This is a genomic window from Psychromicrobium lacuslunae (assembly GCF_000950575.1).
GTDB classification, from domain to species: Bacteria; Actinomycetota; Actinomycetes; order Actinomycetales; family Micrococcaceae; genus Renibacterium; species Renibacterium lacuslunae.
The window spans coordinates 860,816-976,158 of sequence record NZ_CP011005.1 but is presented as its reverse complement, the minus strand read 5'-3'; the positions used below and the strand labels follow the sequence as shown (position 1 = coordinate 976,158).

106 protein-coding genes, 1 tRNA gene and 1 pseudogene (2 of these 108 running past the window's edge) are annotated in these 115,343 nt (G+C 58.8%); 39 read left to right on the top strand and 69 right to left on the bottom strand.

Annotated elements, in window-relative coordinates; all coding sequences use genetic code 11:
* Both UM93_RS04505 and UM93_RS04500 read left to right on the top strand, forming a co-directional pair.
* On the top strand, positions 1-734 hold the 3' portion of the coding sequence (locus UM93_RS04505; protein ID WP_045073939.1) for a M3 family metallopeptidase. It extends 1,300 nt beyond the left edge of the window; the window shows 734 of its 2,034 coding nt (coding positions 1,301-2,034); its start codon lies beyond the left edge, outside the window; the stop codon is at positions 732-734.
* 34 nt (positions 735-768) lie between these two features.
* On the top strand, positions 769-1,452 hold the full coding sequence (locus tag UM93_RS04500) for a GNAT family N-acetyltransferase (RefSeq protein ID WP_045073937.1): 684 nt from the start codon (positions 769-771) through the stop codon (positions 1,450-1,452).
* On the opposite strand, the gene UM93_RS04495 is transcribed toward UM93_RS04500, so the two are convergent.
* From UM93_RS04495 to UM93_RS04470, 6 genes are all read right to left on the bottom strand, one after another.
* The gene (locus UM93_RS04495; RefSeq protein WP_267884335.1) at positions 1,407-1,973 is read right to left on the bottom strand and encodes a GNAT family N-acetyltransferase; all 567 of its coding nucleotides are present in this window, start codon (positions 1,971-1,973) and stop codon (positions 1,407-1,409) included. The genes UM93_RS04500 and UM93_RS04495 overlap by 46 nt on opposite strands.
* Positions 1,970-2,878 carry a pyridoxal 5'-phosphate synthase lyase subunit PdxS gene (gene pdxS / locus UM93_RS04490; protein WP_045073934.1) on the bottom strand — a complete coding sequence of 303 codons (909 nt, stop codon included), beginning with the start codon at positions 2,876-2,878 and terminating at the stop codon, positions 1,970-1,972. The genes UM93_RS04495 and pdxS overlap by 4 nt, the downstream gene beginning before the upstream one ends.
* Before the next feature lie 143 nt (positions 2,879-3,021).
* On the bottom strand, positions 3,022-3,660 hold the full coding sequence (gene pgsA, locus UM93_RS04485) for a phosphatidylinositol phosphate synthase (protein WP_045073933.1): 639 nt from the start codon (positions 3,658-3,660) through the stop codon (positions 3,022-3,024).
* 2 nt (positions 3,661-3,662) lie between these two features.
* The gene (locus UM93_RS04480) at positions 3,663-4,214 is read right to left on the bottom strand and encodes an HIT family protein (RefSeq protein ID WP_045073931.1); all 552 of its coding nucleotides are present in this window, start codon (positions 4,212-4,214) and stop codon (positions 3,663-3,665) included.
* Positions 4,211-6,220 carry a threonine--tRNA ligase gene (gene thrS / locus UM93_RS04475; RefSeq protein ID WP_045073929.1) on the bottom strand — a complete coding sequence of 670 codons (2,010 nt, stop codon included), beginning with the start codon at positions 6,218-6,220 and terminating at the stop codon, positions 4,211-4,213. The genes UM93_RS04480 and thrS overlap by 4 nt, the downstream gene beginning before the upstream one ends.
* Before the next feature lie 92 nt (positions 6,221-6,312).
* Positions 6,313-7,029, bottom strand: a complete 717-nt coding sequence (locus UM93_RS04470) for a FadR/GntR family transcriptional regulator (protein WP_045073927.1) — start codon at positions 7,027-7,029, stop codon at positions 6,313-6,315.
* Between the two features lie 97 nt (positions 7,030-7,126).
* On the opposite strand from UM93_RS04470, the gene UM93_RS04465 reads away from it, so the two are divergent.
* Entirely contained in the window at positions 7,127-8,557 is a 1,431-nt protein-coding gene (locus tag UM93_RS04465) for a GntT/GntP/DsdX family permease (RefSeq protein ID WP_157874097.1), read from the top strand.
* A complete protein-coding gene (locus UM93_RS04460; protein ID WP_045073926.1) occupies positions 8,554-9,063 on the top strand; it encodes a gluconokinase in 510 nt (169 codons plus the stop codon). Before UM93_RS04465 ends, UM93_RS04460 begins: the two co-directional genes overlap by 4 nt.
* Positions 9,064-9,068: 5 nt before the next feature.
* Here UM93_RS04460 and UM93_RS04455 read toward each other — a convergent pair whose 3' ends face one another.
* Positions 9,069-9,470: a hypothetical protein gene (locus tag UM93_RS04455; protein ID WP_045073925.1), complete on the bottom strand. Its 402-nt coding sequence runs from the start codon at positions 9,468-9,470 to the stop codon at positions 9,069-9,071.
* A gap of 42 nt (positions 9,471-9,512) precedes the next feature.
* On the opposite strand from UM93_RS04455, the gene UM93_RS04450 reads away from it, so the two are divergent.
* Positions 9,513-10,142 carry a peptide deformylase gene (locus UM93_RS04450; protein ID WP_045073923.1) on the top strand — a complete coding sequence of 210 codons (630 nt, stop codon included), beginning with the start codon at positions 9,513-9,515 and terminating at the stop codon, positions 10,140-10,142.
* On the opposite strand, the gene UM93_RS04445 is transcribed toward UM93_RS04450, so the two are convergent.
* A complete protein-coding gene (locus tag UM93_RS04445) occupies positions 10,139-12,160 on the bottom strand; it encodes a S9 family peptidase (RefSeq protein WP_045073922.1) in 2,022 nt (673 codons plus the stop codon). The genes UM93_RS04450 and UM93_RS04445 overlap by 4 nt on opposite strands.
* A 77-nt stretch (positions 12,161-12,237) precedes the next feature.
* Between UM93_RS04445 and UM93_RS04440 the strand changes: the two genes are divergently transcribed.
* Positions 12,238-13,140, top strand: a complete 903-nt coding sequence (locus UM93_RS04440; protein ID WP_045073921.1) for a putative RNA methyltransferase — start codon at positions 12,238-12,240, stop codon at positions 13,138-13,140.
* Here UM93_RS04440 and yczE read toward each other — a convergent pair.
* Complete coding sequence (gene yczE / locus UM93_RS17670; RefSeq protein ID WP_045073920.1) at positions 13,088-13,759, bottom strand: membrane protein YczE; 672 nt, start codon at positions 13,757-13,759, stop codon at positions 13,088-13,090. The genes UM93_RS04440 and yczE overlap by 53 nt on opposite strands.
* Before the next feature lie 93 nt (positions 13,760-13,852).
* Here yczE and yczR point away from each other — a divergent pair, with 93 nt between their 5' ends.
* From yczR to UM93_RS04415, 4 genes are all read left to right on the top strand, one after another.
* On the top strand, positions 13,853-15,262 hold the full coding sequence (gene yczR, locus UM93_RS04430; RefSeq protein ID WP_045073918.1) for a MocR-like transcription factor YczR: 1,410 nt from the start codon (positions 13,853-13,855) through the stop codon (positions 15,260-15,262).
* A 143-nt stretch (positions 15,263-15,405) separates the two neighbouring features.
* Entirely contained in the window at positions 15,406-15,897 is a 492-nt protein-coding gene (locus UM93_RS04425; protein WP_045073917.1) for an NfeD family protein, read from the top strand.
* A gap of 54 nt (positions 15,898-15,951) precedes the next feature.
* A complete protein-coding gene (locus UM93_RS04420; RefSeq protein ID WP_045073916.1) occupies positions 15,952-16,905 on the top strand; it encodes an SPFH domain-containing protein in 954 nt (317 codons plus the stop codon).
* Between the two features lie 104 nt (positions 16,906-17,009).
* Complete coding sequence (locus UM93_RS04415; RefSeq protein ID WP_045073915.1) at positions 17,010-17,363, top strand: RNA polymerase-binding protein RbpA; 354 nt, start codon at positions 17,010-17,012, stop codon at positions 17,361-17,363.
* 113 nt (positions 17,364-17,476) lie between these two features.
* On the opposite strand, the gene UM93_RS04410 is transcribed toward UM93_RS04415, so the two are convergent.
* From UM93_RS04410 to UM93_RS04380, 7 genes are all read right to left on the bottom strand, one after another.
* Complete coding sequence (locus UM93_RS04410; protein WP_052663625.1) at positions 17,477-18,808, bottom strand: alpha/beta hydrolase; 1,332 nt, start codon at positions 18,806-18,808, stop codon at positions 17,477-17,479.
* 95 nt (positions 18,809-18,903) lie between these two features.
* Positions 18,904-19,644 carry a polyprenol monophosphomannose synthase gene (locus UM93_RS04405; protein ID WP_045076865.1) on the bottom strand — a complete coding sequence of 247 codons (741 nt, stop codon included), beginning with the start codon at positions 19,642-19,644 and terminating at the stop codon, positions 18,904-18,906.
* A gap of 408 nt (positions 19,645-20,052) precedes the next feature.
* Positions 20,053-21,672: an amidohydrolase gene (locus UM93_RS04400; RefSeq protein WP_045073914.1), complete on the bottom strand. Its 1,620-nt coding sequence runs from the start codon at positions 21,670-21,672 to the stop codon at positions 20,053-20,055.
* Between the two features lie 37 nt (positions 21,673-21,709).
* Positions 21,710-24,556: a DEAD/DEAH box helicase gene (locus tag UM93_RS04395; protein ID WP_045073912.1), complete on the bottom strand. Its 2,847-nt coding sequence runs from the start codon at positions 24,554-24,556 to the stop codon at positions 21,710-21,712.
* A 62-nt stretch (positions 24,557-24,618) separates the two neighbouring features.
* Positions 24,619-25,419, bottom strand: coding sequence for a twin-arginine translocase subunit TatC (gene tatC, locus UM93_RS04390; protein WP_045073911.1), 801 nt, complete (start codon positions 25,417-25,419; stop codon positions 24,619-24,621).
* A 47-nt stretch (positions 25,420-25,466) separates the two neighbouring features.
* Positions 25,467-25,766, bottom strand: coding sequence for a Sec-independent protein translocase subunit TatA (gene tatA / locus UM93_RS04385; RefSeq protein ID WP_045073909.1), 300 nt, complete (start codon positions 25,764-25,766; stop codon positions 25,467-25,469).
* Positions 25,767-25,795: 29 nt separating this feature from the next.
* Positions 25,796-26,239, bottom strand: a complete 444-nt coding sequence (locus UM93_RS04380) for a hypothetical protein (protein ID WP_082057018.1) — start codon at positions 26,237-26,239, stop codon at positions 25,796-25,798.
* Between the two features lie 29 nt (positions 26,240-26,268).
* Here UM93_RS04380 and cycA point away from each other — a divergent pair, with 29 nt between their 5' ends.
* Positions 26,269-27,693: a D-serine/D-alanine/glycine transporter gene (gene cycA, locus UM93_RS04375; RefSeq protein ID WP_052663624.1), complete on the top strand. Its 1,425-nt coding sequence runs from the start codon at positions 26,269-26,271 to the stop codon at positions 27,691-27,693.
* A gap of 62 nt (positions 27,694-27,755) precedes the next feature.
* On the opposite strand, the gene UM93_RS04370 is transcribed toward cycA, so the two are convergent.
* The 7 genes from UM93_RS04370 to UM93_RS04340 form a co-directional block, all read right to left on the bottom strand.
* Entirely contained in the window at positions 27,756-29,732 is a 1,977-nt protein-coding gene (locus UM93_RS04370) for a helix-turn-helix transcriptional regulator (RefSeq protein WP_045073906.1), read from the bottom strand.
* 70 nt (positions 29,733-29,802) lie between these two features.
* The gene (locus UM93_RS04365) at positions 29,803-30,198 is read right to left on the bottom strand and encodes an FKBP-type peptidyl-prolyl cis-trans isomerase (RefSeq protein ID WP_045073904.1); all 396 of its coding nucleotides are present in this window, start codon (positions 30,196-30,198) and stop codon (positions 29,803-29,805) included.
* A 47-nt stretch (positions 30,199-30,245) separates the two neighbouring features.
* The gene (locus UM93_RS04360; protein ID WP_157874096.1) at positions 30,246-31,223 is read right to left on the bottom strand and encodes an FKBP-type peptidyl-prolyl cis-trans isomerase; all 978 of its coding nucleotides are present in this window, start codon (positions 31,221-31,223) and stop codon (positions 30,246-30,248) included.
* Positions 31,224-31,315: 92 nt separating this feature from the next.
* The gene (gene pafA, locus UM93_RS04355; RefSeq protein ID WP_045073902.1) at positions 31,316-32,689 is read right to left on the bottom strand and encodes a Pup--protein ligase; all 1,374 of its coding nucleotides are present in this window, start codon (positions 32,687-32,689) and stop codon (positions 31,316-31,318) included.
* Between the two features lie 75 nt (positions 32,690-32,764).
* Positions 32,765-33,499 (bottom strand): proteasome subunit alpha, encoded by a 735-nt coding sequence (gene prcA, locus UM93_RS04350; RefSeq protein ID WP_045073901.1) that lies wholly within the window; start codon positions 33,497-33,499, stop codon positions 32,765-32,767.
* A 1-nt stretch (position 33,500) separates the two neighbouring features.
* Positions 33,501-34,340, bottom strand: a complete 840-nt coding sequence (prcB, locus tag UM93_RS04345) for a proteasome subunit beta (RefSeq protein WP_045073900.1) — start codon at positions 34,338-34,340, stop codon at positions 33,501-33,503.
* A gap of 5 nt (positions 34,341-34,345) precedes the next feature.
* A complete protein-coding gene (locus tag UM93_RS04340; protein ID WP_045073899.1) occupies positions 34,346-34,546 on the bottom strand; it encodes a ubiquitin-like protein Pup in 201 nt (66 codons plus the stop codon).
* A 109-nt stretch (positions 34,547-34,655) separates the two neighbouring features.
* Between UM93_RS04340 and UM93_RS04335 the strand changes: the two genes are divergently transcribed.
* Entirely contained in the window at positions 34,656-35,381 is a 726-nt protein-coding gene (locus tag UM93_RS04335) for a 3-keto-5-aminohexanoate cleavage protein (protein WP_045073897.1), read from the top strand.
* Positions 35,382-35,460: 79 nt separating this feature from the next.
* Here UM93_RS04335 and dop read toward each other — a convergent pair whose 3' ends face one another.
* The 5 genes from dop to UM93_RS04310 form a co-directional block, all read right to left on the bottom strand.
* Complete coding sequence (gene dop / locus UM93_RS04330) at positions 35,461-37,053, bottom strand: depupylase/deamidase Dop (RefSeq protein ID WP_082057017.1); 1,593 nt, start codon at positions 37,051-37,053, stop codon at positions 35,461-35,463.
* 28 nt (positions 37,054-37,081) lie between these two features.
* Positions 37,082-38,818: a proteasome ATPase gene (arc, locus tag UM93_RS04325; RefSeq protein ID WP_045073895.1), complete on the bottom strand. Its 1,737-nt coding sequence runs from the start codon at positions 38,816-38,818 to the stop codon at positions 37,082-37,084.
* A 113-nt stretch (positions 38,819-38,931) separates the two neighbouring features.
* Entirely contained in the window at positions 38,932-40,011 is a 1,080-nt protein-coding gene (locus UM93_RS04320; protein WP_045073894.1) for a tRNA (adenine-N1)-methyltransferase, read from the bottom strand.
* 67 nt (positions 40,012-40,078) lie between these two features.
* Positions 40,079-41,266 carry a site-2 protease family protein gene (locus UM93_RS04315; RefSeq protein ID WP_045073893.1) on the bottom strand — a complete coding sequence of 396 codons (1,188 nt, stop codon included), beginning with the start codon at positions 41,264-41,266 and terminating at the stop codon, positions 40,079-40,081.
* Positions 41,266-42,024, bottom strand: coding sequence for an HAD family hydrolase (locus UM93_RS04310; RefSeq protein WP_052663622.1), 759 nt, complete (start codon positions 42,022-42,024; stop codon positions 41,266-41,268). The genes UM93_RS04315 and UM93_RS04310 overlap by 1 nt, the downstream gene beginning before the upstream one ends.
* 126 nt (positions 42,025-42,150) lie before the next feature.
* On the opposite strand from UM93_RS04310, the gene UM93_RS04305 reads away from it, so the two are divergent.
* Positions 42,151-43,041, top strand: a complete 891-nt coding sequence (locus UM93_RS04305; RefSeq protein ID WP_045073892.1) for a PAC2 family protein — start codon at positions 42,151-42,153, stop codon at positions 43,039-43,041.
* A gap of 76 nt (positions 43,042-43,117) precedes the next feature.
* Here the strand turns inward: UM93_RS04305 and mshC are convergent, their stop codons facing one another.
* Both mshC and UM93_RS04295 read right to left on the bottom strand, forming a co-directional pair.
* Complete coding sequence (mshC, locus tag UM93_RS04300; protein ID WP_045073891.1) at positions 43,118-44,422, bottom strand: cysteine--1-D-myo-inosityl 2-amino-2-deoxy-alpha-D-glucopyranoside ligase; 1,305 nt, start codon at positions 44,420-44,422, stop codon at positions 43,118-43,120.
* On the bottom strand, positions 44,419-45,255 hold the full coding sequence (locus tag UM93_RS04295) for an undecaprenyl-diphosphate phosphatase (protein ID WP_045073889.1): 837 nt from the start codon (positions 45,253-45,255) through the stop codon (positions 44,419-44,421). The genes mshC and UM93_RS04295 overlap by 4 nt, the downstream gene beginning before the upstream one ends.
* A 71-nt stretch (positions 45,256-45,326) precedes the next feature.
* Here UM93_RS04295 and UM93_RS04290 point away from each other — a divergent pair, with 71 nt between their 5' ends.
* A complete protein-coding gene (locus UM93_RS04290; protein WP_045073887.1) occupies positions 45,327-46,286 on the top strand; it encodes an aldo/keto reductase in 960 nt (319 codons plus the stop codon).
* A gap of 29 nt (positions 46,287-46,315) precedes the next feature.
* On the opposite strand, the gene UM93_RS04285 is transcribed toward UM93_RS04290, so the two are convergent.
* Positions 46,316-46,576 carry a hypothetical protein gene (locus UM93_RS04285; RefSeq protein WP_045073886.1) on the bottom strand — a complete coding sequence of 87 codons (261 nt, stop codon included), beginning with the start codon at positions 46,574-46,576 and terminating at the stop codon, positions 46,316-46,318.
* Positions 46,577-46,615: 39 nt separating this feature from the next.
* Here UM93_RS04285 and UM93_RS04280 point away from each other — a divergent pair, with 39 nt between their 5' ends.
* Positions 46,616-46,882, top strand: coding sequence for a DUF5703 family protein (locus UM93_RS04280; RefSeq protein WP_045073884.1), 267 nt, complete (start codon positions 46,616-46,618; stop codon positions 46,880-46,882).
* Between the two features lie 69 nt (positions 46,883-46,951).
* Here UM93_RS04280 and UM93_RS04275 read toward each other — a convergent pair whose 3' ends face one another.
* Positions 46,952-48,088, bottom strand: coding sequence for an acyl-CoA dehydrogenase family protein (locus tag UM93_RS04275; protein ID WP_045073883.1), 1,137 nt, complete (start codon positions 48,086-48,088; stop codon positions 46,952-46,954).
* Positions 48,088-49,392, bottom strand: a complete 1,305-nt coding sequence (locus UM93_RS04270) for a M20/M25/M40 family metallo-hydrolase (RefSeq protein ID WP_045073881.1) — start codon at positions 49,390-49,392, stop codon at positions 48,088-48,090. The genes UM93_RS04275 and UM93_RS04270 overlap by 1 nt, the downstream gene beginning before the upstream one ends.
* A gap of 154 nt (positions 49,393-49,546) precedes the next feature.
* Here UM93_RS04270 and UM93_RS04265 point away from each other — a divergent pair.
* Positions 49,547-49,629: transfer RNA gene (locus tag UM93_RS04265), tRNA-Leu, on the top strand.
* A gap of 118 nt (positions 49,630-49,747) precedes the next feature.
* On the opposite strand, the gene UM93_RS04260 is transcribed toward UM93_RS04265, so the two are convergent.
* Together UM93_RS04260 and UM93_RS04255 are read right to left on the bottom strand one after the other, a co-directional pair.
* Positions 49,748-50,278, bottom strand: coding sequence for an AAA family ATPase (locus UM93_RS04260; protein WP_045073879.1), 531 nt, complete (start codon positions 50,276-50,278; stop codon positions 49,748-49,750).
* Positions 50,279-50,351: 73 nt separating this feature from the next.
* A complete protein-coding gene (locus UM93_RS04255) occupies positions 50,352-51,212 on the bottom strand; it encodes a LysR family transcriptional regulator (protein ID WP_045073878.1) in 861 nt (286 codons plus the stop codon).
* 72 nt (positions 51,213-51,284) lie between these two features.
* Between UM93_RS04255 and UM93_RS04250 the strand changes: the two genes are divergently transcribed.
* Positions 51,285-52,610 (top strand): MFS transporter, encoded by a 1,326-nt coding sequence (locus tag UM93_RS04250; protein ID WP_045076858.1) that lies wholly within the window; start codon positions 51,285-51,287, stop codon positions 52,608-52,610.
* 52 nt (positions 52,611-52,662) lie between these two features.
* Here UM93_RS04250 and UM93_RS04245 read toward each other — a convergent pair whose 3' ends face one another.
* Genes UM93_RS04245 through UM93_RS04235 form a run of 3 tightly spaced genes read right to left on the bottom strand, consistent with a single transcriptional unit; the run spans position 52,663 to position 56,488 of the window.
* Complete coding sequence (locus UM93_RS04245; RefSeq protein WP_045073876.1) at positions 52,663-53,583, bottom strand: MaoC family dehydratase; 921 nt, start codon at positions 53,581-53,583, stop codon at positions 52,663-52,665.
* Positions 53,580-54,935 (bottom strand): 3-oxoacyl-ACP reductase, encoded by a 1,356-nt coding sequence (locus tag UM93_RS04240; RefSeq protein WP_045073875.1) that lies wholly within the window; start codon positions 54,933-54,935, stop codon positions 53,580-53,582. The genes UM93_RS04245 and UM93_RS04240 overlap by 4 nt, the downstream gene beginning before the upstream one ends.
* Positions 54,936-54,937: 2 nt before the next feature.
* The gene (locus UM93_RS04235) at positions 54,938-56,488 is read right to left on the bottom strand and encodes an acetyl-CoA C-acetyltransferase (protein WP_234399381.1); all 1,551 of its coding nucleotides are present in this window, start codon (positions 56,486-56,488) and stop codon (positions 54,938-54,940) included.
* A gap of 91 nt (positions 56,489-56,579) precedes the next feature.
* Here UM93_RS04235 and UM93_RS04230 point away from each other — a divergent pair, with 91 nt between their 5' ends.
* Together UM93_RS04230 and UM93_RS04225 are read left to right on the top strand one after the other, a co-directional pair.
* On the top strand, positions 56,580-57,284 hold the full coding sequence (locus UM93_RS04230; protein WP_045073873.1) for a TetR/AcrR family transcriptional regulator: 705 nt from the start codon (positions 56,580-56,582) through the stop codon (positions 57,282-57,284).
* 54 nt (positions 57,285-57,338) lie between these two features.
* A complete protein-coding gene (locus UM93_RS04225) occupies positions 57,339-59,426 on the top strand; it encodes an acyl-CoA dehydrogenase family protein (protein WP_045073871.1) in 2,088 nt (695 codons plus the stop codon).
* A gap of 229 nt (positions 59,427-59,655) precedes the next feature.
* On the opposite strand, the gene glgA is transcribed toward UM93_RS04225, so the two are convergent.
* Positions 59,656-60,864: a glycogen synthase gene (gene glgA / locus UM93_RS04220; RefSeq protein WP_045076855.1), complete on the bottom strand. Its 1,209-nt coding sequence runs from the start codon at positions 60,862-60,864 to the stop codon at positions 59,656-59,658.
* 100 nt (positions 60,865-60,964) lie between these two features.
* Between glgA and glgC the strand changes: the two are divergent.
* The 3 genes and pseudogenes from glgC to UM93_RS17665 form a co-directional block, all read left to right on the top strand.
* A pseudogene (gene glgC, locus UM93_RS04215) lies at positions 60,965-62,287 on the top strand (glucose-1-phosphate adenylyltransferase); the annotation flags it as partial.
* A gap of 298 nt (positions 62,288-62,585) precedes the next feature.
* Entirely contained in the window at positions 62,586-64,034 is a 1,449-nt protein-coding gene (locus tag UM93_RS04210; RefSeq protein WP_045076852.1) for an SDR family oxidoreductase, read from the top strand.
* Between the two features lie 58 nt (positions 64,035-64,092).
* Positions 64,093-64,872: a hypothetical protein gene (locus UM93_RS17665; RefSeq protein WP_157874095.1), complete on the top strand. Its 780-nt coding sequence runs from the start codon at positions 64,093-64,095 to the stop codon at positions 64,870-64,872.
* A gap of 20 nt (positions 64,873-64,892) precedes the next feature.
* Here UM93_RS17665 and UM93_RS04200 read toward each other — a convergent pair whose 3' ends face one another.
* The 5 genes from UM93_RS04200 to UM93_RS04170 all read right to left on the bottom strand — a co-directional run bounded on the left by UM93_RS04200 (position 64,893) and on the right by UM93_RS04170 (position 68,305).
* On the bottom strand, positions 64,893-65,138 hold the full coding sequence (locus UM93_RS04200; RefSeq protein ID WP_052663618.1) for a DUF6984 family protein: 246 nt from the start codon (positions 65,136-65,138) through the stop codon (positions 64,893-64,895).
* 14 nt (positions 65,139-65,152) lie between these two features.
* On the bottom strand, positions 65,153-65,704 hold the full coding sequence (locus UM93_RS04195) for a hypothetical protein (protein WP_045073868.1): 552 nt from the start codon (positions 65,702-65,704) through the stop codon (positions 65,153-65,155).
* Positions 65,705-65,738: 34 nt separating this feature from the next.
* Positions 65,739-66,095, bottom strand: coding sequence for a hypothetical protein (locus UM93_RS04190; RefSeq protein ID WP_045073866.1), 357 nt, complete (start codon positions 66,093-66,095; stop codon positions 65,739-65,741).
* Between the two features lie 191 nt (positions 66,096-66,286).
* Complete coding sequence (locus tag UM93_RS04185; protein WP_157874094.1) at positions 66,287-66,619, bottom strand: hypothetical protein; 333 nt, start codon at positions 66,617-66,619, stop codon at positions 66,287-66,289.
* Positions 66,620-67,918: 1,299 nt separating this feature from the next.
* Entirely contained in the window at positions 67,919-68,305 is a 387-nt protein-coding gene (locus UM93_RS04170) for a hypothetical protein (protein ID WP_045073860.1), read from the bottom strand.
* 550 nt (positions 68,306-68,855) lie between these two features.
* Between UM93_RS04170 and UM93_RS04165 the strand changes: the two genes are divergently transcribed.
* A complete protein-coding gene (locus UM93_RS04165) occupies positions 68,856-69,293 on the top strand; it encodes a hypothetical protein (protein ID WP_157874093.1) in 438 nt (145 codons plus the stop codon).
* A 23-nt stretch (positions 69,294-69,316) separates the two neighbouring features.
* Here UM93_RS04165 and UM93_RS17660 read toward each other — a convergent pair whose 3' ends face one another.
* The 3 genes from UM93_RS17660 to UM93_RS04150 all read right to left on the bottom strand — a co-directional run bounded on the left by UM93_RS17660 (position 69,317) and on the right by UM93_RS04150 (position 79,203).
* Positions 69,317-69,784: a hypothetical protein gene (locus UM93_RS17660; RefSeq protein WP_157874092.1), complete on the bottom strand. Its 468-nt coding sequence runs from the start codon at positions 69,782-69,784 to the stop codon at positions 69,317-69,319.
* Positions 69,785-70,084: 300 nt separating this feature from the next.
* Positions 70,085-76,384, bottom strand: coding sequence for an RHS repeat domain-containing protein (locus tag UM93_RS04155; RefSeq protein WP_045073851.1), 6,300 nt, complete (start codon positions 76,382-76,384; stop codon positions 70,085-70,087).
* Positions 76,381-79,203, bottom strand: coding sequence for a LamG-like jellyroll fold domain-containing protein (locus UM93_RS04150; protein ID WP_045073849.1), 2,823 nt, complete (start codon positions 79,201-79,203; stop codon positions 76,381-76,383). The genes UM93_RS04155 and UM93_RS04150 overlap by 4 nt, the downstream gene beginning before the upstream one ends.
* 413 nt (positions 79,204-79,616) lie before the next feature.
* On the opposite strand from UM93_RS04150, the gene UM93_RS04145 reads away from it, so the two are divergent.
* Complete coding sequence (locus UM93_RS04145; RefSeq protein WP_157874091.1) at positions 79,617-81,029, top strand: LPXTG cell wall anchor domain-containing protein; 1,413 nt, start codon at positions 79,617-79,619, stop codon at positions 81,027-81,029.
* 87 nt (positions 81,030-81,116) lie between these two features.
* Here UM93_RS04145 and UM93_RS04140 read toward each other — a convergent pair whose 3' ends face one another.
* Genes UM93_RS04140 through UM93_RS04125 form a run of 4 tightly spaced genes read right to left on the bottom strand, consistent with a single transcriptional unit; the run spans position 81,117 to position 85,108 of the window.
* On the bottom strand, positions 81,117-81,740 hold the full coding sequence (locus UM93_RS04140) for a hypothetical protein (protein ID WP_045073846.1): 624 nt from the start codon (positions 81,738-81,740) through the stop codon (positions 81,117-81,119).
* Between the two features lie 6 nt (positions 81,741-81,746).
* On the bottom strand, positions 81,747-82,598 hold the full coding sequence (locus tag UM93_RS04135; protein ID WP_045073844.1) for a transglutaminase family protein: 852 nt from the start codon (positions 82,596-82,598) through the stop codon (positions 81,747-81,749).
* Entirely contained in the window at positions 82,595-83,521 is a 927-nt protein-coding gene (locus UM93_RS04130; protein WP_045073843.1) for an alpha-E domain-containing protein, read from the bottom strand. The genes UM93_RS04135 and UM93_RS04130 overlap by 4 nt, the downstream gene beginning before the upstream one ends.
* A 36-nt stretch (positions 83,522-83,557) precedes the next feature.
* Positions 83,558-85,108 carry a circularly permuted type 2 ATP-grasp protein gene (locus tag UM93_RS04125; RefSeq protein WP_045073842.1) on the bottom strand — a complete coding sequence of 517 codons (1,551 nt, stop codon included), beginning with the start codon at positions 85,106-85,108 and terminating at the stop codon, positions 83,558-83,560.
* A gap of 194 nt (positions 85,109-85,302) precedes the next feature.
* Here UM93_RS04125 and UM93_RS04120 point away from each other — a divergent pair, with 194 nt between their 5' ends.
* Together UM93_RS04120 and pepN are read left to right on the top strand one after the other, a co-directional pair.
* A complete protein-coding gene (locus tag UM93_RS04120) occupies positions 85,303-86,316 on the top strand; it encodes a YeiH family protein (protein WP_234399380.1) in 1,014 nt (337 codons plus the stop codon).
* Between the two features lie 41 nt (positions 86,317-86,357).
* Positions 86,358-88,985: an aminopeptidase N gene (gene pepN / locus UM93_RS04115; RefSeq protein ID WP_082057015.1), complete on the top strand. Its 2,628-nt coding sequence runs from the start codon at positions 86,358-86,360 to the stop codon at positions 88,983-88,985.
* Here pepN and UM93_RS04110 read toward each other — a convergent pair.
* A complete protein-coding gene (locus tag UM93_RS04110; protein ID WP_082057014.1) occupies positions 88,954-89,514 on the bottom strand; it encodes a GNAT family N-acetyltransferase in 561 nt (186 codons plus the stop codon). The two genes, pepN and UM93_RS04110, sit on opposite strands and share 32 nt — an antisense overlap.
* A gap of 42 nt (positions 89,515-89,556) precedes the next feature.
* Here UM93_RS04110 and UM93_RS17030 point away from each other — a divergent pair, with 42 nt between their 5' ends.
* Positions 89,557-89,985 (top strand): hypothetical protein, encoded by a 429-nt coding sequence (locus UM93_RS17030; protein WP_157874090.1) that lies wholly within the window; start codon positions 89,557-89,559, stop codon positions 89,983-89,985.
* A 63-nt stretch (positions 89,986-90,048) separates the two neighbouring features.
* Positions 90,049-90,483 carry a hypothetical protein gene (locus tag UM93_RS17025; RefSeq protein ID WP_052663612.1) on the top strand — a complete coding sequence of 145 codons (435 nt, stop codon included), beginning with the start codon at positions 90,049-90,051 and terminating at the stop codon, positions 90,481-90,483.
* Positions 90,484-90,500: 17 nt separating this feature from the next.
* On the opposite strand, the gene UM93_RS04095 is transcribed toward UM93_RS17025, so the two are convergent.
* From UM93_RS04095 to UM93_RS04070, 6 genes are all read right to left on the bottom strand, one after another.
* Positions 90,501-91,580: a lipoate-protein ligase LplAB gene (locus UM93_RS04095; RefSeq protein WP_045073840.1), complete on the bottom strand. Its 1,080-nt coding sequence runs from the start codon at positions 91,578-91,580 to the stop codon at positions 90,501-90,503.
* A 181-nt stretch (positions 91,581-91,761) separates the two neighbouring features.
* Entirely contained in the window at positions 91,762-92,016 is a 255-nt protein-coding gene (locus UM93_RS04090; protein ID WP_045073839.1) for a type B 50S ribosomal protein L31, read from the bottom strand.
* Between the two features lie 144 nt (positions 92,017-92,160).
* Complete coding sequence (locus tag UM93_RS04085) at positions 92,161-92,622, bottom strand: peroxiredoxin (RefSeq protein ID WP_045076842.1); 462 nt, start codon at positions 92,620-92,622, stop codon at positions 92,161-92,163.
* Positions 92,623-92,871: 249 nt separating this feature from the next.
* Positions 92,872-93,675, bottom strand: coding sequence for a TrmH family RNA methyltransferase (locus UM93_RS04080; RefSeq protein ID WP_045073838.1), 804 nt, complete (start codon positions 93,673-93,675; stop codon positions 92,872-92,874).
* 1 nt (position 93,676) lies between these two features.
* Positions 93,677-94,456 carry a sulfite exporter TauE/SafE family protein gene (locus UM93_RS04075; protein WP_045073837.1) on the bottom strand — a complete coding sequence of 260 codons (780 nt, stop codon included), beginning with the start codon at positions 94,454-94,456 and terminating at the stop codon, positions 93,677-93,679.
* 8 nt (positions 94,457-94,464) lie between these two features.
* Positions 94,465-95,253, bottom strand: a complete 789-nt coding sequence (locus UM93_RS04070; RefSeq protein ID WP_045073836.1) for an ABC transporter ATP-binding protein — start codon at positions 95,251-95,253, stop codon at positions 94,465-94,467.
* A gap of 205 nt (positions 95,254-95,458) precedes the next feature.
* On the opposite strand from UM93_RS04070, the gene serB reads away from it, so the two are divergent.
* Positions 95,459-96,256: a phosphoserine phosphatase SerB gene (serB, locus tag UM93_RS04065; RefSeq protein ID WP_045073835.1), complete on the top strand. Its 798-nt coding sequence runs from the start codon at positions 95,459-95,461 to the stop codon at positions 96,254-96,256.
* 80 nt (positions 96,257-96,336) lie between these two features.
* Here the strand turns inward: serB and UM93_RS04060 are convergent, their stop codons facing one another.
* Positions 96,337-97,080 carry an SDR family oxidoreductase gene (locus tag UM93_RS04060; protein WP_045073834.1) on the bottom strand — a complete coding sequence of 248 codons (744 nt, stop codon included), beginning with the start codon at positions 97,078-97,080 and terminating at the stop codon, positions 96,337-96,339.
* 52 nt (positions 97,081-97,132) lie between these two features.
* On the bottom strand, positions 97,133-97,855 hold the full coding sequence (fabG, locus tag UM93_RS04055) for a 3-oxoacyl-ACP reductase FabG (protein WP_045076840.1): 723 nt from the start codon (positions 97,853-97,855) through the stop codon (positions 97,133-97,135).
* A 178-nt stretch (positions 97,856-98,033) separates the two neighbouring features.
* Here fabG and UM93_RS04050 point away from each other — a divergent pair, with 178 nt between their 5' ends.
* Genes UM93_RS04050 through UM93_RS04035 form a run of 4 tightly spaced genes read left to right on the top strand, consistent with a single transcriptional unit; the run spans position 98,034 to position 100,093 of the window.
* Positions 98,034-98,453 (top strand): DUF3099 domain-containing protein, encoded by a 420-nt coding sequence (locus tag UM93_RS04050; RefSeq protein ID WP_045073833.1) that lies wholly within the window; start codon positions 98,034-98,036, stop codon positions 98,451-98,453.
* Entirely contained in the window at positions 98,450-98,692 is a 243-nt protein-coding gene (locus UM93_RS04045) for a hypothetical protein (protein WP_045073832.1), read from the top strand. Before UM93_RS04050 ends, UM93_RS04045 begins: the two co-directional genes overlap by 4 nt.
* On the top strand, positions 98,692-99,603 hold the full coding sequence (locus UM93_RS04040; RefSeq protein ID WP_045073831.1) for an SURF1 family cytochrome oxidase biogenesis protein: 912 nt from the start codon (positions 98,692-98,694) through the stop codon (positions 99,601-99,603). The genes UM93_RS04045 and UM93_RS04040 overlap by 1 nt, the downstream gene beginning before the upstream one ends.
* On the top strand, positions 99,596-100,093 hold the full coding sequence (locus UM93_RS04035) for a YbaK/EbsC family protein (protein WP_045073829.1): 498 nt from the start codon (positions 99,596-99,598) through the stop codon (positions 100,091-100,093). Before UM93_RS04040 ends, UM93_RS04035 begins: the two co-directional genes overlap by 8 nt.
* Before the next feature lie 33 nt (positions 100,094-100,126).
* Here UM93_RS04035 and UM93_RS04030 read toward each other — a convergent pair whose 3' ends face one another.
* Positions 100,127-101,725 carry an ABC-F family ATP-binding cassette domain-containing protein gene (locus UM93_RS04030; RefSeq protein ID WP_045073828.1) on the bottom strand — a complete coding sequence of 533 codons (1,599 nt, stop codon included), beginning with the start codon at positions 101,723-101,725 and terminating at the stop codon, positions 100,127-100,129.
* Positions 101,726-101,998: 273 nt separating this feature from the next.
* On the opposite strand from UM93_RS04030, the gene UM93_RS04025 reads away from it, so the two are divergent.
* The 3 genes from UM93_RS04025 to UM93_RS04015 are packed head-to-tail and all read left to right on the top strand — an operon-like array spanning position 101,999 to position 104,060.
* Positions 101,999-102,634, top strand: coding sequence for a biotin transporter BioY (locus UM93_RS04025; protein WP_052663610.1), 636 nt, complete (start codon positions 101,999-102,001; stop codon positions 102,632-102,634).
* 7 nt (positions 102,635-102,641) lie between these two features.
* Positions 102,642-103,418, top strand: coding sequence for an energy-coupling factor ABC transporter ATP-binding protein (locus UM93_RS04020; RefSeq protein WP_045073826.1), 777 nt, complete (start codon positions 102,642-102,644; stop codon positions 103,416-103,418).
* The gene (locus tag UM93_RS04015) at positions 103,419-104,060 is read left to right on the top strand and encodes an energy-coupling factor transporter transmembrane component T family protein (RefSeq protein ID WP_045073825.1); all 642 of its coding nucleotides are present in this window, start codon (positions 103,419-103,421) and stop codon (positions 104,058-104,060) included.
* A 21-nt stretch (positions 104,061-104,081) separates the two neighbouring features.
* On the opposite strand, the gene galE is transcribed toward UM93_RS04015, so the two are convergent.
* Positions 104,082-105,095 carry a UDP-glucose 4-epimerase GalE gene (gene galE, locus UM93_RS04010; RefSeq protein WP_045073823.1) on the bottom strand — a complete coding sequence of 338 codons (1,014 nt, stop codon included), beginning with the start codon at positions 105,093-105,095 and terminating at the stop codon, positions 104,082-104,084.
* A gap of 86 nt (positions 105,096-105,181) precedes the next feature.
* Here galE and ypfJ point away from each other — a divergent pair, with 86 nt between their 5' ends.
* Positions 105,182-106,099 (top strand): KPN_02809 family neutral zinc metallopeptidase, encoded by a 918-nt coding sequence (gene ypfJ, locus UM93_RS04005; protein WP_045073821.1) that lies wholly within the window; start codon positions 105,182-105,184, stop codon positions 106,097-106,099.
* 361 nt (positions 106,100-106,460) lie between these two features.
* Here ypfJ and UM93_RS04000 read toward each other — a convergent pair whose 3' ends face one another.
* The 7 genes from UM93_RS04000 to UM93_RS03970 all read right to left on the bottom strand — a co-directional run bounded on the left by UM93_RS04000 (position 106,461) and on the right by UM93_RS03970 (position 113,531).
* A complete protein-coding gene (locus tag UM93_RS04000; RefSeq protein ID WP_045073819.1) occupies positions 106,461-106,778 on the bottom strand; it encodes a metal-sulfur cluster assembly factor in 318 nt (105 codons plus the stop codon).
* Positions 106,779-106,803: 25 nt separating this feature from the next.
* Positions 106,804-107,583, bottom strand: a complete 780-nt coding sequence (gene sufC, locus UM93_RS03995; protein ID WP_045073818.1) for a Fe-S cluster assembly ATPase SufC — start codon at positions 107,581-107,583, stop codon at positions 106,804-106,806.
* A gap of 40 nt (positions 107,584-107,623) precedes the next feature.
* The gene (locus tag UM93_RS03990; protein WP_045073816.1) at positions 107,624-107,962 is read right to left on the bottom strand and encodes a non-heme iron oxygenase ferredoxin subunit; all 339 of its coding nucleotides are present in this window, start codon (positions 107,960-107,962) and stop codon (positions 107,624-107,626) included.
* Entirely contained in the window at positions 107,963-109,150 is a 1,188-nt protein-coding gene (gene sufD / locus UM93_RS03985; RefSeq protein WP_045076837.1) for a Fe-S cluster assembly protein SufD, read from the bottom strand.
* 23 nt (positions 109,151-109,173) lie between these two features.
* Positions 109,174-110,643 (bottom strand): Fe-S cluster assembly protein SufB, encoded by a 1,470-nt coding sequence (sufB, locus tag UM93_RS03980; RefSeq protein WP_045073814.1) that lies wholly within the window; start codon positions 110,641-110,643, stop codon positions 109,174-109,176.
* Positions 110,644-110,645: 2 nt separating this feature from the next.
* Positions 110,646-111,431 carry a helix-turn-helix transcriptional regulator gene (locus tag UM93_RS03975; RefSeq protein WP_052663608.1) on the bottom strand — a complete coding sequence of 262 codons (786 nt, stop codon included), beginning with the start codon at positions 111,429-111,431 and terminating at the stop codon, positions 110,646-110,648.
* 99 nt (positions 111,432-111,530) lie between these two features.
* Complete coding sequence (locus tag UM93_RS03970) at positions 111,531-113,531, bottom strand: penicillin-binding transpeptidase domain-containing protein (RefSeq protein WP_234399379.1); 2,001 nt, start codon at positions 113,529-113,531, stop codon at positions 111,531-111,533.
* Positions 113,532-113,607: 76 nt separating this feature from the next.
* On the opposite strand from UM93_RS03970, the gene UM93_RS03965 reads away from it, so the two are divergent.
* A complete protein-coding gene (locus UM93_RS03965; RefSeq protein WP_045073811.1) occupies positions 113,608-114,573 on the top strand; it encodes an ABC transporter ATP-binding protein in 966 nt (321 codons plus the stop codon).
* On the top strand, positions 114,570-115,343 hold the 5' portion of the coding sequence (locus UM93_RS03960) for an ABC transporter permease (protein ID WP_045073809.1). The gene runs 9 nt beyond the window's last position; 774 of the gene's 783 nt are visible here — the first part of the coding sequence; its start codon is at positions 114,570-114,572; its stop codon lies off the right edge, out of view. Before UM93_RS03965 ends, UM93_RS03960 begins: the two co-directional genes overlap by 4 nt.

Below are 115,343 nucleotides of genomic sequence, written 5' to 3'. Positions count from 1 at the left end.
TCGGCTGGCAATCGGTGGTAGTGAATAATCTCAATATTCCCAAGCCGCCCGCTGGCGAGCCGACTCTGCTCAGCTACGACGAAGTGGTCACTTGCTTCCACGAGTTTGGCCACGCTCTGCACGGCCTGTTCTCCGATGTCCGCTACCCACGTTTCTCTGGCACCGAGGTGCCCCGCGACTTTGTTGAGTATCCCTCTCAAGTCAATGAAATGTGGATTCTGTGGCCGGAAATCGTCAGCAACTATGCCAGGCATTATGAAACCGGCGAGCCGCTCCCCGAGGAGACCATTGAGAAGCTGCGAGCAGCCAAGCTCTGGGGTGAGGGTTTTGCCACCACTGAATACTTGGGTGCGGCCCTGCTGGATCAGGCCTGGCATCAGCTAGCTCCCGGCGCAGAGCCCGGCGATCCGCTGGCCTTCGAAGCCGCGGCGCTTGAAAACGCCGGGGTCAGCTTAGACCTCATTCCGCCCCGCTACCGCACCGGCTACTTCAACCATATTTTTGCGGGAGGCTATTCGGCGGGTTATTACGCCTACATCTGGTCCGAGGTGCTCGACGCGGAGACGGTTGAATGGTTTAAAGAAAATGGTGGCTTGAGCCGCGCCAACGGTGACCACTTCCGAAAGGAATTGCTCTCCGTCGGCAATCGGATCGACCCGCTGCAGGCCTTTCGTAATTTCCGGGGCCGCGATGCTCGGATTGAGCCACTACTGACCCGTAGGGGCTTGAACTGATTCCCGTTGAGCTGGCCCCCGCCCTGTCCGCACGATGAGCGGGATTGCTACCTGCGAAGAAATCCAGGACGAGTTCTTCGTTGCGCTCGCCTCGGTGAGCGGTGGTCGGAACTTCAGTACACATCGAATGAAGTGGAGCTGGCTGCCCACCTCGGGTGATCTGGTGGCACGCTTTCCCACCGAGATCACCGGCGCGGGGCTGCGCCCGGCCCTAGCCGAGGGCGCGCGTTTGGGCGCCCGAATGGCAGGGATCTGGGTCAACTCAGCGGTGCGGCAGGGTGAGTTGGCGAGTTTCGGTTTCACCAAGGCCTGGCAACCGTGGTGGATGAGCTGTTTCGTTGAGCGGGTTGAACCGGTTCGGCAAGTCGCCGGTGTCGAGCTCAAGGTCAGCCAAAGAGAGGGGCTACCAGCTGGGAGTTGGCAGTTCGAGGCTTGTCTGGCCTCGGGGCAAGAGGCCGGACAACAAGTGGGTAAGTGTTTGCTCTTTCCTAGTCTGAGCAGGCCGGGATTCGCCGGGGTGTTCGATATGGCGGTCGAGCCTGAGTATCAACGCCTCGGCATCGGCACCGCGATGCTGCAAAAACTCGCTGAAGTGGCAGGCGACGCCGGACTCTCCCAATTGGTTCTGAATTCGACGCCGAGCGGCTTCAGGCTCTATCAATCGCAGGGCTTTCAGCTGATCGGCAAGGGGCAGACGTACTGGCTGGAATTGGGCTGAGCGATTTCCCAGCGGAATTCGCCGTCCAGCATCGTCTCAGTACGCTCAAATCCGAGTCGTTCAGCGACTTTAATTGATGCCAGATTTTTGGGGTCAATGTGAGCGATGAATGACTCTACCCCTTGCCTTCGCAGCCAACGTAGTACCTCTCGGGCCGCCAGCGATGCGTAACCTAGTCCCTGCCATGGCACGCCAATCAACCATGCCAGTTCAGCACACTGCTTTAGATTGCCAAGCTCGACGGCGCGAACGGTAGCTTGGATAAATCCGACCGCTCGATTGCTCGAGGGTTCTACCAAAATCCAATTGAGCCAGGCCTCCGTGCCGTCCGGAGAACGGCCAACGCTTTGCCGACGATACCGGTCTCGCAAACTTTCTAACTCCGGTGCCGCACCTCCGGTGAAGGCGTAGAGCTGTGGCTCACTAAGCACACCCAGCATTTGCTCTGCATGACCGATGGTAAGAGGCTCGAGGCGCAGGCTCGCTGGCAGGTCAAGAGCCCGCGCCTCGGGAAAGATCACCAGCCGCGCTCGGCCAGCCGGTGCGGTTCCGGGATTTCCTCAACGTTAATGCCCACCATGGCCTCGCCCAGGCCGCGCGAGACATTGGCAATCACGTCCGGATCGTCGTGGAAAGTGGTGGCCTTGACGATAGCGGCAGCGCGCTGCGCCGGGTTGCCTGATTTGAAGATGCCGGAGCCAACGAAGACACCGTCGGCGCCGAGTTGCATCATCATCGCGGCGTCCGCGGGAGTGGCAATACCGCCAGCGGTGAACAGCACCACTGGCAGCGAACCGCGCTCGGCCACCTCTTTGACCAGTTCGAAGGGGGCCTGCAGTTCCTTGGCCGCGACGTAGAGCTCGTCTTCGGCCATTGAGCCGAGACGCTTGATCTCGGCGCGAATCTGGCGCATATGGGTGGTGGCATTGGAGACGTCACCGGTGCCGGCCTCGCCCTTGGAGCGGATCATTGCGGCACCTTCATTAATGCGGCGCAGCGCCTCACCCAGATTGGTCGCACCACAGACGAAGGGCACAGTGAACTTCCACTTATCAATGTGGTTAGTGTAGTCCGCCGGGGTGAGCACTTCTGATTCGTCAATGTAATCAACGCCGAGGGACTGCAGGACCTGCGCCTCCACGAAGTGACCGATTCGTGCCTTCGCCATTACCGGAATGGAGACCGCAGAAATAATGCTGTCGATCATGTCCGGATCACTCATTCGCGAAACCCCACCCTGGGCGCGAATATCCGCGGGTACCCGCTCTAGCGCCATCACGGCGACCGCACCGGCATCCTCAGCGATCCGGGCTTGCTCGGCGGTGACCACGTCCATGATCACACCGCCCTTGAGCATCTCGGCCATTCCGCGCTTCACACGGCTGCTACCGGTAAGATTCCCGGGCTGATCGATCGATTCCGACATATTTTGCTCCTGAAAAATACTGCGCTTTCGCGCGACTCACTATCAGCACCGATCCTAGTCATCCCAAGGCACTGAGCAGTCCAATTTTCAGCTAAAAAGCCGTTTTAAGGGCCACAGGAATTTCCGTGGCCTGCTCTGCCACGTCATGAGTCAGCGTCATTAGACTCCGCCTCCGCGAGTTCCTTGGCTTGCCGATAGACCGCGGCAACTCGCTGGTAGATCGTGATCGCGCTAGCCAGCGCGAGCAGGATCAGCACAATCAGCAAAACCAGTTCCGGCACACCTAAGCCGACTAGGCCGGTAGCGACCAGCACCACCACGAGCCGTTCCGAGCGTTCGGCGATGCCGACGTTCGCGGTCAGACCAAGGCCTTCGGCGCGGGCCTTGCTGTAGGAAACCAGGGAACTCAAAACCAAACAGACCAAAGCCAGAATAGCGATGGCTGGATTGTTACCACCAAGGAAGAACCAGATCACTAGGCCGGCGAACACGCTGCTGTCGCCGACCCGATCCAGGTTGGAGTCAACGAAGGCTCCCCAGGGGCCTTTGCGCTGCACCTCCCTAGCCATCAGGCCATCAATAATGTCAGAGAAGACAAAAATGGTAATCACCACGGTGCCCCAAAAAAGCTGACCCAGCGGGTACCAGATCAGCGCACCGGCCATCACGCCGAGAGTGCCAACCACGGTGACCAGATCAGGTGAGACTCCCCAGCGCACTAGGAGCAAGGCGATCGGCTTGAAAATCGCGGCAAACAACCCTCTAGCGTACTTATTCAGCATCGCTAGGCCAACTGCTCAGCCCAGACCTGCGCCACTTGCTCACGCACTTCTCCCAGCGTTTGAGTGATCGCCTTGGTCTGCGCGATGATCGGCAGGAAATTCCCGTCCCCGCCCCAGCGCGGCACAATGTGCTGGTGCAGGTGCCCGGCGATCCCGGCTCCCCCGGTGACGCCCTGATTCATGCCCAGATTGAACCCTGAGGGGTTAGCGACTTTCCGCAAAACCTTCATTCCGGTCTGCGTAAGAGCCGCGAATTCCGCCGTCTCATCAACTGTGAGATCGGTGTAATCAGGGATATGTCGATAAGGGCATACCAACAGGTGCCCAGGGTTATAGGGAAAGAGATTGAGCACCACAAAGCAAGATTCGCCGCGGTGCACGATGAGTGACTCCTCGTCGCTACGCGCGGGAGCTAAACAGAACGGACAGTCATCCTCGCCTTTGTTGAATTGTGCCTGGCCACCCTTGATATAGGCCAGCCGATGCGGCGTCCAGAGACGCTGAAACGCGTCCGGAACCCCGGCCAGCTCAAAGTCGTCGGTCGGCTCGCTCATTGGTTGCTGTCGCTCCGCTCCTTGACCAACCGCACAATCCGCTCCACGGCCTCATCCAACGGCACACCATTGTCCTGGCTACCATCACGGAACCGGAAGGAGACCGCACCAGCCTCGGCATCCTCGCCACCTGCGATCAGCACGAACGGAATCTTCTCTTTGCTCGCGGTGCGGATCTTTTTGGGGAAACGATCAGTGGAAAGATCGGCCTGCGCTCTGATGCCCGCCTTCTTTAGCCGCTCAATCAGATCCACAATATAGCCGTCGAAAGCCTCGGCCACCGGAATGCCTACCACTTGCACAGGAGCCAGCCAGGCCGGGAAAGCACCGGCATAGTGTTCGGTGAGCACAGCCAAGAAGCGCTCCACAGAGCCGAAGAGCGCACGATGGATCATTACCGGACGCTGTCGGCTGCCATCAGCCGCCTGGTATTCAAGTTCAAACCGTTCCGGCAGGTTGAAGTCCAGCTGGATGGTCGACATCTGCCAGGTACGGCCAATTGCATCGCGGGCCTGTACTGATATTTTCGGGCCGTAGAAGGCCGCTCCGCCCGGATCTGGCACCAGTTCCAGTCCGGACTCTTCGGCTACTTCGGCTAGCGTGCGGGTAGCTTCCTCCCAGACCTCATCCGAGCCGACGTATTTCTCTGGATCTTTGGTGGAAAGTTCCAGATAGAAATCTTCCAGCCCATAATCCTTCAACAGACCTAGCACGAAGTTCAGCGTCGAGGTCAACTCGTCTTTCATCTGCTCGCGGGTGCAGTAAATGTGGGCATCGTCCTGAGTCATCCCGCGGACCCGGGTAAGGCCATGAATCACGCCGGACTTTTCGTAACGGTAGACCGAGCCGAATTCGAAGAGCCGCAGCGGCAGCTCTCGATAAGAGCGACCGCGTGAACGGAAGATCAGATTGTGCATCGGGCAGTTCATCGGCTTGAGGTAGTAGTCCTGGCCGGGTTTGCGGACGCTGCCGTCCTCGGCCAATTCCTCATCGACATGCATCGCCGGGAACATGCCATCGCGATACCAGTCCAGATGCCCAGAGACCTCGTAGAGGTGCCCCTTAGTAATGTGCGGAGTGTAGACAAACTCGTAGCCAGCCGCGATATGCCGAGCCCGCGAGTAGTCCTCCATCTCCTTGCGGATAATGCCGCCTTTGGGGTGGAAAACCGGCAGACCGGAACCAAGCTCATCGGGGAAGGAGAAAAGGTCGAGTTCGGTGCCCAGCTTACGATGGTCCCGACGCTCGGCTTCGGCGATCCGGTCTTGGTAGGCCTTGAGCGCATCCTTAGTCGGCCAGGCAGTGCCATAAATTCGCTGCAGCTGCTTATTCGCCTGATCGCCGCGCCAATAAGCAGCCGCACTACGGGTCAGCGCATATGCATTTGAAATCAGCTTGGTATTCGGCAGGTGCGGGCCGCGGCAAAGATCCTTCCAGATCACTTCGCCATCGCGGCCGAGGTTTTCGTAAATCGTCAGCTCACCGGCACCAACTTCTTGCGATGCGCCTTCAGCGGCTTCAGCCCCGCCACCCTTCAAGCCAATCAATTCGAGCTTATAAGGCTCGTCTTTCATCGCCTCAATGGCTTCGGTTTCGCTGACCACCCGACGCACGAAGCGCTGATTAGCATTGACGATCTTGAGCATCATTTTTTCGAGCTGCTTGAGATCTTCCGGAGTAAAAGGGTCTTCAACATCAAAGTCGAAATAGAAGCCATCGGTGATGTACGGCCCGATGCCGAGCTTGGCATCTTTCCGGAGCTGCTGCACGGCTTGCGCCATCACGTGCGCGGTGGAGTGCCGCAACACTTCCAAGCCTTCGGGCGAGTCAATCGTGACCGCTTCGATGTTTGCCCCGGCTGGCAGCGGCTGGTCCAGGTCCTTGAGTTCACCGTTTACCTTGACGACGACAACTGAACGGTCTTCGCGATAAAGATCGGCGGCGGGAGTCCCCGCACTCAGTTGACGTAGCTCGCCGTCAACAGTGACTTCAATGAGTTCTGACAAGGGTGCCTCCCGGGCGCGTTAGGGCTATTGGGCCATGGCATACGAGGACCACGGCAGCCATCATTGATGGTATCGGCTCCGCTGGCCGAAAGTCATTTTTGGGCTGTTGAAAGGCCGAGTTCCTGACGCAGTTCCTGACCGGCTAACAATACAATGTGACGCATTAGCTCTTCTGCTGTTGCACCGTCGCCTTGTTGAATGGCTTCGGCAACCCCTAAATGCCAATGCCTGGCCTGCGCATGCGGGCGCTCTGGCATCAGACCATGTTCGGTGCGACCACTCAGTACCTCACCCACCGCTTCATGCAGATGAGCAAACATCTCATTCTCAGCGGCGCGCAGAATGAGCGAATGGTAGGCGATATCGGCGGCTAAAAAGGCCTCCAGGTCTCCAGCATTCCCGGTGGCCAGCAGCTCTCCAGCCAGACCGGTGAGTTCCCGTCCTTGAGCAACCCCGATCCGCTCCGCTGCCAGCCGAGCGGCCAGCGGCTCGACGCCGAGCCGCAGCTCGGTGATCGACAATAGTTGCTTGGTTCGCTGTGGACCGTTCAACCGCCAGTGAATTACCTTGCGGTCGAAGACGTTCCACTGCTCCGCCGACTGCACCCGGACCCCAACATTGCGGGTCACCGCTACCAGCCCGAGTGCCTGAATCACCCGGATGCCTTCTCTGGCCACCGAACGAGTAGCCGCAAAACGCTCTTGTAGCTCCTCAGTGAGCAAGATTTGGCCCGGGGCTAGCAGTCCGTCGACAATCTGCTGGCCGAAGCTATCGACAAAGCTGAGATGGTTCCCCCGAACGCCTTCCATACTTCCCCTAAGTCTGACTTTTTGTCATAAAGAATTGAATAAAGCATACTTACTCGATAATCTGACTCACAATACCCACCTGAATCAATGAGGCTTCATGTTCGCTCAGACCATTATCACCTCCACACTGAAGGCTTCCGAGGCGTCTCAGCAGCCCTGGAATTCGCACGATACCTGGCTCGTAGTGCTAGCAGCACTCTGCATCGGCTTGATCGTACTGCTGATCGCCAAGTTCAAAATGCACCCCTTCCTCGCCCTGATTTTGGGAGCCGCCGGGGTGGGACTGGGCTCCGGCATCGAACTCGGCAAGGTGGTGACAAACTTTGAGACCGGAGTCGGCTCCGTGCTCCAAGAGGTCGGCTTATTGATCGCGCTCGGTGCCATGCTCGGCAAGTTAATGGCTGATTCCGGCGGCGCCAATAAGGTAGTCGACACCCTTCTAGCCAAGGTTTCCGGGGCAATGGTGCCCTGGACGATGGCCTTGGTCGCGGTGATCATCGGACTGCCAATGTTCTTCGAAATCGGTTTAGTGCTCTTGTTACCGGTCATTGTGTTGGTCGCCCAACGAGCCCAAACCAAGCTAATGCGAATAGCTATCCCCGCGTTGGCCGGGCTCTCGGTACTGCACGGTCTAGTGCCGCCGCACCCCGGCCCGCTGATCGCCATTCAGGCTGTTAACGCGCCGCTTGGTCTCACCTTGCTTTTCGGTATTCTGGTCGCCATCCCCACCGTGATTATCTGCGGCCCGATCTTTTCTCGTCTAGCGGCTCGCTGGGTTCCAGTAGCTGCGCCGCAAACCGCTGGTGGCGTCGACACTCAGAATAACCAGACCGATCCCGAGGTCAAACGGCCGCCGAGCTTCGGCATCACGGTATTCACCATTGTTTTTCCGGTATTGCTGATGCTGGTCAAAGCCGTGGTGGATATTCTCAGCCCAGATAGCAAAAATCCCAGCACTATTCGCGTCGTGGTGGACTTCATCGGCGAACCACTGGTGGCGATGACTTTAGCCGTGCTGCTCGCGATGCTGACCTTCGGTTACGCGGTTGGGCTTGGCGGTGCAGCGATTGCTAAGAAGATCGGCCAGAGCGTCGGTCCGATCGCCGCGGTGATCCTAATCGTCGGCGCTGGCGGCGGCTTTAAGCAGTCATTGATTGGTGCTGGAGTAGGTGATTCGGTGGCAAAGTGGGCACAAGGAGCAAGTATCTCGGTGCTACTGCTCGGCTTCTTGATCGCGGTGGCGCTGCGGCTAGCAACCGGCTCGGCGACGGTAGCAACGATCACCTCCGCCGGCATTGTCGCACCACTGGCCGGTTCCCTCTCCCCCGCTCAGGCGGCGCTACTGGCACTCGCTATCGGAGCCGGCTCGCTCTTCCTCTCGCACGTCAATGATGCTGGTTTCTGGTTGGTGAAGGAGCTTTTCGGTCTCACTGTCGGACAAACCTTTAAGACCTGGTCAGTGATGGAGACGCTGATCTCGGTGGTCGGCTTCGGCCTGGTGATGCTGCTTTCGGTGGTGATCGCATGAGTGCGCATCCAGTGTTGGTGGTGATGGGCGTTTCCGGCTCCGGCAAATCCACGGTTGCTGCGCTCTTGGCCGGTCAACTCGGTTGGGACTATCTCGAGGGCGATGACCTGCATCCGGCAGAGAACGTGGCCAAAATGTCAGCGGGTATTCCACTCACCGACGAGGATCGTTGGCCTTGGCTCGATCAGATTGCGCAATGGATCAGCGACCATGCGGCCTCCGAGATGCCGGGGGTAGTGACCTGTTCGGCGCTGAAAAAGATTTACCGCGACCGGCTTCGGCTGCCCAACGTGATTTTTGTCTACCTTTCTGGCAGCAAAGCGGAAATCTCACAAAGACTCTCTGCGCGTCACGGACATTTCATGCCCACCGCGCTGCTGGATTCCCAATTTGCAGCGTTACAGCCACCGTCCGAGGATGAGCACGCACTGCTCGTCAATATCAGCCACTCGCCGGCGCAAGAGGCTGCGGAGATCATTCAGCGGCTAGGCCTGGGCGCGCACTGAGAACATCATTCGGCGGCACCCCACGGCCCCAGAATGCCACCGTTCCAGGGCAGGACTAAATAACCATCCGAGCAATCCTGTAAAGCGCCCTGCAATTCCATCATGGTGTTAATTTCGTCGAGCGCAGCCGGCAGATCTGAGACTTCGACGCTAAAGCGTGCCGCGCAATTGGCCAAAGTTTGCCAACGTTGCTGATCGCCAGCGGCTTGTTGTGCTGCGGTCGCGACCTCGGCCGACTCCTCCAAGCTGACCCGGAACCGCAACCCCTCCGCGTTCACCGTGAAGGACTCTGTAGAGACACCGACCGGGCCCAGATCATGCAATGGCAGCGCCTCACGGGCATCCTCAAGAGTGGCCGAACCGGCTAAAAAATAGACAAAGAATCGATCATCACTGGAAGCGCTCATAGCTCAGCTTAACGTGCTGGTAGCACAGCCTAAACTAGAGAAATGTCAGCAACCATTCGCGCCTCGGTACTGCAACTACTTGAGGAAGCTCAGCACGGTGCATTGCCGTCCATTGTGCAGGCTGGCCATCCAGCACTCCGAGCTCAGAGCGAGCCGTGGGATGGGCAATTAGAGAGCACCGAGCTGAACACATTGATTGAGCTAATGCGCCGGGTAATGCATGCCGCCCCCGGCGTCGGGCTTGCCGCGCCGCAACTTGGTATCCCGCTGCAACTTGCGGTGTTGGAGGATCAACACGCGGTCCCTGAGGAGGTGCGAATCGCTCGAGAGCGTGAACCTCTCGAGTTCTTCGCCGTCCTCAACCCGCGCTACCTGCCCTCGGGCGATAGCCGGAGTTCGTTCTTTGAAGGATGCCTGTCGATGACCGGCTGGCAAGCCGTGGTACCCCGCTATCGCTCGGTCGAGTTGAGCTTTTTCGACCCCGATGGCATCGCACAACGACGCGAGTTTACCGGCTGGTCGGCCCGAATTGTGCAACACGAAACCGATCATTTGGCTGGCACGCTCTACATCGACAAGGCCGAGCTGCGTTCTCTCGCGGATAATCATCAATACGCGGCCCGTTGGGCGCAACCCGGCATTGAGTCAGCCCGGGAGGCACTGGGCTTCTAGCTGATGCTCTCCCCAGGATTAGCTGCACTGGGCAACTGGCGCGCCCACCATCGCAAGATATGCTCAAATCGTTGACGCCGGTGATGCGGTCGACCGGAACGAGACAACTCGTGGTTCTCACCTGGGAAGATCAGTAGCTCGGTTTCCACCCCTTGTTTTTTGAGTGCTACGTAGTATCGCTGTGCTTGCTCGAGTGGGCAACGCCAGTCCTGCTCCGAGTGCAGCACCAGAGTCGGTGTGCGTACCGAAGCGATCTGAGCCATCGGCGACTGCTCGGAAATAGCCACTGGATCGAGCCCGTTGTATTCGCTCGGAAAAATCCAGCCGATGTCACTGGAGCCGACGAAGCTCACCGGATCGAGGTATCCCCGTTCCACTATGGCGGCACTGAAACGCTGGTCCTGGCTAATCGCCCAAGCAGTAAGGTAACCGCCATAAGAGCCGCCCATTACCCCTAGCCGCTCAGCGGAGAGTTCGGGATAGGCAGCCAGCGCGCCTTCCAGGAAACCCAGCACGTCGGCAAGGTCGACGCTGCCCATCGCGCCCTTGATTGCCCGTGCATGGCTGCGGCCATAACCCGCTGCACCGCGTGGATTGCACATCAACACGGCATATCCTGCCGCTAGGTAGACTTGGGCTTCGTCGAAGGCCCCCCAGCCGTATTGCGCAAAAGGGCCACCGTGAATATTCAAGAGCACCGGATGCGGGCCGGCCCCTTCCGGCAAAAGCAGCCAGCCATGCACCGGGTAGCCGTCGGCAGATTCGAAGCTGTGCTCGCGAGGGACGGCAATTTTCGCCTCTGCTCGCAAGCTCGCCGAGAAGTCGCTGAGTCGCTGCAATCCGTCTTCGCTCAGTACTGCAACATCGCCAAAGCTCAAGGCGTCGGTGAAAGTTAGCACCATGGCATAAGAGTTCGTGGCCACCCCGGTCACCAACAGTGGCTCATCGACCAGTATCTGAATCTCCCCGGAAGCGGTCACCTTGACCAAACGCTGCGCACCGCGGCGTCGCTCCAAGGCGAGCACTCCCCCGTCGGCGCAGGCAACCAGCTCGGTCGATTCGGCAAAATCCATTGACTCCGCGTCGGTCAGTCTGCGCCACCTCCCCGGTTCTGCTGTTGAGCTGAGGTAGATCCCGACCTGACTGGCGACAAAATCCGTTCCGGAAGGGCCAAGTTCCTCGGCGAGCGCAAAAAGCCACTTGCCATCCGCGGACTCGATGGCCGCAGAAACCGAAAAACCGCTGAACGGCTGATTGCTAAGCTGACGGCGAGCTCCACCCTCAGCTGGCATTGAGAATAATTCGGTGCAGCCGTCGGCGCTATCCAAGCGTTCAGCGGTGAAGTAAATCAGCGAACCATCAGCACTGTAACGTGGGTTCGAATGGGATAACCGGTCTTCAGTGAGTTGCCTGGCTATCGGTACCGCCTGGAACTCGGCGCCAGCAGCGGCTTGCTTAGCGCGTGCGCGTGGTTCGACTGGCGGCTCAGCACCAAGCGCTGGCACGGTCAGTTCGAACAGCTGCACGGCTTTGTCCTCGGTGAAGCCCTCACCATTCAGCCGGTACTTATACCCGGTAATCAGCCGTGGGTCCTCGGCATCTGCATCCACCCCGGTTACGGTGCCATAACGTCCGGCTTCGGCTACCGCCGCCGAAAAGAGCAAGCTGGCGGAATCCGGAGACCAGCGAAAACTGTTCACACCAAGTAACTGATCGGTCAGTTTCTGTGGCTCGCCTCCGGCCGCCTCAACCAGGTAGAGCTGCGCGGCTGAGTCCGGAGTAGCCCGTAAAAAGGCCAGTGCACTACCGTCAGGGGAATACTGCGGTGCGCTATCCCTGAAACCGCGGGTAATCCTCCGCGGTTCGGCGGTTCCATCCAATCGAAGTTCCCATAGCTGCCCGACGTAACTATCCGCCGCAAAATCCGGCCGGCTACTTGCCACCACGGCACGCGTACCATCCGGATGCAGGCTGGGAGCGGAAAGCGTTTGGATCAGGGAGAGCTGTTCAGGTTTCACCTTCTGAGCCTATCCAGTGTCGACCGGCAGGTCAGTGCCTAGCGAAGAAAATCTTTGCGCCGACTAAGATATAGGCCATGCCATCGGCACCAATTTCCGTTACCTCCTTGAACGCCCTGATCTGCCCACTCTGCGCAGAAAATTTCACCCTGAACGAATCGGGAACTCCCGGGGTGCGTTGCCCCAATGGGCATAGTTTCGACTTCTCGCGTCACGGCTACCTGAATTTACTCAGCGGCGCTCCGAGTAAATTCACCGCGGAAAGCAAGCAGATGATTCAGGCCAGGGCGAACTTCCTTGGCGCAGGCCATTTTGCACCGCTCAGCGAGCAGCTGAGCACGACGCTTGAGCGCTGGACGCCGCCGGTGCGTCCAGATTCCCTCCTTATTGATGCCGGGGTTGGGATTGGCCACTACCTCAAATCTCTTCTCGACGGTGCAGGCTCGAGGGCGGCAATTGGTCTTGACCTGTCCCCGGAGGCGCTACGCCGGGCCAGCCGGGACAACCCGGGGACCCTTCAATTGGTCTGGGACGTCTGGCGACCTTGGCCAGTAGCAGCCAATACGGCCGACGCTATCGTGGTGGTTTTCGCTCCCCGCAACGCGGCTGAGTACCACCGGGTCTTGCGCAGCGACGGGCTTCTGCTGGTGGTCACGCCGCTCACTGAGCATCTATCCGGGCTACCCGAATTTGAGGGCAGACTGCACCAGCAACCGGGGAAACACGCCATCTTGCATTTCGGCCTGGCCGAGCATTTTGAATTGCTCGAGGAGAAGGAAGTGCGTTGGCAGCTGGACCTCAGCGCGACCGAAGCTGCGGACCTGGTGATGATGGGTCCTTCTGGTCACCATATCGGCGAAGCAGCGCTCAAGAGCACCCTCGGTGATTCTCGCTATCAGGTGCAGTCCGCGGTGCGGATTTCGGCGTTCAGGCCACTTCGGTTGGCACCGACGGCGTCGATTCTGCCGCTTGCGCGCTGAGTTTCTCGGCTGGTTTTCTGAGGTCTACAAATAGGCACCTGAAAGCGAACTGAGTCACTGGTCCGATGCCCAGAGCGAAGACCACTGTGCCCGGCCCCACTACCCCGCCAAGCAAGAAGCCAATGAGTACCACCACTATCTCAATCCCGGTGCGAATGATCCACACCGGCTTGCCGGTGCGGCGGACCAGACCGGTCATTAAGCCATCCCGCGGTCCGGGGCCGAGCTTCGCTCCTACGTAGAGGGCAGTGGCGAAGGCGAGTAAGACGAGCCCGGTCAGGAATAAGCCAATTTGGGCCCAGAGATTGTCCAGCCTCGGCAATAGCGCCAGTCCGGCATCGGCGAAGACTCCGATCAGTACCGCATTGGCCACGGTGCCAAAACCGGGTTTCTGGCGGAGCGGGATCCACAGCAGCAGTACCCCGGCGGAAATGATGATGGTGCACAGCCCGAAGGAGAGCCCCGTGGTGTGAGCTAGTCCTTGGCCGAAGACATCCCATGGTGAGGCACCGATGCTGCCGCGGATCATCAGCGCAATGGCAAAGCCATAGGCTACCAATCCGACAAACAGTCTGATCAGTCGAATGACCAGTCGGTCTGTGGTGAGGAAAGTCTTCATAGTTCAAGAATCAGAAAAATTGGCCCTCTCGAATAGAGCCAATTTCGGCAATCTGGCCTGTAAACATTGAGTTCACTGCCCTAAAGTGGACTTATGAACCCGCAGATCTCCGCCCGACGTCTTGCCCGCGAACTTGGCGAATGGCGTTCTCATCGCTCCGCCTACCTGGCCTTAGCCGATCGGGTTCGAGTGATGCTGATTGATGGCCGGTTGGCGAGCGGCTCGCGACTGCCCGCGGAGCGTGAACTGAGCGCGGCGCTGCAGGTTTCCCGCACCACCGTGGCGGCAGCTTATGCACAACTGCGCGAGGAGCGGTACTTGAGCAGTGTCCGAGGTTCGGGATCGACATTGGCGCTGCCGGACGGCCAGCGCGGAGTGGTACCACTGCCACAGGAACTCGACCTCGACTTCACCAAGGCCGCCTCAGCTGCCTATTCGGGGCTGCCTGCGGCCTACCAATACGCGGTAGAACAATTGCCCAATTATCTCAGTCACCAGGGCTTCGATATGCAGGGACTACCCGAACTCAGAGCCGCGGTAGCCGATCACTACTCTGACCGCGGACTGGCCACTACCCCTGATCAGGTGCTTATCACTTTGGGCGCTCAGCATGCCCTGAGCCTGCTCACCCAGACTATTTATTCGCCCGGCGAGCGGATCCTGATTGAGCATCCCACCTACCCGCACGCGATTGACACCTTTATGGCAGCTGGCGCCCGGCTATTGGCTATGCCGGTGACCGCTGAGGGCGGCTGGGACATTGCCGAGGGGCAGATGCTGATCAGGCGCTCCGCGCCAAGCATGGGGTATCTAATGCCTGACTTCCAGAACCCCACTGGCGCGAGCATGGGCGTTGAAGATCGTGAACGGCTGGCTAGATTGGCTGCTCGGGAAGGCACCACCCTGGTGGTGGACGAGACCACCGCTCATCTGGACATTGAGCGCGGCGCCTTACCTCCGATGGCGGTGTTCTCCAACAGGATCGTTACCATCGGCTCGCTCGGCAAACTGGCCTGGGGCGGCTTGCGGATTGGCTGGATCCGAGGCTCAAAAGACCTTTTGGCCAGGGCACTTCGGAACAGACCCGCAATGGACCTAGGCACTCCCCTAGTTGAACAGCTCGCCTCGATCTACCTGCTCCGAGAGACTGAGCTAATGGCGGCGAATCGCAGCCGGGAACTGCGCGCTGGCCGTGATTTCTTGGTCACAGAATTGCATAAACATTTTCCGCAATGGGATGTTCAAATACCAAACGGCGGGATGTCGCTGTGGATCAACACCGAGACCCTTTCCTCCTCCGCTCTGGCCTTGTCCGCCCGCGCCGAAGGGTTGGCTTTGGTACCCGGGCCGAGGTTCGGTCTCGAAGGCGCCTTCGAGAGATTCCTCCGGCTACCCTTCACTTATCGCAGGGAGGAACTCTCGGAGGGAGTGCAAGCTCTGCTCCGAGCTTCTCGTTCGGTAGGTGCCACCCCCAGCAGAATGCCACTGCAAGCGGTGATCTAATCATGGCGGCGAGTCCACCGGGGAACTGCTAGCTCTCAGTTCTATTACATTCCTTAGCCAAACTCGATTTCTCCCCTACTTCCGGGGCGTTTCCGTAGTAGGCTGGATTGACAAGAAGAGCTTACTGAGGTCAGGAGACTCCCATGTTCGAGTGGCTATTCGAAAACGGCTGGGCCCTTTGGCTGCTGGTATTCCTTATTCTCGCCGGCATTGAAATGCTGACCCTCGATCTATTCTTCATTCTCATGTCGGTCGGCGCCTTCGCCGCGATGATCTCCTATTTCCTGGGCGCGGAATTCTGGCTGCAAATCGTGATTTTCTGCGTTGTCGCTCTCGCCATGATTCTCTTTGTCCGACCGGTCGCTCTGCGACATTTACGTTTAGGCCCTAAGGATTTGCGAACCAATGTCGATCGGCTGATCGGACACGCTGCGGTCGTGGTCGAACCGGTCAATGCAGAAAGTGGTCTGGTCAAAATCGGCGGTGACACCTGGAGCGCCAGGTTCCGTGGCGGCCAGACTCTGGCTGCCGGAAGCAATGTGGTGGTCACCGAGATCGACGGTGCCACTGCTATCGTCACCGCGGAAACTGCCGCCCCCAACCACGGCTATCCTGCCGCTTCAACGGGGTTATAAATTCCTCTTGTCAGCTAGCTCCAACTAACTCAACAACGAGAAAACGAGGGAAACATGGGTAACAGTGCAGGTGCTGTGGCTTTGACCATAGTGCTGGTGGTGCTGATCATCTTTGTGGTGATCGTACTGATCAGATCGGTTCGAATTATCCCGCAGGCCCGGGCTGGCGTGGTCGAACGATTGGGAAAGTATCAGCGCACACTCAATCCCGGTCTGACCATCCTGATCCCCTTCGTGGACCGGCTGCTACCTCTGCTGGATTTGCGTGAGCAGGTCGTCTCCTTCCCACCGCAGCCAGTGATCACCGAGGATAACCTAGTGGTTTCCATCGACACTGTGGTGTACTTCCAGGTCACCGATCCGCGAGCGGCCACCTATGAAATCGCGAACTACATCCAAGCCGTTGAACAGCTCACCACCACTACGTTGCGTAACGTGGTCGGCGGTTTGAACCTCGAGGAAGCGCTGACCAGCCGTGACCAGATCAACGGTCAGCTACGTGGTGTGCTTGACGAGGCCACCGGCCGCTGGGGCATCCGAGTTTCCCGAGTTGAGCTCAAGGCGATTGATCCGCCACTGTCGATCCAAGACTCGATGGAGAAGCAGATGCGCGCCGAGCGAGACCGGCGTGCGGCCATCTTGACCGCGGAAGGTACTAAGCAGTCCCAGATTCTGACCGCTGAGGGCGAGCGGCAGTCAGCGATCCTGAAGGCCGAAGGCGACGCCAAGGCGGCTATTTTGCGTGCCGACGGTGAGTCCCAAGCTATTCAGAAAGTTTTCGACGCCATCCACAAAGGCAATCCGACGCAGAAACTGCTCGCTTACCAATACCTGCAGACGCTGCCCAAGCTGGCCGATGGCACCTCGAATAAGCTCTGGATTATCCCCAGTGAAGTTGGCGAAGCCCTGAAGGGAATCGGCAGCGTGCTGGGACAGGTCAACCCTGGTTCCGATTCCGCGGACTTTGGCCTACCCAACCAAGGCAGCTCGGGCAACCACAGCGCATAACCCCGGGCATCCGGTATGATTGAAGCTTGCCCTGGCCCGTCAAGGAACACTTAGCAGCCTTGATGCGTTGAAATATAGGCAAGCTTTTGAGCAAGGGAGAAATCATGAGTGATCGCAGTCTGCGTGGCATGCGCCTAGGTGCCCAGAGCATGGAGACCGAGTCGGGTGTCGAGCCGGCCCCAAGGCAGCGAGTTGAGTATCGTTGCGATGATGGCGAGCAGGTTTTTGTTACCTTCGCCGCAGAAGCCGAGATCCCTCCCGTTTGGGTTTCCAAAACAGGTAAGGAAGCGGTACTGGTTGACGGCGAGAAGCCGATCGATTCTTCCGAGAAGCCGATCCGCACGCACTGGGATATGTTGCTGGAACGGCGTACTGTTCCAGAGCTTGAGACAATCCTGGAAGATCGGCTGAACATTCTGCGCGAACGTCGCGGAGAACGAGTCAAGGCCAGTAAGTAGCCCTAAAAAGGAGGGTGGGCAGAACCAGTTGGTTCTGCCCACCCTCCTTTTTCGCTGTTGCTCAGCTCCCCGGGCTATTTACTCATGGCCTGGCAGCCTTTTACCTGCTCGCTTCACGGGCTCAGCCCCCAGCGCTGATTGAGCACCTGCAGACCACGCTTGAGTCCGCCCGCGAGGGCCGCAATCAAGTGCCCGCCATTAGGTACCTCGTGATAGTCGACCACCATTCCAGCGGCTTTCGCTGCCTGTGAGACACGTTTAGCCTGGGCAACATATAGTGAATCATCGGACCCTACCGTGAACACCGCATGGGTGTCCGGATAATGTTGCTTCGCCATGATGTTAATTGGCTTTTCGGCATCGTATGCGGCCTGGTCACCGTTGAAGATATTCGCCAAATTGGCTGCTGGCTGCTCCGCTCCGGGGAATTCCTCACCAGAGATGTCCACCACATTGCCCCAAGTGGCAGGATATTTTGCGGCGAAAGAGATGGCACATTGCCCCCCGTTGGAATAGCCCGCTACCGTCCAGTACTTTCGCTCGGCGAGAATGTTCAGATTCTGCCGAGCCCAGCTCACCACATCCTTGGCGATGTAATCTTCCACTCTGCCAAATTTGGCACTGTTGACGCAAAGCGTATCGGCTTGGGCCGGCCCCACTTGGTCCGCCACCAGCACGATCGGCGCAAGACCGTGATGCTGCTTAGCAAAATCGTTGAAAATACCTTCGACGTAATGCGGATCAGGGCGGCCTGGCTGCCCCATCATGAGCAAATAAAAAGGCAGCTTCGGAGGATTCTCGGTGAGCGCGGCGGGCGGTAGATAAACTCCAGCTGGGCGTGCCTTGAAGCCGGAGACCTTCGGTTCGATATACACCACCCCGGTTTTACCCACGGCTGGCATATTTGCTGGTGCCTTCCAGGTCTTCCAGAGCGGCTGTTTAGGATCAGGCGCATCGTTAGGTTTTGTCAGCGAAATCTGGGGTTCCAGCGAGATATCAAGCATCGCCCCAACTGTCGGATTAAGCCCAAAGCTAGCGTTGATGCCCAGTGCGGTTGCAACCAGGAAGAACGGTACGGTGAGCAGCGCCACCACTTTACGCCAAATCCGGGTCCGAAACAGATTAGCTATCACTAGCCCGGTGGCAGCAAAAAGAGCTATCCCCCAGCCCCAGGTCTCAGGGGTGACCGGACCGCCGAAGGTGTCGTAAACGACCAGCACCAACCAAAGCACAAGCAGACCAATCAAACCACCCAATATTACTGCGGCAACAGCCCAGATCAGCCAGCGCCCTATCCCCGGGGTACGGGATGCATTCTGAGGCTTGGCACGATCAAGGATCGGCAGCCGAAGGATCAGGAGAAGAATCAGTAGGCCGCCCAGTGCGTAGACCGGAATCAGCGTGGACTTTGCAAAGACATTGATGGAAAGAAACCACTGCCACATATTGTCCCTTTACTAGCGACGAATCGTTATTAGTTCCCCAACGTGCAGCGCCGCCTGGAACCCGGTAAACCGGGTTGGCAGGCGACAGCTTGGCCTCAGTCTTTTGCTGCGGATTTTCCGGTCAGCTTGCGCCAGCGCGCACTCAGACCCCATTTGGCGACATTGAGCATCGCTTCCTGGATAATATTTCCACCCATTTTGGAGACACCATGCTCACGTTCCACAAAGGTAATCGGAACTTCCACTACGCGCAGGCCCAGTTGTACGGTCCGCCACAGCATATCGACTTGAAAGCCGTAACCCACTGAATCAACTTTCGAGAGGTCAATGGCCTCTAGGGTGCCGCGTTTAAAGGCTCGGTAACCGCCGGTGATGTCTCGGTATTTGACTCCGAGCAGAACCCTTGAGTAGAGGCTGCCACCTAAAGAAATGAGCTTGCGCTGCCAGGGCCAATTCACCACTTGGCCACCGGGGACCCAGCGTGAGCCAAGCACCAGATCTGCGCCTTGTTCTACCGCGTCGAGCAGTAAGGGCAGCTGCTCAGGCTGATGGGAACCGTCGGCATCCATCTCCACCAGCACATCATAGCCAGCATCAAGGCCCCAGTTGAACCCGGCAATATAGGCGGCACCAAGGCCTTCTTTACCTTGTCGGTGCAGCACGTGAACCTGCGGGTCTTCGGCAGCAAAGCTGTCGGCGAGTTCCCCGGTACCATCCGGACTGTTGTCGTCGGCAATCAGAACATCAGCTGTCGGAACGGCTTTGCGTAGCCGCGCCAGAGTGATGGGCAGCGACTCCAGCTCGTTGTAGGTCGGGATGATGGTCAGAACGCGCACAGTGGCCTTTCTTTGCTTTTTGGCACAGAAAACCATTATACGGGCAGAGAAATGGGTAGGTTCACGCGCCTTCGGGCCAATTTCGATACAGCCGTCGTGGTGCATCCAAACTGTTTTCTACTGACGCGTGAACCTACCCGTTACAAGAGCTACCCGGACGCGCCTCAGCGCAACTCACATGGTAGCCAGGCCCGACCCCTGAATTCCTTGGCGGAGAATTCAGGAGGAACCCGTTGAACTAACAGCCTACGTCCTGTGTGCTTGCTGTCAATATGGCTCTGACCAGCAGCTTTAGATGTTTCCGCAGGTCAGCATGGGGCTACTTAGAACGAAGTTTTTTTGAAAATCTTGAGTATTTTTCTCATTCACGGCGTGTCGCTTAGCCTGGAGTCTTTTCTACTCGCGTCACTATAACGCTGAGTCATCCCAGAACAATTGGGCGCCACGATGTACGGTGGCCAAACAGCGCGGCAGATTCTCCGTATCAAGGGCGGGCAGCAGCGGTGTCCGGGACCTCGGATCGGTGCTCCAAGACTGAACTCGCTCGTCAGCCACCTGAACCATCAGCTCGTCGACCTGCCATATTGCATAGCTGGCCGGCGCGCCGGGCGCCAGCTGGCCGATCAACGGATTTGGTTCACGCGCCGCCCGCCAACCGGCGCGACTATGCGCTATAAAGGCCGCTCGAGCGGAGATCCGCTGCTCCGGTTGATGGTGTTCCAGGCAAGCTTTCACACTTGCCCACGGGTTCAGCGGGGTAACTGGTGAATCGGAGCCCAGCGCAACTGGCACGCCGGCACCGTACATCGCCGCTAACTGATTCATACCGTTCGCGCGCGCACCGAGCCGCTGCTGGTAGAGGCCGTCCGCGCCACCCCACAAGGCGTCGAAACTGGCTTGCATGCTTACCGTGACCGCGTAGTCCGCCAGGCTGTTGATCGCCTCTGCATCGGCCAGCTCGGCGTGCTCGAAGCGATGAGCGGCCGCTCGGATCGCCGCCTTGCCAACCTGTTTCTCGGCTGACCGCAAACCCTGTACAGCTAGGTCCATGCCACGGTCGCCAATGACGTGGAAACCGCCTTGGATGCCGAGCTCGCTACAGGCTGCCAGGTGCTCAGCGATCTGCACCTCACTGAGATACTGACTGCCGCGGTGCCCGCTCAGATCTTGATAATCCTCACGCAATAATGCGGTTCGTGAGCCAATCGAGCCATCGATATTGAGATCACCGGCGAAGCCCAGTGGCACCACCCCTTGTTCGGCAAGGTCGCGCAACAAATCGCGGCCTTGCTCGGCGCTGCTGATCAATTGTGCTAGATACGGCAGCACCTGGGGGTATTCAGCCGAGGCTGAGTGCTCCATCAGCAACGACAAGTCTTCTACTGTGCCGGGTGCCGGAATAGCCATTTCGGCCAGCGCCACATAGCCGGCCCGAGCCGCACTACGCAATGCTAGTTGCTGAAGTTCACGGCGTCTGGGCTGGCTGAATTGCCGCACCGCATCGCGTACCGCAACATGAGCTGCCCGCACTACTTGGCCGTCGCCAAGCCAGTCGTCCAGCTCGGCGAGGCCAAGCCTGCTCGCTAAAGCATCCGAGACTAGCGCCGAATGCACATCAACCCTGGCTAAATAGACTTCGCGGCCGCCACTAGCCCGCCCCAGCTGCGCTGGGCTGGGCAGCACAGGGTCAGTCCACAAGGTCTCGTCCCAACCAAAGCCGATGACCTGGGCAACACTTTCGGGAACACTAGCCACCGCGGCCAATAGTTCCTGGGCAGAGCGGACCTGGCTGAGGTCGAGCGACTCCAACGCTAGGCCGGTCTCGGTCAAATGAACATGCGAGTCCACAAAGCCAGGGGTGATCAGGGCGCCTTGCAGATCCACCACGCGCATCCGCCCGTCCTGTAACGAGCTCGCAGCATGCTCTCCACCGACCCAGGCCACGGTATCGCCGTCCACTAGCATTGCAGTAGCCAGCGGATCAGCGGCACTATAGACCGAGCCGTTGCGATAAAGCGTCAAAGACATCTAACTTCCTTCAATTCAGTGTCAAAGCACTCGGGTGCTACGCCGCGAGAGCCGAGTAGGCCACCACGCCTCGACGCACGTGTTCAATGGCCTCTAAACAGGTCCGTCGGGTTTGCGGTGCCAGCGCGGGCACTCCGGCCAATTGATCGAGCAGATCAATCACTTGCTTGGCCCAGCGGACAAAATCTCCTGCCGCCAGATCAGTTCCCTCAAGCACTGCCTCCAGGTGTCTGCCGCGGGCCCACTTAATCATTGGCCAGACCAGTCCTAGCTCAGGTTCTGAGGTCAGCGGTAGCTTGGCTTGCGACTCCTGATCTTCAAGTCTCGACCAAGCCGTGACCAGAATATCAACCGAACTCTCGAGTTCCGCACTGGGCAATCGTGGTCGCAAACCACGTTCTTCACGTTTGGCCTGATAGACCAGCGCCGAGGCAAAGGCAGCCAGCTCATTGGCATCCAGGCGGTCAAAAGCACCCTCACGCAGGCAGAGCGCGATCAGCAGGTCTTTCTCGCCGTAGATCCGGCGCAGTCTCTGGCCAGCTTGGGTAGGACGTAATTGCTGGTCCGGGCCCGTTTCAAGGAAATCATAACTCCGCAAAACCTCACAGACTCGGTCAAAAGTCTTAGCAATGGTCCCGGTACGGCCTTGAATTTGGCGCATTAGATCATCTGTCTCACGGCGCAATCGCCACCACCGCTCTGACCAACGAGCATGAGATTCTCGCTCTGAACAGCCGTGACAAGGATGTGCCCGCAACTGACGGCGTAATTCGGTGATCTTTTTCTCTTGTTCGGCGCTGCGAGTGCTCACAAAGGAGGCCTCGCGAGACGCAGGAGCCGCCGCTATGCCGCGAATCGCATGCTCTAGCGCTGCGACCAGGTTCTTACGATCCTTGGCCTGCCTGAGGTTGAATTGTTTGGGTATCCGCAGGTGCCCTTGCGCCATTATTGGGCCGTCAAGATCTTGTCGGCTGAGCCGCCTAGTGTCCCTGCCTTGAGTCAACACAATTGGTCGGGACTCAGCCGAATGAGTATCCGTTGCTACCACGACTGCATAACCGGGCGAACGCCCACTAGAGACCTCCACGACGTCCCCAGGGCGCAATGATGCGAGGGATTCATCAACCGCATCGCGTCGTGTTCTGCTGCGCTGCTGGGCAGCAGAGGATTCCAAATCACTCAGTTCGCGTCGCAGCCGAGCATATTCGCTGAAATCGCCCAGATGGCATGTCATCGATTCCTGGTAGCCGTTGAGTGATGCTTCGCGGCTACGGACCTGTTTAGCTAGGCCGACCACCGAGCGGTCGGCCTGGAACTGCGCGAATGACGATTCCAGGATCTCGCGCGCCCGGCCCCGCCCAAACTGAGCGATCAAATTAATACTCATATTGTAGGTTGGTCGGAAACTGGAGTTCAGTGGGTAGGTGCGGCGGGAAGCCAGCCCGGCAACCGCTCCGGGATCGGTCCCCGGCTGCCACAGCACCACCGCATGTCCTTCAACGTCAATGCCGCGACGACCAGCCCGGCCGGTCAGCTGGGTGTACTCCCCCGCGGTGACGTTCACATGGGACTCGCCGTTGAACTTCTCAAGCTTCTCTAACACCACCGAACGAGCCGGCATATTGACGCCCAAAGCCAGGGTTTCGGTGGCAAAAACCGCTCTGACCAAGCCATCGACAAAAAGCGTCTCCACTAGTTCTTTGAAGGTCGGCAGCATCCCGGCATGGTGAGCGGCCACACCCCGGAGCAGCCCCTCACGCCAGGACCAATAGCCCAGTACGTCAAGATCGTCACTCGGAATTTCCTGACTCGCCTGATCAACGCGAGCCGAGATTTCCGCCCTCTCTGCCTCAGTGGTGAGCGAGAGGCCGAAGTCAACACATTGTCGAACCGCAGCGTCACATGCCGCCCGGGAAAAAATAAAGGTAATTGCAGGCAGCAATCCGGCCCGGTCCAATGCCTGAATCACCTGCGGACGGCTGGCGCTGCGCACCGGTGACTGGCCGGCGTCGGAATGACCGAAAGACGGTTTTGCCGGACCGCCACGGCGTTGCTGTCCGCGACCACGCGCACCGCGGCCACCATGCGCGAACCGTCCACGTTGTCGATTCTGCGACTCAACCCGCGCCAACTCGGTTAGTTCGGTATTGACCGCCGGAGTGGCATCCTGGCGGACGTCCAGCTCATCAAATGAAGTGTCTCCGGCAAATAAATCAACAATGTCCTTACCGACCATGACATGCTGCCAAAGTGGTACCGGCCGGTGCTCTGAGACAATCACCGTGGTGGAGCCCCTCACCGTATCCAGCCAGGCACCAAACTCTTCGGCATTGGAAACCGTCGCGCTGAGCGATACCAACTGAACCTCACTCGGCAAGTGAATAATCACTTCCTCCCAGACCGCACCGCGGAACCGATCGGCAAGATAATGCACCTCGTCCATCACCACGAAAGCGAGATCGTCCAGGGCCTCCGAGGAGGCGTAGAGCATATTGCGCAGCACTTCGGTGGTCATCACCACGATCGCGGCCTCAGGGTTGATCGAGGTATCTCCGGTCAGCAGGCCGACGTCCCGAGCACCGTACTTAGCCGCAAGCTCGGCATATTTCTGATTGCTGAGCGCTTTGATCGGGGTGGTGTAAAAAGCTTTCAGACCACGTGCAAGCGCAAGATAAACGGCGAACTCACCGACAATGGTCTTGCCCGCCCCAGTTGGTGCGGCGACTAAAACGCCTTGGCCAGCTTCCAGGGATTTGCAGGCTTCAATCTGGAACTCGTCCAACTCGAAATCAAAGGTGTCTTTGAAGGAGCCGAACTCGGTACGAGATTCCACCAACCGTTCCCGGGCAGCCTGATAGCGTTCGGCCGGAGATTGTGAAGGCATAGCTCCAGCCTACGGCCAAACGCCGACTAAACACGTCAGGCGCGAGCATTCCCGAAGCAGCGCTAAATATTATCTAAATCGCTTAGCGGGGTGGCAGAGTCGGCAGTTTCCTCGGTCTCCTCAGCAAGTTTCGCTCGCCGCTTATCTCGCCGTTTGTCCAGCCAGACACAAAGCAGCATGGCACCGAAATACAGTAGAAGGAGCGGTGCCGCTAGGAGGAACATGGTGAATACGTCGTTGCCAGGCGCGGCCATCGCAGAGACCAAGGTGACGCCGAGCACGGTGAAGCGCCAACTCTTGAACATGATCTTACCGCGCAGCACGCCCGCCATATTGACGCCGATCAGGACCACCGGCACCAAGAAAGCGACGCCCATGAAGAGAATCAGCTGCATGATGAAAGTGATGTAATCGGTAGCCGCGACCAGGTTAGAAGCGCCTCGATCATCCGGAGTGAAGTTCAGCAAAGCGTGAACCACATTGGGCATCACCCACCAGCCACAGTACAAACCGGCTAAGAATAAGGGAATCGCCGCAAACATGAACCCAAAGGTGTAGCGCCGCTCCTTGGCGCTCAGTCCCGGCACAATAAAGGCCCAGATCTGGTAGATCCACACCGGCGAGGAAACAATCGCGCCGATGAAGAACGCCCCCTGCAAGTGCAGGTCAAAGCCAGTGGTTATACCGCCAAAATTGATGGAGGCGTTGAAGCCCTTCTCTTCGGCGATCCTCTTGATCGGTTCGGAGATTGCCGCGAAGAGTGGGGTGTAGAGAATCCAGCCAATCACCGCACCGATCAGCAACGCAATAGCCGACTTGATCAGTCGATTGCGTAACTCAACAAGATGTGATTTGAGGGACATCCGCCCCTCTGGGTTGGATTTGCGTCCCTTGAACAGCGCCACGGTCCTTAGACGGTGGTGTTGCCGGGAGGCGTGTTCGTCCCGCTGGTGTTACTGCCGTTGTTATTTTGCGGGTTCACCGGGGTCACCACAGTGCCCTCAACCGGTGCCTCGTTGGGCTTCTGGGCCTGCTGAGCGGTATTTGCCTCTTGGCCGTCTGCCTTGGACTCGCGCACCTCAGACTTAATGATCCGGAACGACTGTCCCAAGCTACGTGCCATCGCCGGGAGCTTCGGGGCAGCAATCAGCAAGACGATCACTACGACAATGACAATAATTACAACCGGGTTCTCAAAAAGTCGTCCCACGGTGGTCCTTTCGTTTATTAACCAACATCCTACCGCGTCAAATCTGTTCCGGAGTGCCGCAGATCACTGAGCGACTGTGGCTGACCGCGATCGGCGCGTCGGGCGATCCTACGATTTCGCCGAGCTGCCCTGCGATCCAGCTTCCCTTGAGCGTACTCTGTTTTCAGCATCTCAGGATCGGCGTGAATTGCCCAGCCGGGTTCTCGCCGCTCGCTGGTTTCCCCGATCGCAGCGATTTGCTGCCTGACAACGATCTCGCTTGTCTCCTCAGTTGTGTCTTCAGTTGTCTCATCAGTTCTTTCGGCAGCCGCGCTGACTCCGTCAGAGCTGAACGAAATCCGGTCGCTAGCCTGCGAGACTTCCCGCCCCAAAGCGACGAAATGCCGCCACAACTTGATTCCGAGCAGCACAACGTATAACAAAGAGAGGGCCACTAGTGCGACCCAGATCACGATCCATGACCACCAAGGCATGGATCCAGTCTAGAGACAATGAAGGAATCATGCCGACCAAACCAACAGCGTCGACCCCGAACGCTCCCATGCAACACGATGACCACGGGGAACATCTCAGCCGTGGTTTGAGTAACCGACACATCCAGTTGATCGCCATTGGCGGTGCTATTGGCACCGGTTTGTTCCTCGGCTCTGGCAAGACTATCTCCGTCGCTGGCCCCAGCGTGATCTTTGTTTACATGATCATCGGCTTCATGTTGTTCTTCGTGATGCGCGCTATGGGCGAGGTGCTGCTCTCAAACTCCGGGTACCGCAACTTCGCAGATTTCGCCGGTGATCTAATCGGTCCCTGGGCCGGTTTCATGGTCGGCTGGACCTACTGGTTCTGCTGGATCATCATCGGTATTGCCGACATCATCGCGATCTCAGGCTACGTTGCTGTCTGGGCCCCGGATCTGCCGCTATGGATACCGGCACTACTGACTATCGCACTCTTCCTAGTGCTCAACCTGGTCGCCGTCCGGCTCTTCGGTGAACTCGAATTCTGGTTCGCGCTGATCAAGGTCGTGGCCATTATCGCCCTGGTGGTGACCGGCGTCGTGCTGATTGCCATCGCCTTCAAATCACCCAATGGTGACACCGCTTCGCTGGCGAATCTATGGAACGACGGCGGGATGTTCCCGAAGGGCTTCATGGGCTTCATCGGCGGCTTCCAGATCGCCATCTTCGCCTTCCAAGGTATCGAACTTGCCGGTACCGCCGCGGCAGAAACCAAGGCACCGGAGAAGACCCTGCCCAAGGCAATCAACTCGATCCCGATTCGCGTGCTGCTCTTCTACGTCTGCTCGCTGATCGTGATTATGGCGGTCACACCCTGGCACTATGCCAGCGCCGATAAGAGTCCGTTCGTCGAAATGTTCGCTCTCGCTGGCCTAGTTGGCGCCGCCGGAATGGTGAATTTCGTGGTGCTCACCTCGGCCGCTTCGAGCGCCAACTCCGGCATCTTCTCCACCTCCCGCATTATGTACGGGATGGCTGGCGACGGCGAGGCTCCGCCGGTATTCAATAAGCTCTCCAAGTCCAAGGTGCCAGCGCGAGCACTGTTGCTCTCCTGCATTTGCTTGCTCCCCGGCGTGGTGCTGCTCTACGCCGGCGACTCGGTGGGCCAAGCCTTCACCCTGGTCACGTCGATTTCAGCAATTCTGTTCATCACGGTCTGGGGCTTCATCGTAGTCGCCTACCTGGCCTACCGTAAGAAACACCCTGAACTGCACCGGAATTCCACATTCAAAATGCCCGGCGGCAAGGTAATGGCCTGGGTGGTGCTGGTTTTCTTCGCCCTGGTGATCATTGCTTTGGGCTTCGCTGAAGACACCCGAATCGCGCTCTACGCTGCGCCGATTTGGTACTTGCTGATGATCGCCGCCTACTTCGGCCTAGTGCGTCGCGGCCGCCGCAAAGTCGCCGCCTAAACCGCACTCGAGTGTGCAGATCTACACCTTATTCGACGGGTTTAAGGTGTAGATCTGCACACTCAGCGGTAGTTTTCTAGGGCTTCCCGGACCCATTCAAGCGAAGCTTGGGCGGCGTCATCGGGGGCAATGATCCGCAGCGCGCCCGCATTTTGGGCAATTAGCTGCGGCAACCAGTCGGTGTTACCCACCCGGATGGTGATCAGATAGGCCCAGGGCCCGTCGTCATTGATCTCCAACACTGATTGGGCATCGTAGTACTCAGCCACCCAGTGAGCCGAGGCTTGTGCCAGTAGCTTCACCTCGGTGTCCTGAGCGCTCGGGGTGAAGAGGCTCTCCGGGAAGGCGGATTCCACCGAACTCTCGATAGCGTCTCCTAGCTCGGCATGACGAATTCGGTCCAAGCGGAAAATTCGTTGCGCCTCAGCGCTATGGCACCAGGCTTGTAAATACCAGGACTGGTCATTGGAGAACACCCGGATCGGATCTACCGTGCGTTCGGTGATCTCGTCCCGATGCGGCACTAAGTAGCTCAGCTTGAGCTGACGACGTTGCTGAACTGCCTGCTGCAATAGCTCAAGGTTCTCGCTATCGCGTGCTGGTGCCAAACGCACCCCGACCGTGCTGGTGATGCCTTCTGCTGCCTCACCAGTGGCGGCGCTAATCTTGGCCATCGCGGTCCGCACCGCTGAATCTCCGGCCAAGCCGGGCAAGGCGCTGAGAGTTTCCAAACCGACCAGTAGTGCTGAGGCCTCGTCGAGGCTAAAGCGCACCGGTTCGGAGAGTTCCTCGGCGTCGGCGATGTAAACGTGGTCGTCATCCCAGCTCACGTCCATCAAATCACCGTGGAAGCCGCCAGGCAGACCGCTCACCATCATCATGTTCAGATCAGCTTCCAGTTGGCGTCTATTAATGCCAAACTCAGCGGCAATGTCATCCAGATGCATACCTTGGTGATGCACCAGGAAGGGCACCAGATCGACCAAACGGCGTAGGTGATCTTGCGCGGTGGCCTTGCTGCGACTCTGCCGCACCGACTTGGCTTCGAACTTCAGCTCGGGAACCGCTGACTGAGCAGCTTCTAGCACCGCGTTGAGTTTGGCTTGTACCACGCCAGCAAGCGGTTCAGGGCTCTCCGCCATCACATGTGGCCCCCAACCGGCCAGCTCGGCGGCAAAGCCCGGCAGTGAGCCATAGCTGAGCTGGTAGCGGTCCCACCCTTCCGCAGTGCTAGATTGCTGCGTGCCACGCTCCCGGAGCGCCTGGCCGCGGCCCTGCCTGATCGAAACCACGGCCAGCTCGCGAGGCGGCAATTCCATCTTGTCCAGTACCTCGACCACAGAGAAGCCCTCGGGCCGCTCAAAGCTGCTATCTCGCCGAAGCTGAGTGTTACCGATGATCCGGGAAAGCCGGTACATTCTTTGTTGCTGGCGGTCGATATCGAGACCGACTAGGTACCAATTACCGAATTTTTGGCCCAGCCCCCAGGGCTGCACCTGCCTGAGTCGCGGCTGCTGATCCGCTGCGCCCTGATAGTGAAAAGCCACTTCCTGGCGAGCGGTGGCGGCTTCCAGTAATTCCTCAAAGGCCGGCTCGCGGGTACTGATCCGAGGTTCGAGCAACGGCTCGGCCGGAAGATCCTCCGGCAATCCACCTCGAGTCTCAATTTTCCGAACCGCTCTGGCGGCGGCGGTACCGAGCGCGGCGCGTCCCCACAGCCTCGCTGCCAAGGAAAGCACGGCACCCTCTTCGACACTGAAGCGGACCTCGGGAAGCCGATATTTCTCTTTCGGAATCCGGTAGCTAGTGGTGGCAAGGTCCTCCTCAAAAGCCCCCGGTTCGTGATAGGTCTCCAAGGGGATGCCCATCGCGCGCAAATCGACTTTGTCCCGCTCAAACATCCGCTCGAAGGCTTCCTCTGACGGTGATTCGCGGTAAGCCTGAATATTACGGCGCAGAAAATCCTTGCTCCTGCCGTGGCGAGTTTCCAACAGGGCAATCAGTAAATTGAGCAAACGCTCGGTACGAGAAGCGGACACGGCTCCAGCTTATTAGAAAGCAGCTGGTGCCGTGTCCGTTTCTCGTATTGATCGTTTGCTAGCGCGTGTCTTAGCTAATGCCCACCAAATCGACCACAAAAATCAGCGCCTCGTTAGGACCAATAGCCGCCCCCGCGCCGCGCTCGCCATAGGCGAGCTCGGAGGGAATCTCAATCCGGCGTCGGCCGCCAACCTTCATGCCGAGCAGGCCCTGGTCCCAGCCCTGGATAACTTGGCCGACGCCGACTGTGAAGTCCAGCGGAGTGCCGCGGTTCCAGGAGGAGTCGAATTCCTCGCCGGTGGAGAACGCCACGCCAACATAGTGCGCAGAGATGTTATCGCCGGCTTTGACCTCGGCTCCGCCACCAACGCTGATGTCTTCGATCACCAGTTCGGTGGGCACCTCGTGTTCGGGGAAGTCGATTTCCGGCTTCTGGCGATCATAATTACGTTGTCCGAATGACATTTTGCTCCTTAGCGGGTTGAAAGCTGATGTTAAAGAGAGTGAACTTTTTAGGCTTTTGAGGCGATATTTACGACGAAGACCAGTGGACCAGCGGGCTTGCCGTTAGTTGGGCTAGCATCCGGGTAGGCCAATGGGGTGGGGATCACCAGCAACACCGTGGAACCAATTTTCTGGCCGGTGAGTCCCTGTGTCCAGCCTGGGATAACCTCATTGAGACCGAAGGCAATAGGCTGACCTTTGGCGTAGCTAGAGTCGAATTGTTTGCTGTCCCCCCAGGTCCAGCCGCTGTAGTTGGCGTTGATGCGATCGCTCGCTTTGAGTTCTCCGCCGGTGCCAGGCTTGAGCACCTTGACAATCAGATTATCTGGGGCAGCCACCGCTGGGATTTTAACCGAGGGTACCTGCTTGGCGTCGAAGCTGACGGTGGGTAGCTTCCCAGCTGAGTCGAGCTGGTCAACTTCACTCTGCGGTGCCTTTACCGGTGCTGGCTTCGCGCTTTGAATTAGGTAGACGGCGAGCTGCGCGGGCTGCTGCTGGCCATTCGCTTGTTGCGCCGGAATGCCGTAAGCAATCTGAGCGCCAACCTTGGCACCGACAAAAGCGGTGTAAAACGGCGCATAGCCCTGTTTAAAGGCGTCGTTGACCACCACGGTGGTGGCTTGGCCACCATAGTTGTCATTAAGTACCTTGCCGTCCTCAGCGGAGACTGTGACGGCATGCAGCTGCAACACCTGGCCATCGGCTACCACTGCCCCGGTGCCATCGGAGATCCGTTTAATGGCCGGCTGTTCCAGTTTCAGCGGGGTGGTGAACTCCACTTTAGGAGCTTTGCCAGCGGCGCCCGGGGTGAGCTTTACACTGTCCAAGGCGGCAGAATTAGCCGCCGGATCAGCTGCCGTGGAAGAGCTGCTGGCCGAAGCCACCGGGCTCGTCGGGGTGCTGCTGCTCCCCGCACCGGTACCGCAAGCGGCGAGCAGAACGGTCAAGGGCACAATAGCGGCCGCCAGGGCCATGGATCGACGCACAAAATCTCAATTCTTCGTCCGAATACTTCAGCCGTGGGAGGCCGAGACCATCTTAGCGGCTATGCCTGAGAGTTGACTTAGTCGGTGATTTCTCAGCTTGACGCAGCCAGCGAATCGATCAAAGCGTCTACCCGCTCGTCTTCGTTTCGGAACGGATCTTTGCAGAGCACCGTCTGATGTGCCCGGTCATTGAGTTTGAGATGCACCCAATCGACCGTGTAATCACGTGCCGCCGCTTGGGCTGCGCGGACAAAGCGTCCGCGCAGCGCGGCTCTGGTGCTCTCCGGTGGTTCCTCGGCTGCCCGTTGGGCCGCTGTTTCATCGACCACTCTGGCGGCCGCCCCACGTGCTTGGAGCAGGTAGAACAAGCCGCGGCTGGGTGAAATATCGTGGTAGGTCAGATCGAGCTGCGCCAGTCTAGGTGAGTCCAGAGCCAAATCGTGGCGGCTCTGGTAAGAATCGATGAGTTTCTTCTTAATTGCCCAATCGATTTCGGTCTCGATATTGCGATAGTCCTGTTGTTCAATGGCGTCCAGGGTGCGGTTCCAAAGATCCATGATCCGGGGCACCAAGGGGGTGTGCGCGCCAGCACTCGCAATGAACTCGCTGACCTTTTGGTAATACTCACGTTGGATCTCTAGCGCGCTCAAGACCCGGCCGTTGGCAAGCTTCACCGGCACCGTGCCGCTCAGATCCTGAGAAATCTCACGAATACTGCGAATCGGGTTCTCCAATCGTAGATCGCGCATCAGCACACCGGCTTCAACCATCCGCAGAATCAGATCAACTGTGCCGACTTTGAGCATCGTTGTCGTCTCCGACATATTTGAATCACCAACAATGACATGCAGCCGTCGGTAAAGTTCAGCATCCGCGTGTGGTTCGTCTCGGGTATTAATAATTGGCCGAGACCGAGTGGTCGCCGAAGAGACACCCTCCCAGATATGCTCGGCACGCTGTGAGAAGGAAAAATGTGCCTGACCAGCCACGGTATGCAGCTTCCCGGCACCGGCAATAAGTTGACGGGTGACCAGGAAGGGAATCAGCACATCGGCCAGCCTGCTGAACTCACCTTTCCTGCCAATCAGATAATTCTCGTGGCTGCCATAGGAGTTGCCAGCAGAGTCGGTATTGTTCTTGAACAGGAAAACCTGGCCTTTGAAGCCTTCCAGGGAGAGCCGATGCTCCGCCTCAGCGACCAGCTCATTCAGGATCAGCTCGCCGGCCCGATCTTGCGCAATCAACTGCGCAATGTCATCGCACTCGGCGGTGGCGTATTCCGGATGCGAGCCGACATCTAGATAGAGCCTGGAACCATTGGCGAGGAAAACATTCGAACTGCGCCCCCAGCTAACCACCTTTCGGAACAGGTACCGAGCCACCTCTTCCGGCGAAAGCGGCCTGGAGTCCCGGCTTGAAAAGGTGATCCCAAATTCGGTCTCAATGCCGAAGATTCTCTTGTCCATTCCACTCCCTGAAAGTCATCGATTTTGCTCAGCCGTCCGCCGGCCCGGTGCTGGCAGCAGCCAGCCGGTGAGGGTCTAAGCCAGCAGCGCGGCGATTTCTTCACGTCCCAGCCGTCGAAAGGCCCGCACGCTGCCCCGGTTCGTCTCAGAATGCCGATCGAGCACCGCAATCTCTAGTGTGTCCGGACTGAGCTCCGGACCGCTCTGCTCGGCCTCTGGCTCTGCGGCCTGGCTGGCGGAACTACCGGCGGCCAGCGCGTGAACGGCAAGTTTTATTGATTCGGCCAGGCTTAGTTCGGTGCGCCAAGCCTCGGCCACTGCCGCGTAGACCGATTCGACCTGACCACCCATCGCAATGAAACCTGTTTCGTCGGCAATTGAACCATCAAAGGTAAGCCGATAGAGGTGATCTTCGTCTTGATGAGCCGCCACTTCGGCGACAGCTAGTTCTACTTCAAAAGGCTTTTGTTCCGCGGTGAAGACAGCACCCAGACTCTGCGCATAGACGCTGGCCAGGCCTCGCGCGGTGACATCCTGACGGTCGTAGGAGTAACCCCGCACATCGGCATAGCGAACCCCAGCTTGCCGTAACGACTCGAATTCGTTGTACTTACCGACCGCAGCAAAGCCGATTTTGTCATAGATCTCGCCAATTTTATGCAGCGACGGTGAAGGATTTTCGGCCACCAGGGAGATTCCCTCCGCGGAGGAAATAACCACCACCGAACGACCACGGGCGATGCCTTTGCGGGCGAAATCGGCGCGATCCTTCATCACCTGTTCCGGTGAGACATAGAACTGCTGAGTCATCTCAGGCCTCCCTGCCCAGTTCGGTGCGCTCCGATACCACGGCTTCCACCACCGCGCTGAGCGTAGCGTGCGGAACCTTGCGCGCACCGCCTCGGGTGACGGTGTAAATAATCGGCCAGAGCTCGCGAACGATATCGGGGCCACCGGTCGCCGAATCGTCGTCCGCTGCGTCAAAGAGCGACTCGACCGCCACCCGGATCGCCCCGTCCTCGGTCAGCCCAGGCCGCCAAAGTTTCTTCATGGCACCGCGCGCAAAGACCGAGCCAGAGCCGACACTGTGATGCTCCAGTTCCTCATAACGTCCGCCGGTGACATCATAAGAAAACAACCTGCCCACCGAGCTCACGGTGTCGAAACCTGCGAATAACGGCACCACGGCTAGACCCTGAAGGGCCATCGGAAGGTTACCTCGCACCATGGCGCCCAGCCGATTAGCTTTGCCTTCCAGGGAAAGAATGGTGCCTTCGATTTTCTCGTAGTGCTCCAGCTCGACCTGAAACAACTTGGTGATATCGATGGCCAGGCCAGCGGTACCGGCTATCCCGAGCACTGAATACTGATCAGCCGGGAAGACCTTTTCAATATGTCGGCTGGCAATCATGGTGCCCATGGTGGCGCGCCGGTCACCCGCCATCAGCACGCCGCCCGCGAAGGTCATCGCAACGATGGTGGTGGCATGCGGAGTTGGTGGCACTACCCCGGCGGGCAGGTTCTGGCCAAATGGCAGCAACTCGGGGCGGGACTGAGCCAGGTGCTCAGTAAAGGACGACGTCGAGGCCGCAGCCAAGTCACGTATCGCCTGGCCCGCAGACGGCTGGCCGGAATGCGGAAAGACAGCCATCGGACTTACTGTCCGCCCTTTTGCACGAAACCCCGGACGAACTCTTCGGCATTGGATTCCAACACGCCATCGATCTCATCGAGCAGATCGTCAAGGCCTTCGGTGTGTCCGCTGGTTTGTGGAGCGCTCGGTGCGGGCACCGGCAGATCGGGAAGGTCTTGCTCTTCATCCCGTGATTGAAAGTTCTTCTGCTCCTGGCCAGCCATTTCATCCTCCTTGAGATCGGACGTTCTTCTCTCATCCTGCCACGTTCCCGGAACAAATCAGAGCAGCCAGCCTGAGCCGGGTGTCGGTGCGCTGTGTCAGCATTGAATCATGTTTCTCAAGGCCTGTTTGAATGGTGCCCGGCAGCCGCTTGAGCACCCCCGTTTACCGGTTAGCGCGGAGCAACTTGCCCTCGACGCGGTGGCGGTGAGGCAGCTGGGTGCTCAGGCAGTGCATATTCATGCCAAAGATGAGGCCGGCCGGGACACGCTGGCCGCATCGAGCGTAGGCCAGGCCTTGACCGCTATTCGTGCTGCCGCTCCTGGTTTAGCTATTGGCGTGACTACTGGCGATTGGATCGCTTCGACGCCGGAACGGCTCGCCGCGATCGCGAACTGGCAGGTCCTGCCCGAGTTCGCTTCGGTAAATTGGCATGAACCGGATGCGGTGGCCTTAGCCGAGGCCTTGCTAGCACGCGGGGTGGCGGTGGAAGCCGGTATCTTCCACCCGGCGGCGGCCAGGGCTTGGTCACGCTGGCCGAAGCGCGAGAGCAGCACGTTACGAATATTGATCGAGTTGCCCGAGGGCCTCGATGCCGCCGAAGTTCCCAGCGCAGCGGAGGAAATCCTCGCCATCCTGAGCAACAGCAACACCCAGCTGCCAATGCTGTTGCACGGCGAGGGAAGCAGCTGCTGGCCGGCGATTCATTACGCCCTGCGGCACGGCTTTCAGCTCCGGTTGGGTTTGGAGGACACCTTGGAACTGCCCGATGGCAGGACCGCCCCGGACAATGCTGCCCTATTCTTAGCGCTGAATCAGCTGGCTTCCACTGGCTGAGATCGGCCAGCAATTCGGCCGATTCCAATAACCACCAGGCCAGCGAGCTGAGCCGTCGGCATTAGCCTTGACTGCCGAGCTAACGCGGCCCCAAGAGGGCGCTGAGGAAATCCTCCAGCTGCTGATGCGCTTCGAAAAGCGGCCCGACTAGTTCCTTGGTACCGCGTAGTGGATCCCGAGTCGGCACCTTCTGCAGCCTACGCTGATTTGGCAGTTGAAAAATCACCGAATCCCAGCTGGCGCCGATCACCTGAGGACCAAATCTCCGAATCGACTCGCCCCGAAAATAGGCCCGGGTGTCCTCGGGCGGGTTCAATACCGCTGCATCAATGCGCTGCTGCGACACCAATGTCTCAAGGCGTCCGCGCGCCTGTAACCGGTTGGCCAGCCCTTTATCGAGCCTGACATCGGCCCACTGCAGGTCAATGAGCGCCAGTCGCGCGTCATCCCAGGCCAGTCCGTCACGTTCGCGGTACTGCTGCAGCAGCGCCAGTTTGGCTGCCCATTCCAGTTGTTCAGTCACCGCCTCAGGCCCTACGGCCAAGCCGGTCAGCAGCTGCTCCCAGCGGGTCAGCACTAACGCAGTGTGCCGGTCAGGGCTCGACTCAGCCGCCCGTTGCGCAGCCTCCAGGTACATCCATTGGATGTCCAGCGCGGTCACCCTTCGTCCATCGATCAAGCGATAGAGCCGCTTGAGTGAAAGGTCGTGGCTGACCGCTCGGAGCGCCTCTACCGGCTCCCAGACCTCCAACTTTGGCGCTAGACCGCGTTCAATCAGATCGAGCACTAAGGCTGTAGTGCCAAATTTCAGGTAATGAGAAAGCTGACTCAAATTGGCATCACCAATGATCACGTGCAGCCGCCGATATTTATCCGCCATCGCATGCGGTTCGTCCCGGGTGTTAATGATGGGACGTCGAATGGTGGTTTCCAGCCCCACTTCCGCCTCGAAGAAGTCAGCTCGCTGGCTGAGCTGGAACCCGGCGGTGGCTGAGTCCTGTCCTATGCCCACCCGACCCGCAGCGCAGATCAGCTGACGGGTGATGAAAAACGGTGTCAACCCGGCCACGATCTGTCCGAAGGGCACCGACCTGGGCATCAGATAATTTTCATGACTGCCATAAGAAGCGGACTTGCTATCAGTGTTGTTTTTGTAGAGCTGAATCTCCGGTAGTTCTTCCTCCCCGGCAGCGCGGCGAGCAGCTATTGCAGAAAGCACTTGGCGCGCCACGGTGTCACCAGCGAAATCCCAGATCAGAGCATCTTCGGGGTTGCTGACTTCCGGCGAAGAGTACTCCGGGTGCGCGTGATCGACATACAGCCTTGCACCGTTTCCCAGCACCATATTCATCACCATCGGCGGTGCGTCGACCGGGTCGGCAATATCCAGTGGATACGCCGACTCCCAGTCGGAGAGTGCAATACCTGCCGCGGTCAGCACCTGGGGTTCATCGGTGAGTTGTGAGGGATGCGCCTGCTCGCGCGGCATGGTCCAGCCTCGGGCGTCGGCCAATGGTGACTCATCGCTATAGTCCCACGGAGTCTCCGCTCCCCCAGCGGCGTGTTCCGAACTGAGCTTGGCATAGCCGTGCACAATCTGCGAGGAAAGCCAGGTGGCGTTGAACCCACCCCGTCCCGGGGTGTGGATACCGTACTCGGTTTCCGCCCCCATCACCCGAATAGCGCTCAAGCTACCGACCTCATAGATACTGTCCGGTGTTCGGCGTGGTCTCGATGGTCTTGCCCGGTTCCTGCCCCGCCTTACCTTGCACAATGGTTCGAATATAGGTGATCCGCTCACCCTTCTTCCCCGAAATCCGCGCCCAATCATCGGGATTAGTGGTGTTCGGCATATCCTCGTGTTCGCGGAACTCATCCACCACGGCGCGCAGCAGATGATCAATTCGGATGCCTTTGTCGCCGGTCATGAGCAGATCTTTAATGGCGTACTTCTTGGCCCGATCAACCACGTTCTGGATCACTGCACCGGAGTTGAAGTCCTTGAAGTACAGCATTTCGCTGTCCCCATTGGCGTAGGTGACTTCCAAGTACTCATTTGACTTATCAGTTGAGTACATCGCCTCCACGGTGCGCTGAATCATCGCATCGACTGTGGCCTGGGCACTATTACCGTGTGCCGCCACATCGTCCTGATGGAACGGCAAATCGGCGGTGACATACTTAGCGAAAATATCGGCGGCCGCTTCGGCGTCGGGACGCTGAATCTTAACCTTCACATCGAGCCTGCCGGGGCGCAGAATGGCCGGATCAATCATGTCCTCGCGATTGGAAGCGCCAATCACAATGACATTGTCGAGCCTTTCCACCCCGTCAATTTCACTGAGTAACTGAGGCACTATGGTGGTCTCCACATCAGAGGAAACCCCGGTGCCCCGAGTGCGGAAAAGCGAGTCCATTTCGTCGAAGAACACCACCACCGCGCTGCCGTCAGAGGCCTTTTCCCGAGCACGAGCGAAGATCAACCTGATTTGTCGCTCTGTCTCGCCAACGTATTTGTCCAGCAGCTCCGGTCCCTTGATATTCAGGAAGTAGCTCTTGGTTTCTTTATCGCCACTGCGCTCTGCGGCGCGCGCCGCCAGCGAGTTCGCTACCGCCTTGGCGATCAGCGTCTTACCGCAACCTGGCGGACCGTAGAGCAGGATGCCTTTCGGCGGTTTCAGACCATGCTCCCGGTAGAGATCAGGGTGCAGGAAGGGCAGTTCGACGGCATCCCGGATCTGTTCGATCTGCGGACCCAGTCCACCAATATCGTGGTAAGAAATATCAGGTACTTCTTCCAGGATCAGGTTCTCCACCTCTGAGCGCGGCACCTTTTCCAGTGCATAACCGGTACGCGAGTCGATCGAGAGGGCATCGCCAACTCGGATCTTCTGGCTCAGCAGCGCCCCGGACAGTTTGAGCACGCGCTCCTCATCGGCGCGGCCGGTAACCAACACCCGATCAGTCCCCAGTAGCTCCTTCACGGTAACCAGTTCACCGGTTCGTTCGAAACCGAGTGCGGCCACCACCGTCAACGACTCGTTCAGCAGCACTTCCTGGCCGGGGCTGAGTGAGGCAATATTCACCAAGGGACTGATCCCCACCCTGACCTTGCGGCCCTGGAAAGTGACATCAACCGTCTCATCGGTGACAGCATTTGCACCAACAGCGTTGGGGTTCCGCCGGTTCACCTGAGTCAGGGTGGCAAAGTTGTATGGCGCTTGGCCGTCTTTTTCCAGCGCCGCCTTGAGTTTGAGGATCTCGGCTTTCGCAGTTTCCAGCATTGAGATCATCCGGGTATTGCTCTGGGTAGCAGTTGCCAACTGCTTATCGACGTGTCGTAGCTTGTCCCGGAGCACATTGAATTGCCGTTCCAGCGCCTGATAGTCCCGTTCGGTGTTATCAGCGTGGAAGTCCGGCTGAGATTCTTGCGTCATATGATCAGCTCCTTAACGCCTGCTTAACGTCTACTACCAATCTAGAACACCGAGCCGTCGAAGCTCACCTGATGTCCACGTTTAGGCGTGGCGGCGCTTTCCGTGGCTCGTTACTATTCCGGAAAATCGGTGTGCTGGCTGACTTCCTCAGCCTGCTCAGCAGTCGATTCCACTGCCGGCGCGACATGTCCCCTGGTTTGTGTGGTCGCCACGGCGTCGCGGGCTGCGCGACGCAGTTTCTTATCGGAAACGGCTCGCTCACCCACTGAACCCGGTGTCCAAGCTTCCAGGTCCTCGGCACTGAACTCCGTCTTTGAAGGGCGCCGCTTCACTCCCATCGAGGTGGCGCCCACCGCCAATTTACGACTGATCAGCAAGAATCCGGTGTGGGCCACCATCCGATGGTTGGGCCGCACTGCGAGTCCTTCAAGATGCCAGCCCCGCACCATCGACTCCCAGGACTCCGGTTCGGTGAACCGACCGTCGGCTCGAATCGCTTCCGCGGTGCGGGATAGCTGGGTCACGGTGGCGACATAGTTGATCCACACGCCACCCGGCGCCAGTACCGTTGCCACCGCGTCCAGGCACTCCCAGGGTGCCAGCATGTCGAGCACCACCCGGTCAATGCTGCCGGGCTGCTCGGCTTTGAGCACTTCGTCTTGAAAATCACCTAATGAAATCTGCCAGGCCGGATGCGGACCGCCGAAGATCGTCTCCACGTTTCCCTTGGCAATCGCGGCAAACTCTTCACGACGTTCAAAGGAGTGCAAATAGCCTTGGTCCCCTACCGCGCGCAGCAGTGAGATCGACAATGCTCCGGAGCCGACCCCGGCTTCGACGACCCGGGCACCGGGATAAATATCGGCCATGGTAATGATCTGGCCAGCATCCTTGGGGTACACCACCGCCGCACCACGGGGCATCGACAGCACGAAGTCGCTCAATAAAGGCCGGAGCGCCTGATACAGCTGTCCAGTGGTATTACTGACGATTGAACCCTCAGGCTGGCCAATCAGCGTTGAATGGTTGAGGAATCCCTTGTGAGTGTGAAAAGCTGCCCCCTCGGTGAGCGTGATGGTGTTCATCCGGCCACGTTCATCGGTGAGTTGCACCCGCTCACCCACCCGGAACGGACCGCGACGCGCGGCAGCACCGTGCGGTAGACCGTCGGCGTTACGTTCTTGAGAGCTCATTGCGTTTCCATCCTGTTGCTGTACAAAAGCCTACTGATCATCGGACCGACTGAACCACCAGTCCGGCTTAGCTATTCGGCAGATTTCTTCCGGTCATCGCGGCGACCACCACTTGTTGCCTTAGCAAACCCATCACCTGGTGACGAGAATCGGTGACCGCGTATTCGCTACCGGAAAGCTGCGCCAGATATTGAATCAGCTCCTGACCGGAGGCATTTTCCGGTACATAACCGCCCGCAGGCAGCGGGTGTGAGACAGCGGTGGCCGGCGTCGAGGCAGCAGCAGTCATCGGTACGGTGGCCAGCGTCAAAGGATCGACAAGATAGGCCGGACGACCATCTTTGAGCGTCAGAATGACACTGACTCCGGCGTTCCGGGAAAGCATTGAGAGCACCTGGCCCACCGAAACGTCGTCGGGCATGCCGATAGCCGGGCTGCAAAGTTTCCCTGCACTGATATCCGGAAGCCGAAGCCTCATCCGGGCGGTACTGATTGCCTGGCTAGCCCCAACCCAGAGGAACCCGGCGATAAAAAGACTGAATAAAGCGGTCTGGATATTGAGCGACTGGCCCAACGCAAAGGGCACACCCAAGGTAAAGATCAGTAACAGCACCACCACAACCCGGCCGGCCCAGCCCGCCGCCACGGTGCCCTTTTCCTGACTTCCGGTGATTTTCCAGACAATTGATTCCACCAATCTGCCGCCGTCCAGGGGCAGGCCCGGCAGAATATTAAACGCCCCAATCAGGAAATTGGCCCAGACAAAAATGTTGGCCAGAGCATTGGCGAGGGCAAAACTCACCGAAGAAGCCGGCGGCAGACTCAACACCAGCAACCAGCCGAGCCCAGCCAAGACAAAATTGGCCACTGGTCCGGAGAACGCGACCACCAGGGAACGCCCAGGTGTCGCGGTGAAGTTCTCGAATTGGGTGTGGCCGCCCCAGAGGTTTAACACGATCTTCTGTGTTGGCCAGCCGTACCCTTTGGCGACTAAGGCATGCGCCAGCTCATGGATGAGCACTGAGAACAGCAGCAGTAGAGCGTAGACGAAAGCCACCCCATACGCTCCAAATCCCAGCGTCGGAAAAGCAACGGAGATCACCGGACCGAAAACCAACACGGTGAAAGCTGCTATTAAGAACCAGGAGTATGCCAAGATAATCGGGATTCCGGCAATCCGACCGAGCGGAATGCCTTCCCTACGAGCTGGCGGCCCGGTCTGCGCGGGCTGCTGTTGACTATTGAGATCGCTCACTACACACCTTGCGCTTTCAGCGAGATCAGATCCTCGGCTCGACGCTCAGCCAGCGTGTCCCAGGTAACCCGGCCGGGATCCGCCGGTAATGGCACCGAATGCGGGATGCCAATGGTGAGCAGTCCGGCAGCCATCGCTGATTGCACGCCGGGCACTGAGTCCTCCAGAGCAATACAGTCTTGCACCAACAGGGTCGGATCACTCTGACTCAGCTGCTGCACCGCCCGCAGATAGGGTTCCGGATGTGGCTTGCCCTGCTCAACCTGGTCGCCCGTGACAGTGAACTCGAAGCTCCCGGCAGGCAGGGCGGCGAGAATCTCTCGAACCAGCGGCCCTTCGCTCATGGTGACCAGGGCGCAACGGATACCGTTATCGCGCAGATCGGCTAGCAATTCTCTCGCCCCAGGCCGCCAGGGCAGCGATTCTTGAATCCGAGCGATGACCCGCCGGGTGAGTTCGTCGATGATCTCCCGGCGACTCATGGTTATGCCGGCGTCTTGCAAGACTCCGGCCGAGAACCAGAGCGACTGACCTACCAGGGTGAGCGCCTGCTGTCGAGACCAGCTGCCACCGAACTCCGCGACTAGTTCGTGCTCAGAGGCAATCCAGTACGGCTCGGTATCGACAAGGGTGCCATCCATATCCCAGAGCACCGCCTTGAGCGCGCCAGCGCTGGGGTTCGGCTGGCTAGCGAGGTCGGTGACTGAGAGACCTTCGGCTTGCCCGGACAGGTCTGACTCAGGGTAGGAAGAATGCATGAAGCCATTTTACCGGGCGGTAGCCTCGGAGGTGTGCAGCCAATCAAAGCTAAGCTCTCAGCGAATCGCCGGGAACTAGTCGGCCCACAACCTGCAGGCTGCTGGGCAGAGCCGTAGGGTAGTGGGGTGAGCAGATTTGACGATGCCGACCAGCCCGGCCAGTTCTTGCCATCGGTCTCCCCCGATCAGCGGATCACCGTGATGCTTGCGGCCTTCGAAGGATGGAATGACGCCGGAGACGCAGCCAGCGATGCGCTGAAATATTTGCACAAGCATTGGGGGGCGCGGAAGATCGGCAAAATCGACGCCGAGGACTACTACGACTTTCAGTTCACCCGACCGGTCATTAAGCGCACCTCGGATGGCTCCCGCAAGGTCAAATGGCCGACCACCCGGCTCTCCAAGGTTTCCCTGCCGAACAGCCAGGTCGATGTGGTGCTGGTGCACGGCATTGAACCGTCTTACCGTTGGCGCGCCTACACCGAGGAGCTTTTGCAGCACGCAACGCAGCAAGGCGTTGACTGCCTAGTGCTGGTAGGGGCGTTGCTGGCCGATGTGCCACATAGTCGGCCGATCCCGGTCACCTCGACGAGCGACGACGACCGGATTCGCGAGCGGCTGAACCTTGAGGCACCACAGTATGAGGGGCCAATTGGTATTGTCGGCGCGCTCGCCGATGCGGCGGCGCGACGTGATTTGCCGACGCTTTCGCTCTGGGCCGCGGTACCGCATTATGTCGCGCAATCGCCCTCCCCCAAAGCTGAGTTGACTTTGCTGCACAAAATTGAGGAACTGCTGCAGTCCCCCTTTGAGACGGCGGAGATCGCCGAGGAAGCTGAGGCTTGGGAGCGCGGGGTGGACGAGTTGGCGACCGATGATCCTGAGGTGGCTGCCTATGTGCGCCAGCTGGAAGAGGCAAAGGACACCGCTGATCTGCCCGAGGCGAGCGGTGAGTCGATCGCTCGGGAATTCGAACGCTACTTACGCCGTCGCGGCAAGGACAAAGGCCAGGGCTGATTCCCGGCGTCGGGGCACTACGTCGTTATTACTTCGCAGACTTCGCCGTTTCAATCGCCGGGGAGTCTTACCAAGCCTATAGCGAGACACCTAGCAAGCTATCGACAGCCCGTCGGACCAGTTCGGCGTCGGATGCGCTGTGCTGCTTAGCCTGCCGACTAGCGGCCGCCCAGCGATCAAGGGCTAGCAGAGCGGCCGGAGCGTCGAGGTCATTCCCCAACGCAGCCCGCAGTTCGGCCAGCAGGGGTAAAGCAGTCTCGGCTTGCACCGTTTGCAACGCAGTACGCCAGCTCTGGAGCCGCTCTTGAGCATTACTGAGCAACTCATCGGTCCAGAACCAATCGCTGCGGTAGTGATTAGCCAGCACCGCCAACCGGATAGCGGCAGGCTCGACTCCGGCGGCGCGTAGCGCCGAGACCAAGACTAGGTTCCCTTTGGACTTACTCATCTTTTCGCCGTCCAGGCCCACCATTCCTGTGTGGGCGTAATAACTGGCCATCTGCTTCCCGCTCAGGCCCCAAGCATGACCTGCACTCATCTCGTGATGCGGGAAAATCAGATCAGAACCGCCACCTTGAACGGTGAAGGGCGCTGGCAGGAAGCGACGGGAAATCACCGTGCACTCGATGTGCCAGCCGGGTCGGCCAGCCCCGAGGCTGCCGCCGGGCCAGTGTGGTTCGCCCTCACGAGCCGTTCGCCATAATAGGGGGTCGAGCGGGTTCCGCTTGCCCTCTCGATCGGGGTCTCCGCCCCGTTCGGCGAAAAGGGGCAACATCTCGGCTTCGCTCAATCCGGAGACCTGCCCTAACCACCAAGCCTCGGAGAGCAAAACCGGCCACCAAGCACCAGTGAGCAGGCTGAGGGAGAAGGCGTCGGAGCGGCCTGAGGAGGCCGCCATTGCGTCGAAATAGATATCTCCGCCCGGAACCGAATAAGCCAGTCCTTCGGCAACCAATCGTTCCACCTCGGGAACGATCCACTCAATGGCCTCGACGGCACCGATGTAGTGTTGCGGCGGCAGCACCCGCAGCGCCTCCATATCGGCGCGGAATAAATCGGTTTGCGAGGCGGCGAGCTCGCGCCAGTCCACTCCGTCACGCTCGGCTCGTTCCAGAAGTGGATCATCCACATCAGTGACGTTCTGCACGTAGCGCACCGTCACCCCGGCATCCCGCCAGGCTCGGCCCAGCAGGTCAAAGGTCAAATAGGTGGCCGCATGGCCCATATGGGTGGCGTCATAAGGGGTGATGCCACAGACGTAGAGACTTGCCTCGCCCTGCACCGGTAGCGCCTGCCGGCTGCCGCTCATGGTGTCAAAGATTTCCAGTGATGCCAACCGGCCGGGCAGCGGGCTGCGGGCCGGTTCCTGCCAGGACCTCATGCGGGGGTGATCACTGAGAAGCCGAGCAGCACAAAGACCAGCAGGCCGAGCGCGATTCGGTACCAGACAAAGAGCCGGTAGCTATTGTTCGAGATGAACTTCAAGAACCAGCCAATGATCAGATACCCGACGATAAAGGCGACCACGGTGGCCAGTGCGGTCTCGCCGAGACCGAAAACCTCCTGGCTGCCTTCATGTTTCGCGAAGATCTTGAACAGTTCATAGAATCCGCTACCCAGTACGGCCGGAATCGCCAGCAGGAAAGAATAGCGTGCCGCGGCTTCGCGGGTGTAGCCCATCAGCAAACCGGCGGTAATGGTGCCACCGGAGCGTGAGACGCCCGGGATCAGCGCCAAACATTGCGCCAGCCCGTAGATAATGCCGTGCTTAACGGTGAGGTCTTCCAGTTTGCGCTGGTGCTTCCCCACCGCATCGGCAACTGCCAGAATCACGCCGAAGACGATCAAACTGGTCGCTACCAACCAGAGATTACGCAGTGCGCCTTCAATGGCGTTCTGGAAAAGAATGCCGATGACCACAATGGGGATAGAACCAATGATCACCAGCCAGCCCATCCTGGCATCCGGATCGTTGCGCGGCAACTTTCCGACGATGGAAAGCCACCAATGCTTAATAATGCGGACGATGTCCCGCCAAAAGAACACCACCACGGCGGCCTCGGTGCCTAGCTGGCTCACCGCGGTAAAGGCCGCCCCTGGGTCCTCTAGGCCGATTAATTTGCCGACAATAAAAAGGTGGGCGCTTGAGGAGATGGGCAGAAATTCCGTCAATCCTTGAATCAGCCCTAAGAAGGCAGCTTCTAACCAGTTCACGTAGATGACTTTATGCCATAGCGACGGCGGCTTGCTGCACGGAGCACTTCCCCGACACGTAAGCTTGGCTCATGCAACAACGATTCCTTGGTCAAAGTGGCCTGCGCGTTTCTGCTCTCAGCCTGGGCACCATGTCCTGGGGAACCGTCACTGATGAAGAGCAATGCCGCGAGCTACTGCGCGATTATCTCGCCGCTGGCGGCACTGTGCTGGATACCGCGATGAGCTACGGCGAAGGCAGCAGTGAAGCGATCCTGGGCGAATTGATTGGCGATGTGGTGGCCAGACCAGAAATCGTTTTGGTCTCCAAGGCTGGAATTGAACGTCGCAAGGGCCAGCGCATGGTCGATTGCTCGCGACGTGGGCTGCTCGCCGGGCTGGACGCTTCATTAGCCCGGCTTGGCACCGATTACCTGGATTTGTGGCTGGCGCACACCTGGGATCCGCATGTACCTCTTGAGGAGACGCTCGCCGCTTTGGATTACGCGGTTAGTTCGGGCCGGGTGCGCTACGCCGGGGTTTCTAACTATGCGGGCTGGCAACTGGCCAAGGCAGCCCAACTGAGCGCTGAACCTTTGGTGGTCAATCAGGTGGAGTATTCGCTGCTCAATCGGAGCGCCGAGCAAGAAGTGATTCCCGCTGCTGAGGACGCCGGGATCGGGATCATGTGCTGGGGCGCTTTGGGTCGTGGCGTGCTGACCGGTAAGTATCGGGGCCAGATCCCGAGCGACTCGCGTGGCGCTTCCGAGCGTTGGGCTGGCTATGTGGAGCCCTATCTTTCAGGGAAGGCGAGCCGGATCACTGAGGCTTTGATCACCGCAGCGAAAGGCCTTGACCGTGGCACCGGTGAGTTGGCGCTGAGCTGGCTGCTGGATCGGGCTGCGGTCGCCACTGCCGTGGTCGGCCCACGAAATTCGACTCAATTGAAAACGATCCTGGCCAGCAATTTGGAGCCATTGCCCGAGCAAATAACCGAAGTGCTTGACGAGGTTTCGGTCGGTGCAGGTTTTGAACTTGGCGTGGGTCGCTAGCTGAGTCGCAGTGTCGAACTGGCCCAGTCTTAGTCTTTGCTGAGCTCTAGATCTTCATCCCGATCATCTAGGTCATCGTCATCGTCATCTTCTTCATAAATGACCAATGGCGTAACTTCGCCGTGAGCGTCGTAGAGCACTTCCTCATAGACCTCGAAAGCGTCAGCAATGGCTAAATAACTGGCCTCAACGGCGGGATCATCATCTCCGCGACGCGCAATTGAGGCAGCCAAATGCTCTTCGAGCGCGGTAGTAAGGGTCTGCAATGCGACACGCGGATCTATGCTCATACCTAAGACGTTAGCCCTTGAGGACGAAAATAGGGAGTCATGGAAGAAGAATTTGAATCAAAGCTTCCACGCCGCACCCCCCAGGAGCAGGCCGGATCGGTGCGTCGGGAACGCGATTATGCCCGGCAATACGAATACCTGGTGCTCACCGTCAGTCCGCGCGAATCCATTAATGACGCACGACAGCGACTGACCGAGCACGCGGAATATGGCAAATGGGAGCTTGAACGCAGCCGGCTCTATATGGGTGGCGGTCGGCAGTTCTGGTTGCGCCGTAAGGTGCTCCGAGTGCAGAGGACTGCCTAAAGCCGCGGGTTGCCGACAAAACAGTCGGAGGACCAGGCTGACTCGCTCCTCGGAGCGCTAACGCCTGGCTCAGGCTGGCCCTAGCCAGGCGTTAGCAATGGTGTTCAGCGCGGAGTCCTCGCTCGAGGGGTGGAATTGCCCGGCCAGCACATCCCGATACAGACGGCTCAGTTCGGCGCTGGCAAAATAGCTCGCTCCGCCGCTCACTTTTATTGCCAGCTTCACCACGTCTTGAGCGGTCTCGGTGGCCCTGATTTTGAGGCCGACCAGGCTAGGAAACCACTGCGAGCCACGGTCGACCAGCAGATCGATATCGTTGGCCACCGCCTCTAGCTGCGGGTAGACCCCATCCATTAGCAGCGCCGCCCGCGCGACGCGTTGCCGAACCACCGGGTCTTTGGCGAGTTCTGAATCGTTTTTCTGGGAACGACGAGTCTGCGCTGCCTGCACTGCCAGCTGCACGGCACGCTCGCCGATTCCGGCGTACACCGAGGCGATCAGGGTTTCGAAGCAAGCAAAGATCGCGAAAATCAGGGGATCAGAGTTGGGGCCGACTGGTAGCTTACGGAAAATCCGTTCCGCCGAGATTTCCACACCCTGCAATAACGTGGTGTTGGATTGGCTGGCGCGCATGCCGAGCGTGTTCCAGTCGTCCAAAATCCGGTAGCCGGGGCTCTGCCGGTCCAGGAAACCGTGCACCAGTACCGGCTGCTCACCACTGCTGTCCTTACCGAAAACCCCCAGCCGGGTCCAGGCCGGAGAAAGCGAGGTGAAGATCTTCCGACCGGTGAATCGATAGCCGCCAGCAGCTAAAGGTTCGGCGACAGTGTTTGAATCGAAGAGCACCGAGTCGTTTCCGGGCTCCGAGTTACCAAAGGCGAAAACCTCGCCCGCAGCGGCCTCGTCAAGCACGAATTGCAAAGAATCGTCGCCGCGGTCTTTGAGTAGCCGAGCGACGCCGGTCCAGACCAGGTGCATATTGATCGCTAAGGCAGTGGCGGGCGCAGCAGTGGCTAAGCGCCGCTGCGCCGCTGCGGCGAGCCGCAAGCCACCCTCAGGCTGTGCGAACAAGCTCAGATAACCAATCTCACGAAGCTCCGCGAGGTCTTCGGTGAAGAAACGATTCTCCGCGTCGTACTCAGCGGCGCGAGCGCGGAACCGTTCCAGCAGCTCATCGCTGAGCAATTCCTGCACCGGCTGCGTCATTAGTAGCTGCTCAGCAGTCGGTCCAGCACCCGGACACCGAACTTCAGTGAGTCGGTGGGAACCCGCTCGTCGACGCCATGGAACATTGCTGGGAAATCCAGGTCATTGGGCAGCTGCAGTGGCGCGAAGCCGTAACCGGCAATTCCTAACCTGCTCAACGCCTTGTTATCGGTGCCCCCGGAAAGGGTGTAGGGCAAGACTTTAGCGCCGGGGTCCTCGCTGTGCAGAGCGTCGATCATCGAGTCGATCAGATTACCGGCGAAAGGCACTTCCAGATCGACGTCGCGGTGTGCGTAGCTGACCTCAACACCTTCTCCCGCCAGCTCTTTGACGATCTCCAGCACTTGCTCCTGCTGCCCCGGTAGAGTCCGAGCGTCGATCAACGCCTCAGCGGTGCCCGGAATCACATTGTGCTTATAGCCGCTGCGCAGCACCGTGGGATTGGTAGTGTTCTGCAAGGTGGCTCCAACGAAACGGGCCACGGTGCCGAGCTCTTTGAGTATTTCCTCGGGATTATCGGGATCGAATTCCACCCCGGTCAGCTCCGTCACCCCATCGAGAAATTGGCGCGTGGTTTTGGTGAGTTCGATGGGCCAGTCATACTGACCAATGCGAGTCACCGCAGCAGCCAATCTGGTAACCGCGTTGTCGGTGTTAATCTGCGAACCGTGACCTGCCCGGCCGTGGGCCAGCAAACGTAACCAGGAAAGCCCCTTCTCTGCGGTCTGCAGCAAATAAGTGCGCTGGCCACCAATTTCGGTCGAGTAGCCGCCAACCTCGCTGATCGCCTCGGTGGCACCTTCGAAGAGTTCGGGTTTGTTATCTACCGCCCAATGCGAACCGTAGGTTCCGCCGGCTTCCTCGTCCGCAAAGAAGGCGAAAATCAGGTCCCGTTCTGGCACTCTTCCCTCGCGCGCCATGGCGCGCATCACCGAGAGGATCATAGCGTCCATGTCTTTCATATCGACCGCTCCGCGGCCCCAGATCAGCCCGTCCTTCTCCTCGGCTCCGAACGGGTCAACCGACCAGTCCTCTTTTTGCGCGGGCACCACATCGAGATGGCCGTGCACCACCAAGGCGCCCTTGCTGGGGTCCTTACCCGCCATTCTGGTCAATACCGAGGTGCGTCCGGGCTGCGATTCGAAAATGGTGGTGTCCAGGCCGACTTCCTCAATCAGGCCCGCGGTGTATTCAGCGGCGACGCGCTCCCCCGGCCCGGTGCCGTCACCGAAATTGGAGGTGTCGAAACGAATCAGTTCCTGACAGATCCGAACTACTTCTTCTTCAGCCTTGGGGTGTTCCATGCGCCAGTCTCCGATCACATCGTCATTGGGTCTTTTCCCAGCGTACCGCGCAGCGGATTCAAGTTTTCACCCAGAATCGTGTTATGGTTTTTCTCGCTGCTTTCATGACTTTTTGATACGCCGAGAGGCTTTCAGGGGTTTCGAAAGTCCACCTGCGCGGGTGGCGGAATGGCAGACGCGCTAGCTTGAGGTGCTAGTCCTGGAAACGGGGTGGGGGTTCAAGTCCCCCTCCGCGCACAGTTGGTCCCGGCTCGAATTTGAGCCGGGACCGTTTTCTTTAACGCGCCCTTGGCCGTTGTCCCCGCGCCTTCTCCCGCGCGAACCACTGAGGACTCACGAGGACTCACGCCGCGTGTTATTCCCGGCGGCCTAGCACTGAAGCGACGATCTGCTCTGCGCTTTGCTCCGCTGTGAGGTGCGTGGTGTCGATGACCTCGGCATCGTTGTGCAGCCAGCTGCGGGCAGCTTCGGCGTAAGCCTCCAGATAGGCGAAACGGAAACTAGAGGGTCCGAGGTCCTCGTCGTTCTGAATGCGCTCCCGCAGCGTGTCCTGCTCGGCGTGCAGCACGAAATGCTGAATCGCTATGCCGTGCTCGGATAAACCGGCGCTGATCTCCCGCCAATAGCTCTCAACTAGCACCGTCATCGGCATCACCAACCGACCTCCGGTGTATTCCAGCACCCGCCGAGCTGTCTCCACAACGAGCGGTCGCCACGGCTGCCAGTGCTGGAAATTATCAGTCGCCGGTAGCCCCGGCTTAATATCCATCAGCACCTCCCCGACCTTCTCCGCGTCGAGAACCCGCGATTCGGGCAGTAGCCGCTGCACCAAGCTGCTGGTCGTGGTCTTCCCCACCCCATGAGTGCCATTGAGCCAAATAATCATGAGCCAACCCTAGTCTCAGCGGACCAGCTGAGCGGGGCATTCGAAATGCCTCACAGTGTCGTTCGATGTGTCTTTAGCTGAGTTCCAATTCCCGGCGCAGATACTCGCCAATCGTATTGAGCCGCGGATCACGATGCGCTCGGGCCACCAGGCTGAGGGTCAGACGCCAGCGGAAAGGTAGGTCGAGTAGCTGCTCCCCCGGGTGCAAATCATTGACGGCAGCACTGCGCGGTACCAAGGCAGCGTGTTTTGACAGCCGGGCCATACGCATCGTCGCGACAATGGTGGCACCGGGCCGTGGCGTGGCACCCAGGGCAATGATTCGTGACCTCAGCTCGTCCTGCCGTAGATCGTAGCTTGCGGTGGGCATCTGCAGACCTTTGAGCGGTTGTTTGCCCGAGCCCGGGGTGGGAGCTCCACGAGGCACAAAAACCACCAACTGGTCAAAGCCGATACGCTCGGCCCGCACACCCTGCGGCAGCGTCATCTGCTCAGCGATGGCGACGACGGCGGCGTCCATACTCCCCTCCGCCACCCAATCAACAAGCTGCAATCCATGATCAACCCGCTGCACCAGCGAACCGGCGGGGAAAGCGGCATCCAGCAAGGGCATGACTGAATCCGCCAGAGTGTGAAAACAGCCGATGGTGAGGGGCGCCGCCTCGGTACTTCCTAAAACATCGTCAAAGAGCTGTTCTAGATGGCCAAGGATATGCCGTGAGCGGCGAATCAGTTCGGCACCCGCGGCTGTCGGGCTACTTCCCCGCGTTGTGCGCAAAAAAAGATCGGCACCCAGCCGACGCTCCAAGCGACTCAGCCTGCTCGAAGCTGAGGGTTGGGAAATAAGAAGCGAACGTGCGGCGGCTCCCACCGAGCCAGCATCGGCAATCGCCAGAACAAGTCTTAGGTCATCAACTTCTGGAATATCTGCCATAAGAATATGTTATGGCTAGACCTCGGTGTTTGCGTACTACTGCGAGCTCACGAAGCTTGCAAAGCTGGAGAGGTGAAAACTTCTCGAGCTCAGCGCCCAGCTGTTGAACTAGTCGCTCTGCTCTTCGGTGCGCTCTGTGCAGATCTATCCGCCAAATCCTCTGCGGTTGCGCTGCCTTTGCTTGCACTCTCGGCCACTGGTTCAGCCGCGGCGACGGGAGTGGCAGCTGGCGCGGTGGGATTACCGATCCTGCTATCGCCGTGGTGGGCTCCCAAAGCGCGGCAATGGTTGACCACCGGTCCGCGTCTCGCCCTGGTGATGCTCTGCTACGCCGCGTGTACCGCGCTATTGCCAGTTCTCGACCTGCTATCCGCGCTCTCGGCGCCAACGCTGTTTCTCTCCGGCTTACTGATCGGCGGTTGCGCGGCCCTAGTCAGCCCCGGCCGGGATGCCATGCTGGCTGATATTGGCGACGCGATAGGACCGGGTAAAGCCGCCAGTGCGCTGACCTGGCGTGAACTGATTTCGCGCAGCACAATGATTATCGGGCCGGGCCTCGGTGCCCTCGCCGTTGCGGCTGGGCTATTGCACCAAATGCTTTTCATCGAGTCTGCTGCTTTGCTCCTCTCCGCTGCCCTGGCTTTGCCGGTTCGACGCACCAATCGCCCGTCACGATCTGAAGCGGCCAGCGGAGCACGACGGCCGGGGACAAGAGAATCGGCAGCCGCGGTCAAGAAGCAGGCTTCGCCGGAGAAGTCACAGTCGGCGGGACAGCTGCTTGCGAGTTTTCGGGGCCGTCCGAAGATTGTTCGTGGGCTGATTATCCGCGGCACCGCCTGCCTGATTTGGTTTGCTTTCGTACTCGGCATGGCGATTGAAGGTTACCGGCAGGGCAACCCGGGAGTGCTTTATGCCTTTGGCGTGACGGGGTACGGCCTGGGTTCGGTAGTGGGCATCCCGGTGGTCCGCGCCTTGGCTGGCAGGTTGCCACTGCTCAAAGTCGCCGGTTCGGGTTGGGCGCTCAACGGCCTGGCCTGGATTCTGATGGCTTGGTTACTGAGCCCATGGGGCTTTGGGGTGGGCGGTCTGCTCTCGGGCTTCGGTGCCGCGCTGGGATTCGTTTCGGTCACGCGGGAAATCACCAATACCTCCAGCGGACCGGATCGTCGCACCTTACTCGCGGTGCAGTCGGTGGTGGTGGAATCCGGTGGGGCGCTCGGCTTGCTGATTGGCGGCCCCTTGATCGCGCTGTGCGGGGTCGGTCCGATGCTCTTTGCCACCGGCGCTTTGCTATTGGCGGTTGCTATCCTGGCAGCCGCACTCCCGATTCGCCCGGACGCTCCTGCTCAATCAACTCAAACCCGTCAAACCCATCGAGTGTCGAGATACGGGGCTTAAAACCTCGGTTTAAGCCCCGTATCTCGACACTCGAGGGGATGGTACGGATGTTTTAGCGAGGGCTGACGCTGCCGAAGAAGTTCGGTTTGCCGTTTCGAGCGTTCCAGCCTTGGTATTTGACGCCCTCAGCAATTTCCTCGAAGCGAACCGAAACCAGCCCCGGGATGAAGGTCGGCGTAGCGAACTCCGCCCGCCATTCAAAGGCTTCCAACCCCGCTGGCTGCGCCGAGGCAAGTGCCCGGGAGGCCAAATACATACCGTGCGCAATCGCGCCCTTCATGCCGAGTGCCCGGGCGCTCAAGGAGCTCATATGGATCGGGTTTACATCGCCGGAGAGCGCGGCGTAGCGTCGACCGATATCACTCGACAAAGCCCACTGGGCATTGGCGTCAGGGACACTGAATTTTTCCCGTTCGGGTGTCTGCACAGCGCTAAGCCCCGGGAGCTTGACCCCGCGGGCGAGGTAAGTCGACACCGAGCTCCAGACCACCTCGCCAGCCCGCTCAGTGCTCAGCTCGGCAGCAATCTCAACCTGAGTCCCTGCCCGGTGCTGCGCCGGATTCTGCGCCCAGACTCGCGCACTGAATGACTCGGTCGGATCGACCCGGCGACGTTGCTCGACTCGGTTCGCCAAGTGCACCGCCCCCACTAGCGGAAGCGGAAAATCATCAGCAGCCATCAGCGCGATTGAGGTCGGGAAGACCATAATGTGCGCGAAACCGGCTGGCAACTCATCTCGATCACTGCCATGCATGAGCCGGTTGAAATCACGAAGTTTTTCGCGATCCGCACGCAAACCGCTCAGCCGATACTCGGTATTGGGAAATACCGAAGAACGGCGGGCTAGACCGACCAGTCCCAGCGCGGTGCTACTTGCGGCCTTGGCATAGAGTTTCGACAAAGACGGCGCTTCACTGAGTTCAATAATCTTCCTCGGTTCGGCGACACTTGCCACCGGTTCGGCGGTACTCATTGCCCCACCAGGTTCTGGCCGCAGACCCTGAGCACATTACCGGTGATCCCACCAGCCACATCGCTGGCCAGGAAAGCGATGGTCTCGGCAACGTCTTCCGGTTGACCACCTTGCTGCAGCGAGTTGAGTCGCCGGGCAACCTCTCGGGTAGCGAACGGGATCTTCGCGGTCATATCGGTTTCAATGAATCCCGGGGCCACCGCGTTGATCGTGCCATTCAGCGGTGCCAGCAGGCCAGCAGTAGAGCGCACCATACCGATCACTCCGGCCTTCGAGGCAGCGTAATTGGTCTGGCCACGATTGCCGGCAATACCGCTGATCGAGGCTACCGAGACGATGTGCGGCCTCTCGGCAGTGAAGACCGGAGAGGCCAAAAGCGCCCGGTTAATCCGCAATTGGGCGGCAATATTGACGGCAATCACCGAATCCCAACGACCCTGATCCATATTCGCCAGCAGCTTGTCCCGGGTGATTCCGGCGTTGTGCACCACAATATCGATCCGCCCGTACCGCTCCTTGGCGTGCGCCAGAATCTTTTCTCCAGCGTCCTCCCGGGTGATATCCAGTTGCAGCGCAGTACCAGCCACCTGATTGGCGACGGCGGCCAGGTGATCCCCGGCCGGTGGTACGTCGACCACAATTAACCTGGCACCGTCACGGGCTAAGGTTCTAGCGATGGCGGCACCGATACCTCGCGCCGCACCGGTGACCACCGCCACCTTCCCCTCCAACGGGCGGGCCCAATCTGCCGGAGCTTCGCCGGCATCGGTGCTCACCGTGAGAAATTGTCCATCGACAAAGGCTGAGCGCCCAGAGAGGAAGAAGCGCAGCGCACCCAGGGCGCTCGGCGCAACGGTACGCACCCCATCGGCTAGCACAATGCCGTTGCCGGTAGCCCCAGCGCGAAGCTCCTTGGCAAGCGAACGCAAAATACCGTCAACGCCGTTCCGCGCTGCCGCCATTGCGGGTTCCTGATCCGCGGTGGCTGGACGCGAAATGGTCACCAAGCGAGCGTTTGGCGAGAGGTCACGTAACGAGGCTCCGGCGGTCCGGATCGGTTCGGAAAGCTCAGTAGGATCGGCCAGCTCGTCGAGCACCAGGATGATGGCGCCGAGCTTCTGCTTCGGGGTGGCGACCCGGCGGACGTCGAGTTGCCAATCGAGCAGCGCATGAGCCAAGTCATCGGCCCCAGCAGAGGAACCGATCACCAGCACCGGCCCGCTGATCAGCGGCTGGGTGGGATCAAAACGACGCAGAATAGCCGGTTGCGGCAGGCCCAGCTTTTTTGCCAGTTCCTTACCGAAACCTTGCGAAACGAATTGGGTGTACTTATCAGCTTTTACCCGCGCCATGATTACTTGGATTCTCCATCAGTGGGGACATACGCTTCCAGAATTGCAACCACGCCTTGGCCACCCGCCGCACAAACGGAGATCAAACCGCGGGCAGGTCGGCCATCCACCGAGCCCTTTTCGTGCAGCATCTTTGACAGGCTTGCCACGATCCGGCCTCCGGTAGCAGCGAAGGGGTGGCCGGCCGCGAGCGAAGAACCGTTGACATTGAGCTTGCTGCGGTCGATAGATCCGAACGCACCGTCCAGTCCGAGCCGTTCCCGGCCAAACTTCTCATCCTCCCAGGCCGCCAGCGTGCTCAGCACGGTTCCGGCGAAGGCCTCGTGAATCTCGTAGAAATCGAAATCCGCCAAGCTCAGGCCATTCCGAGCCAGCAAACGCGGCACTGCGAAGGCCGGAGCCATCAACAAGCCGTCCTTACCGTGCACAAAGTCAACCGCACCGGCCTCGCCATCGATCACCTTGGCGAGAATGGGCAGATCCTTGGATCTCGCCCATTCCTCAGAGCCGAGCAACACCGACGATGCGCCATCAGTCAATGGCGTGGAGTTACCAGCTGTCATGGTGGCCTCAGCCCCCAGTCGCTTGCCGAACACCGGCTTGAGCTTGCCGAGCTTCTCCAACGTCGAATCCGCGCGCAAATTCGAATCCTTGCTCAGGCCTTTATAGGAAGTGATCAGGTCGTCGAAGAAGCCGCGGTCGTAGGCGGCGGCAAGGTTCTGGTGGCTCGCCAGGGCTAGTTTGTCTTGCGCCTGACGACTGATCTTCCACTCAGCGGTGGTGATCGCCTGGTGCTCCCCCATTGACAGTCCGGTGCGCGGCTCACCCGTGCTCGGCGCATTGGGGGTCAAATCTTTGGGCCGGATCTTGCTAAGAATCTGCAGGCGCTGACCAAGCGTCTTAGCCCGGCTCAGATCGAGTAATGCGGTACGCAGTCCTTCGCTGACCGCAATCGGCGCGTCCGAAGCCGAGTCAACACCGCCGGCAATCGCTGAATCAATCCGGCCGAGCTTGATTTTATCGGCCAGGCTGAGCACCGTCTCGACGCCAGTAGCACAGGCCATCTGCACATCGTAGGCGGGGGTCTCAGGGGAAAGCGCAGAGCCAAGCACGGCTTCGCGAGTCAGGTTGAAATCGCGTGAATGCTTCAGTACCGCCCCGGCCGCGACCTCGCCGATTCGTTCGTTCTGCAGGCCAAAGCGGGCAATCAAGCCGTCCAGGGCCGCGGTCAGCATGGAGAGATTAGAGGCGTAGGTGTATGCACCACCACTGCGCGCGAAAGGAATCCGATTGCCGCCGATCACCACGGCGCTGCGTAGGCCGCCGCCGGCGGTCAACGGCTTGCTCGCTGCCGAGCTTACCGCGGGAGCAGAAGCAACTTTCGACTCGGACACCGGCGATTCGGATACTGGCGACTCGGACCCTGGCGTGGGCGACGAGGTCGGTTTCGCAGCAGCCGCGGGCTTGGGTGCAGGCTTTGCTGGCGATGCTGGTTTCGGCTGAGCTGGAGTAGCGGCCGGACGGTCGGCGTTGGAACTGTTCTGAGTGGCCATTCTGAACTCCTGAGGAAAAAATGACGGGCCTGACTTAAGGATAGGCCCACAAAGGTTACCGATACCTAGCGTACCTGATACGCTGGGTATCGTGAACACCGCTTCGCTTATTGTGACCGCCACTGCGGACTCCGCCGAGGAACACTCGGTTGATGGCCGCTCGGCACGCTGGGCCAGCCACCGAGAGCAGCGTCGCGCTGAGCTAATCAAAGTCGCCCGGCGCGCCGTGCACCGGCTCGGACCGGACGCTTCGATGGACGATATTGCCGCCGCCGCTGGCACCTCGAAATCAGTCTTCTACCGCTACTTCGGTGATAAGGCCGGGCTGCAGCAGGCCGTCGGCGAAGTGGTGATCGGCCAGATGCAAGGAGTGATCTTCTCCGCAATCAAGACCGCTCGCGATCCGCGAAATGGCTTGAAAAACATGGTTTCCGCCTACTTACACATGGCTGAGACCTCCCCCAATGTTTACGCCTTTGTCACCCAGGCTGCCCCCGGCCAGGGCGTCGCCAAGGTGCCCGATATCGGTCACGCTGGTGGTGCGCTGGGCGGGTTTTTCGACGCCATTATTGAGATGGTGGCCGCCCCGATGCGCGAACACTTTGGCGGAGCGGAGACCCCGCTGGCCCGGTATTGGCCAACAGCTGCCATCGGCTTGGTGCGCACCGCAGGCGAGTCCTGGTTGGATGGCGCCCGGGAAACCCAGGGCAACCGACCCGACGCTGAGGAAATGGCGGAACAGATCACCCAATGGCTGTTCCTCGGCATCGAAACCCAACTCAACCTTCCGAAGTAAGCACGTAGAAAAGCTTTTCATCCTCCATCAGAACCAGAGAGCAAAGGACTCCCAATGTCTGAAAGCAAAGTAGCGGCAAGCGAATCCCGCCCGAGTGGTGCCGATCAGTCGGACCATATCGACACCGCTGAACTCGGCGAGTTATTGCTCGGTGAGTGGGCCAGCACTCGTAAGCTGGCCCGCGAACTGGCTGCCCTGCCCGATGTGCACAAAGTCGAGGGACTCACCCATTTCGAGCATCGCGAGCGTGCCTTTAGGCAACTCAAGTTGCTGGTCGACGCCAAGGCGGTGCATCGCGCTTTCCCCAAGCGCCTAGGCGGCGATGAAGACCATGGCGGCAATATCGCTGGCTTCGAGGAACTGGTCACCGCTGATCCATCCTTGCAGATCAAGGCCGGTGTGCAGTGGGGCCTGTTCGGTGCCGCGGTAATGCACCTGGGCAGCCAAGAACACCAAGACAAATGGCTGCCGGGCATTATGAGCCTGGAGATCCCGGGCTGCTTCGCAATGACCGAGACCGGTCACGGTTCCGATGTGGCCTCGATTGCCACCACGGCGACCTACGACGAAGCCACCGAGGAATTCGTCATCCACACTCCGTTCCGGGCGGCTTGGAAGGACTACATCGGCAATGCGGCCATTGATGGCCTGGCCGCGGTGGTCTTCGCGCAGCTGGTCACCAAGGGTGTTAACCACGGCGTACACGCTTTTTACGTTCAGTTGCGCGACCCGCAGACCCATGAGTTCATGCCCGGTGTGGGCGGCGAGGACGACGGCATCAAGGGTGGCCTGAACGGCATCGACAATGGTCGGCTGCACTTCAATCAGGTCCGGGTGCCGCGCACTCATCTGCTTAACCGCTACGGCAACGTTGATGCCGAGGGTAATTACAGCTCGGCAATCGCCAGCCCGGGGCGTCGCTTCTTCACCATGATCGGCACCCTGGTGCAGGGTCGGGTCTCGCTCGATGGGGCTGCGGTTGCCGCCTCCAAGATCGCGCTCAAGATCGCCATTCAGTACGCTTCCGAGCGTCGCCAGTTCAACGCCAGCTCGGATACCGAGGAGGAGGTTCTGCTCGACTATCAGCGGCACCAGCGTCGCTTGTTCAGCAGGCTCGCCACCACCTACGCGGCGAGCTTCGCCCACGAGCAGTTGCTGAAGAAGTTCGACGGTGTCTTCTCCGGAGCGCACGATACCGACGAGGATCGCCAAGACCTGGAGACCCTGGCGGCGGCGCTCAAATCGCTTTCCACCTGGCATGCCTTGGACACGCTACAAGAGGCCCGTGAAGCCTGTGGCGGTTCCGGATTCCTGATCGAGAACCGCTTTGCCTCGCTGCGCGCGGATCTGGATATTTACGCCACCTTTGAAGGTGATAACACCATCCTGCTGCAACTGGTGGCCAAGCGTTTGCTAGCCGATTATGCGAAGGAGTTCCGCAATGTCGACTTTGGCGTGCTGGCGCGCTTCGCGGTCAGCCAGGCCACCGACGTCGCAGTGAACAAGACCGGCCTGCGTCAGGTCGCCCAGTTTGTCGCCGATACCGGCAGCGTGCAGCGTTCAGCGATTGCTTTGAAGGACGAAGAAAGCCAGCGAGCGCTGCTCACCGAGCGGGTCGAGGCGATGGTGGCCGAGGTTGGCAATGCTTTGAAGGACGCCGCGAAGCTGCCGCAGGCGAAGGCCGCCGCGGTCTTCAATCAGCACCAAGACGAGCTGATTGAAGCGGCCCGGGCGCATGCCGAGCTGCTGCAATGGGAAGCGTTCACCGAAGGCTTGGCCAAGGTCTCCGACCCGAAGACCAAAGAAGTACTGACCTGGGTTCGTGACCTGTTTGGTCTCGGCCTGATCGAGAAGCACCTCTCCTGGTACCTCATGAACGGCCGACTTTCGATGCAGCGGGCCCGCACCGTCGGCGACTACATCAACCGGCTGCTAACCAAGATTCGCCCGCACGCCCTGGAATTGGTGGACGCCTTCGGTTACACCCAGGAACACTTGCGGGCCCCGATCTCCTCCGGCGCGGAGAAACAGCGTCAGGACGAGGCGGCGGATTACTTCCGTAAACAGCGCGCCTCCGGTTCAGCGCCGATTGACGAAAAGATTCTGCTGCTCAAGCAGAAGCAGGCGAGTAAGAAGCGCTAACTAACAGCGCCCGGCTCCCCACCCAGTAGGGTGCAAAGGCAGTAGGGTGCGGCGGGTCTGTCGTAGGCTCCGGCATAGCTGGCCCCAGTGAATCAAAGGATTCGCTGGGGCCAGACTGTTTAACCCACTGAAGCCCTCGATTCAGTGGGGTCCAGCGCACCTCGTGGGCGGGTTATCGTCGGGGAACTACGCCCCTCCCACCGTGGATCGCTCGCTCACCCCGCGCGCGTCATAGCACGCTGCGGTACACCTCAATGGTCTGCTCCGCAATAGCGTCCCAGGAGAAGTGCGCCTCGGCGCGAGCCCGGCCAGCAATCCCCATCTTGCGGGCCCGATCCGGATCAGTCAGCGCAGCGGTCAGCGCCTCGGCAAAATCACCGACGAACTTCTCCGGATCCAGTGGCGTTCCGGTGCCATCGGTGACCTGCTCCAGAGGCACTAAAAGCCCGGTCACGCCGTCGTCGACCACCTCCGGGATCCCTCCGGTGGCACTGGCTACCACGGCGGTACCGCAAGCCATCGCCTCCAGGTTAACAATGCCGAGCGGCTCGTAGATCGAGGGGCAGGCAAAGACGGTGGCCTGCGAGAGTAGGGCGATGAGCTCGCGCCGCGGCAGCATTCGCTCGATCAACACCACGCCGTCGTCACCGCGTTCTTTGCGCAGGCCGTCAATCAGCCCGGCGACTTCCTCCCCCAGCTCCGGGGTGTCGGCGGCCCCGGCGCAGAGCACCAATTGCGCCTCAGCGGGCAAGAGAGCCGCAGCGCGCAGTAGGTAGGGCACACCTTTTTGCCGGGTGATCCGGCCGACCCAGAGCACCGAGGGTCGCGATGGGTCGACGCCGAGTGATCGCACCAGCTCAACGCTGTCGGCGTCGACAGCGGGCTGCCACTGTTGGACGTCGATACCGTTATGCACCACCTTGACCTTGGCCGGGTCCACCTCGGGATAGCAGCGCAGAATGTCGGCCCGCATTCCGGCGGACACTGCGATGATCGCGGCGGCCGCTTCATAGGCGGTCTTCTCCGCCCAGGAGGACAGTGCATAGCCCCCAGCCAGTTGCTCGGCCTTCCAGGGCCGCAGCGGCTCGAGCGAATGCGCGCTCAGCACGTGCGGGATGCCATGCAACAACGAAGCCAAGTGCCCGGCCATATTGGCGTACCAGGTGTGCGAATGCACCAAATCGGCACCGGTGATGTCCGGCACAATGCGTAAATCAAGACCTAAGGTTTGCAGTGCTGCGTTCTGCTCGACCAGATCCGCGGGCGTCTGATAAGAGGAAACTTGGGCACCAAAATAGTCAGCGGCCCGCGGTGCGCCGAAAGCGCGAACCCTCAAATCCAGCTGCGGGGCGAGCACTCGGGAGAGCTCGGCGACGTGAACCCCAGCGCCTCCGTATATCTCCGGCGGGAATTCTTTGGTCACAATATCGATGCGCATGCTCATACGGTAGTGCTTCGCGCGCTTCGTGTTCTAGTGTGAAGGTGTTCGACGTCGAACGATTGACCCCCTTCTCGGGGAAAGGCTTGGTGAGAGCATCATGGCGGTAACGAAGGTTCTGGCAATAGTGCTGGCGGGCGGCGAGGGGAATCGGCTAATGCCGCTGACCACTGACCGGGCTAAACCAGCTGTGCCCTTTGCCGGTGGCTACCGACTGATCGATTTCGCGCTCTCCAATTTGGTGAATTCTGGTTACCGCCAGGTGGTGGTGCTCACCCAGTACAAATCCCACTCCCTGGACCGGCACATCTCCGAGACCTGGCGGATGTCGAACCTGCTCGGCAACTACGTAGCTTCGGTACCGGCGCAGCAGCGCCGCGGTAAGAGCTGGTTCCTGGGCAGCGCTAATGCCATCTATCAGTCCTTGAACCTGATCCACGATGCGCAGCCAGATTATGTCGTGGTGGTCGGCGCGGATCACGTCTACCGGATGGATTTCTCGCAGATGGTGGAGGCCCATATCGCTTCCGGGCTGGCGGTTACGGTGGCCGGGGTACGGCAACCGCTTGAGCTCGCACCCTCGTTCGGAGTGATTGAAAGCGACCCGGAAAATGCCGGGCGGATCAAGGCTTTTGTGGAGAAACCTGAATCCACCCCGGGGCTCGACGAAGACCCCAGCCAGTTCCTGGCCTCAATGGGTAACTACGTTTTCACCACCACTGATTTGCTGGACGCCCTGGACCACGACGCCGAACGGCTGGACACCAAGCACGATATGGGCGGCGATATCATCCCGTATTTTGTGGAACGCGGCGAGGCCGGAGTCTACGACTTCAACCACAATGACATTCCAGGAGCCACCGACAGGGACCGCTATTACTGGCGCGACGTCGGCACCCTCGACTCGTACTTCGACGCACAAATGGACCTGATCTCACCACTCCCGGTGTTCAACCTTTACAACCTGGAATGGCCGATCTACACCCGGCAGTCGATTTCCCCGCCCGCCAAGCTGGTGCGGGGCGAATCCACCCCGGGAACCGCCGAAGACTCAATTGTTTCCAATGGCGTGGTGATCTCCGGCGGCACGGTGACCGGCAGCGTGCTGGGTCACGACGTCTATATCGCCGAGGGTGCCATCGTCGAGGATTCGGTGCTGATGGACAAGGTGACGATTGGGCCCGGCGCCGTGGTGCGCAAGGCGATTCTGGATAAGAATGTGCGGGTGCCTGCCGGCGCAACCATCGGCGTTGATCCGGCTCAAGACGCCGCGCAGGGCTTCCGGATCACCGAGTCCGGGATCACCGTGCTGACCAAAGGACAGGTGGTACCGGCTCCGGAGCCGAAGGCTGCTGCTTCCGCTGAGCCAGCTGCGGCGGAGCGTGTGACGGCGGAGCACGCCACCGCGCACGCTGCCGCCGAGGACGGCGCTGCTGCGAGCTCGGCCAGCGCATCGGGAAGTTTCGCCGCCTCGAGCGCAGAGGCTTCGGCTTCGGGGTCGTCAGCAAGTTCGTCCGCGAGCAGTGCAGCTGCCGCCTCTGCGGATTCTGGCGGCGCTGGGCAAGCGGCGCGCTAGTGCTAGCTTCGGTGTGCTGTGGGCCTAGTATTTGTGCGTCTAAAATTACTGGGTGAGTAATACCGAGTCCTTCGCCAGTCCCGATGAATTAGACGGCCCAGAGGAAGCAGCCCAAGCCGAGGCCGAGCAGCAGCAGGCCGCCCAGCTGAGCGCCGAGGAGATCGAAACCGCGCTCCGGGTGCTGGGCCGGGTGCATCTGCTGGACGAGGAAGACCCGCGTTATATTGCGGTGCGCCGTGCCACCGGCAAAATGTTCAAGGCGGTGAAACGCTACCGCCGGGTGGTGAAGCGCGACGCGGTGGCCGAAGCCGATCGGGCGGTGATTGCGCTGACCGCGACCGCCGCACCGGATCGGATTGACGATGAGACGCGGGGAAATAAGCTGTCCTCTTCGGCCTCCGGAGAGATCGCTGGGGTGTTGCAACGGCCACGGCCCTGTTATATCTGCAAGCAGCCCTATACCCAGGTGGATGCTTTTTATCACCAGCTCTGCCCGGAGTGCGCCGCGTTCAACCATTCCAAACGCGATGCGCGGACCGATCTAAGTGGTAAGCGGGCACTGCTCACCGGTGGCCGGGCAAAGATCGGTATGTACATTGCGCTCCGGCTACTGCGCGACGGCGCCCACACCACCATCACCACCCGGTTCCCGAACGACGCCGCCCGACGCTTCGCCGCGATGGAGGACTCCGCGGAGTGGCTGCACCGCTTGCAGATTGTCGGCATTGATTTGCGCGATCCCTCGCAAGTGATTGCGCTGACCGATTCTCTTTCGGCGGAGCCGCTGGACATTCTGATCAATAATGCAGCGCAGACCGTGCGACGCTCCCCTGGCGCCTACCAGCCGCTGGCCGACGCGGAAAATACTCCGCTGCCCGCCGAGCTGAGCGAGGCCCAGGGCGGGCCGCGGTTGCTCACCTTCGGACACGCCCACGATAAGCACCCGCTGGCGCTGGCCTCCTCGCTCGGCGAGCATCCCGTGCTGGCAGCCGACGCTTTGACCTCGCTGGCGCTGACCTCGCAGGCACTGCAGAGCGGCTCGGCCTCGCTGGAGAAGCATTTGGCGGGCACCGCGATTGATGCCGGCGGCTTAGTGCCGGATCTGGGCAATATCAATTCCTGGACCCAGGTGGTCGATCAGGTCGACCCGCTGGAAATGCTTGAAGTGCAGCTCTGCAATGTGACCGCGCCGTTCCTGCTGGTTTCCCGGTTGCGACCGGCAATGCGGCGGGCCAGCGCGCGGCGGAAGTACATTGTGAACGTTTCGGCGATGGAGGGCCAGTTCGCTCGGGCTTATAAGGGGCCGGGGCACCCGCACACCAATATGGCCAAGGCCTCGCTAAACATGATGACCAGGACCTCGGCCGGGGAAATGCTGGAGAGCGATGGCATCCTGATGACGGCGGTCGACACCGGCTGGATCACCGACGAGCGGCCGCACGAAACCAAGATCCGGCTGGCCGAGGAAGGCTTCCACGCCCCGCTCGACCTGGTCGACGGCGCGGCCCGGGTCTACGATCCGATCGTGATGGGTGAAGCCGGAGTGGATCTGTACGGGAGCTTCTTAAAGGATTACAAGGTCAGTCCATGGTGAGGGGCGGGCGGTTTGACTAACCGTCCAATACGATCGGTGCCAATGATAGATTTCGGTCATGGTTGATCAGAATCTTCGAAAGCTACCGCCAGGCTGGCGGTGGGAGAGTCCGTTCGCATCGTTAATGTCGTGGCTCGATCCTGAAGTAAGGCTGGCTCCTGAGCGGGCTGCCCTGCCCGCAGAATTTTCGGATAGCACCTGGATACTACACAGTCAGTTTTATCGACCGTCCGACGCCAAAAGCGAGCCGTTTGGAGAACCTAAATTTGGTAACTTTAAACCTCGCCCACCCGAGGACTGGAGGCGTGTCCGGTGGCACGAACATGCCAAGAAAAAGGGCGAAACCCTCCAAGCAGGAATTTTCGACGGAACAGAGGTACCACCTTGTTTCCGATGGAACGGAATCTTGTTATGGAATCAGGGCCCGATGTACGATCCGAAATTGAACGGTACCGACGATGAGACTTATTCGGTCAGCGAAGACACGCTAGATGAATATGATCTGACGGCGTTACTTGAGATCGCGCTGGAACACACCGAGGCTAAGCGGGCTTGGGGGACTTTCTCGTTCGCTGATATCCATACTTATATGGGTGCGGATTCCAACTCTCAGTACGGCCCTCAAATGGGGTTCAGCTTCGAGCTTGAACAGCTACTCCCCGATATGCTCACTCCAGCCGAAAACTACTGCACTCCGGAATTCTGGTGGCCCGAGGATCGTTCCTGGCTTGTCTGGACGGATCGTGACCTGAACGGTACTAAGGTTTTCGGGAGTGCCGCGATGATAGCGAAGATCCGGGCATCAGAAGTTCTTGAAACCATTGACTGGCATCCCTGAGCTGCTCTCCGCAATTGATTTCAAGGCTGCGCCGCATCCTGGATATCAGTGGTCTCGCCAAGGTGAATCTCGCTCAGGATAGTCGGGAATCTGAGCAATGGGTTTGAATCCATCTTCCAGCTATCTAGTTCGAAGAGTCTGTCGTTCTCGTCAAAGTTCACGCTCAAGATCACACACTGCCCGTCCAAGTCTAAGAACCAGCCATCCGAATAGATGTATCTCAAGGAAGAAGGTTCATGAGCAAGCTCTGGTTGTAGCTGCTCCATCACCTCTCCAGAACCTAATCCTTTTCAAGTCGAATGGACATGACGTGCGAATGATTATCTGCCGGATCGATGGTGGTCCACTCGCCACCTGGAGCTAAGCCAAAGCGGTAGGCAGTGAATCTGAAAGTGGCGCTAGGATACCAAGGCTCATAGTCCCCATCGCCAAAGTCCAAGGTGATGTAGGCGATCTGGGGTTGTTGGGTGACCCGCTTTGCGGAAATCAAGACGCGGCGGGCAAGCAGGACGCCTTGCGCAACGCAGCGGATACCAAAAGCCTCGAAATCAGACTCAGTGGGTTTTCCTTTGCCATCGTTCGGGTCAGTGAGTAGCCAATTAAGGGGGAGCTTGTTGACGAACCCCTCGCGATCTACGAGATAGCTCATCATCTCAATCGTGCTCCGGCCGACGCTCCGAATTTCGTCCTCAAAATACAGTAGACCATCATCAATAACCAGCGGCTCCCGCATCTGCTCTTGAATAAGAGGATCCGTATTGCCGGCTTGAATCAGTGGCTCGGCTTGACGTCTGAGCCGGGACATTGCCGCGGTGCAAACTTCGATGAACACTTGTTCTCCTACCGATTCCGAACCTGGGTCGGAATCATTCCAGCGCCAAGCCGTCAGAATCTCCAAGCACGAGCTGGGAGGGTTCTGGCCATTCGTCTGGCTCCTGATCCGGGCATGAAGCATATTCGATGAAGCTTAATACGCCTTGTGCCACAAAAATTATCACCTCGCCCTCCACCGAACCATCACTAGCGAGGAAGAAGTATCGACCGGGAATCGGACCATTCTCGACTGTCGACTTGAGCGATGTATCCGAGGGAAACAGCTCAACGACAAACCCGGTTTGGTGCGAACCGATAGTAAATTCTGCTGCTTGGCGGATCAGCGCATCATCACCAAAGATCCCTAGTATGGTTCGAAGTAGGCCACCAATTGAAGCCTTTTCATCCATCGATTCCCCCTTAGTTGAGATTGCTGAGCCACAAGGGTCCCAAAAATCCGACCTCGATACCAGTTTGGCCAACCGGATGAATCCCTATAGCTTCGTGATCAGCTCTCTATCCTGTTCGCCTCGAGATCAGTGTAAGCCTGAGCAGATCGCATTGCAGACTTAGGCGAGCGACAATGGCAGATTTCTCATAGTTACCGGAACCACTTGAGTAACGGAGCTAGCATGCGTTCGAACTCTGACTTCAGCACAGAATCCAGCACCTCTCCCTGTGGCCAGTCGAAGCTTTCGAGAACTTCTTTGACGACTTGGTTTCCGCGAGTCTCCAGGTCTGCCAATAGGAAGGGAGGGACTTCGCCTAAATCTAGGTAGTCCAGGTAGTCGGAATACTCGATTCCTATTGCGATAGCTCCATCAAGTTCACGCTGAAGATCACCCAGATCATCTCCCCCTTCAATAACTACATCCCAGGAGAAGGAGCCGAAAGCAAGCGAATTTATCACTCCTAGATCCGCGATTCTCGCCATATAGAGGATCAGAGTGAGCCACTGATCACCCCTAGTTAGATGAGGAAAGTGGAGCTGCTCTGAAAAATCTTAGATCCGAGGCAATCCAGTGAAAGACTAAGAGATGCTCATACAAATTTCTACGATGGTCATAACTGATCAATTTCACCAATCCCAACCACCCTAGGACCCTCCATGAGCTGCAGAACTGAAGCAACGCGCATGAATCCTTCGACGTTCCTGGGGACAAGAAACCTCACTTCAGCCACACAGCTGATAATTTGCGTATGAGCGAGCTCTAAGACAGCGCTATGGTGTTGAGCACCTTCTTCTGGATGCTCATCTTCGTCGCAAAAAACTATCGTACAGCTGTAGCGTGCACCCACAGGAGGTCCGCTTACGCGACCACCTTGTTCTTTAGACAACCAAGATATCTTGACTTTGGGCATCGAAACTCTTTCGAAATTGTGATGATTCGGATTAGCTCACGCATCTAACCAGCTTTCAATATTCCATCAATCTTATCCCACAAATCGTTCAACTCCTTGCGCGTCGTCTGAAGTTTTTCGACATACGAATCCTCCCATATTAAATTTGCAATCTCGTTTATCGAGTTTAGATAAACTTTGAGATTCCATCGAGCTAACTCGACAGGATCTTTTTGGCTGAATTCTCCATGTTGATCTAAGGCGACTATCGCGCTATCGATACTTTTTACCGAAAATCCGATTCTAACCAAGATTTCCAGATCAGGAAGGCGCTCTCGAAGTTCGAAAACGCACCTTCTAATCAAATCAATTTCGCTTCTTTTGAACATCTCATCCCTAGAATATCTTCACAAATCCAGTAACCCCATCCGTTGGCCTCATTTTCGTTCCATCCCAAGCTCCGTGGACAACGAGCGCCTTGGAGCACCAGCCTCGCCACCGTTTATGACTTTCCTCATTCCGATTTGTGTGGAAGTTTTGAGTACAAAGCGGACTCATCCTGTCCCCTCGCGGCAGGCGCGACCACATAAGCGTGCATAATTCGTAATAAACAATCGAACCACGTACCCACCTCACTCAATACGCAATCGAAGCATCTTGGCCTTTGTTATAAATTTCCCTCCAGGACGACCCAATCTCTAGTTGATGCCGTCCTTAGAGAGCAATAAAATACCGTCTCCGTCGAAAGCCGCGACCATTACTCCCCAAACTGAATCAACGATCAGGGCTATTTGAATCTCCGAGATATTCCCTTCGGGGACTGGCTCTAAATCCGGAGAGCTTCTTTTAACTATAAAGGCATTAAGAGGATATCCAGACGATGCGGCCATTATTAGCTTGCCGCAGAATGAACATCAAAGTTGATGTCTATCCACCAAAAAACATCGTTGTAAATATACGACTTTCCTCCGACAAAATTTGGCTTATCACCTTCCCAGTCTCCTCGATCGAAAAACTCATCCTCGACGACGAGCAGGTAATTTCCTCGCTGTGACAGAGAATTAAATAGATCTTCGACCTGAGCTAGCCAACCACCAAGTCCATGAGCCGTACCAAAGTCAATCTTGTTGTCCTGAAATTTTTCAGGCATTCTTCCTAGGATGTTCAGATAGCTAAAATTTTCTAAACAACTCGCAACCTCCTTAGCCAGCCGCAATCCACCCACCAACGAACCCCGTATCCACGGCAGGCCAAGTTCAAGATCAATCGGAAAAACCATTAGAAATCCTATTCTCAGTATGGTCTACTCTTTGTGCAAGATTATTCCATCTCTAGAATCCCAGTACCGTACCCGATTGGAGATCTCAAGTCATATTGGGGAAGCACCGGGGTGCGCGGTCGAGATCTGAGTTCAAACCTTGCTCTGGATTTCTTAGTTCCCCCAATATCTCAGATAATGGTACTGAACTCCAGACTCACGCTTCATCCTTCTGGTTCGACGTCCCCAACTCGTCCGGAAGAGTCTTCGCAGGATCTAGTGCTGCACACCGGTTGCGGCATAGCAAGCCTGGCTTGACTCAGGTTTAAAATGCTCTGCCTGCCGCTTGTCAACGACGTGCGCCTGGAGCTTCTAAGCCAGTAGGATGGCTCCAAGGGTCACAATCTAAACAACCGCTACCTGGTAGCTTTTACTAGGTTCGAAGCAGTTTCGTCGAATAAGGCAACGACGCGACGTGGGAGAAGTTTTCGTTACCTCGGCGGGTAGCAAAAAAGATGATTTTAGGCCTCTCCGCCATAAGTTGAATTCATCTGGGAGGATGCTCGCGTTCATGGGGAATATTATTGAATACTTTATCGCGAACAACAATGATGAAGCGGCTTCAGCGATTGATCTAGTCAAGGTGCCTGTGTTGGGCAAGCCAGCTATCAATGCACCTGACTCGATGGACCCCGCGCTAGCTATTGGGAGCTTATATTCTTTACTCGCCGGAGAGACGCTGGAGACCTTACTGAAGTCTAATGAGTGGTTGGAGCTTTTAATCCGCTCAAGCAACGGAGAATCTTTCGTAGTTAAGCTTAGTGATAATTTCGTTGAAACTATGAAAAGTTTCTCCTTTAGAGATTCAGGAGACATTTTAGACGATTGGTTGTCAATAAATGAAATCCGAAATACGAGGGATCAAAGTCTTGCATTCCTCCGAGAACTAAAGAAATTATGCGATATAATTTCCCCGCAGGAGCATCTCTACTGCAGGACCAGCCTGTAGAAATTACTAAAACAAATTTCTCACTAAGCACTACCAAATTTATGACTCAAGTAAGGTAGCATAAAGTCAAAGAAGTCATCAAATGTACTCTTCAAGTAATTAGGAACTCTTCTTTTTGAGACAAATATGTCCGCTTGCCCTCCCGCAACTACTTCACTAAATACATCAATCGTCTTAATTATTTCTAGTCCACGGTCTGTATTATTCATCCTCAGTGCATCAAACCTTGCCTTATTCAACACTGATTCCGCGTTATTGATGACCATATAATCACCGCCCCTCGGAAGTTTCTGTGCCTCCAATTTAACCCCCGCGAGAAAGTTTATATCACCAATATCGGCATTAGAGAAGTCATTACCTGCTACCTCATTTTGACGTAATGGACTTAACGGATCATCAATATCTGATTTGCCAAAAAACGTGACTTGATCAAGTTTTCCGGTAAATACGCAGTCCAAAAAGTCAGCGGTTCTTGCTTGCAGATCGGTCATTTTTGTATTTTGAAAACTACATCTCGAAAACCGCATCAGCCCACCCGTGGTCCGACCCAGATCCGAATTATCAAAAATGCAATCATTATACTCTGATAGACCCATCCCCGAAGCAAAGCTAAAACTTTTCAATCGTAGATTTGTAAATTTACACCTTTCAAACCTACTTTCGATTGAAACTATCCCCTTCTCGCTAGTCTCGGAAAAGTCGATATCTTTATACAAATTTTTACGCAATATTAAGTTGGTCTGAAATTTGTAATTTTCGGGGTTCTCGCTATTCATTCTCTCTCTTCCCGATCAGGGCAAGGTATAAGTGACTACCGTCACTCCACTATATCCTGGTCTTAGCAAATGGCTCGCAACCGATCCTGGTGTGGTCAACTCAATATATTCTCCAGTGGCGAGGTCAAAAAAGTCGGGGCCATTTGTTGAGTATGCGAAACGTCCAGGGAATAGTTGGTTCAGTTCCGCAGAAACCTCATTGTGAACCGTCGTTCCCTTGAACAATGGGCGAAGCCATTCTAAAATGTCGGCGGCACGCCGCATTCTCTGCGTCATTCTTGAGTTTAACCAATCTGCACCCTTCCCAGCTATATCCCGAGCTAGCCGCTGAATTATCCGGGCCCCATCTGACAGTCCTTCTTCGTCGTCATCACCGGCATCGGCAAAGCCGGTCTTAGCCGGTGGCTGGTTCGCCCCGCTGCCGCCACCAGTACTTGTCGCTGCCTCGGCTTGGTTTTCCTTCCCAATCTTCTGCGTTGCCGCTTCGCTCGCAGCATGCATCTGCGCGTTCTGAACCTGCAGCATCGCGGTGTGCGCGGCTGCGGCAGCAGCAGCCGTCGCCGCAGTGTTGGCTGGGGCTCCCACGCTACTATAGCCCCAGCCAGAACCACCATAGCCACCGCTACCTCCACCATTACCGTAGTATGGAGCCGCCGGAAGTTGGTTCCCATGTGGCGAAGCTGAACCTCCAGGTCCCCCGAAACTTGCACTCTGCCCAGGAAGATAAAACGGCGCGCAGCCTGCGGTTCCGCTACCCGCCCCATTGCAGTACGTGTATGCAGCAGAGGAATTGAACCCGTGATCAGGGCTATATATGCCTCTGCTACTTCCTGCCGCAGCAGGGGCTTTATTCACTTCAACTGGAGTGAAGGAGGTAAGAATAAAGCCGAACACAGCCCCAACAACCTCGCTCATCGACCCAGTTGCGGTTCCTCTGCCTCCACCGTCGTACATATTCCGAGAGCTACTCAGCAGCAACCCGCTCGGGTCAGACCCATTCACTGGATCGCCTTCGGCATAGGTATAGGGTCCGAATTGATTCGGTGTGTTCGTCTTCAATACCGGATCCGGACTAGTGAACACCCCTAGTACCGGATCCAGATCGCGCGCGCCCAAATGCGTCAGATCTGAACCGGTATCAGCAAGGCCACTGATATACCCATTGACCGCCCCAAAGCCGCCCGGGTTACCCGCATTCGACCCCTTACCGAGCAACCCCGGTGCAGCCGCGACGAAAGCGGCATTTCCGGTGCCTGTCCTGGACGCACTACGAGCCAAGCCATAAGGATCAGTAAACCGAGTCACAACATTTGCCGGACCCATCCCCACGCCCTGGTTCAGGATCGTCTGGCTAGTGTTGACGCTGTCACCAATCAGGAAGGAAAGCTTCGTCACCCCAGCCGAGGTCACCCTCTGCCCCACCGTCTTGCCCGCGAAAGTGTAGGTCTTCGTTGCCGTTTTGATGCCCGGAGGAGTTGCATGCGCCGTGATGTTTCCCAGAATTGCGGTGGTTCCTGAGCCGTCGACAATGCCAACCAGGTTACCGTCGGCATCGTAATAGCGATTACCATTTTCGGCTCCGCTGCCGGTTGTCGGCGCTGGTGGTGTACCGCCAGAACTATTCGGGTTGGGGTTAGCGGAGACACTGCTGACCCCACTGCTCGAACTCAGTAGACCATCGAGGGTGTAACCCAGTGTCTGCCCCGCGCGATTGGTCATCCTGCCAGCGGCATCCCATCCGAAGGAAGCAGTGCTCTGCCCTGCCGAGCTAGTAGACTTCACGCTTTGCAGACGATGAACCCCCGGGCTGCCCGCCGCCGGGTAGCTGTAGTCCTCGGTTACCGCCAGTGCACCAGCGGCATCGAAACGCTTCACTTGGGATCGGTCGCCGGCAAGGTTGTAGGAGTAGGTCTGTGCGTATGGCGCTACGCCGCCCAGACCAGCAACACTCGTACTCGCCGAAGTCGGCGCACTGCTGCAGGCTTTCGAAGCTGGAGTCCAGACCGCACCGAGATGCCCCGCGTAATCGTAGCTGTAGCACTGGAAATCGTTCGGACTACCGCTGCGCGCGGCGAACGCGGTCTCCCGTGCAGTCAGCTGACCAGCCTCGTTGTAGGTGTAGGAAACCTTGCCAAGGTCAGTGAGTGTGCCATTCAGGTTGTTATTCGCCCACTGCGACTCTAGCCGCCCTGTGGTGGCATCCCAGTTATAGAGGTTGTCAGTATTCCCAATCGAGTCAGGCTTGCCATAAACATAACCAAGGTCGTATTGGGAGTAGATCTTTATATTGCCGAGGTGGTCGTATTGGGTATTCCCCGCGATAGTGTTTCCCGGACCGTCCGAAACCGAAGTCGGATGATCCCAATCGTCGTAACCAAAGCCGAGCAATTCCTCAGCCATCCCGCCGAAAGCCGGAGTCTTCTGCTGGGCTAGTTTCCCAGTCGGGGTGTATGAGCCAAGAATTTGATGGCTACCAGCGAAGGCGCCGAGCGCCTGCGGGAATTCGGTGGTCACGGAACGCGGCTGATAATCAGCCGTATAAGAGGAGTAGCTCGTCTTGACCGGTTGATCAAAGTCCGGGCCATTGAACCTCGTGCTTGAAGTCAGCTGTCCCTTCTTCTCGCCGTCATAGACACTGCTGGAGATCGTCTTCGCCGTTCCGCCAGCCGCAGCGATCTTGACTGCTGTCGGTCGGTCGAGCTGATCGTAATCGACACTCGTCACCGCGCCCAGCGCGTCGGTAACGGTAGCCACCCGCCCGGCATTGTCATAGCTGGTGGTGGTATCACCAGAGTCAGGATCTTTGGCGAGCGTCTGCCTGCCCAGCGGATCATAGTTCCACGACCACTGGTTTCCGGCTGCGTCCTTCATACCGATCAATGCTTTGAAGCGATCAAAAGTGTAGCTGGTGGTATCTACCGTTCCGCTGGCGGTGGTGCCGTGGTACTGCAACCGCTTGATTACCGAGCCGTTGAAGTCCTTCACCACGGTCTGTGCGGCTTGGGCACCTGGACCGGTTGCGGTCACTGTGTCGTTACCCGCGTAGCTGAGCTGGGTTGACCAGAGCACCTGGTTGTCCCATTTAAGAGCGGTCAGCTTGGTCGGCCGGCCAGCCGCGTCGTAAGCGTACTCGGTGGCCGAGGGCACCGCCGCAGTGGGAATCTGCAGGGTCCCATTGGGCTCGGCGGAAAGGTAGTACTTATTCCGTTCAAACCGCACCGAACCAAGTGAGTTATACATCGTATCGGTAGCGATGGTGCCGCCACCTGGCGACTGTGCCTGGGTCTGCCGCAGTCGACCCAGACCGTCGTAGATCGCGAAGGAGGTGACCTTGGTTGAGTTCTGTTTCACTGACTTGACCCAGGAGGGCGCACTCTGGCTGACGCTGTAACTGGTTGCCACCGAAGGGTCCGGATTGCTGGCTATGGGCCGCAGCGGATCCCACATCGCAGTGGGGCGTCCCGAGGCGTCATAACGGAAAGTGCTGGAGTTTCCGTTCTCATCCGTCTGGGTGAGCGTCTTCCCACGCACCGGGTCAAGGCTGACACTAGTTACCCAGCCAAGCGGATTCGTTGCGGAAATCGAAGTTGGAAGGCCAGCCGACGGAGTATAGGCAATGCTGGTGGTTCTAGCCGTGCCGGTGTTGTTATCCGTCGAGGTAGTCGGTCGACCTAGGGCGTCGTAGCTCGTAGTTGCGCCCTGTTGCCAGTCGCCCGCGCTGTTGCCGCTCACCGATTTGGCTTGGTCGGTGCGGGTGGCCTCGCCCTTGGTCGGCGCTGTGTAGCCCGAGCTACCCGGCACCGCTGAACTATTACCGTCGTAAAGGTTCCGGCTGGACTTGAGTAGATCACCGTTTGGCGCACCGTTAGAGCATTCGTTCGCATAACTTGAACTGACTGCGGTCAGCCCGAGGATGTTCTTCGTCGTGTTATCAGCAAAAGTTGTCACCGAGCAGGATTCGTCACCGCTCACAGCGGTGTTTCCGGTTGAGGAGGTCGCGCTAATCCGGCCGTAGGAATCGAAGCTGTTGGTGGTCTTCGACTCCAGCCAGCCGCTGCCGCCCTGGCCGGATGCCTTTTTTGCGATCGTGGTGCCAACGGCGATATGCCTCGCCTGCGCCGCATTTGTCGCCTGGCTACCGGTCGCCGTCGGCGCAGAAGCCCAGGGCAGACTAATACTCGATGAAAGCACCGTTGAGCCGGTGCCGAGGAAGTTCTGGGACTCCACGCTCAGGCCTGCCAGCCACGGAGAATCGTCAATCGCTGAGCCGTTGGATACCGTCACCTTGACATCTTTCAAGGCACCGGTGGTATCGGCCGGGGTACCATCGAGGCCACGCAAATAGGTCGTCACGCTTGAGGGGTTGGCGTTATTCAGTTCGTTGCCAATGATGGTTTTGACTTGGCCGTAACCGGCGAAAACTGACCAGCTCAGCTGTGAGCCACCGCTGCCAGGCACATATTTCGCCGCCGCGTATTTGTAAGCTGGCGTGCCCAAATACTGGTATTTCGTCACTAATTGCGTTGAACCATCAGCGCCTGGGCCCGGGCTGCTGGAGACACTCGCCACCGGGTAAATGTGGAAATAATCCATTCGCGCCGGTTGAGCAATCGGCGTCGTCGGTGCCCACCATTGCGGGAAGCAGCGCTTGGTGTTCGATTGCGGGCTAGCTGGCAGATTCGTTGGCGTACATTCCGCTGCGGTATAGGTGACCGCGATAGAGGCACCGGTGACCGTCTTGATTGCAGAAATCCGGTAACGGTCCAGTGGTGCTAAACCGTCAACGACCCAGACTCGGTTCTGCAGTGTCTGGCCGCTGAAAACCGTCGCCGGATCCGAGATTGTCCCCGCCGTAGCTGCCTTTGGATCGACCCCTTGGTGGTCAATGGACCCCAGCCACAATGCTGGTTTGCTACCGTCGCCCGGGTTCGGATAAGAATGCTTTAAGTTCCAGGAGTCGGCACCGGTATACACTCCAGCGACCAGGGTTTCAGCCCGGACTTTCGTCAGCATCTGATCGGTGTAGAAGGTCGGCGAATAGGCGCTGCACAAGGGTGAGGCCGCGCAGTTGAAATTACTCGGAACATCGACTGTGGCACAGTTCGTCCCAGTGCAACGTGGCGCGTAGTCAAAGACTACGTGGAGTGGAGCCGTATCCAATAGCTCGCGCCCCGAACGCATTCCATAGTCGACCTTGATGAGTCGGGAGGCCCGAACGTAGTTTTTCACCGCCCCGCTACCGGCCTGAGCCTTGTAATTATTGGTGTCTTGGGTGTAGTAGAACGCCTCGCTATTACCGTGCAGGTCCACCACATAGTCAAGGTTCCAGGCATAAGCCTGGTTACATAGCGAGGCCGCAAAGCTCGCGTTCCAGCAGGGCTGGGTATTCTTAGCGGCACCTACCGTCACGGTGTCAACGGAATTGGTTGTCGCTTTCCCGGCGACCCAGCCAGGGAGCTTATTTAGCCCGAAGTAATATTGCGTGCCGTCGGTATCGGTCAGGCGCCAATGACCGCCATCATATGTACCGTTGACGCCCGCGACACTCAGATATTCGACCTTGGTGTTGTCGTCATTTTGCAGTTTATAAATACCGCTTGCGGCATCCTTAATAAGCTGCCCGGAACGACCGCCAAAGGAGACTGTCAGCGTCTGCCCCGCTGGGGAACCGCAAAGGTCATAAGAACCGGTGATCCCTTGATCTGCGCAGGTCGCGAAGGTCTGCCGAATGCTGCCTGCACCGCCCAGGCCCCAACCGTCGCCGACTACCGAGGCTTGATTATTCGTTGCCGAAGTCAAACCGTCAATCCGCGATGAGTCATAAGAAAAACCGAGCGAAGGACTAGGACCGGCGGGAGCTTGCCGGACGGTCAGGGGGTAATTCCAGGTGAAGCCGCCGGTCTGTGACCCGCCACCCCAAGACCCCGAGGACACCCCGGGTGTTGCTGAGAAATCCCCCGTGCCCTTGTCATTTGCCGCGGGTGGGGCGGCTAATGGCCTGAGCCCGCCAAATAGGCCCGAAGCAGCGATAGTCGTTGAAGTGAAAGGCCTGGTGACCACTGCGGGCTCGGTGCCGCTCACCGAAGCGCCGGTGCTCGTCGGATAGTTGCTTGGCGGGGTCGAAACGCTGTTATCAGACCAAGCTTGGGCCGCCACTGCGGGGATGTCCGGCACTGTCGGGGCCGCCCACGGTTGGCTGACGGGCGGCGGTGCGAAAAGACCAGCCGAGCCAGCGAGGATCGCGGTTCCCGCCAAACCCGCGATAATCAGCCGGTAGGGTGTCTTCCAGCCCGAAGCCATTAATGATGCTTTCATTTCAGAACTCCTAGCTGGCCGTTGAAAGCTGATTGGGTGCTGCTGAGTTGTTGAGGGTTCAAAATTCCTTGGCTCAATACCGGTTGATACAACTGTCCGATGAACTGCTGACCGGTGCCGGAGGTCCCCGCAGCACCCAAGAGCACCGGTTGATTTGCTGCCGAGCTCCGATGTGAATCGGCGGTTGTAGCCACCGTCCAGGTACTGGTTTTACCATCGGTGGTGAGCGTGATCCTGAGCTGTCGATTGATCTGGTCGTAAACAGCTGAGACGAAATACCACCTATTGCTGCTCAGCGCGTTCGCGTGCTGCACCGTTTCCGCGCCTGCTCCGGCCGCTCCAGTGAAGGTGGCGAGTTCAGCCAGCCCGCTGCTGGAAAGCCTGAGCGCAGCCCCCGGCGAGCCAGCCCCCGCTTGCTGGGTGATCAGCGACTGAGCTGAACTGGCAGTGGGGTCGACTGAACAGAACCAGCCGGAAACGCTGAAGCTCTTGGCGGTATCCACTGCCGATCCGACCGTGCTGGCGTAATCACCCGCAGCGGAGAACTGAAGCGCCTGAGCTTTCTCCAAGGCTGGAGAATCCGCGGGCAGACCGCCTTGGCAGCTTGTTCCGACTGGTTTACCGCCCTGCAGTTCGACGTCTACCACACTGGCGTTACCCACTGTCGAAGTGGGAAGCACCGTCTGCGGTATCTCCGCCAAGTGACCCACCGTGAAGGTGTAAGCGGATCCGGCACCCTTAATGATCTGACCGACGTTTCCGGCTTGATCGAAAGTCCAAGCAGTGATCGTGGTTGAGGTGTCTATCGCCGCGAGATGAATGCTCGCCGGAGCCTGCCCCGGGCACACCACCACGTATTCCCGGGTCCGAGTGCCACAGCTGTAGCTCGCGGGGAAGGCCGAAGTGGGTGGCCCGGAGGTCACCGCGTAGACATAACCATCCGCCGGATACTTCCCCGGATTAGCAATTTTGAAGTCATACCCAGTGGCTCCCACCACCCCGTCCGGATCGTGGTGGTTTGCATCGAAAGCAGCGGTGATCGGAGTGACGATCGGCGGGTTTGGGGCCGTGGTATCAACGGTGAAAGCGAAACTCATCAACGGTGACGCTAAGCCTTGCTGGTCCCGGGCCTCGGCGAGCAGGGTGTATTTTCCATCCGCGAGCGATGGCGATTGTTGTGCCGTCCGACCGCCCTCGCCCGGAATCGGCGTGCCCGGAGGACCTTGGAAGACTACAGTCCCTGCAGCGTTCTTCACCGCCATGGTAACCACGATGGTGCCGCCATTATTACCATCGGGATCGTAGGCATCCACATAGAAAATCGGATTCCGAAAGCGCGTCACATAGGGCGGAGTACCTGGCGTCCCTGACCAAGCACCTCCGGTGATTCCCCAGGTAACCGGGGTGACCGGTCGGGTGTCGTAAGTGACAATCAAGGTGGCTGCGTTAGCGAACTTCTTCCAGCCCAGCGAGTCACTCTCGTTATCGGCGTATAGCCCCATGGTGAATTGCTTATTGCTGCCGACCACCCCCTTGGAAGCCCCCAGGTCGAAACCGACAGTCGCCTGCGGGCAACTAGCGCTATTGCCATGCGCCACATTCTGGGTGGAGAGCTTCACGTACTTCACCGGCTGGGCATTCCAAGTTGTGCCCGCCCCGACCTGGCCCACCTGCCAAGCGCTCACCGGCCGAGCGGTGCAGGATGGGGACCAGGTCTCCACGGTATTCACTCGTGCCGCGAGAATCAGTTTGCCAAACAGCGGCGTGGTGTTGAATTGATAGAAGCTTCGGGTCACATGGGACTGGCCATCGGGAGCCCACTCCACCGGTAAATAGCCAACATGACCGGTGCCGTCGGTGCTACCACCGGGATACTGCCCATTCCAGTAGTTCGTCGAAGGATACCCCGAATCCACATAGAGATAGCCGTTCCTGGCTACCGACCAATCCGGGTCTACGTACAACGGGTAGCTCAGGCTGGGCGTGGCCAGGATAGCCGCCATATCGAAGCGCTGAACCTGCTGGCCACCCTGCGTCGTGAGATTCAAGCTAAAGGGCCGCGGCAGCGCGTTATTACCAGCGTCGAGAGCTGAGGCGGAAGGATCCTTCGAGTCCCACCACAGGCCGTGCGAACTGGACAGCTCGACCTGCCCGGTATCGGTACCGGTCGCCTTTAAACCGCCCTGCCCATCACTGGAAACTGCAGCATTATGGGAGTCCAGGTAGACCCGCATATCAACTACTCGGGGATCATTGGCTGCTTGTGGGGTATAGATCTTGAGCACCTGGCTCACCCCGGTCTTACCGGCCACCTGAACGAGGTCGACGTCGGGTAATACTTGCGGATAGGTGGCCACATTTCCCGAAACAGTGGGCACCGGCAGGGTGCCGAAGGGCCAAGATTGCTCAATGACGTGGCCCTCCTTATCGCTCACCGAGGACATTTGGGCGGTGCCGCCGTTGCTCAGCGTGATCGCGGCTGGCACCGCCTCGGGGACCAGGACCTGCTCGCCGCCAACTGTCTTGGTAACCAAATCCGTCGAAATATCCGTCCAGTTGCTACCCGGAGAGGCCTGCATTCGCACCGGCTCATTATCGAAAGTCGTGGTCACCGTGCCGTCGGGGTGTGCCACCGTTAGTTCAGTCGCCGTGGTCTCCGCCTCGGCCACCACGTCAATGCCTTGGGACACCGCTTCGGTTACGGCTTGTGACTCGGTCTTCGGGCCGGCAGCGGCCGGTGGGTTATCTGCCGCCGCTAGCGGGGCAATCAAGACTGAGAGAAAAAGCGCCCCGGCAACAACCGGAGCAAGCGATGACACAGGAAAAGAGCGCACGAATCCCCCAAAGCGCGTATCTGGTGAAAAAAGAGCGAACAGCTGAGAGGAACTTTACAACCAGATTTCTAACTAAACAACAGTTTGCGCACAGCTTTGTCACAATATTAAAGCCAGCCGAAACTAGCCTGCGAGGCGGCCAGTTTGACGCACTGTGACGTTATTTTCGGTCTCTCCTCGCGGCTGATATTGGAAGTTTTATTGGAAGTAATTGGAAGTTTTAGTTCGGGCCATCTTGCGAGATATCCATGCACCAACTGAAGCTGTACATTAACAGCTGACAGCGAGCACCCTGGGGTGCCGTTGTCCGTCCTGCAATTCGGGACTATCAATGCTTTTCACTATCGATTCGTACTCGTCTTGATGACGAAACGATCATCAAGACGGGGGTCACAACAATGACAGTACGGTCCATTCGAAGCATGCCGCTTGCTAAGGCTGCTTTAGTCGCGATGCTTTTAAGCTTGGCGATCCCGATCGCCACCAGCGCTCCAGCTAACGCAGCGGCAGAGATCACCGTGTCAGCAAGCCCGGCTACCTTGAGCACCGATGACTTAGGGCTCAAGGGCACAGAAATTACCGGAGGCTACTTTCAGGCGGATGATGTCTTGAACATCGCGCTGGATGGGGTGCCAGTGGGCCAGACCGTGCAGGTGGGCAATGTCGGCACGGTGAGCTTCACCTTCACCAAGTCCAATGTGTCCCCAGGCACCCACCTCGTGAACCTCAACTCCACGAAGGGCGGCCCTAACGGGGAGGTGAGCATCATTGTCTTGGCCGGAGCCGAACTCACCCTCAGTAAGTCCACGATAAGTTCCACCGAGCTGGCCGCGGATGGAATCAGCATTACCGGAAAAAACTTTGAAAAATATTGCAATGGAAGCTTTACGCTAGCCGGCAAACAATTCGGATATGCAAGTTGCGACGAAAGCGGTGCCTTTAGCAGCGAGAAATTCCCCGTCAAGGTTGGCGCAGGCACGTATGCTGTCACTTTCGATGACGGCTACGGTCATCAGGCTTCAGCCGAACTTACCGTGACTGGTGCTACGCCAGCAGATCCGGTTGTTTCTATTGACCCGGGAACTATTTCAGCAGCCGATCTATTTTTCAAAGGTGTGAACATCACCGGACATGGTTTCCCCGCCAATAGGGCTATAACGCTGATCTCTGAGCATGCGGGAGATGTTCTAGCCACCGTGCAGTCGGACGCTTCTGGGGATATCTCCTACCTGTTAAAAACAAGCGGATTTCTCGGAACGAGCGGTATTCAGTTCAAGAGCGGAGCCTTCTCGCCGGTCGCCCGGTTCGTTGTCACTCCAAGTTTCGGAGCGAGCCTTTCGCCGTCAACAATCTCCAGTACGGAACTCGCTTCAGCTGGCACCACAGTGCAAGGAACCTTCTTCCCGGTCGGGGCAAAAGTCACCATCACTCTGGACGGTAAGAACCCGCAAGTGGCCACGGTGGACGCCCAGCGGAACTTGCTGTACCAGTTCAAGCAAACCGGAGTTAATGCGGGTAAGCACACCATTGGATTGACTTGGTTTTTCAGCGCGCCTGCAGGGCTGCCCGCCGGAGCAGGCGGCTCTGATCATCTCAATCTGCCGCTGACTGTCACCGCTTCGCCTGCCTTGACGATTGCCCCAACGAAATCGGCGGCTCCGGCGCTGCCTGCTGTGGTACCAGCCTCGAGCACCGAGCAATTGGCCAACACCGGCAGCGATCCGGCCCCGGCTCTGCTGGGTCTGGCCCTAATCGTCCTCGGAGTCGGCGCTGTCCTGCTTTCTGCCCGACGCCGTTCTGCCGCGGGCTAAGTCCGGCAAAGCCAAGCAATCTCCGCCGAGTGTGCAGATCTACACGTTAAACCTCCGCCAAAACGTGTAGATCTGCACACTCGGCGATTAAAGGTCTCCGAGCGGACGTAGCGAATCCGTCGAAAGCATGAAGAACGCATCACCGTCGTAGACCGAAACTACTATGGCGCAGATTGCATCGACCACCCGCTGCTGATCGGCTGGATTTAGGGTTTTGCCGTTCTCGAGACCCAGCGCGGCGCCGTCTAGCCGACAAAAGTAGACATTCGTCGGGTACCCAGTAGTGTGCCGCTGGAGGAAACGAGTTACTTCGCTACTCACTTCTTCCAACGCGGCCCAACGCAGCACTCGATCGTTGACGAAGCACAATGATCCGCCTTCCTCAAGGTCCGAGTCACCTCGCGAAGCCATCTCATCCTCCACCACAATGCTTCGCACCCCATGGTCCCTGAGGTACGTCATTGCCAACGCTTCAATCGAACGACCCTCAGCACTAGGAAACTCTCGCCCCCAGGCGTTCAGCTCGGTCACCGGCGTGACGGCTGGCACCAGCGGGGCCAACAGGGTGGCTTCGCTGAACAGCTCCAGTTTCTTCAGCACCAAGGGTTCGAGGCTCCCGCCGGTGTTCATCCCGGCGCCCCACTCAAGTGAGTCCCGCACCCACTCGATACCGGCAGCCAGTTCGAAGGCAGGGCCCCCAAATTTATTCATCGTCCCTCACACCAACTGAGTAATCTCCACTGTCACCTTGAGCTGCGAGCCGCCGCCCCCGGAGAGAATTCCCTTTAGCGGTGGCACATCGCGGTAATCCCGGCCACGGGCCACCGAAACGTGCAGGTCACCGGCCGGCTTGTGATTGGTCGGGTCCCAGGAACGCCATTCACCATCCCACCACTCCAGCCAGGCATGCGACTGCCCGGAGACCGCCTCGCCCATCACGGCGTCGGCCTTGGGATGAATGTAACCGGAGACGTAGCGCGCCGGAATGCCCAGGCAGCGCAGCGCGCCAATGCCAACGTGCGCCAAGTCTTGGCAGACGCCCTTGCGTTCCAGCCAGGCTTCCTCCGCCGAGGTGTGCACTCCGGTAATACCCTTGACGTACTCCATCTCGCCACGCATCCACTCAAAAACGGTGGCTGCGGCACGATGCGGGTCAAGATCGGCAACGGCGTCTCGCACCAGTTCCTCGACCTCACCGCCGGTGCTGCTCAACCTAGTCTGCGGCAGCCAGTCGCTGAACGCATCAGTCACTTTTTCGGACCGTAGCTCCGACCAGCCCAAAACTTCATCATCGCTGGCCACTCGGCCGCTGCGATGCACTTCGACGGTTGAGGTCGCTGTCACCTCTAGGTGCTCATGTGGGGCCTGCATATCAAAGGCGGTGACCCGGCTCCCCCAGTAATCCCGGTAGGTATTGACAGCGGCCTGGCTAGGCGACACTTTTACCAAGGACTCCAGCACCACTTGCTGTGAATCCGTCACCGGCGTCATCCGCGCCTCGTTGTACGAGAGCGTAACCCGCTTGTTGTAGCTGTACCCGGTGCTGTGCACAATCCGCAGCCGACTCATGAGACCTCCCCCACCCAGGCCAGATCAACTGCCTGATTGAAATACTTCCGCGAAATCGCATCCGAGGCCTGCGCCACCGCCCGCTGCACCCGTTCCATATGTTCCGGCAGTTCTGAAAGCAGATCATCGGTGCGGTGGAATTCAAGGAAGGTCCGGGCCTGGCCAACAATACGCCGGGCATCATTAATGAAACCGACCCGCTGCGCCGAAGGATCGAGGGTTTCCAAACACTCATCGGCGTCCCGCAAGGCGTAGACGATGGAGCGCGGAAAGAGCCGGTCCAGCAGCAAGAACTCAGCCGCGTGCTGATCATTGAAGGAGACCCGCTGGGTGCGCAAAAAGGACTCATAGGCCCCGGCGCTACGCAGCATATTGACCCAGGAAATCCCGCCGGAGAGCACATCCCTGGTGGAGAGCATCCGGGCGGTCATATCGGCGCGCTCGAGCGAGCGACCAAGTACCAGGAACTGCCAGGATTCGTCGTGGCTCACCGTGGTGTCGGCCAGCCCACGCACCATCGCAGTGCGCTCCAGCACCCAATTGCAGAAACGATAGGTACCAACCACGTCCTTACGGTGTTGATTGAGACCGTAATAAGTGGTGTTCAGGCTTTCCCACAGGCTTGAAGACACGGTTTCCCTAGCCCGGCGAGCGTTCTCCCGGGCGGCGCCGAGCGAACCGGCGATCGAAGTAGCACTCTGCCGATCGTAGGCCAGTGCGTGCAAAAGATCGTTGAGACCGAATTCTTCGCCCTCAACCCGGGCACCCATCACCGCCAGCAGTTCCTCGGCGACGCTGCGACGCTCATCTTCGGGCAAGTGGTTCAGCCGTTCTAGGTGCACGTCGAGGATACGTGCGGTACCGTCGGCGCGCTCCACATAACGGCCAATCCAGAACAGTGACTCGGCGATCCGACTCAGCACTTGTTCCTCCTCTGTTGTCCCAGCACCCTTGCGACTCTACTGATCACTTTGCCGGTCCTGCCAGTTCGACTCAATCGGCCAGACCGAGACTCGTTCGCGCACCTCGATGCTCTCTCTCGGCACTCGTTCCACCGGCTGGCCACTCGATTCCGCCAGTACCCAAGTGTCTTTAGATCCCCCGCCTTGTGAAGAATTCACAATCAGCGAGCCCTCCTTGAGCGCCACCCGGGTCAGCCCACCAGGCAGCACCCAGACATCTTCGCCGTCATTCACCGCGAAAGGTCGCAGATCGACGTGCCGCGGCCCAAACTTATCGCCGGAAAGCGTCGGTACGGTGGAGAGCTGCAACACCGGTTGCGCTATCCAACCTCGCGGATCGCTCAGAATCCGCGAGCGCAACGCATCGAGCTCCTCCTTTGAAGCATCCGGGCCGATCACCAGCCCCTTACCGCCGGAGCCGTCCACCGGTTTCACCACGAGCTCGTCGAGCCGGTCCAAGACCTGCTCTCGGGCCTCGTCTTCCTCCAGACGGAAGGTGTCGACATTGGCAATAATCGGTTCTTCGCCGAGGTAATACTTGATCAGATCTGGCAAATAGCTGTAGACCAGTTTGTCATCGGCCACGCCGTTGCCCACCGCATTTGCGATCGTTACACCACCGGCCCGGGCGGCATTCACCAGCCCTGGGCAGCCGATCATCGAATCCGAGCGGAACTGCAAAGGATCGAGGAATTCATCGTCAATCCGCTTATAAATCACATCAACCCGTTCTTCACCGGCAGTGGTTCGCATATAGACCCGGTTACCGCGGCAGATCAGATCTCGCCCCTCCACCAGTTCAACCCCCATCAGCCCGGCCAGCAGGGTGTGCTCAAAATAAGCGCTATTGAAAACTCCTGGCGTGAGCACCACAACATTGGGGTGGTCGACGCCGGCCGGTGCGGTTTTGCGCAGCGCCGCGAGCAGCCGCCGCGGATACTCCTCGACGGGTCGCACCAGCTGCTGGCCAAAAGCCTCGGGCAGGCCCTTGGCCATCGCCCGCCGATTCTCCAGCACATAGGAAACCCCGCTGGGCACCCGAACATTGTCTTCAAGCACCCTAAAAGTGCCCTGTTGATCGCGAATTACGTCGATCCCGGAGATATGTACCCGCACCCCGCCAGCCGGGGTAAAGCCGGCGACCTGGCGGTGAAAGTGGGCACTCGTGGTGACCAGGGCGCGCGGCACCACGCCGTCGCTCACCACGTTCATCTTGTCGTAGACGTCGTTGAGGAAGGCCTCAAGGGTGCGCACCCGCTGTGCCACCCCGCGCTCCAAAACTGACCATTCCTGGGCTGGGATCACCCGGGGCACCAGGTCCAAGGGGAACGGTCGCTCTTCACCGGCGTAGTCGAAGGTGACGCCCCGGTCCAGGAAGGTGCGAGCCATCGAATCCGCTCGTGCGGTGACGTCGCTCAGATTGAGTTCGTCGAGCGCCTCTGAAACCTGGTGGTAGGAAGCCCGGGTCTGAAGCTCAGCGGTGAACATCTCGTCGTAGGCACCGCTTCGCGCGATCGCCGTCTCGTATTCCTTGAAAAGCTCAGACATGGGATTACCTTGCCACCTTTTGACGTCGAATTCACTATGCGACACCGCCGCGCGGCGCTCTGCTTGATTTTGCCGCAAGAACAACCGAGCAAAAGGCTCAGTCCCCCGATGGGTCCAGCGGCGCCGTCGCGAGGCCGGATCGCCTCTCGATCACGCGAAACCTGGCCGTTCCCGAGCGACGCTAGAGTGTATTGGTGCCCTCCGCTTCATTTACCGCCGCTCGCCCGCTGATCCCCGGTTTACTCGTCAGCCTGGCCTCGGTGGCATTGGCTTTCGGGGTACACGCGCTGATCCCGGCTCTGCCAGCGATGACCGTCGCCGTGGTGTTCGGTATTTTGGCGGCGAACCTCCCCGGTAGCTCGGCGGCTATAGCAGGCTCGCTGCGACCGGGTTTAAACGCTGCAGGTAAACACTTCATGCGTGCCGGGATTGTGCTGCTCGGACTCAAACTGGTCCTCGGTGACCTGCTCAACTTGGGCTGGCGCACCGTCGGCCTGGTGATCGGCGTGGTTCTGCTGAGCTTTCTCGGCACGTGGGCACTGGGGAAGGCATTTCGGCTTCCGGGCGACGCCCCGTTGCTGATTGCTAGCGGCTTTTCGATCTGCGGCGCCTCCGCCATTGGGGCGATGAGCTCAGTGCGCGGCACCGCACAAAAAGACACCGTTTTACCGGTCGCCCTGGTCACCCTCTGCGGCACGCTGGCAATCGGCTTGCTTCCGCTGCTCAGCGGTCCGCTCGGCTTGACGCCCCTCGAGTTCGGCCAATGGGTGGGCGCCTCGGTCCACGATGTCGGTCAGGTGGTGGCAACCGCGCAAACTGCCGGTGCCGCCGCGCTTGCCGCCGCCATCCTGATCAAACTGACCCGAGTGATGATGTTGGCCCCGATGGTGGCCATTGCTTCGCTGGCCGAGCGGCGAAACCGTTCCGCCGAGACTGAACGAAAAATGCCGCCGATCGTGCCGCTTTTCGTGATCGGCTTCCTCGCCATGATGGCCTTGCGCAGCACCGGCTGGCTGAGCGAAGCCGTGCTAGAGACCGGCGCGATCATTCAGGACGTGTTACTGGGGGCAGCGCTCTTCGGCCTTGGTTCTGCCGTCCGGGTGCGCGAACTCTTGGGCAGTGGCTTGCGTGCCGTGACCATGGCGCTGCTTTCCTGGCTGTTGATCGGAGTTCTCGGTTTCTTCGCCATCCATCTGATCAACGCTTAAGCCGTACCGCTCAAGGCTGTGGCCCGTGATTGAATTGTCGGGTGCCTTCTATCACCTCATCTGACCTTAATCTGAGCCGCGCCGAAGCGGCCGAACGCGCCGAGACCGTGACAGTGCATGACTATCACGTCACTCTTGATCTACGTAGCGCCCGGGAACACCCCGAAGCCGGTTTCACCACGCAGAGCATCATTACTTTCAGCGCGACGCCGGGTAGCTCCACATTCGCCGACTTCGTCGGCCGATCGGTGCAACGGGTCAATTTGAACGGTATCGATTTGCCATTGGAAGGCATTTATCAGGGCGCCCGGATCGCGCTGCCGGGACTGGCGGCTGAGAACCAGGTCATCATTACCGCGACCGCCGAATACTCACGTTCCGGCGAGGGTTTACACCGTTTTATCGACCCGGAAGATAGCAAGGTTTACCTCTACACCCAGTACGAGCCTGCTGACGCCCGGCGGGTCTTCGCAAATTTCGAGCAGCCTGATTTGAAGGGCCGCTACACCTTCGAGATCATTGCACCCTCGGATTGGCAGGTAGCCTCGAACGGTGCCGAGACGGCGGTTCAGCCGCTTAGCGGTAACTCTGAACTGAGTAAGTGGAGCTTCGCTCAGACCCAGCCCATTTCGACCTACATCACTTGCGTGTTGGCCGGTGAATACACTCATTTCAGCTCCTCCTGGTCAGGAAATGTGCGACCCAACGGAGCGGGCGAGGCCGAGCCACTTGAGATCCCGCTGGGCGCCTATTGCCGCGCCTCGGTGGCTAAAGCTTTTGACGCCGAGAACATCTTCGAATTGACCCGGGCTGGCCTGGACTTCTTACATCAGAAGTTTGATTTCGCTTACCCCTTCGGCAAGTACGACCAAGCTTTCGTGCCGGAATACAATCTGGGAGCTATGGAGAACCCCGGCCTGGTGACCTTTACCGACTCCTATGTTTTTACCTCGAAGGCCACCGACATTCAGTACCAGTTGCGCGCCAATGTCATCTTCCACGAAATGGCACACATGTGGTTCGGTGATTTAGTCACTATGCAGTGGTGGGACGATCTGTGGCTCAAGGAATCTTTCGCTGACTTCATCGGCACCCTGGTGGTTGCTGAGGCCACGCACTGGGGTGAGGCGTCGTGGGTCAGTTTCGCCAATAAACGCAAGGTCTGGGCTTACCGACAGGACCAGCTGCCCACCACTCACCCCATCGTCGCCGATATTGTCGATTTGGAAGCCGCTAAGCAGAATTTCGACGGCATCACCTACGCCAAGGGCGCTTCGGTGCTCAAGCAGCTGGTGGCTTTTGTCGGGCCGGAAGCCTTTTTTGAGGCCAGCCGACAGTATTTCCGTAAGCACGCCTTCGGCAATACCAGGCTTGAGGATCTGCTCCACGAACTCAGCGACGCTTCGGGCCGGGACATGAGCCGTTGGGCAGCTGAGTGGTTACAAACATCCGGAATTTCCACTCTCGGTGCCGAGGTCGTGGTGACTGACGGCGTTTATGATTCGGTGACTATTGTGCAGCAGGCCGTTGACCCGATCACCGGGCTTCCTGCCGAGCGTGATCACCTGCTCAACCTGGGCCTCTACTCCTACGATGCTTCAGGTGCTCTGGTTCGCACCGAATCAATCCCCCAACAGATCTCAGGCGCCCGCACCGCAGTGAGCGCTCTTGAGGGAAAACGGCAACCGGATCTGCTGCTGATCAATGACAACGACCTGAGCTATGCCAAGATCGGATTCGATGACGTTTCGCTGGCAACGGTGCTCTCCGCACTGGACCGGATTGCCGCCCCGCTGGCTCGCGCGCTGTGCTGGGCCACGCTGTGGAATATGACTCGCGATGCGATCCTACCCGCCGCAGACTATCTCGCCGCAGTGATCAAATTTGCTCCAAGCGAATCCGATGACGGAGCACTGGCTCAGCTACTGGCTAATGCCAAACACGCAATCGAGAGCTACGCACCTGCCGGGCAACGCGAGGCTCTGCGGGCCGAACTCCTGAGCACGGCGGTGGCCCAGCTAGCTGCCGGACCAGCAGGTTCAGGGCTGCAACTTGCCTGGCTACGCTCGCTCAGCTCGGTCTCGCGGGGTTCAACGGCGCAACAGAAACTATTGCGTGAGTTGCTCGGTGGCGAAGTCCCCGAGGGCTTGGTGCTCGACGCCGAGCCGCGCTGGCAAATCTTGATTGCGCTGGCCGCCAACGGTCTGGCATCCGCCGAGGAATTACAAGGGGAGCTTTCAGCGCAGCAGAGTTCGCGTGCCCGGGTAGGTTTTACCGCGGCCATGGCGGCCCGCCCCCAAGCAGAGCTCAAGGCGCAAGCTTGGCAGGCTGCGGTAGAAGCTGACGAACTCTCCAATGAGCTGCTGAGCGCCACCATCTCCGGTTTCCGGCTCGGCGCGGAGGATCTTCAGCTGCCCTACCGCGAGCGTTACTTCGAGGCCCTAGAGCGAGTATGGGCTTCGCGCAGCATCGAGATCTCCAGTCGGATCGTCGAGGGTCTCTTTCCAAGTCAGCAAGCTGAACCCGGACTTTCCTTGGATTCGCAGCCTGTGGTGCTGCTTGCCGAGGACTGGTTGGAGAGCCATCAGCAGGCACCCGCCGCTTTGCGCCGACTCATTCTCGAAGAACTTGACGACCTCAAACGATCCCTTCGGGCGCAGCTAGCCTAGCGGGTTTCGGCTCAGCGGGCGTTAAGTTCAGCGGGCGGTCGGTGAAGGCCATCCGCGGCTTGCCGTCATTCTGGTCGATAAAAACTCCTTGAAAGCTCAGCCCAAGCCGCTCGGCCACCCGTTGTGAAGGCAGGTTCGTCTCGTGGATCCAGGCGATCACCGCCACCTCCGGGTCCGCTTGCTGCGCCGCCGCCATACCAGCCCGGCCTAACTCGACGGCATAGCCGTGACCTTGCTGCTCAGTGCCCAGCCGGTAGCTCAGGTTCCAGTGCCCGCTACTGTGCCGCTGCGCACCACCAATGCCAATGATCTGATCGGAGCCGATGAGCCGAACGGTCCAGTAACTCAGTCCGTCATTGAGCCAGCGAGCTGCAGCCCGGGCAATGAATCCCTCGGTCACTGAGCGCTCCAGGTGCCTGCCCTCTGGTTCATAGACCCAGCCCTGCGGATCGTTGAACATCGTAAAAAGCTGGTCACAGTCTTCCGGCAGTGGATGCCTCAGCTCAAGTCTCTCGGTTCTCAATTCCACTCTTCCAGCCTAGCGGAGATCTCCGATTGCTACAGTATGACCATGAGAACTAATAAAATCGAGTTGCGTATTATCGAAAAAGGGGGGAACCAAGGAATAGTTCCTTATATTGATGGCAAATCATTGATTGACATTGTGGATGAATATGAGAAACTCGCCGGAAACGAACTTGGCCTGAGTCATGGAGAGCTGTGGCCGAACGTTGGGTTCTTTGGGCCGGCCGAACGTTTTTGGTATGGCGAGTTCTCCTTCCTTGACGAGTCGCAGATCTGGGTCTTGTCCTGCGACTGCGGCGAAGTTGGTTGCTGTCCCCTGCAAACGTCAGTCACCGCTGAGGCTCAGCAAGTGAGCTGGAGTAATTTCCATTCGGGCACCTCGCCGAAGCCTGTTCCCGGCATGCTCTCCTATACCTTTGAGCGCGAAGAATACGATACTCAGGTTGCAAGTATTTCTGAGTTTTTCAATCGGTAATGACGGGTATTCTCGTGATGATCGAAGAATTCGTGTCCACGATATTTCCGCTATGCTTATCGAATGAAATTAAATAGATTAGAATTCAAAGAGGAAGGTTTCGATGGTGGTACCACCGGCGGTATCACTCCCTATATTGACGGAAAGTCCCTCATCCAGCTCATTACCGACTACGAGAACTCGGCGCTGATGGATTCTGCGGGTGAATACGGCCCAGTCGCCATCGGCTGGTTTTGGAATCATAACCATCACGATTATTGGTATGGCCTGGGAAGTTTTCCCGCCCCCGATCGCATCTGGCTACTGGGCTGCGATTGCGGGGATATCGGCGACCGACCGCTGGAGGTCACGGTTGAGGCGTCCAGCAAGACCGTTATTTGGAAAGACTTCCGCTATCCTAATCGGCCTAATCGTCGATACCGCTTTGGGCCCTTTGTGTTCAGCAAACAGCACTATGACCAAGCAACTTCCGAGCTCGTCAATTTCTTCTCCACTTAGGCCGAAAGGCTGGCCTATTAGGGTACCCGATACGTCCAGGGCGTGGTGCTGAACTTTGCCCGCACTAGATCGTCTGTAGCTTCAAGGTCCTGATCCGAAAGTTCGACGAGGCGTGCTGAGTAGAGTTCCTGGAAGGTCTCCATCATCACCTTAATGATCTCCTCGCGGGCCATCCCGGTCTGTCGGCGTAGCGGATCTACTCGTTTCTTTGCCGAGGCGATGCCTTTATCAGAGAGTTTCTCCCGACCGATCCTCAGTACTTGCATCATTTTATCGGCGTCAATGTCATAAGACATCGTGACGTGGTGCAGCAGTCCGCCATTGCTGGTCCTCTTCTGCGCTGCACCGCCGATCTTGCCCTGCTCGGTGGCGATGTCATTAAGCGGCACGTACTTGGCGGAGATGCCCAGTTTTTGCAGGCTAGCCATCACCCAAGCATCGAGGAAAGGATACGAGTCCGCGAAACTCAGACCATCGACCAGGCTCTGCGGTATGTAGAGCGAATAGGTGATCGCATTGCCGGGTTCCATGAACATCGCACCACCGCCGCTGATTCGGCGTACCACGGTCACGCCAAAGCGCTCGACGCCCTCCGGGTCCACCTCATTACGCATTGACTGGAAGCTCCCGATCACCACCGATGGCGATTCCCATTCCCAGAATCGCAGCGTCGGTTTGCGCAGACCTGCACCGACCTGGCGGGTCAGCACCTCGTCCAGCGCGACATGCTGATAGGTGTCCAGCGGAGTGGGCGGGATGATATCGAAGTCATGGTCCGCCCAGGTGGTTGCCTTCTTCAGCGCCCTACGGACTGCCACGGCTATCGCCTCAGTGGAGAACCCAAAGAGCACCGCCTCGGCCGGCAGCGCCGCCTGCACCGCTGCGGAAAGGTCCTTCGCGGAAGTCTCTGCGGCCAGGCCGGTGAGCGCTGCGTTAATGTCGTCGAGAGCTTCATCGGGTTCCAGGAAGAAGTCGCCATTGATCGACACCTCACTGAGCAGACCATCACGCACAGCGAGATCTGCCACCACCAGCTTTCCGCCGACCACCTTGTATTCGCCATGAAAATGCTCGGTGTTATCCGCCTGATCAGTCACTTCTCACCCTTCGATTGAACTCATCAATACAACGTATCGCGCGATAAATTTACTCCGCCGGGCTGGCGTGCTCTGCAACACTTCCACTCGGATCTTTTCTTCTCGACAGCAGGATCGTTCCCCAGCAGGTACGAAAAAAGGCGGCGTGCCGAAGCACACCGCCCTTTCGAAAAACTGAAACTTACTTCTTGCCGAAGCCCTTGAAGCGAGCGTTGAAGCGCTCCACGCGGCCGGCGCTGTCCATGATGCGCTGCTTGCCAGTGTAGAACGGGTGCGATTCGGAGGAGATTTCAACGTCGATCACCGGGTAGGTGTTGCCGTCTTCCCACTCAATGGTCTTGTCCGAGGTCGCAGTGGACCGGGTCAGGAACTTGGTGCCGGAAGCCAGGTCGTTGAACACAATAGCTTCGTACTTCGGGTGGATATCGTTCTTCACGTTTGTGCCTTTAGATAGGTGACCTGGATTTTGCCAGATCTGATGTTTCACGGATAAGGGGCCTCGTCCAAGACGTGGAATTCAACGAATCGAACACAGACCAACACTCAATCTTAGCGGCTCCGCGGCCAAAGTGCTAAAAACTCAATCCTTCAGCTTCTCCAAGGTCAGCAGTGCGGAGTCGGCGTGCGTCAGCATGTCGGTCTCGCTCGAGATGACGTCGATGATCTTTCCCGTCCCATCAATAACGAAGGTAGAACGTTTCACCGGCAGAGTCTTAGCCAACAGGCGACGGCGCACACCATAAGCCTCAGTGACTTCACCTTCCTGATCGGACAGAAGCGGGAAGGAAACCGCTAAGTCAATCGCGAATTCTGCCTGTCGCTCGACGCTGTCCCGGCTAATCCCGACAAGCTGGGCCCCGAGGGCTGCGAATTTTGCCTGTTGAGTTTCGAAGTGAGCGACTTCCTGGCTACAACCGCCGCTCAGCGCCAGCGGGTAGAAGAACAACACCACCGGACCGTGCGAGAGCAGAGAACTGAGCCGCACTGGCCGACCTTGTTGATCGGGCAGCTCGAAATCTTCAGCAAGATCGCCTTTACGCATGGCCCCAAGCATATCGTCCACAAGCTGCGGCGTGAGCGAGAGAACCCTAGGAGCCCGCTATGCGATATCCCCCATGCCCTCCCGAGGCTCATCCCTCACCTCGGGTTCCTCGAGCTATACTGCCTGCACCACATTAGCGCTCCACAATGGAGCAGCTATAACAGCAGCACCACTTTGCCCATGAAAAATGGTGCCGCTACTAAAGTAGATCTCCCCTAGTTCGCCCGTGGTTAGCACCGCGATCGCGACTTATGCCCCCGGTACTCGCATTGCCCAGAATGCCACTGCCGAAGCTGCCGCGACATTGAGCGAGTCAACACCGCCATGCATCGGAATCATCACCTTGCGGTCGACCGAGGCCAGCGTTTCAGTGCTCAAACCATCTCCTTCGGTTCCCAGGAACAAGGCAAGACGTTTTGGCGGCGCAGCCGCTAGCTGATCAAGGCTCACTGAGTCATCGCCCAGTGCTAGCGCCGCAGTATTGAAGCCGTGTTCGGCGAAGAGTCGTGACGGCCACTCAACCAACCGGGCCCAGGGCACTTGGAAAACCGTGCCCATACTGACCCGAACGCTCCGCCGGTAGAGCGGATCGGCACAGCGCGGGCTAAGCAGCACAGCATCAATGCCCAAGCCGGCCGCGGAACGGAAGATCGCACCGAGGTTGGTGTGGTCAATGATGTCTTCCAAGACCGCCACTCGTCGGGCGTTGCGGAGCAACTCCGCGGGCTCGGCGGGGGCGGGTCGGTTCATCGCCGCAAGCGCACCTCGATGCAGATGAAAACCAGTTACCGACTCCAGGACTTGCTCGGAGCCGTAGAACACCGGCACCTCCGGGTATTGCTCAAAAACATCCGACAGCCCTTCAAGCCACTTTTCTGCCATGAAGAATGACCGCGGTTGGTGCCCGGCATCGAGTGCTCGCCGCAGTACCCGGGAACTCTCAGCGATGTAAAGCCCCTGCTCGGCTTCAATGCTGAGCCGCAACTGCACCTCGGTGAGTTTGGTGTAATCGTGCAACCGTTCGTCGTCGGCCGACTCTAACTGAATAAGCATCTTAGAACCCCAGCAATTTAGCGACCATGAAATAGAGGGCGACCAGGCCTAGCAGCACAATGACGCTCCGCAACACCACGGGCTTGAGTCGGCGGCCAATCTTGGCGCCGAGGAAACCGCCGATGGTCGAGGTCACCGCGATCACGGCAACCACGGGCCAAGCAATCCGGTCGAAAGCAAAAATTAGATAGGAAGCGGCCGCCACCAGGTTGACGCCCAGCACCAAAACGTTCTTCATCGCATTGGCAGTTTGCATGGTCCCGCTGAGCAGAATGCCCATCACCGCGACCAGCAAGATGCCTTGGGCGGCGACGAAATAACCGCCATAAATACCAATCAGGAAGACCGCCACCGTGAGCAATACCGTGTGGCCGGCCGTTGGTTCCTCGGTTTCCCGTTTGGCCGCCACCCAGCGCTGCAAGCGGGGTTGAAAGATCACCATCAGCAGCGCTAGCACGATCAGGATCGGAGCCACCACTCCGAACACGCTCTCCGGCAGGTGCAGCAGCAACCAGGCCCCGATGATTCCGCCCAGAATGGAAGCTGGCAACAGCCGAAGCACTTGGCTGCGGAGGCCGGCTAGCTCCTTGCGGTAGCCCCAGGCTCCGGCAGCATTTCCGGCAACTAGGCCGGTGGCATTGGAAATTGAGGCCACTACTGGCGCGTAACCGAGCGCGACCAAGACCGGAAAAGTTACCAGAGTTCCGGAACCCACCACCGAATTGATGGTGCCAGCCCACAACCCCGCTAGCGCGATAATCGCGCCCTGCAGAAGATCCATCACGCAGGCTAGGCCCTTCTGGCGATAGCGCTAAATCGACCATTCTGTTTGCTCAGGCTGAGTGGCAAGCCGAAGGTGGTTGATAGGTTTTCTTCGGTGAGCACTTGATCAACCGGGCCCTGGGCGACCACCCCGCCGTCGCGCATTAACAGAGCATGGGTGAAACCCGGCGGCACTTCTTCGAGGTGATGGGTGACCAACACGATCGCCGGGGCCGCATCGCTGGCTGCCAAGTCGCTCAGCCGTTGCACCAAGTCCTCACGCCCGGCCAAGTCAAGTCCCGCCGCAGGCTCATCAAGTAGTAATAGCTCCGGATCGGTCATCAGTGCCCGGGCGATCTGCACTCGCTTGCGTTCGCCCTCACTCAGCGAGGCGAACGGACGATTCAGGAAAGTTGACATCCCCCAGGCGTCAAGTAGGGCAAATGCCCGCCGCTCGTCGTCCCGCTCATACTGTTCCCGCCAACGACCGGTCACTCCGTAGGCGGCGGTGACCACCACGTTCAGCACCTTCTCGTGTTCCGGGATCTGGTTCGCTAAGGCTGCGGAGGCTAAGCCGATTCGTGGCCGTAGTTCAAAAACGTCGACGGCGCCCAGCACTTCATCGAGGATTCCGGCGACGCCGGAGGTGGGGTGCAAGCGGGCGCCGGCGATCTGCAACAGGGTGGTTTTACCGGCGCCATTAGGCCCCAGAATGACCCAACGCTCGCCCTCTTTGACCTGCCAAGAGAGGTCGTTTAGTAAAGTCTTATTGCCGCGCACCACGCGCACGGAAGCCAATTCGAGAACATCACCCATAGCACTAGACATTAGGCCAAAATTGCCGGCGAAGGCTAACCACCACGCAACGATGAGCCGCGCAGGCTTCCGCTGGCTACACTGAGATATGCCCTCTGCCGCCGCCTTCTGTTATGCCCCTACGCTGAGTTCAGCCGAGCTCGCGCTATTTCACTCGGCCCTCCGGGACTGCGGTGCGAGAAAGATCACACCGGTCGAGCTACCGATGAGTCAACCCGCCGTCGGGCGTTATGAAGTTGATTTCGACGGGACCCTCAGCGAATTCCGGCTCACCGTCCGATCCGAGTTGGGAGCCCACTTTCGCCCCGACATAGCAGTGGTATCGAGCGAACTTCTCAACGCCTCACGGAAGCTCTTCGTCCTCGATGTCGACTCCACCCTGATTGCACAAGAGGTCATCGAGTTGCTCGCCGCGCATGCGGGCCGAGAAGCTGAGGTAAGGGCGGTGACCGAAGCGGCGATGCGCGGCGAACTGGATTTTGCCGAGAGTCTGCGCGAGCGGGTTGCCGCCTTGGCCGGTCTGCCGGAGTCGGTGTTGGACTCGGTACAGGCAGCAATCACGCTCTCCCCCGGCGCCCAGCAACTCGTCGAGGAGGCCCAGCGTCACGGTCACCTCGTGGCCGCCGTTTCCGGCGGATTCTCGCAAATCCTCACCCCGCTAGCGGAACGCTTAGGACTGGATTATGCACGGGCCAATGAGCTCGAAATCGTTGAGGGCAAGCTCACCGGGAAGGTGCGCGGAACCATTATCGACAGAGCCGCCAAGGCAGCGGCACTGCGTGAATGGGCGGCTGAGGCCGGGCTGCCGGTTGCTGCAACAGTTGCCATTGGCGACGGCGCGAATGATCTGGAGATGATGTCGGTCGCTGGGCTCTCGCTCGCTTTCAGGGCTAAGCCCGCGGCGCGAGAAGCCGCCGACGCCGAGATCGACAACCTCGGCACCGCCCTCTACCTCTCCGGCGCACTACCCACCGAGCAACAGAGCCCCTCCTACCTCCGCTGAGTTCGCGGAAAACTCTCGGATTCGCTAGTAATTACTGGCGAATCCGAGAGGAAACCACGAACTCAGCGGAGTGAGTGAGATTAGTCGCGGAAGCCGACGGCGCCACCGACGTATTCGGTGTGCCCGGTCGGCACATCGGCGCTCACGGCCTTCGCTACCTCGGCAGCGAACTCGGCCACGGTGTAGAGCTTGCCAGCCTCGTTGCGCCGCGCCTCGATAGCCCCCGGTTGCGCCCGATCTAGCAGCGTGGCGGTGATAGTGCCCTCGATCATGTCTCCGGAGACCACCACAAAGCTGATGCCCTTAGCTTCCAGTTCGGGGATCAACTCGCGCAACGCGTCCTCACCGGCGCGCTTGGATCGAGCCACTGGCTCATAGGCATCCATAGTGGCCACCTGGTTAATGAAATGAGCCTGGTGACTGGTCACAAAAACCACCCGGGAGCCACTGGGCATCACCGCCGCGGCGGCCTGCAGCATCGCCACCTGAGCGTCCCGATTCAGGCGCAGCGCATAGTCTTCCCCCATCGCGGTTTCCATTCCACCGGAGGCGTTGAGCACCAAAACATCGAGCCCGCCAAAGTTCGTCACCGCAGCGTCGACCAAGCTCTGCACGCCCTCCGCAGTGGTCAAATCCGCGCCCACCGCTGTTGCTTTGCCCCCGGCCGCCTCGATCTCGGCGACCACCTTATTGGCCCGCGGCGCCTTCTGCCGGTAGTTAACCACCACGGCAGCGCCGTCGGCGGCCAGCAGCTTCGCTACGTCGGCACCAATGCCACGGGACGAGCCCGTGATAATCGCCGTCTTGCCATTCAAATTCGTCATTATGAACCTTTCCTTACCGCTAAAAACTAATCGTGGCGCAGCAAAGCTGCGCCTAATGTCCCATTCCCAGGCCACCGTCAACCGGAATGACCGCACCGGAGATATACGCTGCCTCATCGCTCGCTAACCAACGCACCACGTCAGCAACCTCTGAGGCCTCAGCGAAGCGCGCCGCCGGGATCGAGGCGAGGTACTGTTTCTGAGTTTCCTCGGGAAGCTCAGCGGTCATCTCGGTGTTAATGAAACCCGGTGCCACTACGTTGGCGGTGATGTTTCGGGAGCCGAGTTCTCGAGTCAGCGAGCGCGCAATGCCGACCATACCGGCCTTTGAAGCGGCGTAATTCAGCTGACCGGCCGAGCCATACAGTCCGACCACTGAGGAGATCAGCACCACTCGCCCCTTGCGCAACCGGATCATGCCCTTGGATGCCCGCTTAATCACCCGGAACGCGCCAGTCAGGTTGGTGTCCAAGACCGAGGAAAAATCGTCCTCGCTCATCCGCAGCAGCAGGGTGTCTTTGGTGATGCCGGCATTAGCCACCAACACCTCCACCGGGCCGTGGGCTTCCTCAACGGCGCTGAAAGCCGCATCAATGCTGGCTTCGTCGGTCACATCCGCTTGTACTCCAAGTATGCCTTCCGGCAATTCGCTCGGGCTACGGTAGGTCACCGCGACCTTATCCCCGTTAGCCAGGAACGACTTCGCAATCGCTAAGCCAATCCCTCGATTACCTCCGGTGATCAGGATGCTCCTGCCCTGCGCGCTGTCCGTCATGCTGCTGCCCACTCTCTGTTGACACGTTCTTTCGCTCGAGATGTTCTGCTCGATAGGTTGCTCGCCTTGAATCTTATCCGTTTCGACCGAATTCACTCGGACCCGGCTCTGCACTGGCAAGCCAGGTTGACGGCTTTTGCGTTTGGACGGCCGCTTTTGCGGTGGGAGAATAGTAGGAGTGAGCAAAAACCATTCTTCGACGCGGCCAGCTGATGTGCAGAACATCACCACGGCCAGGACGTCTCATAGCGATGAGATGCGCGGCAGGATGGTCAAATATGCGATTGCGATGGGCATCCGTCTGGTTTGCTTCGGCCTGCTCTTTGTGGTGGATGGTTGGTGGAAGATCGTGCCGATCGTTGGCGCGGTTTTCATTCCCTGGTTCGCGGTGATTATTGCTAATGGCGGTAGTGATACCAGCGTGCCAGAAGAGAACGCCCTGTTGGCGCACGCCCCCCAGCCAGAATTGGAGGCAGCCCCGGAATCAGTGGCAACTGAAGATCCGGTAACCCTGCAAGGTGAAGTGGTGCCTGACGAAGATTCGCCCCCGAACGGTACCGAGCCACAGGATCCCGCCATCCGGGATACCGAACGATGAGCTTCCTCGACTCGCTCTCCGGGTCCGCCGCGCCGGAGAAGCCGCAGTGTTCCCGAAAGGCTTGCCGTGCCGAGGCCCGATGGCAGCTGCAATGGAATAACCCGGCAGTGCATAGCCCGGAACGGCTGAAGGTTTGGCTGGCCTGCGATCAGCACCGAGAATGGTTAGAGGACTATCTTCGAGTGCGCGGCTTTTTCCGTCAGACCGTGCCTTTCACGCCTGGCCCTGGAGAGGTTTAGTGTACCGATTTCTATTCAGCAGCAAATGGCTGGGCTATCTTCTAGTGGCGGTGCTCTTCGCCATTGCTTGCCTAGGGCTAGGGCTGTGGCAGATGGCACGCAAGGCGGAGGTCGATGCTGCTGCGCACAAGGTGGCGAACAACTATTCTGCCGCACCACTCAACTATCAACAGGCCAAGGGCCAATTCGAGAATCTGGATCTGGCCAAGGAGTGGACCCCGGTTTCACTCACCGGCGTCTACGATCTTGACGGTCAGCGGATCGTCCGCAACCGTCCCTTGAACGGCCAACCGGGTTATGAGGTGGTGATTCCACTCAAACTGAGCAACGGCGATGCCGTGGTGATTGATCGAGGTTGGCTGCCGATCGGAGATAAAGACCCCGGCCGTCCGGATTCCATTCCGGCACCGCCTAGCGGAACAGTGACGGTGCTGGCCAGGCTCCGGCCGGGCGAAGTGAAATTGCAGCGTGGCGCCCCGGAAGGTCAACTCGCCTCGATAGAACTAAAGGACTACGCCCAGCAACTCAACTATCCTTTACTCACCGGTGCCTATGCGGCAATGTATCAGGAATCTCCGGCAGCAACGGTGACACCGGCGGCGCTCTCGGTGCCAGCTTTCGATAATGGCACCAATTTCAGCTACGCACTGCAGTGGTTTGCCTTCGGTGTGCTCTTCCTGGTCGGTTATGGCTATGTGGTGCGTCAACAAGTCAAAATGGACCGGCTAGAGATCGACGAGGAAACCTCCGCCGCCCAGCAATTAGGCCGCAGTTCCGCGTTCCAGACGGCACGGAAATCCGCGCCAAAGACTTCGCGTAAGCGCAGCGCTGAGGACGAGGAAGACGCGATATTGGATGCCCAAGGCTTTACCGGCGGGCTGCCCGCACATCAGGAGACAGCGCGTGACTAGTCCATCAGAGAAACCGTGCACCGGCCCCGCTGACCCGGTGCAAAACGTCAGAGGAGCGCTGCGTGCGCTGGGTGTAGAAGACACTGTAATCACTCTCGAACAGGAAGTGCCCACCGCTGAAGCCGCAGCACAGGCCCTGGGCTGCACCCGCGAGGCAATAGCCAATAGCTTGATCTTCGAACTCGATGACGAGCCGCTGCTGATCTTAGCCAGTGGCGCTGCCCGGGTGGACACTAAGCTGATCGCTGAGCTGCTGGGCAGCGCAAAAATTCGGCGTGCCAGCCCTGAATTCGTGCTGGAGAAGACCGGGCAGCGGGTCGGCGGGGTGGCTCCGTTAGGACACCCGCAGCCGATCCGAACCATTCTTGATAAGTCACTCGCCGCACATCCGGTACTCTGGGCCGGCGCAGGCGATCATCTCTCAATGTTCTCCACCAGCTACCAGCAACTACTTCAGATCACCGGCGCGATTGAACTCCAGGTCCGCTGAGCAAAGGCTAGGCATCAAGGCTCGACACAAAAACTAAGCGAGAGTGATGAGATCCAGGTAGTCCTCACTCCAGTGGTCCTCCACACCGTCGGGTAGCAGCACCACTCGCTCCGGGTTGAGCGCCTCGACCGCACCCTCGTCGTGGCTGACTAGAACCACTGCGCCGGTGTAATTCCGTAGCGCACTGAGGATTTCCTGACGGCTCGCTGGATCCAAGTTGTTTGTTGGCTCATCGAGCAGCAGAACATTAGCGCTGGAAGCCACGATGGTAGCAAGAGCCAACCGAGTCTTCTCACCGCCGGAGAGCACACCGGCGGGCTTATCGACATCGTCACCGGAGAACAGGAAGGAACCTAATACGCCACGCACCTCGGCGTCGCGAAGTTCCGGGGCCGCAGATCGCATGTTTTCCAGCACGCTGCGATTGGTGTCGAGAGTTTCGTGTTCCTGCGCGTAATAACCAATTTTGAGACCGTGCCCGGGCAGCACGTCACCGGTGTCCGGCTTGTCCACCCCGGCCAGCATGCGCAGCAGCGTGGTCTTACCGGCACCGTTCAAACCAAGCACGACGACCTTGGAACCACGGTCAATAGCTAGATCGACGTCGGTGAAAATCTCCAGCGAACCATAAGATTTACTCAGTCCCTCAGCGGTCAGTGGAGTTTTGCCGCAAGGTGCCGGATCGGGGAACCTTAGCGCTGCAACCTTATCGGCGGTTCGTGCTTCGGCTAGTCCTGCCAGCATCCGTTCAGCCCGGCGAGCCATGTTCTGCGCGGCCACGGCTTTAGTGGCCTTAGCCCGCATCTTATTGGCCTGGTCTAGCAGCACCCCGGCTTTTTTCTCCACGTTGATTCGTTCGCGTTTCCGGGCCCGCTCATCGGTTTCGCGCTGTTCCAGGTACTTCTTCCAGCCCAGGTTGTATTGATCGATGGTGGCCCGATTGGCATCTAAGTGGAAGACCTTATTCACGGTGGCTTCCAGAAGCTCGACGTCGTGGCTGATCACAATCAAGCCACCCTGATGGGCTTTCAGAAAGTCACGCAACCAGCTGATCGAGTCAGCGTCTAAGTGGTTGGTCGGTTCATCAAGCAGCATGGTTTCAGCGCCCGAGAAGAGAATTCTAGCCAGCTCGACGCGACGGCGCTGACCACCCGAGAGGGTGCGCAAGGGCTGATTCAGGATGCGTTCCGGCAACGCCAGGTTCGAAGAAATAGCGGCGGCTTCGGACTCTGCCGCATAGCCACCGTTATTGAGAAACTCTTGCTCCAGGCGGTCGTATCGGCTCATTGCCTTATCCCGGATCTTAGCGTCGTCGCTGGCCATCTCTGACTCGGCTTTCCGAAGTTTCGTGATCACCTTGTCCAGATCGCGGGCGGAAAGTATCCGATCCCGTGCGAGCTGCTCCATATCCGGAGTCCGCGGGTCCTGCGGCAAATAACCGATCTCACCATTTCGGGTGACCTTGCCAGCGGCGGGCAACCCCTCCCCCGCCAGGACCCGGGTCAAGGTTGTCTTACCGGCGCCGTTGCGACCGACTAAGCCGATCTTGTCACCCTTGTCGATTCGGAACGACACCTCGTCCATGAGCAATCGCGCACCGGCGCGCAGCTCGAGGTTTTGGACGATAATCACAGTGTTCTCCCGTTGTCGATGTTTCTCAGTGTGTGAGCCTTTCTGACCGCCGACGCTGGCGATAGTTCAGCCTCCCAACCGGAGGCAAAGGCCTATCCAGTCTACGCCGTCGGTGGCAGCTTTACTTTCCAGTGCTGACATAGCATTCAAAAACCAGCCAGCTTCTCCGTCTAATCTCAATATTCCGGAGCATCCCTTGTATGACGCTGACAATTCCTCGATGCCAAGAACCAGGTAAAGTCAGGGAAAATAGCTACTAATGAGGAGAACTTCATGAACCCTAGTCCGGCCGAGCTTGAGACGCCCGAGGGGTTAAACACCCCGGTGGCCTCGGTTAAGAAACGTCGGCGCTGGGGAGCCCAAGATCTTTCACTCATTGCGGTCTTCGCCGCGCTGCTCGTGGTGGTGGCGGTTGTGCCGCCGATCCAGATCGGCAATCTGTTGAGTGTGCCGCTCACCCTGCAAACCTTGGTAGTGACGTTGAGCGCGCTATTGCTCGGGGTGAGCAGGTCGTTTGCTGCAGTTGGTTTGTACGTCTTGTTGGGACTAGTTGGCTTGCCAATTTTTGCTGGCTTCCGTGGTGGCATTGGCCTGCTGGCTGGCCCCACCGCTGGCTACATTATTGCCTTCCCGCTAATGGCCTTGGCGGTTGGTGCGCTGGCCACCCTCATCGTCCGGCGCGCCTGGCGGCTAGCCCCGCTGCTTTTCGTGCTGGCCGGCATTATTGGGCTGCTGATCAGTCACCTGTTAGGGATTATCGGGATGATGATCAATGGCAAACTGCCGCTCGATAAGGCCATCGCTGCGGATGTGATTTTCGTGCCTGGCGACCTGGTCAAGATTGTGCTGGCAACTGTGCTGGCCTTGGCGTTGCACCGCGCCTTCCCGCGGTTGCTTAGAGATCGCTAAGCAACCGTTGACTATCAACCTCGATGCTGTCACCGTCCGGGTCAAAGATCTGGACGGTGACGAGCTGACCTTGCTGCAAAAGACTAGTCTGAGTCTCGGTGAACGCCGAATCGCGGTGATTGGTGCCAATGGCTCCGGCAAGTCGACACTCTTGCGACTCTTCAATGGGCTAATCTCCCCTAGCAGCGGAACGGTCAGCGTGAACGGCTTGGACAGCGTGCGGGACGGCGCAGCGGTGCGGCGGCAGCTTGGGTTTATGTTCACCGATCCGCTCTCCCAACTGGTGATGCCCACCGCCGTTGAGGATGTTGAGCTTTCGTTGCGGCGCAGCCACCGCAAGGCGAGCGAACGGCGCACCGCGGCGCTCGAGGTGCTAGATCGCTTCGGGCTAGCTTCGCTTGCGGAGCAGAGCGTCTACTCGCTTTCCGGCGGCGAACGGCAGCTGGTTGCACTGAGCAGTGTGTTGGCGGTGGAACCACAAATACTGGTCCTTGACGAACCCACCACCTTGCTTGACTTAGTGAACACCCATCGGCTGATTGAACGGCTCAAGACGCTGCCGCAACAAATCATTATCGCCACCCACGATTTAGAACTGGCCGCTCAAGCTGAGCGACTTCTGGTCGTGGATCAAGCCAGTGTGGTGTACGACGGCGAACCAGCAGCCGGGATTCGCTACTACCGCGAGCTGGCGCTACAACGCGCCAAAGTCGAACACTCGCCAGCAGCTCCGGCCGAAGAAGCTGACTCGTTCTCCTCCGCTAAGCGCCCGGAGCAAGGCTAGATGCGCGGACACAACTTCCTGATCGGACAGTACGTCCCGGGCGACAGCTTCCTGCACCGGATGCGTTACCTCTACAAGCTGCTCGGCATGGCTGTGGTCGGAGTGTTGTGTTACCTCTTGCCGTTGCTTTTCCCACCGAGCTGGCTGGTGCTTGGCCTGCTGTTACTCGCGGTGCTGCTGCTTTTTATGGCGGCCCGGCTGCCGTGGCGGGCGCTGCTCGGACCGATCAAGCTGCTGTGGCCGGTGCTGCTCATTCTGGGTGCTTACCAGTGCCTCATCCAAGGGTTCATTGCCGGGGTGCTGATCGCAGCAAATATCCTGCTGGTGATGCTGAGCTGTGTATACGCGGCCAGCCTGCTGAGCCTGACCAGCAAGAGTCAGGAAATCCTCGACGGTCTGACCTCACTGGTGCGTCCGCTGCGCTGGCTCGGCGCCGATCCGGAGCGCTTTGCGCTCACGGTAAGCATGATGTTCCGCAGCATTCCCTATTTGCTCGGCGCTTACGCGGATGTGCATGACGCCGCCAAGGCAAGGGGGTTGGAACGCAGTGTGAAGGCCCACCTCATGCCCACCGTGATCAGCACCGTGGCCCTAGCCCAATCCACCGGAGAGGCCTTAGCTGCTCGAGGCATCGGCGACTAGCTAGTGGCTTACCAGCCAGGGCTACCTTGCGTAGCCCTGTGGATTGCTTTCTTGCCAACGCCAGTGGTCGGCACACATTTCTTCGAGGTCTCTGCTCGCTGACCAGCTCAAATCGGCCAACGCAGCGGAGGCATCGGCAAAGCTGGTCGCCATGTCACCGGGGCGCCGGTCTCCCAGCACATAGTTGATCTTGCGACCGGAAACCTTTTGGAAGGTGGCGATCACTTCGAGCACCGAATAACCACGACCGGTACCCAGGTTCCAACGGTAGACACCGGTATTGTGGTTGAGATATTCCAGCGCAGCCAGATGCCCTTCGGCCAGGTCGACGACGTGAATGTAGTCGCGCACGCCGGTACCGTCTGTGGTCGGATAATCACTCCCGAAAACCGTGACCTTTTCGCGGCGCCCAACCGCGACCTGGGCAACGAAGGGCAACAAGTTATTCGGAACTCCGCTGGGATCTTCACCAATCCGACCCGAGGAATGTGCACCAACCGGATTGAAGTAACGCAGCAACGCAATGCTCCACTCCGGATCCGAGTTACCTAGATCGCTGAGGATCTCTTCGATTTGCTGCTTAGTACGGCCGTAGGGATTGGTGGCACCCAGCTCCGCCTTTTCGATCAGCGGGCTGCTTGCCGTAGCACTGTAAACAGTGGCCGAGGAGCTAAAGACAAGTTTCTTCACCCCATGATTTTTCATGCTTTGCAAGAGGTGCAGTGTGCCGATCAGGTTATTGCGGTAGTAAAGCAGCGGCTCAGCTACCGACTCCCCGACCGCTTTAAGACCTGCGAAGTGAACCACCGCCTCGGGCGACTCCTGAACAAAGACTTGCTCCAAGGCGGCTTCATCCAACAGATCTACCTGATGAAAGCTCACCGGCTGCCCGGAGAGCTCTTGCACCCGGCGCAAGGACTCCTCGGAAGAGTTATCCAGATTGTCCACCACAACGAGTTGATGGCCTTTCTCCAAGAGACCTAAGACGGTATGGGAGCCAATGTAGCCGGCGCCGCCGGTGACCAGAATTTTCACTTCTTTGCACTGCCTTCTTTGAATTTCTTGGAGCTTTCTACCGTGCTGAATATTACCGCACCCGATAGCTGTGGCATTCTTGGTGCATGAGTTTCAATGAAGGCGCACAGCTTGACCCCTCGCAGGTAGAAGATCGCCGTGGATCTGGCATGAGTCGTGGCGGAAAAGCCGGAATCGGCATTGTCGGCACCCTGATCGTCCTGGTGGGTGGTTACTTCGGGATTAATTCTGGGCTGCTCAACGGCCTAGCCGACGCCGTGGACGGTGGCGGACAATCGCAGCAGCAACCCGCTGGCACAGCAGCCACCAGTGGGGCTAATACCTGCAAGACCGGCGCCGATGCGAATAATCGCTTGGATTGCCGAATCACCGCAACCGCCAATAGTCTCAACGCCTTCTGGCCTGGCTATCTCAAACAGCGGGGTGCTAGCTACACCAAAATCAAGACGGTGCTCTTCGACGGTCAGGTCAACACGGCTTGTGGACCAGCGACCACCGAAGTCGGCCCGTTCTACTGCCCCGGCGATAAGGTGGCTTATTTCGATCCCGGTTTCTTCCAGGAACTCGTTGATCGCTTCGGTTCCTCCGGCGGTCCGCTGGCCCAGGAGTATGTGGTGGCGCACGAGTTTGGTCACCACATTCAGGACATCCTCGGCACCATTTCCAATGCTCAGGGTGACCCGCAAGGCGCTAGCTCCGGCTCGGTCCGGGTCGAGCTACAGGCCGACTGCTATGCGGGTATATGGATGAAAAACGCCTCCACCACCAAGGATCCCGCCACCGGCCAGCCCTTCCTCAAGCAGCTCAGTCAGCAGGACCTGAATGATGCGCTCTCAGCGGCTTCTTCGGTCGGCGATGATCGAATTCAAAAGGCAGCCACTGGCCGCACTAATCCGGAGTCCTGGACGCACGGCTCCAGCGAGCAACGTCAAAAGTGGCTCAGCATTGGTTACCAGAGCGGTGATATCGCCAAGTGCGATACCTTCGCGGTGAGCACCCCGTAGCTACGGACTTATCCATCCCCACTGAATAATGAGCTTCACTGGGGATGGACGGCTCACACACACACCGGACGCCTGATTCGCTGGGGCCAAACATGTAATGGTGGCAGTTCGGTGGAGCAAACTTTCCGCCCCTTAGACACGGGACTTCGCGTGTCGCTGACGCGCCACGCGGGAGCCCTCGATGCGGGGCTACAAAAGTTTGCTCCACCGAACTAGCAGTAGGCCTGGAAAACCGTACCTTTCAAATTCATTCGTTTCTCAGGGGCGGAAAAGTCGTCCGGAGGGCTGAACCACCTGAAACCTGAAAACGGCAAACGGCGGCGGTACCAGAAGTGGTACCGCCGCCGTCGTCAATGAAGAATTAGATATTGAAGCCGAGGGCTCGCATCTGGTCCTTGCCGTCTTCGGTGATCTTCTCCGGGCCCCACGGCGGCATCCAGACCCAGTTAATCCGCCAGTCATCGACCAGACTGCCAATCGCGTTCTCGACCTGCTCCTCGATCACGTCCTGCAGCGGGCAAGCGGCCGTGGTGAGCGTCATGTCCAACAGCAGAGCGCCGTCTTCGGCGTACTTGAGGCCGTAAAGCAGCCCCAAGTCAACCACGTTAACGCCCAGCTCGGGGTCAATAACATCCTTCAGAGCTTCTTCAAGCTCCGGCATTTCTACTGTTGCACTCATCGTGTTCCTTAGGGTGAACTAGGGTCTAGACCTCGGTGGCAGCAGCGGAAGCGCCGGCTGCCAGGAAGCGATCGTAGCCTTCTTCTTCGAGCCGGTCAGCCAGCTCAGGTCCGCCTTCTTCGGCGACCTTGCCGTCAACGAAAACATGCACGAATTCCGGCTTGATGTAACGCAGAATCCGGGTGTAGTGGGTGATCAGCAGGGTGCCCATCTTGCCGCCTTCCTGGGCGCGGTTAACACCCTCGGAGACAATCTTCAGGGCATCGACGTCAAGGCCGGAATCGGTCTCGTCGAGCACCGCGAACTTCGGTGCGAATAGCTCCAACTGCAGGATCTCGTGGCGCTTCTTCTCACCGCCGGAGAAGCCCTCGTTGACGTTACGCTGAGCGAAGTCGGGGTCGATCCGCAGCTGAGTCATCGCCGCTTTGACGTCCTTGGTCCAGGTGCGCAGCGCCGGAGCTTCGCCATCAATGGCCGTCTTCGCGGTGCGCAGGAAGTTGCTCATCGTGACACCCGGGATTTCCACCGGGTACTGCATGGCGAGGAAGAGCCCAGCCCGAGCACGCTCGTCAACGCTCATCTCCAGCACATCTTCACCGTCCAGAGTGATTGAGCCTGAGTCGACGATATAACGCGGGTGACCAGCGATGGTCGAGGCCAAGGTCGACTTACCGGAACCGTTCGGGCCCATGATGGCGTGGGTCTCGCCGGTGTTAATGGTCAGGCTAACGCCCTTGAGGATTTCTTTCTTACCCTGCTCCGTCTCAATGCTGACGTGCAGGTCCTTGATTTCCAGGGTAGACATATCTTCTTCTTTCACTAAAAGTCAGTACTAAAATCTGTGGTTACTCGGCGTTGACGCCGTTGAGCACTTTGGAGATATCAACGTAAACATCGTCTCCGACGGTGGTCAGCTCAAAGACCGGAACCGGTTCGTAAGCTGGCAGGGTCAACGGCTCGCCAGTGTTCAGATCGAAACTCGAGCCATGCGCCCAGCATTCGATCGTGCACCCTTCGACGTCGCCCTCGCTCAAGGAGATCTCGGCGTGCGAACAGGTGTCTCCGATCGCGTGCAAGACGCCCTCGGAGTCCTTGACGATGGCAACCGGCACATCATTGATCTCGACGCGGAGCGCGCTTTTCACCGCAACCTCGTCGACCCGACACACCAATTCAGCCGCCATTTAGAGCGCTCCCGACGCCTCAAGCTCACGTTCCAGCGCCGCCGCGAGTTCTTCCTCGAGGGCCGGTACCTTGATCTTCTGAATGATCTCGTTGAGGTAGCCGCGAACCACCAGACGGCGAGCATCCCGTTCGGAAATGCCGCGAGCCATCAGGTAGAACAGATGCTCGTCATCAAAACGACCGGTCGAGCTAGCGTGCCCAGCACCCTCGATCAACCCGGTCTCAATCTCCAGATTCGGCACCGAATCCGCCCGGGCGCCATCGGTCAGAATCAGGTTCTGATTCTTCTCGTAGCTATCGGTGCCAATCGCCTGCTTCTGGATCAGCACATCGCCCACCCACACGGTGTGCGCATCAGCGCCTTGCAAGGCACCCTTGTAGAGCACATTCGACTTGGAGTTCGGCAGGTTGTGGTCAATAAAAGTGCGGTGTTCCAGGTGCTGACCGGCATCGGCGAAGTACAGCCCGAACAACTCGGCTTCAGCACCCTCACCGGCATAACGCGCATTCACATTGAGCCGCACAATAGCGCCGCCCAAGCTGACCGCGACGTGCTTGAACTTCGCGTCCTTGCCCACCGCGGCGTCGTGCTGACCAAGGTGTTTGGCGGTGTCTTCCCAGCGCTGCACGCTGACTACGGTCAGTTCGGCTCCCTCTCCGACAATGATCTCGAGGTTGCCATTGAAATCCGCGCTGCCATGGTGATCGAGGATCACCACTGCCCGCGAGTTCGCACCGGCTTCCAGCACGCAGTGTGAATTGGCTCGGCGTCCCTCGCCCTGACCGGTAATAGTCAGTTTGAGCGGTTCGGTGAGTTCAGCATCGGCCGGAATCCCGAAGTAGTGCGCCTCGGCCACATCGGCGGAAGCCACTGCTGCGGCCCGGTCCGCGGGAACCAGCACGGTACCGCGCGGGGCCTGGTTGACAGCCAGCGCGCGCTCCACAATGTTCGAGGGAATCTCGACCTGGTAGCTGGCAGCGCCCTGCTCACTCGGTGTCTCGCTGAACAGGTTGGCAAGTTTCTTCACCGGGGTGAAGCGCCACTCTTCCTCAAAGCCGCTGGGGACTTTGAAATCGGCCACCGTGAAACTGGTCAGCCGCTCGGCCCGCGAGGCCATCACTTCGGTGCCGTGGCTATGGTGTTTGTCCACCTTGGAATCGAGCAGGGTCTCGCCCTCTTCGCTCATTCCGGCAATAACGGGGGTGCTCACTAGCCCACCGCTCCTTCCATTTGCAGTTCGATCAGCCGGTTCAGTTCCAGCGCGTATTCCATCGGCAATTCACGGGCGATCGGCTCAATAAAGCCGCGCACGATCATCGCCATCGCTTCGTCTTCCGGCATACCGCGGGACATCAGGTAGAACAGCTGCTCTTCGCTGACCCGGGAAACCGTGGCCTCGTGCCCCATCGAGACATCATCTTCGCGAATATCGACGTAGGGGTAGGTATCCGAACGGGAGATGGTATCCACCAACAGTGCATCGCAACGCACCGTGTTGGCCGAGTGCTCAGCACCCTCACGGATCTGCACCAGACCGCGGTAGGCCGCGCGGCCACCGCCGCGAGCCACCGACTTGGAAATGATCGAGGACTTGGTGTTCGGCGCGATGTGCACCATCTTGGAACCGGTGTCCTGGTGCTGGCCCTCGCCCGCGAAGGCGATTGACAGCGTCTCGCCCTTGGCGTGCTCACCGACCAAGTACACAGCCGGGTACTTCATCGTCACCTTGGAACCGATATTGCCATCGATCCACTCCATGGTGGCACCCTCATGGGCGATGGCGCGTTTGGTGACCAGGTTATAGACGTTATTCGACCAGTTCTGAATCGTGGTGTAACGCACTCGGGCGTTCTTCTTCACCACGATTTCGACGACGGCGGAGTGCAGCGAATCCGAAGTGTAGATCGGCGCGGTGCAACCTTCGATGTAGTGCACATACGAGCCCTCATCGGCAATGATCAGGGTGCGCTCGAACTGACCCATGTTCTCGGTATTGATCCGGAAGTAAGCCTGTAGCGGGATCTCCACGTGCACGCCCGGCGGCACGTAGACAAAAGAACCACCCGACCAAACGGCGGTGTTCAAGGAGGCGAACTTATTGTCACCCACCGGAATGATGGTGCCGAAGTACTCCTGGAAGATCTCCGGGTGCTCCTTGAGCGCGGTATCGGTGTCGAGGAAGATCACCCCCTGCTTTTCCAGATCCTCGCGGATCTGGTGGTAAACCACCTCAGACTCGTACTGTGCGGCCACACCGGCCACCAGGCGGTTACGTTCGGCCTCCGGGATGCCCAGCTTCTCGTAAGTGGTGCGAATATCTTCGGGCAGCTCTTCCCAGCTCTCGGCCTGCTTCTCGGTAGACCGCACGAAGTACTTAATGTTGTCGAAGTCGATGCCAGAGAGATCGGCGCCCCAGTTGGGCATCGGTTTACGGTCGAAGTACTTCAAACCTTTGAGCCGGAGGTCGAGCATCCACTGCGGTTCGTTCTTCTTGGCTGAGATATCCCGGACGACCTCTTCGCTCAGACCGCGACGCGCGTTCTCGCTCGCTTCGTTCTTATCCGACCAGCCAAAGGCATAATTACCGATGCCCTCGAGCTCGGGGTTACGCTCCAGAATGTCGGTGATTACCCCATCGCTGGCTGTATCCGTCTGGCCGATGGCTATTTGATCTGTCATCACTACTGCCTTTCTAGCAGGTCGAGCTTTGCCTTTTCCCGGGGTTCTTCTGCCGAAGAACGACCGGTAGGAATATGGGTGGTGCAGACATGTCCACCGCTCGCCAGGGTGGAGAGCCTGCGGACATCGAGGCCGAGCAACTGGGAGAATGCCTCAGTCTCAGCCTCACAAAACTCTGGATATTCGGCGGCAAGCTCCAGCACCGGGCAATGCCCTTGGCAAAGTTGCACAGCTTGCAGCGGTCCCGCCGCGTGCAGGGTGGTTGCCGAAGCGACGTAACCGTCGGCACTCAAAGCTTGAGAAAGAATCTCCGCCCGGCGGCCCACATCGTCTCCGGCCTCCGCCAATAATGGCGCGTAGCGCGCCTTCATTGCGGCAAAGCGTTGCTCGGCAAAGACTTTCACCGCGCCGTCGCCGGTGGCCGCCACTAATTGTTTGAGCGCGGTGCGGGCGATCTGCAAATAATCGTTTCCCAGCCCTGATTGTCCTTGACTGGAAAGTACATAGCGGCGAGCTGGTCGGCCCGCTCCGGTCCCCGAGCCACGCACTAGTTTCACTTCGATCACACCGGATTTTTCCAGTTGGTCGAGATGCCGCCGAACCGCAGCCGGAGTCAGCCCGAGCATACTTCCCAATTGGGCCGCGCTGGCCGGACCGTGCTCCAGCACGGCATCGCGGACCCGGTCCCGGGTTCGCTCGTCGCTGTCTGGGCTACCTTGAGGAATGCTAGTTCCCGTCGGCGCCTCAGCGGCCACTGCCGCTTGAGAATTAACCGTCACGGAATACACAACACAATTATGTCCTAATAGCTTCCCGCCAGCTACTTAGGCAAGCCTTTCAGTGCCGTGATCCCCCGCACATGAGTGGCTAGTCACACATCGTCACAGCTATTTTGCCGCCAGCTTGGTCAGCAGATCGGCAGCAATTGGCCCGGCCGTGCCAGCGCCTAAACCACCGTCTTCAACAAAAACCGCAACCGCAAGATCGCCCTGAGCGGCAATCATCCAGGCGTGGGTTTTCGGCGGCTTGGCGTTGCCGTATTCAGCGGTACCGGTCTTAGCAATTACCGCACCTCCCGGCAGATTCTGCAGCACCGCAGCGTGACCGCTAGTCACCACCGCCGCCATCATGTCCTTAAGCGCGACGGCCTCGGCAGCGGTGAGCGGCTTGACCGGTGGCGCGCTGCTGGCCGAGGAGGTCGCAGACGCGCTGGGCTGAGCACTACCGCTGGGCTGGGCGCTGCCATTGGTCTGGGCGGAGCTATCTGCGGGATCCTGCACGAGCTTGGCCTTGACCAGCGAGCCATGACTGACACTGGCGGCCACCACCGCGAGCGTCCAAGGCGAAGCAAGCACGGTGCCCTGACCGATCATGGAGGCAGCGTGCTCAGCATCGGTGCCGGTCAGTTTGACATTGCCGGCGAACGCCTCGGTACCCAGATTCTCGCCAGCCTGCGCCCCGATGCCAAGACTCGCCGCAGCGTCGGCGAGATCTTGTTGACTCAGTTTCTGTGCGTTTGAGACAAAAGCGGTATTACAAGAGTGTGCAAAAGCATCGCGCAAGGTGATCTGGCCGATGCTCGACTCCGGGTATCCGGGAGCATTTTTAAAGCTGGTACCGCCAGCCGCTACCGATGGAGTGCACGAAACGATGCTCTCGGGGGTCAGGCCCTTACGCAGCAGTGCCAGTGAAGTCACTGTCTTGAAGGTGGACCCGGGTGCATACTGCCCCAGGAGGGCGGTGTTGTATCCATTGCTGCCCGGCCCATTGGCTGCCGCCAATACCGCTCCTGTTGACGGTTTGATCACCACCACCGAGGAAGCGGAACTTGTCTTTGCCAACACAGTTTCCGCAATCGTCTGAGTGTTCGCGTTCAATGTGGTCTTGAGGTTACTGCCCGCCTTCGCCTCAGTGCTGAACAGTACTCGCGGCTCGCTAGCGCTGTTGTCGGGCTTTTTCTCGACGACCTGAATTCCGGGGCTACCCGCCAGTTCTTGATCGAACTGAGCTTGCATGCCGCTCAGCCCGGTGAGATCGCCAACCTTTAGTCGGCCCTTCGACTTTTCGATCAATTCGGCGGTGGCTTCGCCGACCGTGCCCAGGATGGCACGGGCAAAATTTCGGGTCGGGGCCAGGGGCAGCGTGGCCTTGATCGCTACGGCGCCGGTAATCGCGGCAATTTGCTGGTCAGTGACGGTCCGGTTGGCGTCATCGCGCAAGGAAATAGCCTGTACGAAGGCCTGCGGTCCGGCGGCTTGCACTTGTTTGAGGTAACTTGCTGCATCAATATCCAGCAGTGTGGCCAGGGCTTGCGCGGAGGCCGCCTGCGCTGCGGCAGGAACCTTGGTTTTATCAATACCAATATTCAGCACCGGCCGATCTTCCACCAACACCTGACCGGCATCACCGAGAATCTTGCCGCGCGGGGCGGACGTGCTCTTGAGCTGCAGCACATCCCCGGCGGTGAAATTGGGAATCACCAGCTCCGGCGTCCAGCCGGTGGTCCAGGTCTTATCGTTGCGGCTCAACGTGGCTGTGGTGTTGTATTTCCAGCTCTCGCTGCCGAATTTCCACTCGTAGGCAAAAGTTGCGGTGACCTTGTCTTTGCTGTCTTTCTCCGGCTCCACGGAGGCCAGGCTGACCTGCGGTTTGACCTCACCAAGTGGCTTGATCAGTTCGCTGAAAGACTTAGTAGCGTTTTCTCCGCTGACCGAATCGGCGAAGCTCAGGGATTTCAGATCACCCGCGTTCAAGGCGTTCGCTAGTTGTTGCGCGGCATCCTTTGCGCCATTGTCCCCGTTATCGCAGGAACTCAGAGCGAGCGCCAACAGCAAAGCTGGAACGGTCAGGGCGAGGGTTTTCAGGGTCCGGATTCTTCTGCTCTGCACGCGACCCAGTATGCCAAATAAACTTGAGAATAGTCTTACTACTCAGCGTAGAAAAGAGTGCCGTAGACTAGAGGGCGTGCCCGACGCCTCCTCCCCCGCCCTCATCATTGACGGCCTAGTTAAAGACGTCGGCCCGGTCCCGGCTCTCGACGGCCGAATGAAACGGGTGATTAGCGGACTCTCATTGACCGCCGAGTTCGGCCAGGTAACAGTGCTGTTGGGGCTCAATGGTGCGGGTAAGACCACCACTTTGGAATGCGCTCAAGGTTTACAGAAAAGACAGGGCGGCAAGATTTCACTGCTCGGCGTTGACCCGGAAATGGCAGATGCGGCTTTGCGCGCCCGGGTTGGCGTCATGTTGCAGGATGGCGGCCTGCCGCCCGCGTTGCGGCCCATCCCACTGCTGCGCCACGTCGCTGGGATGTATCAAGACCCGTGGCCGGTCGACGAACTGGTGCAACTGCTCGATATCGAGTCCTTTGCCAGCACCTCGATTCGGCGGCTCTCCGGTGGCCAAAAGCAGCGAGTCGCCCTGGCCGCCGCATTGGTCGGCAGGCCGGAAATGGTTTTTCTCGATGAGCCCAGCGCCGGTCTAGATCCGCAATCAAGGCAACTGGTCTTCGAGCTGATTCGCAAGTTGCGCAGCGATGGCCTCGCGGTGGTGCTCACCACTCACCTGCTCGACGATGCACAGCGTTTGGCCGATTATGTCTACATCCTCGATGATGGCCGGACCGTCGCTGAAGGCACCGTGCCTGAACTACTCAAGGCAGCGGATCATAACTCTTCAACCCGCACTCTGACTTTCGATGCCACTCCCGGCCTGACCCCGACGTTACGTGACGAACTGAGGCTGGTTGAGACCCGACCCGGCAGTTACACCGTGAGCGGCCCGCTGCAAAGCAGCGACTTGGCTGATTTGGCTGGGTGGTGGGCAACCCATCAGGTAATGCCCACTTCGATCAACTTGGCTTCACGCTCGCTCGAGGATGTTTTTCTCGACATCGCGAACATTGCCGCGCTGGAGAGGGCACAGAAATGACTGAGCAGATACTAAGCAGCCCGATCCATCCGGGGCAGGCGCGCCCGGTGCCACTGGCCCGGCGAATTGTTTTACAAGCTCGCTACGAAACCAACACCATGCTGCGCAATGGCGAACAGCTCATTCTGGCTATTGTGCTGCCTTTACTCGGGCTGATAGCTCTGGTGGTGACCCCGCTACTCGATGATCTGGGGCAGAGCCGAATCAATATTGCGGCACCTGGAATCTTGGCGCTCTGCGCGATGTCTACGGCTTTTACCGGCCAGGGCATAGCTACCGGCTTCGACCGCCGTTACGGCGTACTGCGCTTCCTCTCCACCACCCCGCTGGGTCGTAGCGGGCTGATCGCGGGAAAAGTGATTGCCGTGCTCGCGGTGTTGGTGATCCAGGTCATCGTGATCGGTGCGGTGGCGCTTCTCCTCGGTTGGCAGCCACATTTCCCCGGTGTGCTCTTGGGCATTCCCTTGCTGGTCCTCGGAGCACTGTCCTTCACTTCGCTGGGCCTGCTCATTGCCGGCACCGCGCGGCCGGAAGCTACCTTGGCGCTGACCAACTTGCTCTGGATCTTACTCGGCGCCCTGGGCGGCATTGTGCTGCCGCCGAGCCGTTCACCGGGGCTCATGTCGGACATCGTGCAGTTCTTACCCTCCGGTGCCCTCGGCGAAGCAATGCGCTCGGCAATGTTGCACGGAAGTTTCAATATTTTCTCGGTCATCGTGCTTTTGGTTTGGGCGGTGGTTGCCTCGGTGGCCGCCGTGAAATGGTTCAAA

What these genes read in the sequence shown, in the direction of transcription:
- UM93_RS04500 (WP_045073937.1), top strand. Translation starts at nt 769, where the DNA reads ATGAGCGGGATTGCTACCTGCGAAGAAATCCAGGACGAGTTCTTCGTT.
- pdxS (WP_045073934.1), bottom strand. Translation starts at nt 2,878, where the DNA reads ATGTCGGAATCGATCGATCAGCCCGGGAATCTTACCGGTAGCAGCCGT.
- pgsA (WP_045073933.1), bottom strand. Translation starts at nt 3,660, where the DNA reads ATGCTGAATAAGTACGCTAGAGGGTTGTTTGCCGCGATTTTCAAGCCG.
- UM93_RS04480 (WP_045073931.1), bottom strand. Translation starts at nt 4,214, where the DNA reads ATGAGCGAGCCGACCGACGACTTTGAGCTGGCCGGGGTTCCGGACGCG.
- UM93_RS04470 (WP_045073927.1), bottom strand. Translation starts at nt 7,029, where the DNA reads ATGGAAGGCGTTCGGGGGAACCATCTCAGCTTTGTCGATAGCTTCGGC.
- UM93_RS04465 (WP_157874097.1), top strand. Translation starts at nt 7,127, where the DNA reads ATGTTCGCTCAGACCATTATCACCTCCACACTGAAGGCTTCCGAGGCG.
- UM93_RS04460 (WP_045073926.1), top strand. Translation starts at nt 8,554, where the DNA reads ATGAGTGCGCATCCAGTGTTGGTGGTGATGGGCGTTTCCGGCTCCGGC.
- UM93_RS04455 (WP_045073925.1), bottom strand. Translation starts at nt 9,470, where the DNA reads ATGAGCGCTTCCAGTGATGATCGATTCTTTGTCTATTTTTTAGCCGGT.
- UM93_RS04450 (WP_045073923.1), top strand. Translation starts at nt 9,513, where the DNA reads ATGTCAGCAACCATTCGCGCCTCGGTACTGCAACTACTTGAGGAAGCT.
- UM93_RS04440 (WP_045073921.1), top strand. Translation starts at nt 12,238, where the DNA reads ATGCCATCGGCACCAATTTCCGTTACCTCCTTGAACGCCCTGATCTGC.
- yczE (WP_045073920.1), bottom strand. Translation starts at nt 13,759, where the DNA reads ATGAAGACTTTCCTCACCACAGACCGACTGGTCATTCGACTGATCAGA.
- yczR (WP_045073918.1), top strand. Translation starts at nt 13,853, where the DNA reads ATGAACCCGCAGATCTCCGCCCGACGTCTTGCCCGCGAACTTGGCGAA.
- UM93_RS04425 (WP_045073917.1), top strand. Translation starts at nt 15,406, where the DNA reads ATGTTCGAGTGGCTATTCGAAAACGGCTGGGCCCTTTGGCTGCTGGTA.
- UM93_RS04420 (WP_045073916.1), top strand. Translation starts at nt 15,952, where the DNA reads ATGGGTAACAGTGCAGGTGCTGTGGCTTTGACCATAGTGCTGGTGGTG.
- UM93_RS04415 (WP_045073915.1), top strand. Translation starts at nt 17,010, where the DNA reads ATGAGTGATCGCAGTCTGCGTGGCATGCGCCTAGGTGCCCAGAGCATG.
- UM93_RS04410 (WP_052663625.1), bottom strand. Translation starts at nt 18,808, where the DNA reads ATGTGGCAGTGGTTTCTTTCCATCAATGTCTTTGCAAAGTCCACGCTG.
- UM93_RS04400 (WP_045073914.1), bottom strand. Translation starts at nt 21,672, where the DNA reads ATGTCTTTGACGCTTTATCGCAACGGCTCGGTCTATAGTGCCGCTGAT.
- UM93_RS04395 (WP_045073912.1), bottom strand. Translation starts at nt 24,556, where the DNA reads ATGCCTTCACAATCTCCGGCCGAACGCTATCAGGCTGCCCGGGAACGG.
- tatC (WP_045073911.1), bottom strand. Translation starts at nt 25,419, where the DNA reads ATGTCCCTCAAATCACATCTTGTTGAGTTACGCAATCGACTGATCAAG.
- UM93_RS04380 (WP_082057018.1), bottom strand. Translation starts at nt 26,239, where the DNA reads ATGCCTTGGTGGTCATGGATCGTGATCTGGGTCGCACTAGTGGCCCTC.
- cycA (WP_052663624.1), top strand. Translation starts at nt 26,269, where the DNA reads ATGCCGACCAAACCAACAGCGTCGACCCCGAACGCTCCCATGCAACAC.
- UM93_RS04365 (WP_045073904.1), bottom strand. Translation starts at nt 30,198, where the DNA reads ATGTCATTCGGACAACGTAATTATGATCGCCAGAAGCCGGAAATCGAC.
- pafA (WP_045073902.1), bottom strand. Translation starts at nt 32,689, where the DNA reads ATGGACAAGAGAATCTTCGGCATTGAGACCGAATTTGGGATCACCTTT.
- prcA (WP_045073901.1), bottom strand. Translation starts at nt 33,499, where the DNA reads ATGACTCAGCAGTTCTATGTCTCACCGGAACAGGTGATGAAGGATCGC.
- prcB (WP_045073900.1), bottom strand. Translation starts at nt 34,340, where the DNA reads ATGGCTGTCTTTCCGCATTCCGGCCAGCCGTCTGCGGGCCAGGCGATA.
- UM93_RS04340 (WP_045073899.1), bottom strand. Translation starts at nt 34,546, where the DNA reads ATGGCTGGCCAGGAGCAGAAGAACTTTCAATCACGGGATGAAGAGCAA.
- UM93_RS04335 (WP_045073897.1), top strand. Translation starts at nt 34,656, where the DNA reads ATGTTTCTCAAGGCCTGTTTGAATGGTGCCCGGCAGCCGCTTGAGCAC.
- dop (WP_082057017.1), bottom strand. Translation starts at nt 37,053, where the DNA reads ATGGGGGCGGAAACCGAGTACGGTATCCACACCCCGGGACGGGGTGGG.
- arc (WP_045073895.1), bottom strand. Translation starts at nt 38,818, where the DNA reads ATGACGCAAGAATCTCAGCCGGACTTCCACGCTGATAACACCGAACGG.
- UM93_RS04320 (WP_045073894.1), bottom strand. Translation starts at nt 40,011, where the DNA reads ATGAGCTCTCAAGAACGTAACGCCGACGGTCTACCGCACGGTGCTGCC.
- UM93_RS04310 (WP_052663622.1), bottom strand. Translation starts at nt 42,024, where the DNA reads ATGCATTCTTCCTACCCTGAGTCAGACCTGTCCGGGCAAGCCGAAGGT.
- mshC (WP_045073891.1), bottom strand. Translation starts at nt 44,422, where the DNA reads ATGAGGTCCTGGCAGGAACCGGCCCGCAGCCCGCTGCCCGGCCGGTTG.
- UM93_RS04290 (WP_045073887.1), top strand. Translation starts at nt 45,327, where the DNA reads ATGCAACAACGATTCCTTGGTCAAAGTGGCCTGCGCGTTTCTGCTCTC.
- UM93_RS04285 (WP_045073886.1), bottom strand. Translation starts at nt 46,576, where the DNA reads ATGAGCATAGATCCGCGTGTCGCATTGCAGACCCTTACTACCGCGCTC.
- UM93_RS04280 (WP_045073884.1), top strand. Translation starts at nt 46,616, where the DNA reads ATGGAAGAAGAATTTGAATCAAAGCTTCCACGCCGCACCCCCCAGGAG.
- UM93_RS04275 (WP_045073883.1), bottom strand. Translation starts at nt 48,088, where the DNA reads ATGACGCAGCCGGTGCAGGAATTGCTCAGCGATGAGCTGCTGGAACGG.
- UM93_RS04270 (WP_045073881.1), bottom strand. Translation starts at nt 49,392, where the DNA reads ATGGAACACCCCAAGGCTGAAGAAGAAGTAGTTCGGATCTGTCAGGAA.
- UM93_RS04260 (WP_045073879.1), bottom strand. Translation starts at nt 50,278, where the DNA reads ATGATTATTTGGCTCAATGGCACTCATGGGGTGGGGAAGACCACGACC.
- UM93_RS04255 (WP_045073878.1), bottom strand. Translation starts at nt 51,212, where the DNA reads ATGGCAGATATTCCAGAAGTTGATGACCTAAGACTTGTTCTGGCGATT.
- UM93_RS04245 (WP_045073876.1), bottom strand. Translation starts at nt 53,583, where the DNA reads ATGAGTACCGCCGAACCGGTGGCAAGTGTCGCCGAACCGAGGAAGATT.
- UM93_RS04240 (WP_045073875.1), bottom strand. Translation starts at nt 54,935, where the DNA reads ATGGCGCGGGTAAAAGCTGATAAGTACACCCAATTCGTTTCGCAAGGT.
- UM93_RS04235 (WP_234399381.1), bottom strand. Translation starts at nt 56,488, where the DNA reads ATGGCCACTCAGAACAGTTCCAACGCCGACCGTCCGGCCGCTACTCCA.
- UM93_RS04225 (WP_045073871.1), top strand. Translation starts at nt 57,339, where the DNA reads ATGTCTGAAAGCAAAGTAGCGGCAAGCGAATCCCGCCCGAGTGGTGCC.
- glgA (WP_045076855.1), bottom strand. Translation starts at nt 60,864, where the DNA reads ATGCGCATCGATATTGTGACCAAAGAATTCCCGCCGGAGATATACGGA.
- UM93_RS17665 (WP_157874095.1), top strand. Translation starts at nt 64,093, where the DNA reads ATGGTTGATCAGAATCTTCGAAAGCTACCGCCAGGCTGGCGGTGGGAG.
- UM93_RS04200 (WP_052663618.1), bottom strand. Translation starts at nt 65,138, where the DNA reads ATGGAGCAGCTACAACCAGAGCTTGCTCATGAACCTTCTTCCTTGAGA.
- UM93_RS04190 (WP_045073866.1), bottom strand. Translation starts at nt 66,095, where the DNA reads ATGGATGAAAAGGCTTCAATTGGTGGCCTACTTCGAACCATACTAGGG.
- UM93_RS04185 (WP_157874094.1), bottom strand. Translation starts at nt 66,619, where the DNA reads ATGGCGAGAATCGCGGATCTAGGAGTGATAAATTCGCTTGCTTTCGGC.
- UM93_RS04170 (WP_045073860.1), bottom strand. Translation starts at nt 68,305, where the DNA reads ATGGTTTTTCCGATTGATCTTGAACTTGGCCTGCCGTGGATACGGGGT.
- UM93_RS04165 (WP_157874093.1), top strand. Translation starts at nt 68,856, where the DNA reads ATGGGGAATATTATTGAATACTTTATCGCGAACAACAATGATGAAGCG.
- UM93_RS17660 (WP_157874092.1), bottom strand. Translation starts at nt 69,784, where the DNA reads ATGACCGATCTGCAAGCAAGAACCGCTGACTTTTTGGACTGCGTATTT.
- UM93_RS04155 (WP_045073851.1), bottom strand. Translation starts at nt 76,384, where the DNA reads ATGAAAGCATCATTAATGGCTTCGGGCTGGAAGACACCCTACCGGCTG.
- UM93_RS04145 (WP_157874091.1), top strand. Translation starts at nt 79,617, where the DNA reads ATGACAGTACGGTCCATTCGAAGCATGCCGCTTGCTAAGGCTGCTTTA.
- UM93_RS04140 (WP_045073846.1), bottom strand. Translation starts at nt 81,740, where the DNA reads ATGAATAAATTTGGGGGCCCTGCCTTCGAACTGGCTGCCGGTATCGAG.
- UM93_RS04135 (WP_045073844.1), bottom strand. Translation starts at nt 82,598, where the DNA reads ATGAGTCGGCTGCGGATTGTGCACAGCACCGGGTACAGCTACAACAAG.
- UM93_RS04125 (WP_045073842.1), bottom strand. Translation starts at nt 85,108, where the DNA reads ATGTCTGAGCTTTTCAAGGAATACGAGACGGCGATCGCGCGAAGCGGT.
- UM93_RS17030 (WP_157874090.1), top strand. Translation starts at nt 89,557, where the DNA reads ATGAGAACTAATAAAATCGAGTTGCGTATTATCGAAAAAGGGGGGAAC.
- UM93_RS17025 (WP_052663612.1), top strand. Translation starts at nt 90,049, where the DNA reads ATGAAATTAAATAGATTAGAATTCAAAGAGGAAGGTTTCGATGGTGGT.
- UM93_RS04085 (WP_045076842.1), bottom strand. Translation starts at nt 92,622, where the DNA reads ATGCGTAAAGGCGATCTTGCTGAAGATTTCGAGCTGCCCGATCAACAA.
- UM93_RS04080 (WP_045073838.1), bottom strand. Translation starts at nt 93,675, where the DNA reads ATGCTTATTCAGTTAGAGTCGGCCGACGACGAACGGTTGCACGATTAC.
- UM93_RS04075 (WP_045073837.1), bottom strand. Translation starts at nt 94,456, where the DNA reads ATGGATCTTCTGCAGGGCGCGATTATCGCGCTAGCGGGGTTGTGGGCT.
- UM93_RS04070 (WP_045073836.1), bottom strand. Translation starts at nt 95,253, where the DNA reads ATGGGTGATGTTCTCGAATTGGCTTCCGTGCGCGTGGTGCGCGGCAAT.
- serB (WP_045073835.1), top strand. Translation starts at nt 95,459, where the DNA reads ATGAGTCAACCCGCCGTCGGGCGTTATGAAGTTGATTTCGACGGGACC.
- UM93_RS04060 (WP_045073834.1), bottom strand. Translation starts at nt 97,080, where the DNA reads ATGACGAATTTGAATGGCAAGACGGCGATTATCACGGGCTCGTCCCGT.
- fabG (WP_045076840.1), bottom strand. Translation starts at nt 97,855, where the DNA reads ATGACGGACAGCGCGCAGGGCAGGAGCATCCTGATCACCGGAGGTAAT.
- UM93_RS04045 (WP_045073832.1), top strand. Translation starts at nt 98,450, where the DNA reads ATGAGCTTCCTCGACTCGCTCTCCGGGTCCGCCGCGCCGGAGAAGCCG.
- UM93_RS04025 (WP_052663610.1), top strand. Translation starts at nt 101,999, where the DNA reads ATGAACCCTAGTCCGGCCGAGCTTGAGACGCCCGAGGGGTTAAACACC.
- UM93_RS04015 (WP_045073825.1), top strand. Translation starts at nt 103,419, where the DNA reads ATGCGCGGACACAACTTCCTGATCGGACAGTACGTCCCGGGCGACAGC.
- ypfJ (WP_045073821.1), top strand. Translation starts at nt 105,182, where the DNA reads ATGAGTTTCAATGAAGGCGCACAGCTTGACCCCTCGCAGGTAGAAGAT.
- UM93_RS04000 (WP_045073819.1), bottom strand. Translation starts at nt 106,778, where the DNA reads ATGAGTGCAACAGTAGAAATGCCGGAGCTTGAAGAAGCTCTGAAGGAT.
- sufC (WP_045073818.1), bottom strand. Translation starts at nt 107,583, where the DNA reads ATGTCTACCCTGGAAATCAAGGACCTGCACGTCAGCATTGAGACGGAG.
- UM93_RS03990 (WP_045073816.1), bottom strand. Translation starts at nt 107,962, where the DNA reads ATGGCGGCTGAATTGGTGTGTCGGGTCGACGAGGTTGCGGTGAAAAGC.
- sufD (WP_045076837.1), bottom strand. Translation starts at nt 109,150, where the DNA reads ATGAGCGAAGAGGGCGAGACCCTGCTCGATTCCAAGGTGGACAAACAC.
- sufB (WP_045073814.1), bottom strand. Translation starts at nt 110,643, where the DNA reads ATGACAGATCAAATAGCCATCGGCCAGACGGATACAGCCAGCGATGGG.